A 113,390-nucleotide genomic window follows, 5' to 3' on the forward strand; every position below is an offset into this window, starting at 1 on the left:
ACCGCCCGGACATCGTCCTGCTCCACTCCCAAGCCGTGCTGGACGAGGTAGCCGAGGCTGCGCTGGGCGATCGGATCGCCTTCCTGTGCCGGGACGGTCAGCAGCTCCGCACCACCCGCCGGATCATCGAGCTGGAAGGCGCGGATCACGCCGAGCATCGTGCGCGCCCGGCTGTCAACCCGGACCAGTTCCTGCAGCTTCGGCGCGAGCAGCTGTAGCTCCTGCTCGGCCACCTCGACGCCCGCCTTGGCGGCCAGCAGATACCAGGACGCCGCCTCCGGTAGGTCCCCCTTGTGATACCCGAACAGCGTCCCCAAGTCATGCAGCGCCCGTACCTCGCCATCCGCCGCTGCCGACCGCCACTGCCGCTCCGCCTCGTCCTCGTCGACCGCCACGCCCTGCCCAGTCGCGTACATCAGTCCGACCATCCGGCGAGCAGACACGTCACCCAGCTCAGCCGAACGCCGATACCACCGGAGCGCCACCGTGAGATCCTGGGCGACACCTCGTCCAGTGGCATACAGGACGCCCAGATTGTGGGCCGCTTCAGCGTTGCCCAACTCGGCCGCCCGCTCGTACAACTGGCCGGCCTTCACCGGGTCCGTCGGCTCGCCCTGACCGGTACTGGCCAACTGGCCCAACAGCAGCAACGCCCTGTCGTCCGGGCCAGCCAACGCCAGCTGCTCACGAGCTTCATCGAACGCCCGCCGCTGCACAGCGAGCACCCCGCGGTCGTACGCCGGCAGTCTCACGCCAAGCAGTGTAGGGAGACCGGAGGGGGCTCTCGTTCGGGGCAGCGAACGGGCCGGCACCTGTCGGGGTGTAGGCAGGCGGGATGCCGGGTACCTCGCGCCCAACCCCCACCCCTGCCCTGGAGGACCCCATGACCGTCGTACTCGCCGTTGTCTGCAGCGACGGGGTGGTGATCGGCGCGGACTCCCAGATCACCGAAAGCGACCGCGGTCTGAGCTTCCCCGCCCGGAAGCTGCACCCACTGGGCTCCTGCGCCGCCTGGGGTGGCAGCGGCGCGCGGGGAGTTCTCAACGACCTGCGTCCCCTCCTTGAGGATTCGGCCACCGCCATCCTCGAAGCACCCGACATCGGCGACGAGTTGCAGGAGCGCGTCCTGCCCGTCTTCAAGAAGCACTACGAGAACTACATCCCGGACGTGCCCGGAGAGGACGGCGGGGGTGGGGTGTCTGCGTACCTGCTCGCGGCCGGCTACAGCCAGGGCGGGCCGTGGATCGTGGAGATCAACCCCAACGGGCTCATCGGCCGTTACGAGGACGTGGGCTTCCACGCCATCGGCTCCGGCGCACCCATGGCCCAGCAGGCCGGCGCGCTGCTGTCTCACTTCCGGATGACCACGCGCACCGTCGAGTACGGCGTGGTGGGCGTGCTACGGGTGCTGGAGGCGCTGGATCGGACCTCGCCGTCGGTCGGCGGGCCGTTCAACGTCGCGTGCATCCGCGAGGAGGGCGCCGACCACCTCGACGAGAAGGAGATAGCCAAGGCCCTGAAGGACGTCCAGCGCTGGTGCGACCTGGAACAGGAAGCGCTCGACCGGCTGTTCGACTGACGGCGACGACCGGCATGGCGACGGCCCGTCGGGTCTCCACCATGACATGGGAGGCGAGTTTCCGGCTCGGGCGGATTGCTGGCGCACCGCGCACGTTCGGGGTGCCGTGTCAGGCGGCGATCGTGACGCGGTCGCCGATCCGTAGTAGGCCCTCGCGTTGGACAGCGCCGTAGGCGCCGACGCAGGTCAGTTTGCCCAGGTCGAAGACCGGAACCCGGTTGAGCCGTGCCGCTGTGCGTAGCACGGCTGGATCATCGGGCAGGTCGGTGCCTTGAGCGAGGGTGGGCACCGCGCAGCGCGGGGTGGGTGCGACGATGCGGATCGCGGTCTGGGCGGCGACGGTCATGGTCTGGCCTTGCCAGGTGTTCTCCGCGAAGGGTGCGGGGTCGTCCAAGCGCACCACGATGTTCGGGCGGAACCGTCGCGGGTCCATTCGACCATCGGGGTGCCGCCGGGCCAGGGCGTCCAGGGTGGCGGTGGTGATCACGTGTACGGCGGCGAAGTCGACGAAGGTGTTGCCGGGGGTGCCGGCCGCGAGGCTGCTGTGGGTCACCGTTCCGGCGCCAGGCTCGGTCGGCGGGGTCAGCCGTTCCATGCTCGCGTCTTGCGGGAGGCTGTCGGTCAGCCGTACGGGTCGTCCCAGGGCTCGCGACAGCGCGGAGTTGGCGGTGGGTGCGCCGGTGTGGATCTGCTCGCCGTCCGGGCCGGTGACGACCACCCGGCCGTCCGGCTCGTGACGGGCGGTCATCGAGAGCAGGCCGCGCCACCTGCGAGGGTTCTTCGCGCTGGCGACCAGGCCGGTCTCCTCGTCGATCAGGGCACAGCGGCGGTCGCCCACGACGCCCGAAGCGTCCAGGCGCGCCTCGATGAGGCGCTCGCCGCACATTGACTTGACCGGGTACCGACCCAGCCACACCACTTCCCCCATGACCACCCCCAAGTCCGCGCTGCCCAAGATATCCGCGACCGCTCCCGTAGCGAGGTGGGCGAGGAGGAGTTGGTCGCGGTCGCGCACCGCAAGAGCGCCTTTCCCCGGCCCCACCGCACATCTGGCCGAGGTGGTTCGCGCACCGCCAACCACGGGCTCACACTTCCCCAGTTCAGGGAGCGATCGTTACGGTCCCAGCGGGACGTAGACGCACGGCCTGACGCGGCCAGTCATCGTGACCGTGGGCAGCGACCTCGATCCAACATCATCCGGTGGCTGTCCTGCAGACGAGATCGCAGTGCGCGCAGGTACCCAGCCCTCGGGAAGAACACAAAGCCGCGCGCTCATGCCGAGTTGAGGACGTTCATCCTTTCGAGCCGACGGCGTGATGAAGTGGCCTCCCCTGCTCAGCGAACTGTCGCCCGCAGCGCTTCTTCGTACTGGAGGCGATCGAAGGTGACGGGAAGCAGCTCGTGGTAGCCCCAATCACGATGCCCGGTGCGATAGCCAGACCAGTTGACCGTGTCCTCAGCCACCGTGACCATCGCGGTAAACGGCCAGCAGCCCCAGTCACCGCAGGTACACCCCAGTAACACGGTGTCGCCGTCACCGAACCAGCTCAGCACCGGATCACCGAGATAGTGCCGACTCGGCCAGCGCACGCTGTCGCCCAGCAGCCCCGCATAGCTGCCCGCGAGGTTGGGTTTCCCTTCCCGCCGCGCAAAGGGCAGCTCAGCCGTGCGAACCATGTCAGGCAGGGATATGTCGTTAAGGTACGGAACGAGTGTCGGGAACATCCCGACGCCGAGCTCCTGCTCGATGGTACGGAATTCGATACGTTCCACGAGCCCAAGGCTAGAATCCTGCGCCCTGACGTGGTCGGGCGCCCCCGTGTCATTGCTGCCCCGGGTCGTCGCTAGCACGGCGGGCAGGGCACGGTTCCGCAGCGGATCGCACGCACATGCCGTCTCCCGAGCGCGCCGCCTGCCAGGGTTTCATCGCTGCCTGCACTGGCCGGTGGACCGGATGACGCCAGCTACCGCCTTCCCGTCAAGTAGCCGATGTGCGTGGGTGAGCCGCAGGTTTCAGGTTGCGGTAGACGCTGGCTTGAGACGCTTTCGCTCGACAACGCTTGTTGCCGTCACCACACTCAGCGGCGGCACGTCCTTCGCGACAACGGCGCCCGCGCCGACGACCGAGCCCCGACCGATTGTCACTCCAGGGGTGACCGTGACCGCGGCACCGATCCACACATCATCCTCGATGACGATGGGCGCGTGCGTGATGAAGTCGTACCGCTCGTGGAGCTCGACGGGATGTCCGGCCGTGCTCAGAGTCACTCGGGGACCAATCAGGACGCGGTCACCGATGGTGATGCCCCCGTAGTCGAGGAAAAAGCATCCCTGGTTGATGAACACACGCTCTCCAAACGATGCGCCAAGCCCGTAGTCGCAGTAGAACGGAGGCAGGACGGACAGCGAGTCAGGGATCGGTTTACCGAAGATCTCGGTCAGCACCGTCCTGCGCGCATCGAGGTCGTCAAACGGCAGCACGTTGAGGCGCGAGGTCAGGTTCATGACGAGCTGTACGCGCTGTCCGAAGGCTCGGGACTCGGGCGTCCGTGTTCGTAGCCGTTCCTCGTTGCGCACGAGACGATCCTGGCACGGCGAGTCAGAGACTGCGTGACGACCCAGGCAGGGAATACATCACTCCATGATCGTTGGCTCCTCATCAAACGTCCGGATCTAGCCGCAGACCGGGCGTCACGGAGCGCAGCCGCTGCCCATGGGCAGGCGCGAGGACACGCCCGAGAAGGGTGCGACAATCGTTCAGTGTTGGTGCGGTCAGTGCGTTCGTTGCGCCACGAACACGTACTCCCGCCCAGGACGGTCTGGGGCCTCGCGGACGTCGATCGTGGTAAAACCACTGGTCACCAGGGTCTCCTCAACCTCTGCTTGACTGCGGAACCTGAGGGTGGAGTCCGACTCCACCGAGAAGCCGTCAGAGGCGAAGGTGTACGTGTACCGGAAGGAGACATATGGCAGCGTCACCCTGGTGACTTCCATACGCCGTTCGACCTCACCGATGCCAGGAAGATTTCGGGTGGCCGGGTCAGTGTCGACGACCCATTCCTCCCAGGCACGGCGCTGCGGGCGTCTCGTCTCGAACACGAGGTGGCCGCCGTCGCGTAGCGCGCCATGAATGCCCTGGAGTGTCGCGCTCCAGTCATCGTCGTCAAGGAAGACTTGAGCCACGTTGCCGGTCATCAGCGCGATGTCTGCTGACAGCGCGGGGAGCGTCGTGGCATCCCCGTGGAGCCAGGTGACCGATGCGGCGCCGGGTTTGGATACCGCCGCGTCCAGGGAGGCAGCGGCGGGATCAACGCCGGTTACATGTCGTCCACTTCTCGCCAGCAGGATGGCCAGGGATCCCGTACCGCATCCGATGTCGAGCACGTGCCGGGCGTCGAACTCGTCGACGATGCGAAGATATGCGTCGAGGTCTGCGCGGTCGCCATCGAACGCATCATAGACAGGCGCGAGGCGCGGGTGGCTGAAGATCGCGTCGGGCATGGCACAGAACCGTAGCGATAAGGAGCGTCCGCGACCAGCAATAATCGACGCGGTTGCGATACCGCTCATGCCGCACCAAACGCGGCGGCCTGATGTACTGCGTTACCGCTTCTGTGCTCGGTACTTCCGGAGCAGCGCGGTAATCTTGGCGTAGTTGCGGGTGCCGTTCAGCTCATTGAGCAACTCGTCTGGGCAGAGCTCATAGAGTTCGCCCCACCACCGGCGAGCCCGGTTTTCCCAGATCCGGTAGCCGCCATCAACGCCCCTCGCCACGTACCTTCGCCTCGCCACCGGTGGCAAGGTATCAATGTCGTTACCCGACTGCATGCGGATTGCGGCTATCCAGTTCGGCACGCTCATCTGGCCGCTGAGAACGCGCGCTCGGCCTTGTCTCTACCCACAACGGGCTCTCCCTCCGACACCCGCTGTAGTCACCCTCGGGGACGTAGCGGGCCTTGGCCGCAGCGACACCGGATTTCCCGGGAGATAAGCAGCAAGCTCAGAGTTCAATCATCAACCCGGCGAAGACCCCTGGCGCGACAGTTTGTCCAGGTCACGCTTGCAGAACCGGTGGTGTTCCCATTCCTCGTTGAGCACAGTGCCGAGGCATTGCCGCACTGTCCGCCCCTTGGCGTACGGGGGCCATCTGTCGTCGTCCGGGACCGGCGCGGTCTTCGCGAGCTGATCAGGCGTGACCTCGGCCAGCCATGTCTCGATCTCTGAAGCCTGCCGGACTCGTACCGCGAGCACCTCGTCGAGGCTCGGTTGGGCTGACGGATCGAGCCCATCCTCCTGGCCCGAGACCAACGGTGGCCCCAGTCCCAAGGCCGTGAACGGCTCGGTAAGCCCGAGCACGCAGCGTCGGAACCAAGAGTCGTGCACGAAGACAAGGTGGCGCAGGGTGTCGACCATCGACCACTCGCCGTCGACGCCGCGATGTTCGCTGTCCTCGGGCATGGACCGAACCCGCTCGGTAGTCCTCGCCCAATCGTCGCGCAGCTGCTGCCAGGCATCTCGCAGGTCGTCCGGCTGATCGGAGCGGATCAGCAGCCGTACCGGGTGACGACGGTCGAGTTCCGCCTCGACGTACGACATCACTTCGACCCCGTTGACCACAAGATTGGTGACCAGGCCGTCGATCTCAGCGTCCTGCATGACCACGCCGACCATCCGCGCTCTACTCAGATCGCACTCGCGGAACTCAGCTCCGGTCAGGTCCTCATCCTGGAAGCGTCGCATACAAACAGGCTAGTACGGCAGCCGCCGTTCGGGATCATGGCTGTAGTTCGAGGTTGAGGCGGCGTGTGTAGTGGGATCGCCGGGCTTGGGCTTGATGCCGGCGTCGCCATTGTGACCAGCGCAGACGGTGGGCGAGGTCGTGGAGCGGGCGGATGATGTAGGCGTTGATCAGGCGGCGGATCTCGTTGACGGTGAGCTTGATCTGTCCGGTGTCGGTCGGGTCGTTGCGGGCGGCGTCGGCGGCGCAGATCGCCAGGACGGCGAGGGCGGCCAATGTGAGGGTGGTGAACCGGTGCCAGGAGTCCCAGCGGCGGACCTGGTGCTGGTCCAGACCGACCTGGCCCTTGGCGGCCTGGAAGCTTTCCTCGACCGTCCATCGGATGCCCGCGACCCGAACAAGTTGGGCGAGGCTGGTCGGTCGTGGGGTCCAGCAGCGGTAGAAGGCCAGCTCGCCGGTGGTGGTGTTACGGCGGATGAGGAGGCTGTGCCGGCCGTCGTCGTCGGGGGCGGCGTCGGTGCACACGTCGTCGAGCCACGCCCAGTCGTAGAAGCGTGGACCCTTGGATCCGGCGCCAGCTGAGCGGCGTTGCCACGCCGTGGCGGGTAGGTCGGCGGCGATCCGGTCGGCCCGGACGCGGGTCTTGCCGCCGTCGAGCGGGATCAGGTGACTGCGGGAGACCGCGAGGACGTAGCCGAGCCCGTGTCCGCGCAGGTGGGCGCGGAAGGCAGTGCTGTTGCCGTAGGCCTCGTCCGCAGCGGCCCACCCTGCTGGAACACCGGCGTCGAGGGCGGCGGTGATCATGTCAGCGGCCAGTTCCGACCGGGTCGCGAAGCCGATCTCGTCAGGCACACCGGCGGCCCGGCACCTATCGCGGTCATCGGTCCATGACACCGGCAGGTACACGCGTCGGTCGATCAGGGTGTGCCCGTGCGCACTGGCATAGGCGAGGAAGACCCCTACCTGGCTGTTCTCGATCCGGCCGGCCGTGCCCGTGTACTGCCGCTGCACCCCGACCGTGTGAGTGCCCTTCTTCAGGTCCCCCGTCTCGTCCGGGATCAGGACCGCATCCGGGTCACCGAACCGGCCGGCGACCAGATCGCGCAGGTCGTCGCGGACGGCGTCGGCGTCCCACACCGCCCGGTACAACAGGCGCTGCATGGCGTCCGGCCGGGCGTGTCCGGCCTGCTCCGCCAACTGCCAACACGTCTTGACCTCACAATCGGACAGCAGCCCGGTCACGAACTGTCCCGCCGCACGTCGCGGCTCGACCCGCCCGAACCGGCCCGCGAAACACCCGAGCACCCCGGCCAGCACACGTTCCCATCCGACAACGGCTACGCTGTGGCACGCGGCCACCGCCCGATCTGATGTTGTGTCCACAACGCACAGACGATCACGCGGTGGCCGTCTCGCGTCCACCCCACCTGACCAGCAAGATCTCAAACGGCGGCTGCCGTACTAGAGCCTGTGTCGAAGTCGGTGCCAGGGCTTGAGTTGTTGGTTGAGGATCTTCGCGTGTCGGTGTTCGAGATGTAGCGAGGTCTCCGGTATCTGGTTCAGCGACCAAGCAGAACCCGAACACCGGAGACCTCGTGGACACCCTAGCGGTGGCGAGGCGGCATGACCTGACCGACGCAGAGTGGGTGGCGCTGGAGCCGCTGCTGCCTGCGGGGCGTAGGCCAGGTCGGCCGTCGACGTGGACGAAACGGCAGCTCATTGATGGGATCAGGTGGCGGATAAGGGTCGGTGCGCCGTGGCGGGATGTTCCGGAGTGCTACGGATCCTGGGCCGCGGCGTATGGGCTGTTCCGGCGTTGGCAGCGTGATGGAACCTGGGTGAAGATCCTGACCGTGTTGCAGGCTGTGGCTGATGCGGCCGGGCGCGTGGTCTGGGACGTGTCGGTGGACTCGACGGTCGCCCGGGCTCATCAGCACGCCGCTGGGGCGCGTAAAAGGGGGATCTGCAGGCCGAGCCGCCGGGCGGGGTCACGGTCGAGCCGACCGATCACGCGCTCGGCCGGTCGCGCGGTGGGCTGACCACAAAGCTGCATCTGGCCTGCGAGCAGGGGCAGAAGCCGTTGTCGATCGTGTTGACCGCTGGGCAGCGCGGGGACAGCCCGCAGTTCAGGGCGGTGCTCGACGGGATCCGAGTGCCCCGTCTCGGCGCCGGCCGGCCCAGGACCCGCCCGGACCGGGTCCTGGCCGACAAGGCGTACACGTCGAAGGCCAACCGCCGCTACCTGCGCCGTCGCGGCATCGCCGCGACGATCCCCTCGAAGGCCGACCAGGACACCAACCGGCGCAAGCTGGGGTCCAAGGGCGGCCGTCCACCGGCCTTCGATCCCGAGCGGTACAAGCAGCGTCACGCCGTGGAATGCGGCATCAACCGGCTCAAGCGCAACCGCGCCGTGGCCACCCGATTCGACAAGCTCGCCGTGCGTTACGAAGCCACCGTGCACGTCGCCGCGATCAGCGAGTGGCTGTGACCGACTTCGACACAGGCTCTAGGTCGCACCGCACACGCAACGCCCGGATCTGGCCGCCGATCGTGCGTGCTCTCCCCTGTGGTGGGCTTCGCCGTCAGTAGCAGCCGCAGCTTCCGGCGAGGTGCGGACCTTACGATTGCTCTGGCGGCCGCACGTGCGGAGCCAGGCGGTTGTCGCGCCAGTAGCGGAAGACCAGTCCGGGTACCACCTCAACCGACGGCCATCACCGCGGGCATCGAGCAACGGCTCGCCATGCCAGCGGACGTACGAGCGCGGGCAGCGGCGAGCCCGGGGCTGAATGTCCGCCGCCGGCCAGGCTTGCCCGTGCCGCCGTCCGGGCGTCACGGTACGTGCCGGCGTGCAGTTCCAGTCCGGCCGATCTGAGGGCGACGGTTGACCGCTTGGGCCGAAGGGCGCCGCCGTAGCAATTGCGCAACCGGTGTGGCAGGACGCCTCAGCGCAGCGTCGACTGCCGCTGGATCAGTTCGAAGTCGACGACCAGCCTCCGGGGCGCCGGCTGCTCCTCTCGCGGCACACCGTCGAACTGGAGTTGGATCCGCTCTTCCAACAGGGCGACTGCCTGGTGTGCGATCACGTCGCGTCCGGGGTCGATGGTGCTCAGCGGAGGTCGGGAGTAGTTCGCTTCGTCGATGTTGTCGAAGCCGATCAGCAGGACATCCTCGGGAACCCGTAGGCCGCGGTCCTGAAAGGCGGCGAGCGCACCCAGCGCGAGTGTGTCGGCGAACGCCACAACCGCGTCGGGTTTGACACCGCTGTCAAGGATGCGAGCGATCGTCGTGGCGCCGGTGGAGTGGAAGTAGTCGGGTACCCCGATGATCGCGCGTGGGTCGACGGTGAACCCTCGTGACTGGAGGGCGTCCCGGAAGCCCTGGAACCGCAGGGTTCCGCTGCTCGGCGACGGGTCGTCCTTGACTCCGAGGGGAACTACCGTGGTCGCACCCCGGCCCAGGACGTGCTCGGTCGCCGCACGTGCTCCCTCGACGTTGCTCATCGTGACGTGGTCGAGGCCGCCATCGAACACCCGCTCGCCCAGGAGCACGAGGGGGAAGTCGACGTCGAACAGCGGGAGGTCTTTCTCGCCCAGCGCGAGCGGGGAGTACAGCACGCCGTCGAAGCGTGACCGGTAGCTGCCGTCCAGCACCCGCAGCTCGCGGTCGCGCTCGGCGTTGGTCTGCTCGATGAAGACGGTCAGGCCCCGCCTGGATGCCTCTCGCATGACGGCATCCGCAAGTTCGGCGAAGTACACAACACGCAACGACGGCAGCACCAGAGCGATCGCCCCGGTCCGGCCTCGGCTCAGGTTCCGCGCCGACACATTCACGTGGTAGCCCAGCTCACGGATCGCGTCGTCCACCCGCTCGCGGGTTTCCGGACGCACGTACTGATAGCCGTTGAGGATGTTGGACACCGTCTTGATCGACACCCCGGCGAGTCGGGCGACGTCGCGCATCGTCGCCGACCTGTTGGTCTTGCGTGCCACAGCCCCTCCCGCCGCCCGTCGATCCGTCGGCCAGGGTATAAGACTGCACCATTCACAACCCCAGACGCAGCGGCCGGCCCGCCCGATCCGGGGCGCGCCGGCCGCGTGACGCGAGGTCAGTTGATGGTCAGGGCGATGGCGTGAACGGGGCCGCGGACCGGGTCGATCTGCAACTCGTAGGCACCCGGGGAGAGCCCGCTGGTGTCCCAGTGGAAGACGTACTGGTTTCTTGCGGCGCTGTAGCGTGCGGTGTTGTCCGCCCTCTTCTGGACAGGTGTGGCCGGAACGCGGTTGCCGGCCACGCCGTCGGTCTTCTTCATGAGGTAGAGGCGCGGCCGCGCGTCGGTGACCGTCTCGCCGTCTGCGCCGGTCAGGGTGAACTTGACCGGCACGGCGCGTCCGGCTTTGACGATGTCGGAGCCGTCGCCGGCCAGCGGAGGCCGCACCCCGCCGAACCGGTGCTCCGGCGCGAAGATCCGCGGCACGAAGTCGATCAGATTCGCCATCCAGATGTCGAAGCCATGCGGACCGACCCAGGTGCCGGCGTACTCGTACTCGATGCCCTGGGAGGTCAGCCACTGCATCGTGTTCTGGGTGAACGTGTACGTGAAGTCGACGTCACCGGAGTACAGCCTTGCCAGCTTGGTGCTTTCGTTGACCGCCTCGACGTCGACTGTGGGGTAGGAGAGCAGGCCCCCCGAGAAGGCACCGATGTAGGCGAACTCGCCCGGGTGGCTGATCCAGGTGCCGAGGGTGTTCATGGCTCCCCACGACAGACCGGCGAGCGCCTGCTCATCCGGATCAGTCGAGATGTTGTACTTTTCCGCAGCGGTTGGCATCACGTGCTGGCTGAGGTCGGTCCAGAAGTCGACGCCGTTCTGGTCGGGCATGACCACAACCATCGGCACCATTGTCCCGTTGAGGTAGCTGTTGTCGAGAATCTGCTTGGCACGCCCGGTTTCGAGCCAACTGCCGTAGTTCTGGCCCCCGCCGTGGTACAGGTACAGCACCGGGTAGGCAGCTTCGCGGCCAGCATCGTAGCCAGGCGGCGTCCAGACGTACGCGTAGCGCTCTGCGCCCTGGCCTCCGTCGTAGGTCATCAGCGAGACCGTGCCGCCCCGGCCTTCGGGGACATCGGCCAGCATCGCGTCGGACTTACCCGGCACGAAAAGCTGCGACTCCATCACGTGGGTGTTGACGGTGTCGGCCGGGTCCTTCATGTCGACGCCGTCGACCACGTACCGGTAGTAGTAGTAGCCGTCGAGCGGTCCAACCGTGATTCGCCAGCGGCCGTCGGGCTGCTTCTCCATCGGGATCCGGAACCATTGGCCATTCGGAGCCCAGTTGCCCCAGATCGTGACGTCCTTGGCGCCAGCCCACTGGGTGCCGGTCTCGAACGTGACGATGCCGTGCCGGTCGATGTGCGGGGTCGTGATCGACCCGGCCGCAGGGGGCTCGTACGGCCTGGTCAGCGCGCGGTGTCCCTTGCTGGCGCCGTGGCGGACGCCCTTCTGTCCGAAGAGCCGAGCGGCGAAGTCTCGCAGGTTCTCCCGCCACGCGTCCCAGGTGGCGCCGTCGTCGGGGTTGACGCCGTCGAACTCGAACCTCACTCGGGACTTCTTCAGGTCCACCAGCAGGTCGTAGTTGTCGTTGTAGGACGGATCGAGCGTGTTGCCGACGTACACCCGGAGCAGTTTGGTGCCCTTGTTGATCGCCTTGGCCTCCGCCTTGGTGATCGGGCCGTCGACGGAGCCGGAGAAGGAGCCGACGTAGGCGAACGCGCCGGGATCGCTGCGGAGGATGCTGATCGCCTGCTCGGCACCCGTGTCGACACCGGCCAGCGCCTGACTCCTGGGCCGGGACGAGATGTTGTAGCCGGCCCGTGCTGCGGGGACGATGGCGTCGAGCAGCTCGGCGCGGGGGTCGACGGAATTGGCGTCAGCCATCACGACCACCATCGGCTTGGCGTCCCTGCCTGCGACCAGGTTGTCGAGGATCTGCTTCGCCCGGCCAAGTTCCAGCCACTCACGAGCTGTCTGACCCTCGCTGCTCAGCAGGTACAGGACCGGGTACGCCTCGGCCCGGGCCGAGTCGTAGCCGGGCGGCGTCCACACCAAGGCGGTACGGTCCTCCGCCGCTGTCGCGCTCGGGTAGGGCAGTTCCTCCACCGTCCCGCCCGCGGCGATGTCGTCCATCCACGCGACCGACTCACCGGGCACGAAGAAGGTGTTCCAGTTTGGCTTCGACGTCACCGCCACCGGGCTGCCGGGCTGGCGGAAGGACACCTTCGACCTGTCCTGCATCGTCGCGGTGTACTGGTAGTAGTACAGCCCGGGATCGAGCGGACCGACGTTCGCGGCGTAGTCCGAGCCGCTCGGGTCGAGCGCGAGCGCCGACCAGGTGCCGCTCGGGCCGATGTTCGCCTCCAGTTCGAGCGTTGCCGGCGTTCCGCCGACAATGCTGCTGGCCTGCGACTGCGGCACCTTGAAGTAGTGATAGACGTCGTCGTTCGAATGCCACGTGTCGGTCGCGGCAGCCGCCGGGGCGGCCGCGATGACTGACACCGCCAAAGCCGCGGCTGCGACAAGGCTCGTCATTCGGGGGCCACTGCTGTGTGACATCGCGTTGCTGCTCCTCTCAGAGCGTCAAGGCCTCCCGCATCGAAGGCATGCGCCTCACCATCGAGATCGGCCACCGAAACCTTCCCGACAGCCGCGACAGTCCACATTCACACCAGCGCACTACTTTTCCTACACCGGTGTAGAGCGGATAGCAAGAGACACCTGTCGATGGTCGGCGATACTGGGATCGAACCGGTGGCATCTTCGGTGTGAACTCTCGGCAGGCCGGTCTGATCGGGTGTCGTACGAGGTCATCCGGCCTGGTGACGCCCGTTCCGGTCGGGTCCGGTCGGCACGGTTGCTGTACTTCGCTGCTGTGCTTCCGCCGGCTGCCTGGTCCAGCCGATGAAGCGGCGGTGCAGCGCACCAGCCGGTGCCCACGGCATGTCCTCGGCCGCCTGGACGAGGTAGCCGCCGAGGTAGAGTGCCAGCGACACCGGCGCGTCGGCGTACTCCGCGCGCAACTCCCGCCGCCGCGTCGGGCACGGCCACGGCAGGTCGCAACCGCCGCAGCTCCAGATCGGCAGCACCGGGCCGTGGGTGCTCACCGCACACCCGCCAGGAACCGGGCCACGCTCGCGCGGGCCTGCCGGCTGGTCGCCCAATCCACCTGCCAGCACGGGTACGGCGACAGCCGCGCCCACCACGCCCGACAGCCAGCGCACATGCCGTCCAACCCTCGGACGTGCACCGCGAGGATCACCTGCTCCGGCCCGCCGGTCACTGCTCACCCTCCTGCGGCCAGTGACCCCGATTGATCGGGATACGGTGCCGAGCACGACACGGCAGATCAGCTCCGCACCGGCAGACCCGCCGCCACAGTTGCCACGACCACACGGGCCGATGCCGTCGGGCGAACGTCAACGCGGTGGCCGACAGGTACTCGTCGTACGAGACGCGTCGCACGCGCCCTCCCTCGTCGCTCACGAGGGCAGCCTCTTCGCCCTCTGATTGAGAGGGACGCGGCGACCGGGCGTGACTCGCACCGCCCGCCGCATCCCGTGAGCGAGAAGCTACGTTCGGTGGCGCGGCGAAACGGGTAAGGTTCCTACCTCTGGATCACGAGACGAGTCCGACTCGGACGGCGAGGTCACGGGCGTCATCCCGGGTGGCTCGCGGGCCGTCGAGCAGGTCCAAGGTGATCTGGCGGGCGTACCCGTTGAAGCGGATCGTCTCCGGGGCCGACTCGTACGCCTGCCGCAGCGTCGCCACTGTCGCTTCCGTGTCGTCCCTGCCGTAGTGCGCCCGCGCGACCTCGATCAGATGGCGTGCCCGACGCGGCCTCGACGGGATCGCCGCCGCATCGTGGCGGCGGGCCTGCCGCACCGCCTCGCCGGACTTCTGCAACTCCACCGCCACGGTCACCGCGTGAGCGCCCATGATGACCCGGGAAAACGATGTCTGCGGTTGGTAGAAGCTCTGGGGCAGACGCTGCGCCACCCGATCCGCGCGGTCCCAGTACCGCCAGGCCCGCCCTTCCTCACCGGCACGAGCGGCCGTGTACGCGGCCTCGAAGTTCAGCGCACCCCACAGCGCCAGCAGATTCGTGCTCCCGGTGGCCGCCTGCGACTCCAGCGCCGACAGCACGTCCAGCGTGACCGCCATCGCGGTGTCCCAGTCCCCGGCGTCCCGATGCACCTGACACAGGAACCACCCCGCACCGGCCAGCGCCTCCGGATCACCGGACTCCTGCGCCGCCACCATCGCCCGATCCGCCACCCGCCACAACAACTCGGCCGCCGGCTGGTACGCGATGAACATCTGCGCCAACCCGAGCGTCTCCGCCAACAGCGCCTGCGCCTGCCGCCGCTCGTCGCCCTCATACACCAACGCGGCACGCTGCGCATCCCGCAGCAGCCCCGGCAACAACCCGCCCAGCACCGTCCGGTGGTCCGACGCCTGATGACGCGCCCGCCACGCCACCGCAAGCCGCTCCCGCAGACCGGACAACGACTCCGCCGGGGCGTCACCGGCGAACGCGACACGGTTCACCGCATCCCGCACCGACGCCAACGCCGGATGCTCCGGCCCATTGACCACCGCAGACCGGTCACCCAGCTCCACAGCCAAGGCAGCCACGTCGACCTTCAGAGCACGCGCGATCCGATCCAGCATGGGAAGGCGCGGCGGCAAAATCCGGTCGGTTTCGACCGCCTTTACCCACTCGGCGCTACGGCCCACCAACCCACCAAGCACCGCCCGAGTCTTCCCCGACCGCTCCCGGTAGACCTTCAAACGCTGCCCGAACGTCAACTCCGGCAAGGAATCCACCCGGAACCTCCTCGCGTAGCGCCGGAAGCACCATCGGCCCATCGGGCCGCATTCACGCCCAACGCTACCGATCCGCAGGCTGCCTCATAACCCTCACACGCCGGCCACCTCCGCATCCCGGCAGGCACCCCGACCTCTCGCTTGTAAGGCGAGCTGCTCTCTACGGCATGCTACCGGGCAAATGAGCAGGGCAAATGGAGATCGCCACCTATCGGCTTGCGGCTAGGCGATGCCTGGCTAGGCGATCATGAGCCGCTGACGTCCTATCTGGTCGGTGCCCGGTCGTCGCAAGGCCGCCTGCTGGGGTGTGCACATGGTGAAAATCCGTGTACATCTCGCTTCCTTGTCGATTCCGGACACGCGCAAGCTCGGGTCGCACCGCAGGACCAGCTAGCGACCAGGAGTGATCACGATGGCTACTACGACCCGCACCCGCCGCACCCGCACCGCCGCCGACACTGCCCCGAAGGTCGCGCCCCGCGACCTCGACGAGTCCGATGTGATCGCTGACGGGCAGCGGATGGCCGAGCAGGCGGCTGTCGCCGCCTACGCCCACGAGCGGATGTACGACGCCCCGCCGGCCGCGAAGTCGACGCGCCGCACCCGCAAGGCCGCTGCCCCGGCGCAGGCCGAGACCGCCCCCGAGGCTGCGCCTGCCGCCCCGGCACCCCGCAGCCGCAAGGGCAGGGCCAAGGCCGCCCCGGCGCAGCCCGAGACGCCCGCTCAGCCGGTCGAGGCCGAGGCCGCCGCGCCCGCCGACACCGAGGGCGCGAAGCCGGCGACGCCGCGCCTGGACCAGAAGGCGCTCGTGCTGGCCTTCCTGACCGCGCACCCGGGCGACGAGTTCAGCCCGCAGGCGGTGTCGAAGGCGATCACCCCGGAGGGACGGAAGCCGCTGGGGGTGCGGGACTGCCTGGCGCGGCTGGCGAAGCAGGGCACGGTCGAGGTCACGTCGGAGAAGCCGCTGCGGTACCGGCTGGTTGCCGCAGCCTGACCCAATTGGACGGCCCGGGTAGGCGATTGGAGCGCCGACCCGGGCCTTGATCGCCTGCGAAGGAGGCGACTATGGAACACCGTACGTCTGTGCCTATCGGGCCGGTAGCCCGCGTCTATCCGCTGCTGCCGCCGCGCCCCGCCGATGAGGGGCCGACGCTGTCGTTTGGTCTGCTGGTCGATGTTGTCGGGGTTCTGATGGCCCACGGCTTCCCGCGCCCGCAGGGCCGCGACTTTGTCGCGCTGCGGGAGTGTGTCGCCTGGTTCGTGTACGCCTCGGATGAGCCCGGCGACCTGCGGGACATCGAGGTGCCGGAGGGGCCGCCGCCGCCCCTGCCGGTAGGCGTCGATGGGCGCGCTGTCGGTGAGCCGGGGCGGGGGGTGCGCCATGTTCAGCCGTGATGGCGCGGACCTGCCGCGCCGGGCGCGGGTAGCGGTCCTGTCGCCCGCCGATCTGGCGATCATCACCGACGCCCTAGCCGATCACCTAGAGGAAGCTGTCGCCGCAGCCGATCACCTCGCGGGCGCAGATGATCCCGCCGGGCGGGCGGAGGGGCGGATCGCAGACGGCAGGGCGGCGGCGGTGCGTGCCCTGATGATCCGCCTCGGTGCCCCCGACGACAGGTGGTCGTGGTTCCCGCTGGCACCTGACAGGCTGCCTGAGGGCATGGGGTAGCCCTACCCCTGCGGCCCGGTGTGTTCGTGCCCCTGTGGCGCGACCGCCGGGCCGCTGCGTGCGCGCAGCCAGCCGAGGAACTGTGCGTGTGCCCCGGAGGTGTCGACGCCGAGGCGGTACAGGTCCTCTAGGGCGTCGGCGAGGGCGCAGGCGAGGTAGACGGCCAGCGCGGGCCGCGCTCCCCGGTACTCGACGGCCAGCGCTGCGCGGGCGTCCCCGCAGGGCCATGGCTGCCCGCAGCGGCGGCACCGCCAGGTCGGCCGCGCCGGTAGGTGGGCGCGGGGTGCCCCGATCATCGGATGCCCGCGCGGTGCGCCTGCGCGGGTGTCAGCGCACCCGCCCGCCCGATCACGGGGTGGAGGGCTGTCAGCTCCCGTGCCAGCGTTGGCGCTGGCACGCGGGCGGTTCCCCGGGCCGTCGCTGCCTCGGCGGGCGGTGGTATCAGGCTCCGATCGGGGCAGGGCCAGCGGAGGCCGCAGGTGCAGTGCCGCCAGCGTGTCGGCCAGTTCCGGCGGTGTCGTGGGCCGGCAGGGATAGGGCGCGGCTTCGTCCAGGGCAGCGGCATGCGGCCATCGTTGGTCGATGCCCTACCCCCTGTCAAGGTGCAGGTTGCACCTCGACAGGGATGCGGTTTGACAGGCTGCGGCGTGGCTACCCTGCGCGAATGCCAGCCAGGCCGAAGCACCTGTACGGGCGCGGGGAGATCGCCCGTCGCCTACAGGTGTCCCGGCAGCGGGCCGGAGACATCATTGCCCGCCCAGACTTCCCGGCCCCGTACGACGTACTCGGGATGGGCGCGGTGTGGCGGATCGCCGACGTAGAGCGCTGGATCGCGGAGCACCGCCCGCACCTCAACGCACCGGACAGCGAGTAGCCGGAGGGGCGTCTAGTGAAATGGTCGGACGCCATCGGTCCTCTTGTCGGTGCGATTGGCGCGCTGTTAGCTGTCGCGCTGGGCGCGTGGTGGCAAGGTCGTAGTTCGGTCAGGCTAGTGCGGGTACAGGCGGCAGAGGCCGAACGGGTATGGCAACACCAATCCCGGCATGAGCAGCTCATGCGGCTGTTCGACGACAAGCGGGCGAGCTACGTCCGCCTACTGACCGTCGCTACGAACCTGGCCCAGGCGCGATCAGAATTGTTGAACGACAATGCGATTCCGTTCGGACCCGAGGAGCTGCTTTCGGAGCTGGAACGTGGCCCTGCGCAGCAGGAGGCGAAGGCTTCCGACGAAGTGGATGAGACGCTGACCATGATCGAAATTTTGGCCCCGCACCAGGTCTACGAAGCAGCCGTCCACCTGTCCACTACTGCGATTGAGGGGGGAGGGCTCGGGCATGTCGAGCGGGCTGAATTCATCGGCCAGGTGCGTCGAGACCTCGGCATAGAACGAACGGCGATGTAGCCGGGCGGCGGCAGCGCCGCACAGCGAGCAGGGTGGCGGCCCGCCCCCGAGGAGGATGGGGGCGGGCCGCCTGCTGCGCGGACGGGTCAGAAGCCGGCAGGCGCAGCGAGGCCCGTGCCGGTGATCTTCGACGGGTTGTTGGTGTACCGGCCGAACGTGTACGCGAAGTATCCGTAGCAGACCAGCAGCACCCCGAGCGTCGACGCCGCAGCCTGCTCCGCGCGGATGAACACCGGGGCGTTCGGGTCCTCCCACAGGTGCATCTCCCGAGAGGCGACGACGTAGATCTCATCCTGCGTGCCGCCGGTAGTCGTCGGCACGTTCGCGTCGACGATCACCCGCAGGCCATTCGACAGGATGCCCCGTACCCCCGGTCCCTGGTCGGTGACGAGCTGGATGCCGCCGGACTGCGCGGGTACCTGCGCCGTGCCGATGAAGGGCCAGGAGGTGCCGACCTGCGCGCACAGCCAGTTCCAGCGGCGCGGGTGCATGACCACGTAGTCGGGCATGACCATGCCGCCGAGGGCCTGCTCCAGCTTCGACTGCGCCTGGAAGATGATCGGCCACAGCTCGGGGGCGGTCGGGTCGGCGTCGGTGTACGCGGTGTTCTGCGCTACCGCGCTCAGCCCGGTTGTCGCCTGCGTGATCATCGTTGCGTCGACCTGGGAGGCGTAGCGGCGCAGCAGGTCGTCCATGACGACGTCCTCGACCCCGGTGCCGCGTTCGACGGCCTGCCGGGAGATGGTCTGCTGACCGGCGGCGGTCTGCACGTTGATCGTCAGCAGGGTGTCGTCCATGTTCGTTTCCTGGACGGCGGTGTTCTCCGACGCCTGGAGGGCGACCCCGGAGGCGGTCGTGACCCGGGAGATGTTGACCTGCATACCGTCGGCGGGCAGCGGGTGCGTGTTCGCCACGTTGGCGAGGGGCCGCATGTTCGCGGTCGCCGGGGCGTACAGGTCGGTGAGGTATTGCGGGACGACGAGGCCGCCGAACGCGCCGGTACCGACCGCGCGCTGCTCCAGGAAGGCACCGCGCTCGACGCGCTCCTCCTGGATGTGGCGGGCGAGGCGCTGCTGCGCGCCGGGGTCGTTGAAGAGGAACTGGCGGGCGACATCGCGGACGAACTGCGATCCGGTGCGGTCGCTGCCTGGGTTGTAGGTGCGCTCCTCCGCGCCGATGCGGGCTACCCCGTCGTAGGCGGTGCGGCGTGCCGGCTGCGCGGCGGTGCGGTGCGTCGTCCGCTGGTCGGCCTCAATCTGCTGCTCGTCCTTGCGGGCTTCGTAGACGAGGACCAGATGCGCGTCGATGTCCTTGATGTCGGCGTCGGCCTTCGCGCGGGCAGCCGCCCGCGCCTCGATCTTGGCGTCCTCCTCCGCCGTCAGGAGGGTGCGGCCTTCCCGCTCTGCGCGGGCGAGGATCAGCTTCGCGTCGGTCGTCGCGCGGGCGCGCCGTTCGACGGCCTCGGCGCGCTTGGCCTCCGCTTCGCGGATGAGTTGGTCCAGTGTTGGCATGTTTCACACCTCGTTGAATGCGTAGTGATCGAGGTGTGCCGCGAGCTATCCCGGAGCGCCTGCCGCCTACCGTGCCCCGCATCCGTGGGCCGATCGGGTGCCAGCGCTCAACGGGAGCCCGCCTGCCGGTCATCTGCCGCCAGCGGTGCTCCGTGCACAGTGCCCAACTAGCCGGGGTGGGCGGGTCCGTACATCCGCGTTAGCGGCCCGCCCCGGGCAGTCAGGAAAGGGGTGGACTCGGCTCGACTCCGAGATCGACGTCGAAGTTACGCCGAGTGATCACCGAACCGCGAGGTCAGGCAGCACCCCCCGCCCTGCGGGCCGCCGCATCGGTGAGGAACGCCGCCAGGCGGGCCTCCCAACCATCCGTCCCGTACTCGGTGATCCCGACCCCGTTCCACCAGGCCATCGCGCAGGCGATCAACAGGTGAGGGTCGGTGTTCGCCAAGATGACGGCCGCGCCCTCCTGGTCGCCGCGCAGAAAGCACAGCGCCAGCGACGCGACCGTCGCCTCATCCGGCTCGTCGCTCATGCGTCGGCCTCCCATCCGCAGTCCGGGCACTCCAACAGCCGCCGCTCAACGACGTAGGGGCGGCCCACACCGCCGCCGGGCGCAGGGTCTAGGGCTTCGCCTAGAAGGGCGGCTGCCGTTGCCGCTGTGGTGCGCCCGCCGGCCTGCGCTGCGGCGTCTAGGCGGGCCGCTACCTCGTCGGGTAGCGGAACTTCGACGTTGACCATGATCAAACCTCCTGATTGTGGATCAACTGCATGGACTTACGGCCGGTAGAAAAAAATTGCTCAGGCAATGCGCGGCCTGTTTCGGCGGGCGTCCTAAAAAACGTGGGCTGGTTGGTCTGGTGGGCTGATGTCGTGTGCGGTGATGGTGGCGTCGTAGCGGTCGCCTCGGTGTTCGGTGATGGTGAGGCCGTAGTAGATGGCGGTGATGAGTAGTCCTCGGTCGTTGCGGATTTGGACGGCCTGCCCGGTCCAGGTGGTGAGGGTGTCGAGGTCTGCGGTGGTGATGTGGCGCAGGGTGAATGTGTAGGTGTGGTCGCGGTAGGCGGGTGCGGCTGCGGGGCGGCGGGTGCCGCCGCTGTAGGTGCGTACTTGGCCGGGGGTGGTGGTGTGGCGGTCGCGTTGGGGGGCGGTGTGTGCGGCGATGGCTGCGCCGTCGGGTAGGCGGTTGATCCAGAGTTTGGTGAGGGCGACGGCGACCATGATCGTTTCTCCCTGCCTGCGGTGTGCGGGGTCGGGTGTCGGCCACCGCGCGACTGCGCGGGGGTTATAAAGCCCCCCGCGCGGTCGCGCACTGGCCGCCTCATGCCCGACCTGCTAGTGCGCGACCGCGCGGTCGCGCACTGCCGCGCACTCCGCGCACTGATCTTGGACGTAGTGGTTTTCCCTGCTCCGGGCGGCTTTGTGGCTGCAAAGGATCTTGTCGCGCACTGCCACCTTCCGGGCGGTTCGGCATAGATCGCGGCTGATTCCGAGTGCGCGGCTGGCGTCCTCGATCTCGCTAGCTGACGAGCCGGGGTTTCGGCGCACCCAGGCGACCAGCGCGGGGATGTGTTCGGCTGCCTGTTCCTCGCCCCGCGCGGCCCGCACCTGCGCCCGGTTCCCGCCGATCAGCGACAGCCGACGCCCGTTGTGGTCGTAGGCGAGCGCGCCCTCTGGTTCGGCTACGTCCCGCCCGGCGGCGGTGATGAAGCGGGGCGCGGTTGGGTCGTCCTCGTCGCCGTCGCGGGCCTTCATCAGCCGCCACTCGGCGTCGGGCCAGCCGCGCAGGCGGGACGCCCCCCGCGACCGTTCGCCGCTGTGCCCCATGTGGTGGATCAGGACCGCCTCGGGGATACCCGCGTCGTACAGCAGGGTGTCGAGAGCGGATAGCCAGCGGCCTACCTCGGGGTTGCTGTTCTCGTCGAGCCCTGCGGCCTCCAGAAGCGGACCGATGCAATCGACGATCAGGACGCGGGTGTCCAGCGCCCGGAACTGCTGCGCCCATTCGGCCCGCCGCTCGGCGTCCAGGAGGTCGAAGGCGGCGAGGCCGCCGCCCCGTTTCGGATCTTTCAGCCACACCGCGTTGATGCGCTGCTGGTCCCTGATCCGCTGCTCACGCAGCCAACGCCGCCCGGTGTCGTAGTCCAGCTCGGCGTCGATGACGGCGATGGTGCCGTCAGTGATCGGGGTGACGGCATAGCGGCCGAGGAACAGATCACCGTCGACCAGGGAACGCAGGGTGTTGTCCCGCAGCGTCGTCTTCCCGGTCTTGGCCTGCGCGGACAGGATGATGCGCCCTCCGCGCGGCCACAGCCGGTCGATCCGGTAGACCGCTGGGTCGTCAGGCTCCGCTAGTGCCTCGTTCAGGCTGATAAGGCGGGGCATGGGAGGGCGGCCCTCAGCGCGCAGTAGCGCCTCGGCGTCTCGCCGCACCCGTAGCCGCTCGGCCTGGTATCGCACCCGCTCGGCGTGCTCGTCCAGGGGTGGCGGCTGATCCTGCTGCGGGCGGGTGCCGTTGATCCTGGCTGGCGGTGCCGCCTGCCGCCAGGTGGCCTCCTCACCCTGCCACAGCGGCATATCCGGCAGGGTGGCGTACGTCAGCAGCTCGCCGTCGTGCGTGTCCAACGGGGGTTGTCCTCTCGCATCCGGAGCCCCCCTGGTCTTGGGCTGTTGTGTGCCGCCCCGGGTACGATTCGACCCGGGGGTAGCTAGTAGTAGTGGTGATGGCCTGTATGGGCTGTTGCGCCCCTAGATGACCGCGTTGGTAGTGCCTTCGTCCGTGCTGCTGCTGGGTCTGCTGCTGATCCGCCCGCCCTCCCGGCCTGGTCCCCGGGAGGGCGGCGGTGTCTCACCCGCCGTCGTCAGACTCGGGCGCGGGTGCGTGCGCGGCGATCAGCGCCACCAGCCGGTCAGCGGCCTCACGGAGATCAGCCCACGCCGCCCTGTCGGAGTCGTAGGCCAGCCCGGGGCGGCGGGCCGCGATCAGGGCCTCACAGGAACGGGCACCTGCGGCTACCTGGTAGGCGCAGCCCCGGAACTCCCGGGAGTCGGTGCTGCCGGTGGGGCGCTTCCCGCTCACGCTGCTGCCTGCCGTCCCGGCCGATCCCCGCGCAGGGTGTGCACCAGGGCGCACACGCGGACAACCTGGCGGTCCAGGCTGTCGCGTCCGTGGCGATCATCAACACGGAAGATCAGCCATCCCTGGTCGCGGAGCCAGGCATCCCGCTCGGCGTCCTTCGCTGCCCGCTCGGGGGCGAGGTGGTGCCAGCCGTCGACCTCCAACGCGATCATGAGGTCGGGCCATGCGAAGTCGAGGCGGTACCGGCCGACGCAGTGCTGCTGCGCTACCTCGTCGGGCAGGAAGGAGCGCGACAGCCGCCGGGCAACGGCGTCCTCCAGGTCGCTGCCAGGCTGCCAGCCGCGTTCGGTGATCAGGGCGCGGTCGAGCTTGCGGATCATGCCGGTCATGCGGCTGCCTGACGTGCGGCCTTCGACCGGTAGGCGAGGCGCGCCATGTGCTCGCGGCGGCGGGTGAGGGCGCGTCGCTCCAACTCCGGCCCGGACACCCGCTCGCCGCGCGCTGCGGCCTCGGCCGCGACCTGATCACGAAACTTGTTGAGGAGCCCTTCCTGTCCGCGCTGCGCGCCCACCTTCGGGTCCTCGCGGGACCATCGGGCGAGGGCGGCGAGGCGGGCGCGGTAGCTACGTTCCTCGGGAGAGAGCGGCATGGAGCCTCCAACGTTCAGCGGGGTGCGCTGGATCGCGGCAGGATCACCCGCCGCGTTCTAGTTGGTCAGCTCCGGCCTGGTCAGGAGGTCGCGGTGACCTACTCCGGAGGTGGTGCAGGAGCGCAAAGCTAGCATGCCGTCATGCGGTCACAAACGGTCGCCGGGTGCCAGCCTGCGCCCGCTATCCCGTGCCCGCTCCGAGGCCGTAGACGCCGCGTAGCGGGTCAACATCTGCGGGGAACGCCAGCCGGCGAGGCGCATGATCTCCTCCTCCGGCATGTGCGCCGTCTTCATCATGTGCGCCCACGAGTGCCGGAGGACGTGCGGATGCAGGCCGTCGATACCGACGGCGTTGCCCCGCCGCTCGACGACCTGGTAGATGCCGGACGGCGTCAGCGGCGGCTTCCCCTTCTCGCCGAGCCACAGCTCGTCGCGCCATGCCTCCTTGTGGCGCTGCCGCTCGGCTGTGTACCTGTCCAGCGCCCACGCCGCCTTGCGGCCGAAGGTGACGACGCGGTCCCGCCGCCCCTTTCCGCGCACCCGCATCTCCCGGTGGTCTAGGTCGACATCCTCGACGCGGAGCCCGGCCAGCTCGGACCGCCGCACCCCGGAGTCCATGAACAGGTACAGGATTGCCAGGTCGCGTCGCTGCGTGAACTCCTTGCCCTCGCACGACTTGAGCAGGGCTTTCAACTGATCGGGGCGCAGCACCGGGACCGGCTGTTCGGGCACGATCGGCGGTGCCATCCCGAGCATCGGGTTGGGCGAATCCTCCTCGTTGCTCCACCACTTCCAGAACTGCTGGAGGGCGCGGAAGAGGTTGTTGGCGTAGCCGGCTGATCGGGTGTCCAGGATGCCGATGATGAAGTCCCGGATGTGTTCCGGGCGCACGTCGGCCCAGTCGGTGACGCCCTGCCCTGCTGCCCAGTCGGCAAACTTTCGGGCCGCCCCGGTGTAGATCGTGATGGTGTTGTCCGACTTGTTTTCGTATCGGAGCCATCGTCCGAAGCTGGCGATTGGCCTGTCCAGTGAGGGTATGACCGATTTTGGCATGGCGGCACTTTACATCTGGCTCAGCGGCATGCACGAGGGCGAGATTGATGCACGAAAGATCAAAGAGATGCGTTTCCGCAGGTGAAGGGCTTGGTGGTGGGCGCGGCAGGTTTCGAACCTGCGACCCCTCGCTTGTAAGTTCTAGGCGCTTCGTCCGGGGGAGTTGGTCGGCAATCCGCAGCCTCGGGCAACTGTCGACGCTCAGCCGTCGACCAACGTCCTTGTCGCTGCTCGTTGCTGTCAGCTACCCGCGCCTCGGAGTGCACGTCAGCCAGGGAGCGCCGCCGATCGTGACAGCCACTCCCGGGCCAACATCGCGAACACGAACCGGTCGGCCCACTGACCGCGAAACAAGTAGCTCTCGACATGCCGCGCCTCGCACCGCATACCCAGCCTGGTCATCAACCGGGCCGACGCCTCGTTGCCGGCGTGGCACCGACCGTAGACGCGGTGCAGGCCGAACTCCTCAAAACCCCATCCCAGCAGCGTCCCCACCGCCTCGGTGGCCAGCCCTCGACCTGAAAACTCCGGATTGAAGACGTACCCAATCTCAGCGGTCCGGTCGGCCCGGCTCCGCCAGACCAGCTCAACAGTGCCAGTCACTCGTCCGTTCGCCTCGGCAGCCAAGGTCAGGACGTCACCCTCGACACGCAGCCCGTCCTCACCGGTCATCGCCGCCACCGACTTCTGCGACTGCTCACGGCTGCGCGGCTCGCTGCCGAGCATCCAGCGGCACACGTCGGGCCGGCGCTGGTACGCATACACGTCCTCCAAGTCAGCCATCGTGACCGGCCGGAGGGTAAGCCGGCGGGCGCGAATTGGGGTGAACACGGCCGCAGCGTACGGGATCCGGCCCGCGGCAACTGAATAGCTGGTCAGACGTTGAAGCGGACTCAAGAGCCCCGGCGCACCCTGTTCGTGACCGCCGCGGTGGTGCAGCCTACTGGTACGTCAGCGGCAGATACCGCTCCCGGCCGCTCTGCTCAGTCGTCTGCGTGAACCCGGCCGCCTCCAAGATCGCAGCGAACTTAGCCCGTCTGCGTCGACGAATGGAGACCAAAAATAGGGTGACAGACATCAGCGCCGCCCAGGTGACGGCAGCGACGCCCGCAGCGGTGGTGGGGGACGTCCCTCCTAGCCCGAGCCACACACCGAGGATCGCGCACAGCACGGTGAGGACGACATAGAGGAACCACGTTCGCTGCTTGTCGTCGTTCCAGCCCTCGAGGTCGTAGCTGATACGAGCCTTGAACAGATCCAGCACGTCGGCAGGCACGGGGGGCAGCGCGCCCCCGGTGGAAGCATCCGGGTACTGCACTCGGTTCCGCGCGGCCCTTTCGCGGGCCTGCGGACGGGGATCGGGTACGAAGAACAGCTGCGGTCCGTTGCGGTGTCGCTGCCGTGTGTCCGTGTACGCGTAACCAAATTGCTCGGCAATAGCGGCCATATGGGCGAGTGAGCGCAACGTGGCCACCCGCTCCACCTCCACCGGCTGCCCGCCGGCCATCTTCCGCAACATTTTCCGCACGTGCCGCTGTCCCACCAGCGATCCCCCATCACATCGTTGATCAGACTTGCACAGCCTCTCGCCCGGGAAAGGCCGGAGGTCCATCCACCAGTGCCACGGTCCCGGTTGGGCTAGGCCACCGTAGCGGGTTCGAGAGGTGCGGAAGTTCCTGGAGTCCGCACGTGCCGACGAGGATCCCCTCTAGGCCGCGTACGCCCTGGTCCTCGTCACCGGCCTGCGTAAAGGTGAAGCGCTCGGCCTCACCTGGGCCGACATCGACCTCGACGCCGGGGAGCTGACCATCGGCCGGCAACTGCAACGCGTACGCGGGCAGCGCCTGCACCGCGACACCAAGACCCAGGCGTCCGACGCCACCCTGCCCCTGCCCGACATCTGCCTGGCCGCACTGCGACTGCGCAAACACCAGCGCGACGAAGCACGAGCAGTCGCCGGCAAGGCATGGCACGAGACCGGACTCGTCTTCACCACCCGCTACGGCACGCCCATCGAGCCGCGCAACTTCCAACGCTCCTGGCAGACCCGCTGCTACAAGGCGGAAGTCACACCGATCACCGTCCACGACGCCCGCCGGACCTGCGCCACCCTCCTGGCCGACCTCGACGTCCACCCGCGAGTCGCCATGCAGATCCTCCGGCACGCCCGCTTCGCCGTGACGATGGAGATCTACACGCAGGTGCTGTCGCAGGCGATGAGAGACGCGCTCAAGCGCCTCGGCGAATCGCTCGGCCAATGAGCGGGCTGCTGTACTTCGCTGCTGTACGGGCAGCAGAAAGGCCACCTCCCGAACCCCGGGAAGTGGCCTGAGCTGCGTGGGCGATACTGGGATCGAACCAGTGACCTCTTCGGTGTGAAGCGGGACGCTGCACCCACTCTGACCTGCAGAAAAAGAAGCCGCAGGTCGTGGTGGGTGCAGTTGAGTGCCATTCGACGCCGCTGGGCGCGGTTCAGAGCCGTTCAGCGCGCCCGACTGCTCCCACGTTGCTCCCCGATCCCCGGTGGTCGACCGCGTCGTCGGCCGGTCCGTCTTTACGCGTCGCTTCGGCGCGTCTCCCAAGGAACAACGCCGAGACTGACGGGTACTCAACGTGACCGGCGCGCTGGGGCGGTCGTTCGGTCACGGTTCTCGGGCGGGTAGTGCTTGCGGAGGTCGGAGGTCGTCATCCGGTCGAGCATCCGGTCGGGAAGGATGCGGGAGGCCCGGATGAGGAAGGCAGCCGTCGCGCCGATGGTGTAACGGGTGCGGGGCCTGGCGTCGGTCACCGCTTTGGCGATCCTCTTCGCGGCGACGTTGGAGGTCACGCCGGCCTTGGTGAACGCCGCCACGTGGGAGGGTATTGCCTGCATCAGAGTGCCGTAGCGCGCGTTCTGCTCGGGCGTCATCCCGTCGTCGAGGCGGCTGAGGGCGGCCAGGCCGACGCGGGACATCTCGGTTTTGACGCCGCCCGGTTCGACCACCACCACCTGCACACCGTGGGGGGCCAGTTCGTTGCGCAGCGCGTCGCTCATCGCCTCCATCGCGAACTTGCTGGCGGCGTACGGCCCGTAGCCGGCCATCGAGATCTTGCCGTTGAGGGAACTGATGTTGACGACGCGTCCCTTGCCAAGTAGGAGCGCGGGAAGCAGGGCCTGGGTGACGGCGACGTGGCCGAAGAGGTTCACCTCGAAGATGCGCCGCCATTGGCTGAGCGGCATCACTTCGACCGGGCCGGCGCCAGGGACGCCGGCGTTGTTGACCAGCGCCCGCAGCGGCTGCGGACCCCGCTCGACACGTGCGGCGAGCGCGGCGACGTGGTCGGGGTCGGTGATGTCGAGGGTCACCGGCTCGATGCGGTCGGCCCGCAGGGGTGTCCGGTCGCTGTCGCGCCGTACGCCGGCGAGGACATGGAAGCCGTGCCGAGCCAGTTCCTGCGCGGTGGCCGCGCCAATGCCGGTCGACGCCCCGGTCACGACCACGAGTTCCCGAGTTTCAGTTGACGATGTCATCTCTTGAGTGTGCAGTAATGAGATGACAGTGTCAACTGGTTCAAGTGACTTAGTCATCACAGGTGGGCTAGAATCCTCCACGTGATCAGCCGGGCCGAATCAGCTGCCGCCACCCGCCGCGCCCTCCTCGACGCGGCCGCTGAGCTGCTCGATTCCGGTGGCCTCGACGCCGTGACGTTGCGCGCGGTGGGGGCGCGCGCCGGAGTGACCCGCGGAGCGCCCTACCGGCACTTCCTCGACAAGGAGAGCCTGCTGATCGCCGTCGGGACGCGGGCATGGGACACGCTCGGAGACCGCATGCAAGCCCTTCGCGCGGAACCGGGCCTGTCGGCCGCCGAAAAGATCCGCGGCGGCCTCCTTGTGCTCATCGACGTCGGCCGCTTTCAGCCGCACCTCTACAAGCTCATGTTCAGCAACCCGCCCGGCGATCCCACCGCACTCGCCCGGGCCGCCCAGCGAAGCCAGACCGAGTTCCTGGCCGTCGTCGCCGACCTGGTGGGCGAGCAGGACGCCCGACGGTACGCGGCCCTGCTCATCAGCAGCGCGAACGGGATCGCCGGCCTGCAGGCCAGCGGCCAGCTCGCCGACCCGAAGTGGGGAGGCGTCTCCGCCGAAGACCTAACCGACACCCTCGTCGACATGATCGCCGGCAAGGGCCGGCACGCATGACCGGCGACCAGCGGACTCATGACCATTGCCAGAAAGTGGTAGAAACCGCCCGGACGTCATCGGCTCGCCATCGCCGAGTTCATCCCTCAACCGAACTTAACGACCCGCCGCACGGCATGCGCTGATCCGCCAGCGGCATCCACACGCCACGGCCTCCTGCAAGCCGAGTGCAGCAAGTGATTACACCTGCTCATCGGAACGATCCAGGGCACTGACATCGGGCTACTTGTTTATTGACCTGCGACCGTTGCCCGGCGTGAGGGGCGAACCACTGCCCCAACCAGGCGATGAATTCAGCGGAGGCCCGCAGCCACGTCCGTGATCGGGCACCGTTGCAGGACCTGACGCCGTCGCGACAGCCGGCACGGACTGCCGCCAACGTCACTTCCCTGCGCAAGGCGGCGGGCCTGGGCAAGTCTCCACTAGATCCAGGCAGGTGACGGGGTCGGAATCGTGGTACAGCCGCCGTGGGTGACCGCCTCACCGTCGAGGAATCGCGATGCCGGCAGCGCGCAGCCGCGCTTCGATGAGTGCGGTCAACCGAGCTGTGGTCGGCGCCTCGTCAGCCCGGTGTTCGTTGACCACGTCGTAGCGGGTGGCGGCGTCGGGGCTGGAGAAGAAACCGTCCATGTGTGTCTGCATCACCGCCCGTTCAGTCAGCAGGTTGTCGGCCATCTCAGCTGCGAGCTCGTCGAGGCGCGGGTCGTCGGGCTCCCAGGACAACGCGTCCCAGGTTCGCTTCCACAGCCTCACATACTCGGGATCGTCGAGCCGGCGCTCGAGCTGGGTCACGAAACCGTCGAAGAACGCTGGGGCCAGCGCGCGAGCCAGGACCAGGGCCTCCCGTTGCGAGGCCACGACGTCGGGACCGAAACCCAGCGCGGTCAACCGGTCCAAAAGGGTGCAGGCGCGGTCGGGAAGCAGCGCCCGGTCGCTGTCAGCGAGTCGACGCAGTGTGTCGCGGCGGGCGATAAGCTCCGAGATCCGGTCGGTGAGCCGTCGCTCGACGTCAACCACGGCGGCGGCGAAGCGCTTCGGATCAGCGTCGAGCAGTTCACCGATCTCGGCGAGCGGCACGCCCGCCTCGGCCAAAGTACGGACCTGGACCAACCGGAGCAGGTCGGTGGAGGTGTAGCGGCGGTAACCTGAGGAGTCGCGGCGGGGCTCGTCGAGCAGGCCGAGACGGTGGTAATGCCGCACCGTCTTGACCGTGACACCGGCGAACGCGGCCGCCTTCCCGATCGTGAGCCCTCCGCCCATGGGCTCAGTCCGTCGTGCGGGTGCCGGTAGGCGCGAGTTCACGCACCGCCCTGGCGACGGCAGGAAAGTCCTTGCGCAGGATCGTGCTGTGGTTGCTCGCGACCTTCGCGCTGATCGCGAGATTCGGGTTGCGGGCGAGAATCGGATCGAGTGCGGCACGTCCCTGTTCCATCTCGTCGCCCTCGTTGCCAAGGCTGGCTCCGGTCGCCAGGACGAACCGCAGCGGGCAGGCGATGCGTTCCAGGACCGGCACGCTGGCGGCGGCGATCTCGTTGAGTTCGATGTTGACCTCGGCGTGCTGGTCCGCGCTCATCCGAGCGCCCATGCCGAACCGACTGGTGATCGGCAACAGCAACCGCACCCGGCGAAACTCCTTGCGGATGCGTTCCCGGCCGGCGACGCCGGTGAGGCCAACCGGGAAGGCGTCCACGGTAACGACGCCGAGAACACGATCCGGGTTCCGGTCGGCCCAGTGCCACGACAGGATTCCGCCGTAGGACCAACCCACCAGCAGCGGCCGGTCGACTCCCCGGGATGCAAGGACGGCGTCCAGATCTCGCAGGCAAGCCTCGAAGGAATAGTCGGCGGAACGCTTCGACCGGCCGCGGGCGCGCTCGTCGTAGGTGATGTGGCGGTATTCACCACCGAGCTCGGCGATGACCCGCCGCCAATGCGACTGGTCGGCATAGGCGCCGTTCAGGTACACGATGGGCGTGCCCGAGCCGCCGGTGTCGGTGACCGCGAGGGCTGTGTCGTCAACGGGAAGCATGCCCGTCCAGGGCGAACTGGCCATGCGTTGAGCCTATGGATTGACCTTAGGTCAAGGTCAACCGTTGTACGAGGGAGCCGATGCCACATCGACTCTGGCCGCTGGAACGTCGATGAACGTGAGGTGCCGCGACTCACCTCGGTAGTTGCGTCGACGGTTCCCAAGCCTGCGTCGTCGACTGATAGCGGTCGGAAGGACCCCCCTCCTCCTGGTCGCCGCAGCCGAACAGCCGAACCCCCATGATCAACGGTGTTCGTAGACGTCCCCGGCGGAGACGTCTACCACCGTGCAGGGCTGCGGGGCGCCACCAGTGCAGAGCTGAATCAGCCGCTCCACGAGCGGCACCTACATCTTCTGACCGAGAAGAACGCCGGGATGTCGCCTACCACCTGCCAAGCCGACTCGGAGACCTGCTGTTCAACCAATTCGACTGAGCTGCCCTCCGCGCTCACCGTGCGGCAGAAAAGGGCGGCGAAATCCGGTAGCCACGGCGCGGGAAGGCTGTCGGCGGCCAGTGAATACTCCCCGTAGGCGGCCAAATGTCGCCCCGCTGGTGGCCAGGGATCTCCCGTGGATGGCCAGATACCTCCCCGCTGACCAGGTCAGAGTGCCGGTCGGCGAGGGTCGACGGCGTGAAGAGCGGCAGGGAGATCGTGGAAATCTTGGAGGCATACGACCTCACGGGTAGTTACCGTGCGGCGGCTGAGTTGGCTGGGTGTGACCATCACACGGTTGCCCGGTATGTGAAGTTGCGGGAGTCCGGGCAAAGTCCCGAGGCGCGGGCGCACCGGGCCCGGCCGATCGATGAGTACGTGGCGAAGATCGAGGAGTTGGTGGCCCGTTCGGGTGGCCGGGTCCGCGCGGATGTGGTGCACCGGCGGATCACCGCGATGGGCTTCGGCGGAGGTGAGCGCACCACCCGGCGGGCGGTCGCGGAGGTCAAGGCCCGCTTCGCCGCCGGGCAGCGGCGGGTGTTCCGGCCGTGGATCCCGGAGCCGGGCCTGTGGTTGCAGTTCGACTGGGGCGAGGGCCCGCGCATCGGTGGGCGGCGTACCTCGTTGTGGTGCGCGTGGCTGGCCTGGTCGAGGTTCCGGTTGGTGATCCCGACCTTCGACAAGACCCTGCCGACGATCGTGTCCTGCCTGGACACGACGCTGCGAGCACTCGGCGGTGCGTCCCGACCTCCAATGTGGGACAAGGGCGACAGTGCCTGCAGGTCAGTGGCGGGCAGAAGAATCTCCGCGACGCCCACCGGCCCAAGAACCAACCCGTCCGGGCTTCGGGATTCCCGATCCTGCTCTGACGATCTCGACAGCGATCGCGCGGTCGTCGGCCGCCGGAACCGCGGGCGGGGTGGCCCGCTGGTGCCATCGCCAGCCTGCTCCCAAACTGCTCCCAATTCAAAGGGCCACAGCGGAGAAGCTCGTTACCGACCGTTCCGGCAACGAGCTTCTGACCTGCACATATTAATGGTGGGCGATACTGGGATCGAACCAGTGACCTCTTCGGTGTGAACGAAGCGCTCTCCCGCTGAGCTAATCGCCCTCAGCGCGGATGACTCTACCCGATCCGGCGCGCGGACCGCGAACCCGGGGTCAGTGGGTCGCGAGGTAGTGCAGCACCTGGGCGATCACGTCGATGCCGAGGCTGTACTTGATCGACAGCAGGGCGACGGCGCCGACGAAGACGAGGCCGACCGAGCCGATCACCAGGCGTACGGGCAGTGATTGTCTCTTCACCCAGGCGGTCCAGCCGTGGACGTGGCGGCGGGTGAAGGCGAGCAGGCGCTTGGCCCAGTGGAACTCCACGGCCCAGATGCCGAGGCCGGCGATCACCAGCAGCCAGCCGGGGCCGGGTAGCGGGATGAGTGCGATGCCGATGGTGACCACGAGGGCGCCGAGCACGCCGAAGATGATCTTCAGTGCGATTCGGCCGGTGGGGTTGGCTCGGATCAGGGCGAGGGTGGTGGTTATCCGTTGCCGCCACGCTGGCGGGTCGCGCCGCTCGGACACGGCGACACCACCCCCCTTGCGCTGCGCACCGCCGGCCATCTCCCCACGATGCCCCTTCCCGGTCGATCTATCCCGACTTCCCCCCGGGTAGCCACGTCCGTTGCGCACTCGGACGGCCGCCGGGCCGCGTTCACCTAACCGACCGCGGTCGATCACTGACCGACCGTGCCGGCTTCTCCGCTTCTTCGGCACCCCGTACCCCCGCTGTTCGGCTCTGCGGACCGCGACTTTCGACGGGTCTCGCCGGGTCGGCGCATCCACTGAGGATGGCGTCCGCGACCATTTCACGCCCCAGTGTGGCGCGGGCCCGTCACTGCAACCGCCGACTGGACGTTACCGGAGTAAGTCGACGACTCAACAAACCCGATGCCGGGCAGGATGAACCCACTGGGCAGAATCGGAAATCCTACATGAATTTTCACATTCACGAGGCCCTTCCGACCCCCTTCCCACCACTGGGTGAAGTCAGCGCATGGCGGAGCGTAGCCAGGAGTAGCGGCTGAGTATGGGAAAAGCGGGACACGCGCGTTCCGCAGCGGTGCCGGGGGGAGAACGTTCATGAGTGTCATCCGACCGACGACCGTAGAGGTCGAGACGTCGCTAAGGCTCGTCGCACCTGACGCCACCGCCTTGCCGGTGCGCGCCAGTCTGCGCTACGACCCTGCGGACCCGTATGCGGTCCATGTCCTGTTCCATGCCGAATCGGCTGGCGGCGAGGCGGTGAGTTGGTCCTTCGCCCGCGAACTGCTGGTCACCGGCCTGGACGAGCCGGCGGGCATCGGGGACGTACGGGTCTGGCCCTGGGCCACCCCGCGCGGCGACTTCGTCGCGCTGGCGCTGTCGTCGCCGGACGGCAACGCCCTGTTCGAGGTACCCCGCAGCGTGCTGGTGCGATTCCTGCGGCGGACCTACGTCGTCGTTCCGCGTGGCCGGGAGGCCGAGCACCTGGACGTCGACACCGCGGTGAACCGGCTGCTCGCCGGTCGCTGACAGACCGACAACCGGGGCCGCGCGAATCTGCCGAGTTCGCGCGGCCCCCGCCTATCCCCGGTCCGAGCGGTGGGTCAGCCGTGGGTGGTCAGGCCGCCGTCTACCGGGATCACCGCGCCGGTGAGGTAGGCACCGGCTCGGGAGGCGAGGTAGATCGCCGTGCCGGCCATGTCCTCGGGGCGGCCGATGCGACCGAGCGGGACCTGGGCCTCAATGGCGGACCGGGAGCCGGGGTCGTCGAGCGCGAACGCCATCATCTTGCTCTCGAACGGTCCGGGGGCGATCGCGTTGACGGTGATCTGTTCGCCGGCCAGCTGGTGGGCCAGGCTGCGGGTCAGCATGTGCACCGCCGCCTTGGTCGCCGAGTACGCGTACACCTCCATGAGCGGCACCCGGATGCCGTCGATGGAGCCGATGTTGATCACCCGTGCCGGGTCTTCGGGGCCCGCCGCCACGCGCAGGGCCGGCAGCAGCGCGGTGGTCAGCCGGAAGACGGACTTGACGTTCACCGCCCACAGCTTGTCGAACGCGCTCTCCGGGTAGTTCTCCAGCGGCGCGCCCCAGGTGGCGCCGGCATTGTTGACAAGCACGTCCAGCTTGTCGAACCGGTCCTGGACGGCGGCGGCAAGATGCTGCACGCCCTCGTCGCGGCCCAGGTCGGCGGGGATCGCCTCGCAGCGACCGTGCGTGGACAGCTCCGTGGCCACCGCCTCGCAGACATCGGCCTTGCGGGAGGAGATGATGACGTGCGCCCCCGCGGCGACAAAGCCCCGGGCGATCATCAGGCCGATGCCGCGGGAGCCGCCGGTGACCAGGACGGTCTTGCCCTCGACGGAGAACAGATCCTTCATGCCATCCCCTTGCGTTTCCGGCCTGGGACAGCCGGTGTCGGGGCCGCCGTCACGAACCGCGGGCGCCACGACGACCAGGTCACTACCGATCAGTAACCTAACCGTCCCGCCTTGTCGGGACAACCCTGTGCGCCCGGCGGCACCGCGACCCGCGATACCGGGGTGGCGAGGGATGCGTACGAGCCGGGCTCGGGCTAACGTCGCAGGTGATGGTCCCTTCCGGTCACCCAGTCACGGCGCTGTCCGATGCTGCCGCCAGCCCGGCCGAGATCGACACGATCACCCTCGGTGATCTCGCCCCCGACTCCGGGTGGCGACGGCCGGTGCTGCTGGACCGCGAGCTGATCGTGCTGACCACCAGTGGTCACGGGCTCGCCGAGGTGGATTTCCGTGCCCTGCCGTGCCGGCCCGGCACGTTGCTGCGGATCCGTCCCGGCCAGGTACTGCGCTGCGCCCTGCCCCGGCTGGACGCCACGGTGGTCCGCTGGCATCCGGAGGCGCTGCACGGGCTCGACGTCGATGCCGACGAGGTGCCGATCTGGTTTCAGCTCGCCGGTGAGGACGAGGACGCGATCATCAACGAGGTCAGCCAGTTGACCGTGGACGCCAGCCGGCACCGGGACACCCGGTCCGCCCGCAGCCTGTTGCGTCATCAACTGAGCGTGCTGTTGCTGCGGTTGAGCATGTTGCCCTCCGGAGCGGGGCGGACGGCGCGCCCGGAGGAGGAGACCTTCCGGCGGCTGTGCCGCGAGGTGGAGCGGGGTTACCAGGCCAGTCGCCGGGTCGAGGACTACGCCGACCGGCTGGGCTGCTCGGTGCGTACCCTCACCCGGGCCTGCCTGGCGATTACCGGGCGCAGCGCGAAACAGGTGGTGGACGAGCGGGTCGCGCTCCAGGCCAGCCGGCTGCTGGCGGCCACCGACGAGCCGATCGCCCGGATCGGTCGGCAGCTCGGCTTCACCGAGCCGACTAACTTCGGCCGGTTCTTCACCCGCGAGGTCGGCATGAGCCCGGGCGCGTTCCGGGCCGCCCGGGAACGGCCCGCGCCGGCACCGATGGTGCGTCCCCGCCCGCCCGTCGACGGCCGAATCGACGTCCACGGGGCAGGACAGCGCACCTGACGCGCCATTGGGCGATCCGGCCCGCTAGGCGCGGCACCGGCCGCCGCGCATTCGGCATGATGGCGGAGTGCAGATCTCCGCGCGTGGCGACTACGCGGTACGGGCGACACTGAGCCTCGCCGCCACGTACCCGGCGTTGCTGTCCACCCAGGTCATCGCCGCGGAGCAGGACATGCCCCGCAAGTTCCTGGAGGCGGTCCTGGCCGACCTGCGCCGGGCCGGCATCGTCCGGGCCCAGCGCGGCGCGGAAGGCGGCTACACCCTGGCCCGGCCGCCCGGCGAGGTCACCGTCGGCGCGGTGTTGCGCGCCGCGGAGGGCCCGTTGGCCGGCGTACGCGGCCGGCGTCCAGAGGAGACACGGTACGAAGGGGTGGCAGCGCACCTGCCCGAGTTCTGGGTCGCGGTCCGGGCGGCACTGCGCCGCGTCGTCGACGAGGTGAGCCTGGCCGACCTGCTCGACGGTCGGCTACCGCCCCACGTCCGCCGCCTGACCACGCAGCCGGACGCCTGGGAACCCCGCTGATGCTCCCCCACCCGGGTTGTTCGTCAATCAGCCGAGCGACTGAACTCCACTGCGGATTCGGCTTGGTTTGGCGAATCGACGCAATGGGCATCTTCGAGCCCGTACGGGAAGTCTCGAAGGGAGCCCCACAATGGGTGTGATGTTGCGTAAGCGCAAGAAGTTCGGGCCGCTCATCCTGCACTTCACGCAGAACGGCTTCTCGTCCTGGAGCATCAAGCTCGGTCGCTGGTCCTGGAACTCGCGGGCCAAGGCGCACCGCGTCGACCTGCCGGGGCCGCTGCACTGGAAGCAGGACAAGTCCTGAAGCGCCGACGTTCAGCGGGGCGCCGGCACCCCCGGCGCCCCGACATTGTTTCTGGCCGCACCAACCGTTTCCGCTGACCCGGGCGGGTCGCACCGATGATGCACCGCCGGGCCGGACAATTTCGACATGAAACAGAAAGCGGACCACCGGTTGACGCGTCGGCGAACCTCGCTGGCCTGCGGGCTGCTCTTCGTGACCTACTTCGTCGTGCCGGTGGAGTCCGATCCCGACCCCACCCGGCTCGGCCTGCGTATCGGTCTCACCGTGCTGATTCTCGGCGTGGTGGCCCGGCTGGTCACCGGCCAGGTACGCCGTCAGATCGTCGCCGCCACGCACGAACGCGCGGCACCACCGGTGACGCACCTGGTCCTCGCACTGATTGCCGGTCTGCTCGCCTTCGCCCTCGCCGACTACGTCATCGCCAGGCTCGCGCCGGCCCAGTTCGTCAATCTGGAGACCCGCGTCGACGCGTTGTACTTCGCGCTGGCCACCCTGACCACCATCGGCTACGGCGACGTGCACGCCAACGGGCAGTTCGCCCGGGTGCTGGTCTGCGCGCAGATGGTGTTCAGCATCGGGGTGATCGCCACCGGCTTCTCACTTGTGGTCAGGCGCCTGACCGCACGGGTGTGACAAGCACGTCGCCGCCGAGCCGGCCGTCCGGCGGGGTCCGGGCCACCTGGCCGGTGTCGAGCAGGTCGTCCAGGGCCCGGACCGCGTCCACCGCCCGGTAGGCGGTCTCCGTCACCGCGTACCGGCGCAGCTCGGTGACCGTGCGCGGGCCGTGGCGGGTCAGCTCGGCCAGCAGGGCACGGCCCAGTGGTGCCGGGTCCACCGGAAGTGCCGGCGACAGCGGCTCGCCGTCCGGGTCACGGAACCGCAACCCGCCCGCCCACAGGGCTTCCTTCAGCTCCTCCAGGCTGCGATCCGAGCCGGTGCCGAAGCCGAGCCGCCGGTCGGCGTCGACCAACTCGACCTCAGTGGCCAGCGCGAATCCGGCGTCGATCAGCCCCGCCCGCAGGGCGGCCGTCGCCGCCGCGACCACGAACGCCTCGGCGCCCCGCCCGGTCGCGGCGGCGGTGAGCGTCACCGGATCATCCGCCTCCAGGTAGGACAGCACCGGCGCGCCCGCCGCGCCGGCCGCCCGCAGGGCCACCGGCAGCCGGGCCGGCGGGCCGGGCATCAGGTGTACGGCGACCTCGGCCGGCAGTCCGGCCTCGGCGGCACCGAGTCGGGCCGGTAGTTCCTCGGTGCCCTCGGCGAGCACGAGGACGGTCAGCCGGCAGCCGCGCAGCCGCGCGGCGTGCTCGCCGGTCAGGCGTACGGTCTGCTCGGCCAGGTTCGGGTCGCTGCCGTCGTACCCGAGGGCGACGGTGGCCCGCCGGGCGCGGCGCAGCGCGGCCGGCAGCCACCTGTCGAGGTGTCGCAGGAACGGCGCGTGCCCTACGGCTTTGGTCGGCATCCTGCCGTTCTACCGCAACCCGTCACGCCGGCCCGCCTGGACGGCGTGTCACACGGGGACCGAGATGCCGACGCCGCCCCGGGTGTCTCCGCCGTAACGCTGGATCTCGGCGGTCAGGTTGAGGCGACCGATCCTGGTCCGGGCGGCGAGGGCGGCCTCGTCGAGCTGGTCGGCGGGGACCAGCCAGACCACCTCGAACTCCAGCCCGTCCGGGTCCTGACCGTAGAGGCTCTTGGTGGTGCCGTGGTCGGAGGTGCCGACCAGCGCGCCCGCCTCGGTCAGCCGCCGAGCGGTGGTGGCCAGCTCGTCGAGGGTGTCCACCTCCCAGGCCAGGTGGTAGAGGCCGACGGTGGCCCGGCCGGCGGTCGACCGACCGGCACCCGCGCCGATCTCGAACAGGCCGAGGTCGTGGTCGTTGGTGGAGCCCGGCGCCTGGAGGAAGGCGGCGCCCCGGAAACCCTCGGGGGTCATCGGTACCCGGCGGAAGCCCAGCACGTCGCGGTAGAAGGCGACGCTGCGGTCGAGGTCGCTGACGTAGAGGACGGCGTGGTTGAGGCGATGGATTCCCATGCGCCAAGGCTAGCCCGCTTTAGTTGAGTGTTCAACTATCACGCTATGATGCTGGTCATGACCCGCTGGCTGGACCCGGACGAACAGCGCACCTGGCGGGCGTTCCTGACCGCCTCCCGGGCGCTCATGGACACGCTCGACCGCGAGTTGCAACGCGACGCCGGGATGCCGCACGCCTACTACGAGATCCTGGTACGGCTCTCCGAGGCGCCCGACCGTCGGCTGCGGATGAGCGAGTTGGCCGAGTCCAGCGGCTCCTCGCGCAGTCGTCTGTCGCATGCGGTGGCTCGCCTGGAGGCGGCCGGCTGGGTGCGTCGCGAGGACTGCCCCACCGACCGGCGCGGCCAGATCGCCCACCTCACCGACGAGGGTTTCGCGAAGCTGGCCGCCGCCGCGCCCGGCCACGTCGAGGGGGTACGCCGGCACCTGTTCGACCCCCTCAGCCCGACCCAGGTGGAGCAGTTGCGCCGGATCAGCGAGGTGCTGGCCGAACGTCTGAGGTGAGCGTGACCGGATCCTGACCGAACCACTCCGGCGCGGGTCTTGTACTAAACGTCGCTGAATGAGCACGATGGGGCGTGCCCTCCGGCTTCGGTGAACTGACTGATCAGGCGCACGACCTGGTCTCCGCCGGCGATCTCGCCGGCGCCCAACGGCTGCTCGCCGACGCGCTGACCGGCGCCGACCCGCGCCCGGCCAACGCCACGTCCGAGTTGGCCGAGGCGGCCAGCCTGCACGCGCGGGTGCTGATCGCGCTCGGCGAGCCGCACTCGGCACGGGGTTGGGCCGCCTACGCGTACGCCGCCAGCACCCGGCTCTACGGCCGCTCCGACCCGCGTACGGTGGCCGCCGCGGCCACCCTGGCGGCGGTGCTGCACCGGGTGGGCAGCTGGTCGCGGGCGGCGCGGCTGTACCAGGAAGTGATCATCGAGCTGACCGCGTCGGACGGACCGGAGTCGCTGCGGGTGCTCGCCGCCCACGCCGATCTGGCCACCGTGGAGTACGCCCGGGGTCAGTGCCAGGTCGCCCGCGACCGGCTCCAGGACGCGTGGGAGCTGCACCGGGAGGTCTACGGCGACGGGCACCCGAGCGGGATCAAGATGCTGGCCCGGCTCGGCTCGATGCAGCGCGACTGTGGTCAGTTCGCCGAGGCGCAGGACAATCTGGCCCTGGCCCGGGAACTGGCCCGCCAGCATCTCCCCGCCGACGATCCGCTGGCTGCCCAGGTGGCCACGCTGGCCCGAGCGGCGGCCAATCCGGACCACGTCTGCGCCGACAACCCACCGGTAAGCGTGGAGGAACCGGTCGTGCCGTCCGCCCGTACCCCGGCGGCCGACGACCTCCCACCCACGCCGACCGACACCTGGCCGCCGACGTGGGCGGCGGCCCCGGAGGAACCGCCGTCGGGCCAGCCGGCCGGGACAGCTGCCGCGACGTCCTGGGCGACGGAGGAGGACGAGCAGCCGTGGCCGGCGGCCCACCACACCGCCCGGGAGGAGCACCCGGCGGAGGGTTACCACCCGAGCCACGGGTACCCGTCGACTGATCCTTCGGCGAGCGGCGCCGCCTCCGCCGTACCCACGCCCCGGCAGCCGGTCGACGGCCCGGCCGGGCCGCCCGAGGACTGGTGGGTCGGGCCGGCGGTCGAGCAGCCCGGTCCGAACCCGTATCCCGAACCGCCGCCACCCCCGGCGGGCGGTGCGGTACCGCCGAACGTGGTCGGGCTGACCGGTACGCCGCAGGCGCCCGGGGTGTACCGGCTGCGCCGGGTCGAGCCGGAACGCCCCGGGCCTCCGTCGCGCCTGCTGCCGGTGCCGGTACGCCGTACCGCCGTACCGGCGTCGGACGCCCGGCCGAACCGGCTGGTGCTGATCGTCGCGGCCGGGGTCGTGGTGGTGCTGCTCGGTGCCGCGGCGGTCATCGCCGGGGTGTCCCGGGTCGGCGGCGGCGATCCGACGCCACCGGCGGCCAGCGGCGACCCGAGCGGCGCGGCGAGCCCGGCGGCCACCGCCACGGCCGGCGATGCTCCCCCCGCCTCCCCCGGTGCCCCGCCGACCGGGCTGTCGCTGCGTGACAACCGGGACAGTGTGACGTTGCGGTGGACCTACCCGGCCGGAGCGGAGGGGCCGGTGATCGTTTCGGGCGGCCGGAACGGCCAGCCGCAGAACCCCTTCGCGGATCTGCCCGCCGGCAGCGACAGCTTCGTGGTCTACGGACTCAACCGCAGTCTCGACTACTGCTTCACGGTCGCGGTCGCCTGGTCCACCGACACCGTGGCCCGCTCCGACGAGGTCTGCACCGAGCGCCGCTGACCGTCGACAGCGCGCTATCTTTGGCAGTTCAGGCATAAAAAATGAACGGCCGCGAAAGCCGTTCTGAATGCGAATTCTAGCTAATCGGGAGACGGATTGTCAAGGCACTCCGGCGGTTCGCCGTCCGACGACGAGATCGGCCGCGAGCAGGAGTACGTCTCGATGCTCTACCAGCGCCTCGACGACCTACGTGACCAGGCGGCGACGCGGTTGACCGAGCAACTGCGCTCCACCGGCGGCACGTTGCAGGCCCGCTCACAGCGCGACAGCTCGGTACGCATGTACGCCGACCAGGTCGAGCAGTTCTCGGCGGTGGAGAATGGCCTCTGTTTCGGCCGGCTGGACACCGACAGCGACCAGCGCCACTACATCGGCCGAATCGGCATCTTCGACACCGAAGGTGACTACGAGCCGCTGCTGATGGACTGGCGTGCCCCGGCCGCCCGCGCGTTCTACCTCGCCACCGCCGCCAACCCGCAGGGCATCCGGCGACGTCGGCAACTGCGTACCCGGCAACGGAAGGTGGTCGGCCTCAACGACGAGGTGCTCGACCTGGCCACCGCCTCTCCCACCGCTCACGAGGAGGTGACCGGTGAGGCGTCGCTGCTGGCGGCGCTGAACGCCGGCCGGACCGGCCGGATGCGGGACATCGTGCAGACCATCCAGGCCGAGCAGGACCGGATCATCCGGGCCGACCTGCCGGGCGTGCTGGTGGTGCAGGGCGGGCCGGGCACCGGCAAGACCGCGGTGGCGCTGCACCGGGCCGCGTACCTGCTCTACACCCACCGGCGGGAACTGTCGACCAGGGGCGTGCTGCTGGTCGGCCCGAACGTGACGTTCCTGCGGTACATCTCGCAGGTGCTGCCGGCGCTGGCCGAGACGGGCGTGCTGCTGCGTACCCAGGGCGATCTTTTTCCGGGCGTGAGCGCCCACCGGGCCGAGCCGGCCACCACCGCCGCCCTGAAGGGCCACCTGACGATGGTCGAGGTGCTGGCCAACGCCGTACGCGATCGGCAGCGGGTGCCCGACGAGCCGGTGGAGATCGAACTGCCGCAGCGGGAGGTCCTGGTCCTGGACCCGGCCACCGTGCACGCGGCGCGTGACCGGGCCCGGCGCAGCGGCCGACCGCACAACCTGGCCCGCGCGGTCTTCGACATCGAGGTCTTCCACGCGCTCGCCGACCAGGTGGCCGAACGCATCGGCGCCGACCCGTTGGGCGGGGAGAACCTGCTCGAAGAGGCCGACCGCGCCGAGATCCGCCGGGAGCTGCGCGAGGAGCCGGAGGTCCGGGCGACCCTGGACGAGCTGTGGCCGGTGCTCACGCCGCAACGCCTGCTCGCCGACCTGTACGCCGCACCCGAGCGCATCGACACCGCCGCGCCCATGCTCACCGCTGCGGAGCGGGCCGCGTTGCACCGCGAGCCGGGCGGCTGGACACCGGCGGACGTACCCCTGCTGGACGAGGCAGCGGAGCTGCTCGGCGAGGACGACCGGGCCGCCGCCGCCCGCCGGGACCGGATCCGGGCCCTGCAACGCGAGTACGCCGAGGGTGTGCTGGAGATCGCCCGAGGTTCCCGCTCGATCGACGTGGAGGACGAGGCCGAGGGCGGCGAGATCCTCGGCGTGACCGACCTGCTGGACGCCGACCGGCTGCTGGAACGGCAGGAGGAGGCGGACCGGCTCACCACCGCCCAGCGGGCGGCGGCCGACCGGGGCTGGGCGTTCGGCCACGTCATCGTCGACGAGGCACAGGAATTGTCCCCGATGGCGTGGCGGCTGCTGATGCGCCGCTGCCCGAGCCGTTCGATGACCATCGTGGGTGACGTGGCGCAGACCGGTGCGCTGGCCGGCACACCGTCGTGGGCGGAGGCGCTGGCCCCGTACGTGGCGGACCGGTGGCGGCTGACCGAGCTGACCATTAGCTACCGCACCCCGGCCGAGATCATGGAGGTGGCGGCGGGGGTACTGCACGAGATCGATCCGACGCTGCGCCCGCCCCGCGCCGTACGCTCCAGCGGCTTCGCGCCGCAGCAGCGGGCGGTGCCGGCGGAGTCGCTCGGCGCGGAGCTGGTGGCGGTCGCCACCGCCGAGGCAGCCGGGCTGACCGACGGGCGGCTCGGGGTGATCGTCCCGGCCGGCCGGCTCGACGACCTCGGTACCGCCCTGACGGCGGCCCTGCCCGAGGCGGCCGTCGGTGAGCAACCGGAGCTGGAGAGCCGGGTGGTGGTGCTGACCGTCGCCGAGGCCAAGGGCCTGGAATTCGACTCGGTCATCGTGGCCGACCCCGACCGCATCATCGCCGAGTCCCCCCGAGGCCCCAGCGACCTCTACGTAGCCCTAACCCGAGCCACCCAACGCCTAACCACCCTCACCCCCACCCACCCCTAACCCCAATGCCGCTCAGTTAGGGAGACGGGGCGTCTGTCAAGGAGCGTGTCGATAGACGAGGGCGGCGGGGTCTCGGTATAGAGGTTTGTCACTCCAAGACAGCCTCTGGACCGGGAGCCCCGCCGTTGGAACAGTGTGCCATTGCTCGGACCGTCACGGTGGCAGCCGGCCGGTTCGCGCCAGGTCATCTGGGTGAGTTGACGCAGCAGGTGCCCTTCGAGATGGTCGATGCCGTCCTGGCGCAGACGCGGGCGGTGCAGGCTCGGGTGCGGGATCTGCCGTCGCGGGTGGTGGTGTATCTGCTGCTCGCGGCGGGGTTGTTCACCGAGTTGGGTTATCGGCAAGTGTGGGCTCGGCTGGTTGCTGGTCTGGACGGGTTGCCGGTGGCGATGCCGACTTCCTCAGCCCTGTCTCAGGCTCGCCGTCGGGTTGGGGACAAACCTTTGGCAGCGTTGTTCCGGCTGGTGGCAGGTCCGCCTGCCGGGGCTGGGCGATGGCGAGGTCTGCTGGTGTGTGCAATCGACGGCACCAGCATGTTCGTGCCCGACAGCACGGCGAACCTCGCGGTCTATCCTCGTCAGGCCGGAACTCACGGCGGCTCGGGCTATCCGATGCTGCGGCTGGTCGCGGTCGTCGTGTGCGGCACGCGGACCCTCATCGATGCGGTGTTCACTTCCATCAGCACCGGCGAGTTGAGCTGCGCCGCTCGTCTGCTGGGCTGTCTGCACCCGGGCATGCTGCTGCTGGCCGATCGGGGCTTCGCTGCCCGCACGATGATCGAGCAGTTCGCCGGCACCGGCGCTGACCTACTCATCCGTGACAAGGACGACCGGCGGCTACCCGTCATCCGCCGCCATCACGACGGTTCCTGGCTGTCGGTCATCGGCACGATGAGCGTCCGGGTCGTCGACGCCGAGATCGTCGTGAGCATGAACGGCAAACGCCACATCGGCCGGTACCGGCTGATCACCACCCTCACCGACCAGCGCCGTTTCCCGGCCATGGACCTGGTCACCCTCTACCACCACCGCTGGGAGATCGAAACGGCATACCTGGAGTTGAAGTCCACCCTGCTGGGCGGACGGGTCCTGCGAGCCCGAACCCCGAACGGGATCAGTCAAGAGGTCCACGCCCTGCTCACCACCTACCAAGCGGTCCGGCTGGCGATGGCTGACGCCACCGCCAGCCGGCCCACGACCAACCCCGACCGGGCCAGCTTCACCATCGCCGTCCACGCCGCCCGAGACCAAATCACCCACGCCGCCGGTGTCATCGCCGACACCGTCATCGACCTCGTCGGAGCCATCGGCCGCGCCGTCCTGGCCGACCTGCTCCCCCCACGCCGCACCCGAATCAGCCCCCGCGTGGTCAAACGCGCGATCTCCAAACACCGCGCCAAAGGCACCATCGACCGCACCACCTACCACGCCACATTCAAGATCAACATCCTCGACGCGGCAGCATTGACAACCAACCCACCGCCCTAACTGAGCGGCGTTGCCCCTAACCCCCACCCCACCCCCACCCGCCCTCCCGCCCTCCCGTGCCCACCCGCCCTCCCGTGCCCACCCGCGTTGATCAAGAAGTTCTGGTCGATGTTGATCTCAAGAGCCGACCAAAACTTCTTGATCAACCGGGGCTGGGGTGGGTGGGGCTGGGGTGGGTGGGTGGGTGGTTATTCGAAGTTGCCCTGGTGGGTGGTGGGGGTGGAGTTGTCGCTTGTTGGGCCGGCGGGTGGGGTGGTCATGCCGCCGGTGGTGGCGTCGCCGGTGGTGGTCGGGGCGACCTTGCCGCGATGGCGCTCCGGTTGGCGGGCCACCCGACGGGCGCTGGCCGGGCCGGCGGTGCCGCCGGTCGTGGTGATCGCGCCCTGGCCGCGTGTCGGGCCGCCGTCGCGCAGCACGTTCGGGTCGATCGGCACGTCCGCCGGGTCGTCCGGGTCGTCGCGCTGCAACTGGCTCTCCACATCGGTCGGCGGCACGGTCACCTCGTCCAGGGCACCTTCGCCGTACACGCCGCCGGCGATCCGCTCCTCGGCCCGGCGGGCGGCGTCCTGTCGCATCTCGTCCTCACGCACGATCCATCACCTCGCAGAAGGGTCGGTCTCGGTGCGTGCCCGGTGACCGGCGCGGCAAACCCGCACCGCCGGTTCACCGGGTCGTCGCACGGCGCTTGCCTGCCCGCCGCGCCGGCTGCCGATGCTGTGCATCGGATTCGGCGGGAGATCCCCGCAGGAGGGAGAGGACAGCGTGCGCATCGTACGCCGTACCGCCGTCGTGGCCCTGGCCGCGACGATCGTGACGACCATGCTGGCGGTGCCTGCCGCGGCACATCCGCGACCAGACCGGGACTTCGACCTACAGGCCCACCGGGGCGGACTCGGGCTGCGGGTGGAGAGCAGCATCGCGTCGTTCGGCAACGCCCTTCAGCTCGGGGTGAGCACCCTCGAACTGGACGTGCAGATCACCGAGGACGGACGGGCCGTGGTCACCCACGACCGGCGGGTCAGCGCCGCGAAGTGCACCGACACCGCCCCGGTCGTACCCGGTGACCCCGAGTTCCCGTACGTCGGGAAGTACGTCAACACGTTGACCCTGGCACAGGTGCGCACCCTCGACTGCGGCTCACGTACGCTGCCCGACCGACCCGGTCAACTCGCCGTGCCGGGCGCTCGGATGCCGCTGCTGAGCGAGGTCTTCGACCTGGTCAAGCGGTACCGGGCGGACGACGTGACGCTCAACATCGAGACCAAGGTGGAGGCGGGAGCGCCGAGCGAGACCGCGCCACGGGAACAGTTCGTCCAGGTCACCGCGAAGGAGATCCGGGCCGCGGGGCTGCTACGGCAGGTGACCATCCAGAGTTTCGACTGGGGCGCGCTCAAGCGGATGCGTCAGGTCGAGCCGCGACTGCCGTTGGTGGCGCTGACCAACTACGACTTCCTCCAGGTCGGGCAGCCGGGCGCCTCGCCGTGGCTGGGTGGGCTGGACATCGACGACTTCGGCGGCGACCCGATCCGGGCGATCCGCAGTCTGGGCGTCACCGCGTTCTCACCGGTGCACGGCTTCCCGCAGAACGGCACCGTCACCGACCCCGGCTACCGGCCGTACGTGACCCGGGAACTGGTGACCCACGCGCACCGTAACGGCATCACGGTGATCCCGTGGACGGTGAACGACGTGCCGACCATGGCCAAGCTGATCGACGACGGGGTGGACGGCATCATCACCGACTACCCGGACCGGCTGCGTACGCTGCTCGCCCAGCGCGGCTACCGGCTGCCCCGGGCGTACGCGTCGCCGTTCGACATCCAGGCGCACCGCGGCGGTCGGGCGACCCGGCCCGAGAACACCCTGCCCGCCTTCGCCAACGCGCTGGCCAACCCGGCGATCTCCACCCTGGAACTGGACACCGGCGTGACCTCCGACGGCCGGCTGGTCGTGCTGCACGACCGCACCGTCAACGGCTCGCACTGTCTCGACACCGCACCGGTAAGGCCGCGCGACCCGCAGTTCCCGTACGTGGGCAAGCTGGTGCACTCGCTCAGTCTCGCGCAGCTCAAGACCCTCGACTGTGGTACGAAGACCGCTGCCGAACTGCCCGACCAGGTACCCGTCCCGGGTGCCCGGATCCCCACCCTGGAGGAGGTCTTCGCGCTGGTGAAGGCCAGCGGCCGGACGGACATCCGGTTCAACATCGAGACGAAGATCAGCCCGTTGGTGGACGACACCGAGCCGTACCGTAGCTTCACCCGCAAGCTGGTCACCGCCGTGCAGCGCGCCGGCCTCACCAGCCGGGTCACCGTCCAGTCCTTCGACTGGCGCACCATCACCTACGCCCGGCGCCTGGACCGGCGGATCGAGACGGTCGCCCTGGTCTGGCAGTACGGGCCGGCGGAGTGTGCCGGGCTGGCGGATGAGTGCTCGCTGCGGGCGGTGTACGGCGACCCGTCGGTCAAGAGCCCGTGGACCGCCGGGCTGGACTGGTGGAAGTACCGGGACCTGGGCAAGCTCACCCGGGCTGCCGGCGCTGCCACGGTGTCGGCGAACTGGCAGGTGCACGACCCGGCACAGGGTTCCGTCAGCCACCCGGACTGGTACCTGCGGCAGGACCCGACGTACTTCCACGGACCGGACGTACGCACCCTCCAGGCCCGGTACGGCCTCAAGGTGATCCCGTACACCGTGAACGACGCCGCGGTGATGCAGCGGGTGATCGACCTCGGAGTCGACGGCATCATCACCGACGACCCGGACCTGCTGGTCGGCGTGGCCATTCGCAACGGCCTGCGGTGAGCCTGAGCGCGGGCGACGCGGCAGCCCGGCGTCGCCCGCGCGAACGGCGGGAATCGCGGAACGGGCGGGCGTTACTGCCCCCGTCGGCGGGGGTAGACGCGGGGTGCCCCCGCCAAGTGCGCGAACCGTGCCGTGGCCGACACGCGGTAGCGGGGCGAGGGTCGCAGGTTACGACTCATCAATCCTGAGGAGGACAGATGAGCACGCAGGCTGCATCTACCAGGCCGATGAACCGCCCGGCGCAGGACGTGCAGAACCGCGCGGCCATGCAGGAGGCACCGACCCGTCAGATGCCGATGATGCACGACGGGCACCGGGAGCCGATGCCGGCACCGGGTACGGAGACGAAGCAGGCGTTCCTGACCACCGAGTTCTGGATCTACGCCGCTGCCGTAACCACCGTGGTCATCGCCGCCTTCTGGCGTGGCACCAGCGCGTACGGGCTGAACCTGAACAACCCCGGCCAGGCGTGGTTCTTCATCACCCTGCTGACCCTCGGCTACCTGGGCAGCCGTGGTCTGGCCAAGGCCGGTAGCGCGAAGCGTTCCGGTGAGGAGCGCAAGCGGGGGCGGTGACCCCCGCACCGGCGAGGCCGCGACCGGCCCGCGTACGCACGGTGGCCCTTCGGGAGAGATCCCGAAGGGCCACCGTCTCGTCGTGCCTAGAACTCCTCGAAGCCGCCGAAGTCACCGCCACCGAAGTCGCCGCCGAAGTCCCCGGCGGCTTCGGACACCTCGTCCTCGGCGCCCTCGAACGCGTTACCGATCATGTGGCCGGCGAGCATGCCACCGGCGGCACCCAGCGCAGCGCCGGCCACCACCCCGCCCATGCCGACGCCGCCCCGCTGATGCGGGTGGCCGAACTTCTGCGCGCCGCCATAGCCCTGTGGGCCGAACGCCTGGGCGCGCATGGCACCGAAGCGGCCGATGGTCTCCTGCAACCAGCCGTCGACCACCTGCGCCCAGTCGGAGCGCTCCGCATCGGTGTGGGCCACCTGGTAGCGGCCGAAGACGTCGTGGCCGGGTGCCAGGAAGCCGCCGCGCTTGTCGCACTCCAGCACCACGTCGACGCCGTGCGGGTTGGTCACGAAGGTCAGTTCGAGTTCGTTGATGGTCTGCGCGTACTGCGGCCCGGCGAAGAACTCGATCTCCTGGTAGAACGGCAGGGTCTGCTGCACCCCGTGGATCAGGCCGCGCTCCAGGTCGGCCTTCTTGAACCGGAAGCCGAGCTGGAGGAACGCCTCCAGGATGCGCTCCTGCACCGGCAGCGGGTGCACGTTGATCTCGTCCAGGTCGCCCTTGTCGACCGCGCGGGCGATCGCCAGTTCGGTACGCAGCCCCAGCGACATGCCGTGCAGCCGCTGACCGTAGACCGCGGTGATCGGCGTCTCCCAGGGCAGCGGAAGCTGGAACGGGATGGACAGCGTCTGCTTCGGCGCGAGTTGCAGCGGCCCACTGACCACCTGGCGGTGGAACTCCATCACGCCGGCCTGCTCACCGATCTCGACCCGGGTGACCAGACCGATGGCGATGTGTTCGATGTCCGCCGCGGCGTCCCCACCGAGCAGGTTGACCTGACCGTCGAGTGCCAGTCCGGGCCGGGTGTTCGGGTTGGCCAGGACGGTGTCCACACTGGGACCGCCCACGCCCAACGCGCTCAGCATCTTCTTGAAGACCATCGGTACTCCTGCGGGGTCTGGTGCCCGAACTCCCATGCGGGACCGGACGCGGACCAGCGCACCCTATCGAGCGGGCCTGTGAGGTCGCTGAAAACAAGCCGATGCGGTACGGATTCGTGCCGTCTCGCCGGGTCGTACGACGCCGGAACCCTGGGGCACCGGCGCACCGTTGACGAGACGGCCCGACAAGCAGAGATGGCCGGGCCCGTGCGGGCCCGGCCATCGACGGCGCGATGTCAGCTTGCGGTGCAGGCCACCGCAGGGGCCGAGTTGGTGCCGTTCCAGCTGCCGAGGAAGCCGAAGGTGGTGCTGGCCCCGGCGCCGAGGCGGCCGTTGTAGGAGACGTTGCGGGCGGTCACGGTGGAACCGCTGCTGGAGACCGTGGCGTTCCAGGACTGGGTCACCGTCTGGCCGTTGGCGTATGTCCAGCGCACCGTCCAGCCGTTGATGGCGCTGGCGCCGGCGCTTACCCGCACCTCACCCTGGAAGCCGCCCTGCCACTGTCCGCTGATCGAGTAGGTCGCCGTACAACCGGCGCTCGGCGGCGGAGTCGACGGGGGCGGCGTCGAGGGCGGCGGAGTCGACGGCGGCGGAGTCGACGGCGGCGGCGTGGTCGGCGGGGTCGAGTCGTAGACGCTGGCCTGCCGCGCGGTCTGCCGGATGCCGTTGGTGCCGTTGAACAACCGCTCACCCCAGCTGGTCAGCTGGTTCGGGTTGAAGTTGGTGGCCATGTCGAGGTACTCGACGCCACCGCTGTTGCCGCTCCAGGACCAGCCCAGCCAGCCGATGCCGTTGGCCTGGGTGTAGGAGAGGATGGCGTCCTCGTCGGGGTTGCCGTCGGAGTGGTTGTGCCCGAACTCGCCCACCACGATGGGCAGGCCACGGCTGCGGAACCGACCCAGGTAGTCGCTGATCTCCGCGGCGGTGTCGAAGACGCCGTACATGTGGACCGAGAAGACCGTGTTGCCGGCCGGGTCGGCGCTGAAGACCGTGGGGGCGCTGTCGCGCATGGTGAAGGACCAGTCCTGCCCCCAGTTCGGGGCGTCCACCATGATGGTGTGCGTGAGGCCGCCGTCGCGCAGCCGACGGATCGCGTTGGCGGTGTCGGTGGCGTACGACGAGTAGTTCTGGTTGCCGTACGGCTCGTTGCCGATGTTGACGATCACGTACGCTTCCTGGCCGTTCAGCGCGCTGGCGATGCTGAGCCAGTAGTCGACCGCACGGTCCAGGGTGATCGCGCCGCTCTGCTCGCCGTACCCGGTGGTGTCGTGCACCTCCAGTACGCAGATCAGCCGGTTGGCCTTGCAGAGCTGGATCACGTTGGACACGTCGCTGGCGCTGTTCCGGGTCCACCGGTCGCCGCTGGAGAGCACGACCCGAACCGAGTTGGCGCCGAGAGCCTTGACGTCGGCGAAGGAGCTGGTCTGGTTCGGGTACCAGGTGTGCGCGTGGTTGACCCCACGCATGATGAACTCGTTGCCGTTGGCGTCGTAGAGCCGCCCGTTGCTGACCGTGAAGCCGGCGGCGGCGTGCGCCGAAGGTCCGAAGGCGAAGACTGCGGCGACGGTCGCCAGCAGGACGGCGCCGACGGCCGCGAACAGTTTTCTCATGCATTCCTCGCAGGAGGTGTCTCCCCCGTGCCCAGGGGGTGCGGTGAGTGACAGGTGAGCGGCTGCAGCCCGACAGCCGCGTTCAGACCCGGCGAGGCATCAGCGTATGCCGATGGGTTAGCGAAAGCAACCGGTTCAGTACGCCGGCTGCCCGTGACGACCCAGGAGACACCGAGTCGTCACGGGGGCGGACATCCCCACCACAGGATGCACACCACGCCGGCATCTGAACCGGTTCAGACAACGGTATGCACGGGCCGGTGCACCGTCAAGCGTCGAGCAGGGTTGACCGATCCGGCCCGGGGTATCCGGAATGACCCGCCCCCGGCTCGAAGGAGACGTCAATGGTCAGCATCGGCTACACCCTGATGTGCGAGCAGGCAGGTCCGAAGGAACTCGTCGACCACGCCGTGCGGGCCGAGGCGGTCGGCTTCGACCACCTCGTCATATCCGACCACTACTACCCCTGGCTGGAGTCGCAGGGTCACTCGCCGTACGCCTGGTCCGTGCTGGGCGCTGTCGCGCACGCCACCTCCCGGGCGGCGCTGATGTCCTTCGTGACCTGCCCGATCCGCCGTTACCACCCGGCCGTGGTGGCACAGAAGGCCTCGACGCTGGGCGTGCTCTCCGACGGCCGGTTCACCCTCGGCCTTGGTGCCGGGGAGAACCTCAACGAGCACGTGGTGGGCGGTTGGCCGCACGTACAGCAGCGGCACGAGATGTTCGAGGAGGCGTTGCAGATCATCCGCCCGCTGCTCAACGGGGAGACGTTGACCTTCTCCGGTAACCACTTCGACGTGCCGGACGCCTACCTCTGGGACCGACCCGACACCCCCGTGCCGATGGCGGTGGCCGCCTCCGGCCGGCAGTCGGCGACCCTGGCCGCCGAGTACGCCGACGGCATGATCGCCACCGATCCGGAGCCACGCCTGGTCGAGATGTACGAGCAGGCCGGCGGGGCCGGACGTCCGCGGTACGGGCAGGTGGCCATCTGCTACGGCCCCGACGAGGCCGAGTGCCGCAAGATCGCCCACGACCAGTTCCGCTGGTTCGGCCTGGGCTGGAAGGTCAACAGCGACCTGCCCGACACCGACTCCTTCGAGGCGGCCACCCGCAGCGTGCGTGAGGAGGACGTGGCGGCCGGGCTCTCCTGCGGCCCCGACGTGGACAAGCACGTGGCGGCGTTCAAGAAGTTCGTCGACGCCGGCTTCACCCACGTGGCACTGGTTCAGGTCGGCGGCGACAGCCAGCCGATGTTCCTGGACTGGGCGCAGGAACAACTGCTGCCCCGACTGCGCGACCTGTGAACGGTGAGGAGCCCTTTCGGTGTTGACCAAGAGGTTTTGGTCCCGACACGCCGACGTCGGAGACCAGAACCTCTTGATCAACCCGGCAGAGGCGGGGTGAGGGCGAAGTCGGCTAGTAGGGGGTAGTGGTCGGAGGCGTGGTCGGTGTGGGGGGTGCGGAGCACTCCTACGTGGGTGAGGTGGGTGGCCAGGGTGGGAGTCGCGAGCAGGTAGTCCAGGCGCATGTCGGCGAACTCGGCACCACCGTGGGCGGTCGGCACAGTCGGTCCAGCGTCCGCTCCGAGATCCACCAGCCCGGCGGCGAGCAGCCGGGCCACCGCTCGGGTCTCCACCGTCCGCCCGTCCCGACGCAGATGCCGGCGACGGTACGCGGGCGGTAGCCGACCAACCTGGTCGGCGTGCCCGGCGTACGGATCGAGGGTGTTCAGATCACCGGCGAGCAGCGCCAGGCCGTCGTGGCGGGGGCGCAGCGCGGCGACCGCCCACCCCGCCTCGACCAGCCGGCGCGTGCCGGAATACGGGTCGAGGTGGGTGCCGAGCACCGTCAACGGACCGGCGTCGGTGCTCACCACCACGCGTTGGGCCGCGTGGTGGAACGGCCGGCGTACCGGCGCGGCGGCCAGCACCGGCCACCGCGGGGCCACCAGCAGTGCGACCGGCTGCCCCAGCCAGGAACGGGCCACGAACGGGCGGAGCCCGACGCCGCTGGCCAGGCCCGCGACGTCGAGACCACCCAGCTCCTGCAACGCGAGGACGTCCGGCCGCTGCTGGGTGATGACCCGGGCCACCAGCTCGCGCCGGTCCGGACCGTCACGGTCCCGACCGCCGGTACGGATGTTCCAGGTCATCACCCTCAGCACGGCCGGTTCAGCCCGGCTGGCCGGCCCGAGCCAGCTCGTCATCGAGAGTGTCCACGTCCTCCGACTCGATGGCCGGCTGGTTGCCCTGCCGGACGTCCTCGTTGGGGCGCACCACCCAGTACAACAGTCCGATCCAGAGCGAGGTGAGCAGGATCGCGCCCATGAAGTCCGTCGGGTGGTGCATGCCCCGGTACATCCGGGAGATCGCCACCCCGACCGGCATCACCACGGCGAGCGCCACGAAGACCCACCGCCACCACCTGTCGGTCCGGGGGAAGACGATCACGGCGATCGCGACCCAGATGCAGAGGCTCGCCGCGATGTGCCCGGACGGGAACGACGAGGTCGGCATCGGTCCGTCCAGGTTCTCCACCGGCGGGCGCGGCCGGTCCACCGCCGCCGCGCTGGCCAGGAAGAGGGTCAACTCGCCGAACATGGTCAACGCCACGAACAGCACCGGCCGCCAACGCCGCCAGATCGCCAGCACCAGCGGGCAGAACACCAGCGAGATCGCCAGGATGGCGTGAGTGTCGCCGACCTTGCTCCACCACCAACTGAAATCGTCGAGCGAGGCGGTTCGTTGCTCGGCGAACCAGTTGGGCACCGTCTCGTCGAGGCTGGCCAGGAAGGTGTTGTCGGCGTGGTAGCTGACGAACATGCCGAAGCCGTAGAGGGCGCCGAACACCAGCACCCAGCCGACGATGATCTCGGCGATGCCGGCCCGAGCGTGCGGCAGCAGCTTCTCCTCGTCCGGCGCCGGCGCCACCTCATGCCCGGCCTCCGGCTCCAACCCCTCGGTCAGCGGCGCCGCGGGCCGTCCCCGCTCCAACCGCCACAACCGGAAGGCGTACGCGGTGACGCCCAGCCAGGCCGCGCCGAGCAGCCAGGCACCGATCACGTCGGAGAGGAAGTGCACGCCGAGCGCGACCCTGGTGAACCCGATCAGGAAGACGACGGTGGCGACCAGGGCCATCGCCGGCCGACGCCAGCGGGGCGCCATCGCCGGCAGGAACACCAGCAGCAGCGCGCCATAGGCCACCATCGACCCGAGCGCGTGACCGCTGGGGAAGCTCTGCCCCGCGTACGCGCCGATCGGCACGTCCACCTCGGGGCGCAACCGGTCGACGAGTGTCTTGAGCGAGGGGTCGAGGACCAGCGCGCCCACTCCCGTGGCGATCAGGAACACCGCGAGGCGGCCCTGCCGGCGGATCAGCAACCCGACCACGGCCACGGTCACCAACCAGATGATGACCGTCCGCCCACCGAGGTCGGTGATGGCGTTGAGCACCGTCACCAGCGGCCCGATCGGCGCCACCTGGTCGTTGAGCCACTCGGCGACACCGTGGTCCACGTCGTACAGCGGCGACCACCGCACCCGGACCAGCACCAGCAGCAACCCGAAGCCCACCCCGGCACCGAGCACGAGCGCCAAGCCGGCGAGCGTACGTTCGGTGAAGTGTCCGAGGGGTCGTCGCAGTACGTCCCTGACCGCGCCCACGGCAGCCTCCTTCGCCTCTGGCGTGCCGCAGTACCCGGTACGCCGTCGCGGTACACCCGGCGACACCGTGGGTCAGAGCGCGGTCATCTCACCGGTGTCGTGCACGGGAACCCGCTGCGCCTTCGGCTCCCACAGGTCCGGCCTTGCCGGCTCCTGCACGCCGATGCGTACCGCCTCGAGTTGCGCCGCGAACGAGAGCCCCCCGAACAGCGCCATGCCGGTGAGGTTCGCCCAGAGCAGCAACGCCATGATGCCGGCCAGCGCGCCGTAGGTCTGTCCGAAGTCCTCGCTGAACCGCACGTAGCCGGCGAGCCCCAGGCTGGCCAGCCACCACAGCGCGGTGGCGATGCCGGCACCGAACAGCAACCAGGACAGGCCGGGCTGGTGGCGTCGGGGCGCGTGGCGGAACAGCACCGCGACGGCGAGCACCGTCAGGCCGAGGCTGAGCGGCCAACGCACCAGATCCCACCCGGTGCTGGCGACGTCACCCCAGGCATAGTGGCGTTCCACCGAGTCGCCCATCGGGCCACCGCCGACCAGAATGAGGAACCCGGCGAGGGCCGGGAGGCCGGCGCTCACGGCGAGCACGGCCGCCCGCAGGTACTTCCACAGCGCGGGCCGGTCCCGTTCGACGCCGTAGATCCGGTTGGCGCCCCGCTCGATCTGGGCCATCGTGCTTGTCAACGCGACCAGACCGGTGATCAGACCGAGAGCGAGCGCCACCTCACCGGTCTCCTCGGCCCGCTCGGCGCCCGCGTCGTCGCCCCCGCCGAGCAGCTCGGCGACCATCTGATCACTGGTGCCGGGGGTCAACGCCAGCACCGTGTCGGCGACCACCTCACCCCCCTCGGCCACACCCAGCTCGGAGATCAGCCCGGTGAGGGCGATCAGGAACGGCACCACCGCGAGACAGAGCTGGAACGCGAAGGCTCGGGAGTGACTGAACCCGTCTCCGTAGCGGAACCGGGTGAAGGCGTCACGCAGCAGGTGCCAGCCGCCCTCCCGGCGCAGCGTCTGCCAGGCATGATCGGCGCAGAGCTGCTCGTCGGACATCAGCCGGGTCTCCGGCACGATCTTGGTGCTGCTCACCGTGCGGCCCCTTCGTTCGCGACTGCGGGGCTCGCAAGCTCACTCCTCGCGCTCACCGAGCCCACCCTTCGATCGCGACTGCGGGGCTCGCAAGCTCACTCCTCGCGCTCACCGCGGCCCTCCTCGACGAGGCGTTCGCCCCGCTCGGCGGCGGCCGACGCGTCCTCGGCCAGGTCCGGATCCTGCTCCGGTCGCGGTACGCACAGCCACAACGCCCGCCGCCGAATCTGCACCCGCAGCTCGCGGCCCGGTTCGATGAGGTCGCCGTCCAGCTCCCGGGGCTGGATCCGGTTGCTGGTTATCTCCACTCGACGGGCGCGGTACACCTCCATCCGCGGCACCCGGTCGCGGCGGCGCAGCACCGCCCAGCCGAGGGAGAGCCATTGCCGCAGCGTGCGCGGAGTCAGCACGGCGACGTCGAGGTACCCGTCGTCGGGCTCCGCCTCGGTGAGCAGGGTGACCCCGCCCTGGAGCCGGCCGACGTTGGCGACCAGCACCGAACGGGCGCGACGGCGCAGCGGCGCCTGGTCGTCCAACCGGATCCAAACCCGCATCGGCCGGTCCCGCAGGTGTCGCGCGGCTCCCACCACGTACGCGGGCCAGCCGATCCGGCGCTTGGTCGTCTCGCTTGTGGCATCGAGCATCTGGGCGTCGAAGCCCATGCCGGCCATCACCGCGAAGTGGTGCCCGTCCACCTCGCCGACGTCGAGCAGGCGCCGACCACGCTCGATGGCCACCGCCAGCCCGGCGGGCAGTTCGTCGGAGAGCCCCAGGTTGGCCGCAAGCAGGTTGCCGGTGCCCTGTGGCAGCACGGCGAGCGCCACCTCGGTGCCGACCAGGGCGTCGACGCAGGCCATCACCGTACCGTCGCCGCCGCAGGCGAAGACCACGTCGACCCCGGCGGCGAGGGCCTTCTCGGTCTGGCCGCGACCGGGATCGTCGGGGGTGGTCTCGAACCACAGCGGTTCCGGCCAGCCGGCCGCCTCGAGCGTGTCGCCGACGGTACGGCGCAACGCCTCGAGATCGGTCACCTTTACCGGATTGACCACCACCGCGCTGCGCAGCGGCCCTTCGTCCCGTCCAGCTTCCACGGCGTCAGTGTGCAGCACCGTGCCGCGTTCAGCGACCCGACACCGATGTGCCTCGCCCCACCCACCCCCACCACCACCTCCCACCGGCGATCTTGCAGTTTTCGTCGGCGCATATGCTGACAAAAACCTCACAACGGCGACCGAAAGTGCAAGATCGCGGAGGTGGGCGCGGGAGGGGGTGGCGACGGTTATGCGCTGGCGCGCAGGGCGAGCTCGACGCGGTGGCGGACGTCGGCCAGGTCGACGCCGGCCTCGGTGAGCGCCAGCGCGGCAAGCCCGTTGCCCTCCCGCAGCAGGCCGAGCAGGAGGTGCTCGGTGCCGATGTGGCGGTGCCGCAGCCGGATCGCCTCGCGCAGCGACAGCTCCAGCACCTTCTTGGCGCGGGCAGAGAACGGACCACCGCTCGGCCGACGTCGGCCCCATCGGCGGCGTGGTGCCGGGACCGCCTCGCGCAGGGCGTCCGGGCCGAACGACTCCTCGATCCGGGCGACGATGGCCGACAGGTCGATGCCGATCTCACGCAGCGCCGCCGCGTCGGCCTCACCCAGGCCACTGCCCCCGGTCTCGGTGTGGCGACGGATCCGCTCGCGCAGGTCGTCGGCGGTGACCCCCGCGTCCCGGAGCACCCGCACGGCCAGGCCGTCACCGTCGGCGAGGATGGCGAGCAGGAGGTGCTCGGTGCCGACGGGCCGCTGCCCCTCGGCGCGGGCCTCCTCGCGCGCCCGCCGCACGGCCGCGCGGGAACGGTCGGTGAATCGTTCGAACATCACGCCTCCCAGGAGGAATCGACCGCCGGTCGCCCGGCGTGCTTCTTGTGCACCGCCTGCCGGCTGACCTCGAGCGCGTCGGCGATCTCCTGCCACGACCAGCCCTGCCGTCGGGCGTTGTCGACCTGGACCACCTCAAGCCGTTCGAGCAGCCGGCGCAGGGCGCGGACGGCACGCAGACCGACCCGGGGGTCGGTGCTGCCGGCCGCCGCCGCGAGTTCCGTCGCCTGACTCATGCTGTCAACCTACATTGACACCGCCCGGGCGTCAACCCCAGTTGACACCCGCCTGGTGCCGCTAGGGTCGTGCCGCGTGGGGTGCCGCGCCAGCCGTCGGTCGGGGGTCCAGTGAACCGAAACGAGAGTCACGAGTCACGCCGCTTCACGCTCACCGACCTGACACTTGAGGTGGCCGGCGGCAGCGTGGTCGGCAACCGGTACCGCGACAACTACGACGTACTTCACGTCGATGCCACGCTTCCCTTCGCCGTGGTGGCCGACGGAATGGGCGATGGTGAGGGCAGCCGTCGCGCCGGTGCCGCCGCCGTACCGACGTTCGCCGCGCTGGTCCGCGAGGCGTGGCCCGAGATCGGGGCAGACCGGCTACGCACCGTTGTCGACGCGGTCCGGACTCTGCTGCGCGCCTCACTGGACGCCGGTGGGATCGACAATGCCAGCGCGATCGTGCTCCGGGCCTCGCCGGCACGGTGACCACCCACCGGGTCGGGCTGCCGTCCGGCGATCACGCCCCGGGACGGCACCGGCGCGACTAGCCTCAGACGCAGGCCGGGTGCCACAGCTGCGGGGGTGATGCGGATGGCCGCCGCCAGCGACGCACCGGTGCTCGTCGGCGTCGGCCCGGAGGATGCCCTGCCGGTGGCCCGCCTCGCCGCCCGGGTAGCCGCCGCCCACGGACGCGGACTGCACCTGCTGCACGCCTTCAACTGGGCCGCCTTCGACGCGCCGGCGGTTTCCAGCTCCCGGGCAACCGCAGATCAGTTGATCGCCGAGGCGACCGCGGCGGCCAACGAGAACGAGCCGGGCGTACCGGTCACCGCCGAGATCGCCGAGGGCTCGGCGGTGGCGAACCTCGTCCGCAGGTCGGAGACCGCCTTCCTGGTGGTGGTCGGCGACGGCGGGATGGCCCACTGCGACCGTTGCATCCCGGCTGACAGCCCCGCCGTGCAGGTGGCCGCCCGCGCCGAGTGCCCGGTGCTGGTCGCCCGGCGGGAACCGCCACCCTCCGGCCCGGTACTGGTCGGCATCGACGGCTCGGCCTCCGGCGAGATCGCCCTGGACTGGGCGCTCACCTGCGCCACCCGGCACGAGGCACGGCTGCTGGCGGTCTGGGTGGTGGACTCCGACGGCATCGTCGAAGAGGCCGCCGAACGGCTCAGCGAGACGGTGGCCCGCCACCGGGTCGACCATCCCGACGCCGCGGTCGAGTGCCACGTCATCCAGGGCGAGCCCGGTGACGTGCTTGTCGACCAGTCCCGCTCGGCACAACTGGTGGTGGTCGCCGCCCGGGGCGAGGAACCGGCGCGCGGGATGCTCGGCGCGGTCAGCCAGTCGCTGCTCTACCACGCCCCGTCCCCGGTGCTGGTGATCCGTGGGGTGACCGGCACACCCGACCCGGACGGGTCGTGAAACCCGGACCGGCGGGACCAACGGCCCTGATCCAGGATCGCCGATTCGGCCAAGCTGACAGAGGAAACCGCGTTGCGGATGCAGGATTCACCGACCCGCGAGAGGCTCAAGCAGTATGGACACCGCCGTAGACCTGCGAAGCCCCCTGACCGATGACGAACTGCGCCGGCTGGACGCCTACTGGCGAGCGGCGAACTACCTCACCGTCGGGCAGATCTACCTGCTGGACAATCCCCTGTTGCGCGAACCGCTGACCCCCGAGCACGTCAAGCCCCGCCTGCTCGGGCACTGGGGCACCTCCCCCGGGCTGAACCTGATCTACGCCCACCTGAACCGGGCCATCGTGGCGCGCGACCTCAGCGCCATCTACATCACCGGGCCCGGGCACGGCGGACCGGCGCTGGTGGCCAACACCTGGCTCGAAGGCACCTACAGCGAGCTGTACCACGACATCGGCCGCGACGAGGCCGGCATGGCCCGACTGTTCCGGCAGTTCTCCTTCCCCGGCGGCATTCCGAGCCACGTCGCGGCGGAGGTGCCGGGTTCGATCCACGAGGGCGGCGAGCTGGGGTACGCGCTCAGTCACGCCTACGGCGCCGCCTTCGACAACCCCGACCTGCTGGTCGCCTGCGTGGTCGGAGACGGCGAGGCGGAGACCGGTCCGCTGGCCGGTAGTTGGCTGTCCAACGTGTTCCTCAACCCTGCCCGCGACGGGGCGGTGCTGCCCATCCTGCACCTCAACGGGTACAAGATCGCCAACCCGACGGTGCTGGACCGCATCCCCGAGTCCGACCTGCTCGACCTGATGCGCGGCCAGGGTTACCAGCCGTACGTGGTGGCCGGCGACGATCCGGCCAAGGTGCACCAGAGCCTGGCCGCCACCCTGGACCGGGCGCTTGACGAGATCGCGGAGATCCAGCGCCGTGCCCGTTCCGGCGCAACCGTCGAACGTCCGCGCTGGCCGATGATCGTCCTGCGTACCCCGAAGGGCTGGACCGGGCCACGCGACGTCGACGGCAAGCAGGTGGAGGGCACCTATCGCGCCCACCAGGTGCCGCTCTCCGCGGTCCGTTCCAACCCGGAGCACCTGGCCGAACTGGAGCGGTGGCTGCGCAGCTACCGACCGCAGGAGCTGTTCGACGCGACCGGCGCGCCGGTGGCCGAGGTGGCCGATCTGCCGCCCCGGGGGCCACGGCGGATGAGCGCCAATCCGGTCGCCAACGGCGGCTCCCTGCTGCGCGATCTGGTCCTGCCCGACTTCCGCGACTACGCCGTCGAGGTGCCCCGCCCCGGTGCGACGATCACCAGCGCCACCGGTGAACTCGGCAAGTGGGTCCGCGACGTGATCAGCGCCAACCCGCAGACGTTCCGCCTGTTCGGCCCGGACGAGGTCGCCTCCAACCGGCTACAGGCGGCCTTCGAGGTCACCGGCCGGGCCTGGATGGCTGGCACGGTCGACGGCGACGATCACCTCTCCCCCGACGGGCGGGTGATGGAGGTCCTCTCCGAGCACCTGTGCCAGGGTTGGCTGGAGGGCTACCTGCTCACCGGCCGGCACGGCATCTTCACCAGCTACGAGGCGTTCATCCACATCGTCGACTCGATGGTCAACCAGCACGCCAAGTGGCTCAAGGTCACCCGTGGCATTCCGTGGCGGCAGCCGGTGGCGTCGCTGAACTACCTGCTCTCCAGCCATGTCTGGCGGCAGGACCACAACGGATTCTCCCACCAGGACCCGGGCTTCATCGACCATGTGATGAACAAGAAGGCCGAGGTGGTGCGGGTCTACCTGCCGCCGGACGCCAACACGCTGCTCTCCACCATGGATCACTGCCTGCGCAGCCGTCATTACATAAACGTGGTGGTGGCCGGCAAGCAGCCCGCGCCCAGCTGGCTCACCATGGACGAGGCCATCGCGCACTGCCGGCGCGGCGTGGGCATCTGGGACTGGGCCAGCACCGACGACGGCAGCGAGCCGGACGTCGTGCTCGCCTGCGCCGGTGACGTGCCGACGCTGGAGACCCTGGCCGCAGCCGATCTGCTGCGCCAGCACCTACCCGAACTCAAGGTCCGGGTGATCAACGTCGTCGACCTGATGCGGCTCCAGCCGGCCGCCGAGCACCCGCACGGCCTGCCGGATTCCGAGTTCGACACGTTGTTCACCCTCGACAAGCCGATCATCTTCGCGTACCACGGCTACCCGTGGCTGATCCACCGGCTCACCTACCGCCGGGCCAACCACGACAACCTCCACGTACGCGGGTACAAGGAGGAGGGCACCACCACCACGCCGTTCGACATGGTGATGCTCAACGACCTGGACCGCTTCCACCTCGTGATCGACGTTATCGACCGGGTACCGGGGCTGGCCGCCCGCGCCGCGCATCTGCGGCAGGAGATGACCGACGCCCGCCAGTCCGCCCGCGACTACACCCGCCGGTTCGGCGAGGACGACCCGAAGGTGGCCGAGTGGCGCTGGGTCCGCGAGACCGACCCGACCAACCCGTGAGGAGATGCCCATCATGAGCGAGCACGGCGCAGGCGCGGAGATCCTGGTGGGCTACGACGGCTCGCCGGACGCCGCGGCGGCCCTGGAGTGGGCGCTGGATCAGGCCCGCCGCGACGGCCGGCCGGTCCGGTTGGCGTACGTCTTCGAATGGCTGACCGTGGCCGGCTGGGTGGGTCCGGGCGTGACGCCGGGAATGTGGCCCGACGAGCAGGCCCGCCGGCAGGTCGAGGAGCTGGTCGGCAAGGCCGCAGCGGACGCCGCCGCCACCCATCCGGGCCTGGACGTACGCGGCGAGGTGCTGGACGGTCCGCCCGCCCTGATCCTGGAGGAGGCTTCGACGCAGGCCGGCCTGTTGGTGCTGGGCAGCCGTGGGCACGGCGGTTTCGCCGGTCTGCTCGCCGGCTCGACCGCGGTCAACGTCACCGCGCACGCGCACTGCCCGGTGGTGGTGGTCCGTCGCCGGCCGGCCGAGAGTGACCGGGCCGGGCACGTCGCCGTCGGGGTGGACGGCTCGGAGCATTCGCTGCTGGCCCTCGGCTTCGCCTTCGAACAGGCGGCCCTGCGTCGGGTGCCGCTGCACGTGGTGCGAGCCTGGCAGCCGCGACGCGAACAGTGGAGCCTGCGCGGCGAGCAGGTCCGCGACGCGGCGCTGGCCGACCAACGGGCCGAGGTGGACGAGGCGTTGCGTCGCGGGCAGGAGAGTTTCCCCGACGTCGAGGTGACCGTCGAGACGGCCGCCGCCGCGCCGGCCGGTCTGCTGATCGACGCCAGCCGCAACGCGCAACTGGTCGTCGTCGGCAGCCGGGGACGCGGTGGGCTGCGGGGGATGCTGCTCGGCTCGGTCAGCCAGCAACTCCTCCAGCACGCCCACTGTCCGGTCGCGGTGGTCCGGGAACGGTAAGGCGCGCCGTGGGCCGGGAACGCTGAGGCACGCCGGGGGCCGGCCGCTGTCAGGCCGGCCCACGGCGCCCACCTCGGAGCGCGCGCAGCGCGTTGAGGATCACCAGCACGTCGATGCCCTCCTGAAGGAACGCGCCCGCCACCGGTAGCAGCCGACCGGCCGCCGCGAATCCCATCGCGAGCAGCGCCAGCCCCATCCCGACCGTGGCGCTCTGCACCGCGATCCGGCGGGCGTACCGGGCCACCTCGACCGCGTCGGCCAGCGGATCAAGGCGGTCGAGACTCAGCACGGCGTCGGCGACATCGGCCGAGGCGGTCGCCCCGGTGGCCCCCATTGCCACGCCGACATGCGCCTCCGCCAGCGCCGGAGCGTCGTTCACCCCGTCACCGACCATCACGGTCACCGCCCGGTCGGCCTCGGCTCGAACCCGGCTCACCTTCTCCTGCGGGGTACACCGGGCCAGCACGGCGTCGACACCCACCACGTCGGCGACCCGGCGGGCATCCTCCGGCCGGTCCCCGGTGACCATCACGATCCGGGTGAGCCCGGCGGCACGCAGCCGAGCCACGGTCCGGCGGGCGTCGGGGCGTACCGGATCCTCCAGCAGGACCGCGCCGAGCGGCCCGGCCTCGTCGGCCACCCAGACCAGCGAGTGTCCCGTCCCGCCGGCCCGCCGGCTGGCCAGCTCGGCCCACTGCGGCAACGTCCCGGGGAACTGGCCGACCCGGATCCGCCGCCCGTCGACCCACCCGCTCACCCCCCGGCCCGGCTCCTCGGTCACCTCAGCCGGGGTGACCAGCCGTAGGCCGCGCTCACCGGCGGCGCGCACCAGTGCCGCCGCCAGCACGTGCGAGGACAACTGCTCCACCGAGGCGGCCACCCGCAGCACCTCGTCGGGGTCACCGCCGGGAGCCACGACGGTATCGGCGACCCGGGGACGGCCGGCGGTGAGCGTTCCGGTCTTGTCGACCAGCAGGGTGCGCGCCCGACCAAGGACCTCCAGCGAGCCGCCGTCGCGAACCAGCACCCCGTGCCGGGCCACCCGGGACAGTCCCGAGACGATGGCGATCGGGGTGGCCAGCAGCAACGGACACGGTGTCGCCACCACCAGCACCGCCACCGCCCGGAGGAACTCGCCGGAAAGCACCCAGCCCAGCCCGGCCAGCACCAGTGTGAACGGCACGAAGGCGGCGGCGTACCGGTCGGCGAGCCGCACCGTCGGTGCCTTGCGAGCGGTCGCCTCCTCGGCCAGCCGGACGATCCCGGCGTATGTGCTGCGCTCGGCGCTCTCCGTGGCCCGCAGGCCGAACGCGGCCCCGGCGTTGACCACACCGCTGGACACCCGGGCCCCGGCCGCCCGCTCGACGAGCCGGGACTCCCCGGTCACCACCGACTCGTCCAACGTCGCAGCGGTCTCGGCGACACCGTCGACGGCGACCACGTCACCCGGGCCGACAAGTAACCGGTCACCGACCGCCACCCGGTCCGCCGGCACCACCTCGACGCCGCCTTCGGCGGTACGACGGCGCGCGGTACGCGGTGCCCGCTCCAGCAGCGCCCGCAGGTCCCGGGTCGCCCGGCGCTGCGCGTACGCCTCCAGGGTCCGCCCGGTGGCCAGCATCACCGCGACCACCGCACCGGCCAGGTACTCGCCGACGACAAGTGCTCCGCCCAGCGCCAGCACGGCGATCACGTCCACACCGAACCGCCGCCGCAGCAGTTCCCGCAGCACCGACGCGGCAGCCGGCAGCAGCGCGACCAGGGTGGCCGCCGCCCACCACACGTCGGCGGCACCCGGCTGCCCGGCCAGCCGCACCGCCGCACCTGCCAACACCAGCAGCGTGAGCCCGGCCAGCGGGACCCACAGCCACCAGTTCCGGCGACCCGAGCCGGAACGCTCCGGTCCGGGTCGCGCCGGCCGGTCCGGCAGGCACTCGCCCGCGCCCCGGTCACCCGCCGACCGTCGCTTCCCCACCTGCGGATCGTCTCAACCGGGTCGGGCTGAGCGGAGCGGAACACGGGTCACAGGTCCCGCCCGGTCGGGCCGTGCGGATCCTGCGCGCCGCCGACCGATGTCGCACGATGAACCGGACCGCACCCACAGCCGTACGGAGGTGCGGCACGATGGGCAGAGACGGAAAGGTCGTGAGGATGAGCCACCAGACGCCGGCTACCCACCGCCCGCTGACCACCGCCCTCGCGGAGGCCGCCGCGATGGCCGGTCACGCGCCGTCGGTGCACAACAGCCAGCCGTGGCGCTGGCGGGTGCTACCCGACGCGTTGGAGCTGCGGATGGTGCGCGACAGCAGGTTGGCCGCCACCGATCCGCAGGGCGAGCTGGTCACCCTCAGCTGCGGTGCGGCGCTGCACCATGCCCGGCTGGCCCTGGCCGCCGAGGGGTGGGCGACAAGCGTGCAGCGGATGCCCGAGCCGGGCGACCCCGACCTGCTCGCCCGCCTCACCGAGCCCCGGGCCACCGGCGCCGACCCGGACGCGATGCGGTCGGTGCAGTGCATGCAGGTGCGGCACACCGACCGGCGTCCGGTCAGCGACGAGCCGGTCTCCGACGACTCGTTGAGCGCCATCGCGTCGGCCGCCGGCCGGGAGGGTGCCCGGTTGGAGATCCTCGATCGCGACCAGGTGCTGCAACTGGCCGCGTCCGCCTCACACGCTGCCACGGTCGAGGCGGAGGATTCCCGGCTGCGGGAGGAACTGGAGTACTGGACCAGCCGCGCGGGCGGCACCGGGCTCACCCCGGAGGTGCTGCCGGAGCAGCCCGCGCAGACCACCGTGCCGGGCCGGGACTTCGGTCGCCCGGGCACCCTGCCGGTCGGGCCGGGGCACGATCGGGCAGCGTCCTACGCGGTGCTCTACGGCGACCAGGACGAGCCGGTCGACTGGCTCCGTGCGGGCGAGGCGCTGTCGGCCGCCTGGCTGGCCGCCACCCGACTGGGTGTCTCGATGGTGCCGCTCAGCGGCGTGGTCGAGGTGCCGGCCACCCGGCAGACCCTGCGCCAGCTGCTCTCCGGGCTCGGCCACCCGTACCTCGGCCTGCGCCTGGGGGTGGCCGACCCGGCCCACGCCGGCCCACCGCACACCCCGCGACTGCCCCGCGAGCAGGTGGTGGACACCTCGGCGGTGTCCGGCGACGCCGCCTAGCGCGGCATCCGGGCACCACGCCCGGCCGGCCGCGGGCGTTTCCGCGCCGCCGGTCGCCGGATAGCATCGCCGGGTGACTGTCGGCGCACCCAATCCCCGTCACGAGCCACCGTCGCTCGGCCTGAGCCCGCTCTCCCGGGTCCGCCTGGACGAGCTGCTCCAGGAGATGCTCGATCGTGTCGGCGAGGTGGTGACCAGCCGGGAACGCCTACGGGCGCTGCTCGACGCGGTCGTCGGCATCGGCACCGACCTGGATCTGCGCAGCACCCTGCGGCGCATCGTGCAGGCGGCCTGTGACCTGGCCGGGGCCCGCTACGGCGCGCTCGGGGTGATCGGCCCCGACCGGATGCTGCACGACTTCATCACCCACGGCATCTCCCCCGAGCTGCACGCGAAGATCGGTGACCTGCCGCACGGCCGGGGGGTGCTCGGCCTGCTCATCGACGAACCGAAACCGGTGCGGATGCCGGACATCACCCAGCATCCGAACTCGTACGGCTTTCCGCCGCACCATCCGCCGATGCACACCTTCCTCGGCGTGCCGGTCCGCATCCGCGATCAGGTGTTCGGCAACCTCTACCTCGCCGAGAAGCAGGGCGGCGCCGAGTTCACCGAGGACGACGAGGAGATCGTCGTCGCGCTCGCCGGAGCGGCCGGCGTGGCGATCGAGAACGCCCGGCTGTACGCGCTGGCCAACCGCCGGGAACGCTGGCTCGCCGCCACCGCCGAGATCACCTCGCTGCTGCTCGGCGAGGTGCGCCGCACCGACGCACTGACCCTGGTGGCGCGGCGCGCCCGCGAGGTCGCCGAGGCCGAGCTGGCCCTGGTGCTGCTCTACGACGAGGAGGCGGACCACTTCACCGTCGAGGTCGTCGACGGCGTCGGCGCCCAGGCCCGCGCGCTTGTCGGCACGGTGCTGCCGGCCGCCGACACCAGCTTCGCCGGTCCGGTGACCCAGGGTCGGCACGACTCGGTGGAGGATCTGGCCCACGCCGCGCCGTGGCCGGCGGTGCTGCACACCGGGCCGGCGGTGATCTCTCCGCTGGCCACCGCCGACACCCTGCACGGTGTGCTGGTGATCGCGCACAGCGCCGACCACGGCGGTGCCACCGACGACGACGTGGCCCTGCTGGGCAGCTTCGCCGGTCAGGCGGCGCTGGCCATGGAGCGCGCCCGTGGCCAGGAGGAACGCGAGCAGCTGGTGGTACTGGAGGACCGCGAGCGGATCGCCCGGGACCTGCACGACGTGGTGATCCAGCGGTTGTTCGCCACCGGCCTGCAACTACAGAGCGCGGTGCCGTTGACCGCGCGGCCGGAGGTCGCCAGGCGGATCAACGCCGCGGTCGACGACCTGGACACCACCATCAAGGACATCCGCCGCACCATCTTCGAGCTGCGTACCCCGATGAGCGCGGCGCTGCGCACCGAGATCCGCGAGGCGGTGGAAGCCGCCGCCGAGTCGCTCGGTTTCCGGCCGAGGCTGGAGCTGACCGGGCCGATCGACAGCGCCGTGCCGGACGAGGTCCGCCCCGAGCTCGCCGCCGTGCTCCGCGAGGCGCTGTCCAACGCCGTACGCCACGCCGAGGCCACGGCGGTGTCGGTTGCGGTACGCGTCGACGCCGCCCAGGTGGCCGTCACCGTGACCGACAACGGGGTAGGTTGCGACCCGGCCGCCGCCCGGGGCGGGCTGGTGAACCTGCGCGAACGCGCCGAACGGCACGGCGGCACCTTCGAGGTACGCGGCGCCCAACCGCGCGGCACCGAGCTGCACTGGTCGGTGCCGCTGGTGGCCTGAGCCGCTGCGACCCGCCCGTGACGGGACTGCGCGGGGGGCCGGGCCCGGCGGGTGCGGTCAGTGGGTCTTGCCGAGCAGGCGGGTGGCCAGCACCGCGGCCTGGGTACGGCGTTCCAGGCCGAGCTTGGCCAGCACGCTGGAGACGTAGTTCTTCACCGTCTTCTCGGCCAGGAACATCTTGCTGGCGATCTCCCGGTTGGTCAGCCCCTCGGCGACGTACTCCAGGATGCGCCGCTCCTGCTCGGTGAGGGACTGCAACTCGCGGGGCTGCTCCACGCCGCTGCGGATGCGATCCAGCACCCGGGTGGTGATCGCCGGGTCGAGCAGCGACTGGCCGGCCGCCACCCGGCGTACCGCGTCGACGAGGTCGGTGCCCCGGATCTGCTTGAGCACGTACCCGGAGGCACCAGCCATGATCGCCGCGAAGAGTGCCTCGTCGTCCTCGTACGAGGTGAGGATCAGGCCCTTGATCGAGGAGTCCACGGCCCGGATGTCCCGGCACACGTCGATGCCGTTGCCGTCGGGTAGCCGGGCGTCGAGGATCGCCACGTCGGGCCGCAGCGCCGGAATCCGGCGGGCCGCCTCCTGGGCGGAGCCGGACTCACCGACCACCTCTATGTCGCCACTCGCGTGCAGCAGGTCGGCCAGACCACGACGGACCACCTCGTGGTCGTCAAGCAGAAACACCCGGATCATCCCCCCTTTCTACCCCCTCCCGCCCACCCCCACCCGGGCCAAAAGTCCCAACCTCCCACCCGACCTCCCCACCCACCCCCACCCCCGCTCGGTTGATCAAGAAGTTTGCGTCTCCCTCGGGCCGGATCCCGACCAGAACCTCTTGATCAACCGGACGAGGTCGGGCGGGGGGTCCTGGGGGTTCGGGACGTGTGGCCCTGCTGGGTGAGGGTGTGCGGGGCGCACCGTGGGGAGGTACCAGGCGAATGTGAGGGAGCCCGACCATGGAAACCGGCTACACCGTCGAACAATTGCGGGCCGCCGCGACCGACGCGGTCCGGGCACCGTCCCTGCACAACGTCCAGCCGTGGCGGTTCCGGCTGCGCGACGGCGGGATCGAGGTGCTCCTCGACCCGACCCGGCGGCTGCCCGCCACCGACCCGAGCGGCTGGGGCGCCCGCGTCGCCGGCGGAGCGGCGCTGTTCAACCTGCGCCTCGCCCTGGCGATGGCCGGCGCCCCGGCGACGGTACGACTGCGTCCGTACCCGTCGGAACCGGACGTGCTGGCCCGGCTGGTGCCGGACCTGCCGCGCCGACCCAGCCCCACCGAGCAGAGCCTCTACGCGGCCATTCCACGCCGGTTCAGCAACCGTGCCCCGTTCTGGCCCGACCCGGTCCCGGCCGACTCTCGCTGGCGGCTGGGTGAGGCGGCTCGGACCGAGCACTGCTGGCTGGAGCTGCTCATCGGGGTGAGCGCCGTCAACGCCTTCGCCGAGATCGCTCGCGGCGCACACCGGGTGCTCGAACGCGACCCCGCCTACCGGGCGGAGCGCGAGGCGTGGGTACGCGCCGGAGACGAGCCGGACGGCGTCCCGGTCACCGCCAGCGGTCCCCGGGCCGAGCCGCAGGACCTGCTTCCCTCGCGTGGCTTCGGCGGCACCCAGCGGGCGCCCGGACGGGACTTCGAGCCGGAGCCCCTCGTGGCGGTGCTCGGCTCCGCCGGCAACACCGCCGTCGATCAGGTGGTCGCGGGCCAGGCGTTGCAACGGGTCCTGCTGACCGCCACCGACGCCGGGCTGTCCGTGTCGATGCTGTCGCAACCGATCGAGGTGCCGTCGGCCCGGGAGCAGCTCCGGCTGTCGCTGGGGCGGTTCGGTACGCCGCAGATGGTGATGCGGATCGGGTACGGCCAGCCGGGCTGGCCCACCCCCCGCCGCTCGGTGGACGAGGTGCTGGACCTGCCGGTGCACCTCGCCTGAGGCGACCGGACGTCAGCGAGACGGCACCGGCGGCGGACGGTCGGTGGTCAGGGCGGCGAGCAGGGCGGCCTCCCGGTCCGGGTCCAGGCCGACCGGCTGCCGGGCCGGTCGGCCGGCGCGGGCCGGCACCGAACCCACCCGGCGCAGCCAGGCCCAGGTGTCGACGACGGTCTCGGTCACCGGCCGGCAGCTGAGCCCGTCAGCGTACGCACGGGTGACGTCGATCTGCTGCATCCACCGGTACTCGTGCCCCGGTGGGATCCAGATCGGCAGATCGTTCCACGCTTCCACACCGGCGGCGAGCAGTTGCGCCGGCTCGGCCCAGCGCAGTCGGGCGTCAGCGCCGGTGGCCGTCACGCCGACGGTGAGCAGTTCGCCCATGGTGGTGTGCCCGGGTCGGCTCACCACGTTCACCGCTCCAGCCCGACCGGCGGCCCCGGCGTCCAGCAGGAAGGCCGCCAGGTCGCGGACGTCGACGTACTGCACGGGCAGGTCGGCAGGGCCGGGTGCGAGCACGTCACCGCCCCGGGCGAGACGGTTGAGCCACCACGGCAGCCGGCCGATGTCCTCACCGGGACCGAGGATCAGCCCGGCGCGGGCGAGCAGCACCCGGTCGCCGAGCACCGCGCGGAGGGCCCGCTCGGCACCGGCCTTGAGCGTCGGGTAGTCATCGTCGATGTCGTCCGGGCCGGCGGTCACCAGGGGCGCCTGTTCCGTCACGCCGGCCGGCACCGGTCGGGCGTACACCGAGCCGCTGGAGACGTAGACGTAGTGCCCGGCCCGTTCGGCCAGCGTCCGCGCCGTCGCCTCGGCGGCGCGGGGTGCGCCGTCCCAGGTGTCGACGACGAGATCCCACTCCCCCTCGGCCAGCGCGGCCAACCCGTCGGCGGCGGTGCGGTCACCCAACAGGTGCCGTACGCCAGCCGGGGGCGCCCCGTGCCGCCCCCGGTTGAACGCCGTCACCGCCCAGCCCCGGTGGATCGCCTCGGCGACCACCGCCCCGCCCACGAATCCCGAGCCGCCCAGTACGAGGAGTTTCATGTGAGCCACCCTGCCCGTTGTCGGCGGCGTCGGGGTGGCTCGTTCACCGTCAGCGGATCTGCCAACGGCAGAAACCGGCGACGACCTGTGCAGGGCCGGGTGGAAGGTGGGTGCCGTGTCCGGCGGGCGGCGTGGGCGTCCGCCGGACACGGCCGGGCGGTGCCGCGGGCACGGCGGGCACCACCAGCCAGTTCCTTGGTGAAAAGGACGGCGAGTCCCATCGTCGGCCCCACCGGATGCGGCGTCAACAACTTCCGGAAAAATATCGATAGCTAGTGCGGTGCCGCGCTGTCCCGGATGACGAGTTCGGTGGCGAGTTCCACCCGGGGGCTCTCCACCTGCTCGCCTCGGGCCAGCCGCAACACCGTCCGCGCCGCCAGCATGCCCATCTCGGCCAGCGGCTGACGCACCGTGGTCAACGGCGGCGAGCACCACCGCACCTCCGGCAGGTCGTCGAAACCCACCACGCTGACGTCGTCCGGTACACGCAGCCCGCGCTGCCGGACCGCCTCGTACACGCCCAGCGCCATCTGGTCGCTCGACGCGAAGATCGCCGTCGGCGGCTCGGTCAGCCCCAGCAACCGCACCCCGCCGTTGAAACCGGCCTCGTGGTAGAAGTCGCCCGGGCAGACCAGGTCCTCGTCGAAGGACAGCCCGGCGGCTTCCAGGGCCGCCCGGTAGCCGTCCATCCGGGCCCGGCTGCACATCAACTGCGGCGGCCCGGCGATGAACCCGATCCGCCGATGCCCCAACCCGATCAGATACTCGGTCGCCCGCAGGCCCCCAGCCCAGTTGGTGGCACCGATCGTCGTCGCTTCCCGGGCCGGCAGGCCGTCCGCGTCGACGATCACCACCGGGATGCTCAGCCGGCGCAGCTCGGCCTGCAAGGGTGGCTCGACCATCGAGGTCACGAAGATCACGCCCTCGGTGCCCCGGCGGCGCATGCCGTCGAGCCACTGCTCCGCGGAGGAGGTCTGCCGGTGGATGGCCGACACGACGGTGCCCACCCCGGCGGCGTGCGCCACATCCTCCACACCCCGGATGATCTCCACCGCCCACGGACTGTCCAGGTCGTTGAAAACCAGATCCACCAACCCCGAACTCGCCCGCATACTCGGCGGCCGACGCCGGTAACCATGCCGCGTCAGCAACTCCTCCACCCGCTCACGGGTCTGCGGAGCCACATCCGAACGACCATTGATCACCCGGGACACCGTCGGCACCGACACCCCCGCCAGGTCCGCTATCGCGGAAATTGTGATCTTCCGGGTGTCTCTGGCAACCACGGCACTCCCCACCCAACCGGTACGGCGACAGCCCGCACCATCGCCCCGGGGCGGCCAGGACGGGCAACCGGCCGCCCGCCCACACCCTAGTGCCGGAAATTTCACTCGACTATCGGTAGTTGGCGCAGTTCACTCCGAGGACCCCCGATCGGCACGCGGCGCGGCCGCGCTGTCCCGGATGACGAGCTCGGTGGCGAGTTCCACCCGAGGGCTCTCCACCTTCTCACCACGGGCCAGCCGCAACACCGTCCGCGCCGCCAGCATGCCCATCTCGGCCAGCGGCTGACGCACCGTGGTCAACGGCGGCGAGCACCACCGCACCTCCGGCAGGTCGTCGAAACCCACCACGCTGACGTCATCCGGCATCCGCAGCCCGCGCTGCCGGACCGCCTCGTACACGCCCAGCGCCATCTGGTCGCTCGACGCGAAGATCGCCGTCGGCGGCTCGGTCAGCCCCAGCAACCGCACCCCGCCGGAGAAACCGGCCTCGTGGTAGAAGTTGCCGGCCTGGATCAACCGGTCGTCTATCGGGATCCCGGCGGTTTCCAGGGCGGCCCGGTAGCCGTCCATCCGGGCCCGGCTGCACATCAACTGCGGCGGCCCGGCGATGAACCCGATCCGCCGATGCCCCAACCCGATCAGATACTCGGTCGCCCGCAGGCTTCCCGCCCAGTTGGTGGCACCGATGGTCGGCGCGTCCTGGGCGGGGACACCCGCCGGGTCGACGATCACGGCCGGGATGTTCAGCCGGCGCAACTCGGCCTGCTGCGGCGGTTCGAGGGTGGAGGTCACGAAGATGACCCCCTCGGTGGACCGGGTCCGGATGTTGTCCAACCACTGCTTCGCCGAGGACGAGCGTCGGTGGATGGCCGACACGACGGTGCCCACCCCGGCGGCGTGCGCCACATCCTCCACACCCCGGATGATCTCCACCGCCCACGGACTGTCCAGGTCGTTGAAAACCAGATCCACCAACCCCGAACTCGCCCGCATACTCGGCGGCCGACGCCGGTAACCATGCCGCGTCAGCAACTCCTCCACCCGCTCACGGGTCTGCGGAGCCACATCCGAACGACCATTGATCACCCGGGACACCGTCGGCACCGACACCCCCGCCAGGCGGGCGATGGCCGCGATGGTCACTGTCCGGTTGTCGTTGGCAGCCATGCGCCCTCCCTACTTCGCTCAACCCTCACCGCCGCCGGCAGGAGCGCCGACAGGCTGACGTACGGCGACGGCGCGGTGCCCGAGCGCCGGCGACGCCCGCTACTGCTTCTTCGCGACCCTGGTGATGTCCTTGACGATCTGGTCCGGCCGCTTCGTGCCGGCGATCAGCTGTGCCACACTCTCGTTCACCTGCTGACCCACCGCTGGCGGGTACGCCTGGTCGAGGTAGAGCTGGAAGCCGGTCGCGATGCCCAGGTTCGCCGCCACGACCTGGTTGTTCAGGTCCTTGATCCCGCCGACCGCGGCCTGGTTGGTGGGCAGCACCGCGCCGGTCTGTGCGGCCCGGCGCTGGTTCCTCGCCTGCAGCAGCGTCCGCAGGAACTCCACGGTTGCGGGCGGTGCGTCGCGGCCGACCACGAAGCCGTTGCCGCCACCGAACGCGTCGGTGGCCGAGCCCTTGCCGTCCTCGACGGCCGGGAAGGGGAAGAAGGCGAGGCGGTCACCGAGGCCGCGCTTGCTGGTCGAGGAGGACGCCTGCACCGACGGTGCCCACTGGCCCATCAGCTCCATGGCGGCCTCCTCGTTGCCCATCGTCGCGGCCTGTCCGGTCTCGGACCCGTACTCCGCGCGCAGGTAGCCCTTCTGGAACGGCTGCATGTCGACAAGTTCCCGGAGGCGTTCGCCAGCGGCGATGAAGACCGGCGTGTCGAAGTTGCGGTCCTCGGCCGCGCGCTGCAGCGCCTCGAGACCGCCGATCCGCATCGCCAGGTACGCCCAGTAGTAGTGCCCGGGCCACTTGTCCTTGCCGCCGAGCGCGATCGGAGCGATGTTGACGGCCTTGAGCTTGTTGACCACTTCCAGCAACTCGCCCCAGGTCTTCGGCGGCGTCTCGATGTTGGCCTTGGCGAAGTGGTCCCGGTTGTACCAGAAGCCGACCATGCCGATGTCGAACGGAATTCCGTAGATCTTGTCGTTCACCGTGTACGGCTGCAACGAGGCGGGCAGCAGCTGACCGATCCAACCCTGGACCTCGCTGGTGATGTCCTTGACCAGGCCGGCCTCGACCTGCTGTTGCAGTGCTCCGCCGCCCCACGACTGGAACAGGTCCGGTGGCATCGCCGCCTCGACCGCCCCGTTCAGCTTGGTCTTGAACGCCTCGACCTCCAACGGCTGTACCTCGACGGTGACGTGGGTGTGCTCGTTCTCGTACTGCCGAGCCAGGTCTGCCCAGACGCTGAGCATCGGCTCGGCGTCCTGGACGTGCCACCATCTGATCTTCTGCGGGTTCGCGGAAGCGCCGCTGTCCCCATCCCCGCAGGCGCCGAGCAGGAGTGCGCCGGCGCCCGCGCCGGCCAACCCCAGCAGCGACCGGCGGGAGAGGTGCGATGTCATGGTTCATCCCTTCGGGGAGGCGTAGTTACGCGGAGGGAACACCACCGCACTCAGCGGCGGCCATGAAAACGGGATCGCAAGTTTCGCTTCGATACCGGTATTTTCGACGTGATGGCCGGCACGTTACGACGGGCTTGCGTCGCCGGTCAAGGGGGTGTCGCGAGGGGACGCCAGCCGATACCGTGAGCGCAATCTTGGCACTTCCGGAGTATTTCCGGGAATTAACCGGGATCGTGACCTGAAGGAGTCGAACATGTCGACCGAGATCGCAGACGTGGCTATCGCCCGGTCGATCCGCAACCCCGTCCTCACCGGCTTCCATCCGGATCCGTCCATCCTGCGGGTCGATGACGACTACTATCTGGCGACCTCGACGTTCGAGTGGTACCCCGGCGTACGGGTGCACCACTCGAAGGATCTCGTCCACTGGCGGGAGCTCGGCGGGATCATCACCGAACGACGCCTGCTCGACCTGCGCGGGTGCGGCGACTCCAACGGGATCTGGGCACCCGACCTCACATACCACGACGGACTGTTCTACCTGGTCTACAGCGACGTCGCCAGCTTCGCCAGCGGTTACTGGGACGCACAGAACTTCCTCACCACCGCGCCGACCATCACGGGACCATGGTCGGACCCGGTACGGCTGCACTCGCACGGCTTCGACGCCGCGCTGTTCCACGACGACGACGGCACCTCCTGGCTGCTGGCGATGAGTGCTGACTGGCGGCCGGGGCGTGACCGCTTCGGTGGCATCGAGATTCAGCAGTATGACCCGGCCCGACGGCAACTGGTCGGCCGACCCCGGATCATCTTCACCGGCACCGAGGTGGGGCTGACCGAGGGACCGCACCTCTACCGGCACGACGGCTGGTACTGGCTGGTCACCGCCGAGGGCGGCACCAGCTGGGAGCACCAGGTCACCGTGGCCCGGTCGCGAGAGCTGTTCGGGCCGTACGAGGTGGACCCGGCCGGGCCCCTGCTCACCTCTGTCGGCCGGCCGGAGCTGACGCTGCAGAAGGCCGGCCACGGCAGTCTGGTCCGCACCCAGCGTGGTGAGTGGTATTTGGCCCACCTGGTGGCCCGTCCCTACACGCCCCTCGGCAACTGCGTGCTCGGGCGGGAAACCGCGCTCCAGAAGGTCGACTGGTCACCGGGGGGCTGGCCGTGCGTGTCCGGCCGGGTGCCGGCCGACGAGATCCCCGCCCCGGACCTGCCGGCCCATCCGTGGCCCGACGAGCCGGCCACCGACCACTTCGACGCTCCGCAGCTGGGCGCCGGCTGGTCGACCCTGCGCCGACCGGCGACGGACGACTGGATCGACCTGCGCTCCCGCCCGTCGCACCTGCGGGTGCACGGTGGCCAGTCCCCCGTCGGTAAGCAGACGCCTAGCCTGGTGGCACGACCGGTGGGTGCGGTCCATTGCTCGCTGGAGACCGTCGTCGAGTTCGACCCGGGCGACCATCGGCACCTGGCGGGCATCACCGGCTACTACAACACTGAGAACTGGCACCACCTCTACCTGACCCGGGCCGACGACGGACGGTCGGTGCTGGAGCTGCTCAGCTGCGACGGTGGCCACCGCACCGCGTACCCGCACCTGACCGTCGACACCGGCGGCCGGCTGCGGGTGGGCCTGCGGGTCACCTTCGACGGCCCGGTACTGCACTTCGCGTACGACCTCGGTGACGGTTGGCGGCGACTGCCGGTGGAACTGGACGCCACCATCCTGTCGGACGAACACGCGGCCCGGATCGTCGACGGCGAACCGGCGGCCTGGGGCTTCACCGGTGCCCTGCTCGGCCTCTGGGTGCAGGACATCGGCGGCGACGGGCGCTACGCCGACTTCGATCACGCCACCTATCTCGAACACTGATCCTCATCGACCGGCGACGTACGCCGTCCGACCGACCTGCCCCCGGCGGGCCCTAGCCCCGGGCCGGCTCGACCCCGTCCACGGAACCCGCGGGAGCGAGCCGGCCCGGCCACTTCGTACGGGGCAGGGCGCCGATCCGAGGGCACGGAGCCGAGGTTGGATCCGGAAGTTTCCGGTTGTAAACCGGACGTTCCAGCAGTGCACACGGGCTGCTTCCGGAAGTTTTCGTGGTTGACTGCGGCCATCGATGGCCCTAACGTTTCGACCAAGTTACCGATCGACATCCGGAAAAATATCGGCGCCCTCCGCGACCACGTGACACCTCCGGCCATGGCGCCGCGCACCGCTGCCAACCTGCTCAGCACCGGCCCGAACCGGCGCTTCATGATCGACCTATGTCGATTGAGGATCGAGAGGAATGCAGATGAAGTTGAGACGGTGGATGGCCGTCGGAGCGGTCGCCGTCGCGACCGCTGCGACTTTGAACATGGTGCCGGCCACGGCCGGCCGGCCGTACGACCCGACCGCGAAGACCCTGGGCGCCCTCGGCCTGCGTCACGGCCTACAGATCGGCACCGCGGTCAGCGCGGACGCCCTCAATGACAGCGCTGACCCGGAGTACCGCAAGATCGCCGGATCCGAGTTCGTCTCGGTCACCGCCGAGAACGCCATGAAGTGGGAGAGCCTCGAACCCACCCGCGGCACCTACAACTGGGAGCCGGCCGACCAGCTCATCAACTTCGCCAAGCGCAACCGCCAGAGCGTACGAGGTCACGTGCTCGTCTGGCACAACCAGCTGCCGCAGTGGCTGACCGAAGGGGTCGCCGACGGCTCCATCAGCAAGCAGGAGCTGCGCGAGCTGCTGCGCAAGCACATCACCACGGTGGTCAAGCGCTACAAGGGCAAGATCTGGCAGTGGGACGTCGTCAACGAGGCGGTCAGCGACCCCTGGGACACTCCGCCCACCCTGCACTACAAGGGTTTCTGGGCCGAGAACCTCGGGCCCGACTACATCGCTGACGCGTTCCGGTGGGCCCGCGCCGCCGATCCCAAGGCGCTGCTGTTCTACAACGACTACAACATCGAGGCGTTCGGCTCCGGCAACCCGGCCGACGACAAGACCCAGTTCGTCTACGACATGGTCAAGCGGCTGCGTTCCCAGGGCGTACCGATCGACGGTGTCGGCGCGCAGGGCCACCTCGGCACCCAGTACGGCAACTTCAACACCTTCCAGGTGACCGAGGCGCTGAAGAAGTTCACCTCGCTCGGGGTGGCGACCGCGTTCACCGAGGTGGACGTCCGCAGCCAGATGACCGAGGCGGTCCAGGCCGGCAACTCCGAGGAGATCAACCCCCGGTTGCAGGCGTCGGCCGCCAACCACAGCGTGCTGATGAAGGCCTGCCTGGCCGTGCGCAGCTGCCTCTCGTACACCGTCTGGGGCTTCAGCGACAAGCACTCCTGGGTGCCGGGCTGGTTCGACGACCCGCCGGAGGGCCTGGCCACCATCATGGACGAGAACTACCAGCCAAAGCTGGCCTACCACGAGATCAAGTCCGACCTGATCCTCGCCGGCCCGCCGTACGTCCTGCCCCGCATCGCACCCAAGCCCCGCCGCTGACCCTCGTCCCGGCGGGCGGACCAGCCATCCACCACCAGCGGGCCGTGTGGGGCGCCAAGCGCCCCACACGGCCCACCAGCGGAAGGTCCGATCGATGTCGTCCACCACGCAGCCCCTGCGTCCCCCGCCTGCCGCGTCCAGGCTGGGCGTCGGACCGCCACCGGTACGGCCCACCGAGGTGATCGGCACCGAACGGGTCGTCTGCCTCACCTTCGATGACGGACCGCACCCGGAGCACACCCCGCACCTGCTCGACATCTTGGCCGCCCACGACGTCCGGGCGGTCTTCTTCCTTCAGGGCGACCGGGTCATCGAGCACCCCGGGCTGGTGCGCCGGATCGTCGCGGCCGGGCATGCGCTGGGCAACCACAGCATGCACCACGACGACATGGGCGCCTGGGCCGCCGGGCGGATCGCCTCGGACCTGCTGGAGACCAACGCCGTCATCCGGCACGCCGTCCCGCACGTCCGGGTCCCCTACTTCCGGGCACCGTACGGGGCCTGGGGCCAGACGCCCGGCGTGGCCACGGCGCTGGGGATGCGACCGATGGGCTGGCGGCTCGCCGTGACCGACTGGGAACCGCCCGGCACCGACGAGTTGCTGCGACGCCTCATTGAGGGCGTCGCCCCGGGCGCGGTGGTGCTGCTGCATGACGGCGGCGGCGACCGCAGCCAGACCGTCGACGCCGTCGACCGGGCCATCCCCGCCCTGCACGCGGACGGCTGGCGCTTCGCCCTGCCCACCAGCGCCGACGGCCGCTGAGGCCGCCGACCGGTAATCGGCCCGTCGGGACCGCTGCGGTGGCTCCGTCCGGAGCAGGTCCACGCTCGACGGTGACCGACCATTTGGCCGCCGATCATCGCGGGCGGGACGACCCCGGACCGAGGCCCACCGGCGCGGGTTCGGACGGAACATGCAGCGACAGGCACGGGGACAGGGCGGCGAGGAAATCTGGCGCGTCGAACATCGCGCCCGCCGAGGCGACGCCGACGGCCCTGGTCCGGCCGGTGAGGATGCGGTCGACGGCCTCCACCGCGAGGGGCGCGCTGATCGCGTAGATGTCCTGACCCGTCGCCGCCAGGCGCCGGTGCGTACCGCCGGCTCGGACGAGAACGTCGACGACGAAGGTCTGCGCGGATCGGCCGCGCTCATCGACCGGGGTAGGCCTCGACGCGTCCGCAGCGGACAGGTCCGCCGCCGCAGTGGCCGCCATGTAGGTGCGCACCCTGGGGACGGTCAGGTGGCTGGGCACGGTGACGACGTCGGCCATCGTGAAGTCCCCGATGACCCGTTGCCGGCCCAGCGGAGCCGGGAAGGGCCACTCCAGGCTCGGCAGCGCGTCGTCGTGGTACTCCAGTTGCCCGCCCGTGTAGCGGACCCGGCGGTCACCTCGCCGCCGTGCCGACACCGCGCCCGACGCGCGAGTTCCGGGGGTGGGTCGCCAACTGCTCAGGCCGTAGGCGATGTGCACCTCGTCCGCCGCCGCCGCGTCGTCCAGAACGGTGGTGACCAACAGGTCGCCGAGACCGCCGAAGAAGGCCATCGCCGGGACCACCGCGATGCCCGCGGCGCGGGCCGGTGCCGCGAAGCGCCGGAACGTGTCCAGGTTCGCCTCGATCTCCGCAGCCACGTCGACGTACGGGATGCCGGCGCGCAGCGCCGCCGCCACCAGCGCGGCGGCGGTGGAGGCGAACGGCCCGGCACAGTTGATCACAGCGGTCGCGCCGTGCAGCGCGCGCTCGAGGGAGGCCGGATCGTCGACCGCCGCCTGTCGCGTTTCCAGCCCCGGTCGGGTCCGCGCCAACGCCAGCAGCTTGTCCTGGTCGCGGCCGAGCAGCAGCGGCACGTACCCACGCTCGCACAACTCCGCCACCACGAACCGGCCGGTGTGCCCGTACGCGCCGAACACCGCCACCTCTCGCCCCGCTCCCATGCCTGCCCCCTGCTCGCCGTTCCACGTGATCTTCTGGGCATGACTCTGCCGGGGCCGACGAGGCGGGACGAGAGTCCGGAACGACACGGCCCGTACAATTTCCGACATGAGCGTCGCCCCGCACTCCGTCGCGATCGCCGCCACCGACGGGATGCTGCACTTCGAACTGGCGCTGGCCTGCGAAGTCTTCGGCTCCGCGCCGGACGCCGTGCCCGGCCCCTGGTACAACGCCCAGGTGTGTGGCACGCGCCCCGTCCACGTCGGCCGGTTCCTGCTGAAGCCGGACCATGGGCTCGACCGGTTGGCAGCCGCCGACACCATGATCGTTCCCGCCCTGGTGGACGTCGAAAAGGAGCCTCCCGGCGAGCTGGTCGAGGCGGTGCGTACGGCGTACGAATCGGGTGCGCGGGTGGTCTCCCTCTGCACGGGCGTGTTCGTGCTGGCCGCCGCCGGCCTGCTGGACGGGCGGCGGGCGACGACGCACTGGGCCCACACCCGGGAGCTGGCCGCGCGCTATCCGAGGGTGACTGTCGACCCGGACGTGCTCTACGTCGACAACGGCCGCGTGCTCACCTCCGCCGGCAAGGCCGCGGCCATGGACCTGTGCCTGCACCTGGTCCGCCGCGATCACGGCCCGGCGATCGCCAACGTGGTCGCCCGCCGCCTGGTCGTGCCACCGCACCGGGCCGGTGGTCAGGCCCAGTTCGTCAGCACACCGGTACCCGCCCGGGACGGCCGTCCCCTGACCGAGCTGCTTCCCTGGGTGATGCGCCGCCTGGACCAGCCGCTCACCGTCGAGGATCTGGCCCGCCAGGCGAGTCTCAGCTCCCGCCAGCTGACCCGCCAGTTCCGCTCGGTGACCGGCACGACCCCGCTCCAGTGGCTGCTGACGCAGCGGATCCGTCGCGCACAGGAGCTGCTGGAGAGCACCGACGACAGCATCGACACCATCGCCTCGGCCGCCGGCATGGGGACGGCGACCACGTTGCGCCGGCACTTCCACCGCGTGATCGGCGTACCACCGGACACCTATCGGCGGACCTTCCGAGCCTGAGCGCCAGCGCGGCTGTGCGCTGCCGGCGATATACAACACTGCTGGTGGACGGCCCGGATCGAAGATCCAGGGCGCGACTCGAATCGGCTGGACCGAATGCGGCACAACCCGAAACCGCATTCCCGTACCAGCCGGCATTCGGTTTGTCGATCCTGCTGAAGCGAGTTCGTCCGGGTAGCTGGCGGGATCGACCCCCATGGACCCGACGGCAAGACTCAGTGCATCCATTCGCGACTGAGGGAGTTCCTCGTGCGTAGACCATCGTTGTTACGGCGCGCTGCCATCGCGGCCGCGCTGTCCCTGGCTGTGTCCGGCGGAGTCGTCGCCACGGCGGCCGCACCCGCACAAGCGGTGAGCATGACCAGCTGCAAGCAGGCAGCGAAGAAGATTCTCAAGTGGCTGCGTCTCGTGGACACGGCCGCGCACAGCAACAACCCCGACGACCGGGTGTCGCGCAACGACCTGTCGGCCGTCGGCTACTGGTATCCCCACGTTGTCATGCCCAGCGATCCGGTCGAGCGGCAGGAGTTGCAGGATTCCTCGATGGCGATGCTCACCAGAGGTTGGTTTGAGGTAGTTGACGGGATCCGCGCCAACGGCAGGCTCGACGGCATAGCGAACAGGCAGGACTGGCAGTCGGCCGCCAACGATGACACATATGCCTGCGCAGCTTGAGGTGCTGGCGGGTGGTGCGCTCGGAGGCCAGCGAGTGCTGGTGGGCGATACTGGGTTTGAACCAGTGACCTCTTCCGTGTCAAGGAAGCGCGCTCCCACTGCGCCAATCGCCCGTGGAGACCGGCGGCACCCCAGGGTGCGGCCGGACCGCGAGCGGACGACGGGATTCGAACCCGCGACCCTCACCTTGGCAAGGTGATGCGCTACCAGCTGCGCTACGTCCGCACTGCCTCCGGCTGTGCCGGCGACGGGGCAACTCTACCCGATGACAAGATCGCCGGAGGCGCCGCCCCCGACCGCCGGTGATTGCGCCGCTCCCGACCCGGGTACAGAGCCCTCCCGACAGCACACCGCACCCCCCGGACAAAGGAGGCTGTCATGGGTATCGGCACCAGCATTTTCCTGTTGGCGCTCGGCGCCATCCTCACCTTCGCGGTCAACGCCAGCATCGGCGGGCTCGATTTGGACGTGGTCGGCTGGATCCTGATGGCCGCCGGCGTGCTCGGCCTGATCCTGACCACGCTCGTCTGGGGCCGCCGTCGCCAGACGGTCGCCACCACCACGGAGGAGCCGGTGGAGTACCGCCGGGTCGAGGAGCGGCGGGACGTCGCGCCGCCGATGTGACCGGCTGCGGGCGGTGGCGGTCACCGGACGGTGCCGCCACCGCCACGCGTCGGCGACCCGGCGCGGCGCGCGGCTCATCGACTCAGGAGCGGCCGGCGGCGAGTTCCGTGGCGACCGGCGCGTCCCAGTCGATCCGGTAGCGCTGCTCCGGGCCGAGCATCCGCTCCGGGTCGAGGAAGGTACGCAACGCCAACGGCATCATGAGCCGCATCATCCGCTTCGCGACCGGGCCGACCGTCTTGGTGGACGTCGTCTGCCGTCCCCGCCGGAGCACCTTCTCGACCCGCCCACGGCGCAGCCGCTCGTACGCGTCGAACGCGGCCGGCACGTCGGGGTGGTCCCGCAGGCAGCGGGCCAACTGCACGGCGCTCTCCACGGCCAGTGACGCGCCCTGGCCGGAACTCGGTGACGGCGCGTGCACCGCGTCGCCCACAAGCGCCATCCGACCGTCGTGCCAACGCGGCACCGACGGCATGCTCTCGATCGATCCGATGGCCACCAGGTCGTCCGGCTCGGTGTGGGCGAGCACCTGCCGGGCCGGCACGTCGTCGGCAAACACCTCGCGGAGCCGGTGCAACCACTGCGATCGCGGAATCTGGCTCGCCTCGGCGTAGCTGGTCGGTCGGTGATCCGGCACGTTGGCGAACCAGGCCGTGCGACCGTCGGGCTGCACCCAGTAGCCGAAGAAGGCACGGGAACCGAAGACGAAGTACATCGCCTCCGGATCGGCGTCGGGCACCGCGTACCGGGCCGCGCCACCGAGGTTCAGCAGGGGCAGCACCTGCGGCCCGGGTGCCTGCGGGTCGATGAGCGTACGCACCCGGGAGCGGATGCCGTCCGCGCCGATCAGCACGTCGGCGCTGGCCGTGGAGCCGTCCGCGAACCGGGCGAACACGCCGTCGGCGCGCTGTTCGGCGTCGACCAGTCGCTTGTCGTACACGATGCGCACGCCCTGCGCCTCGGCCCGTTCGCGCAGCACCCGGGCCAGGTCGTCACGCCACAGCCCCAGCGTGACCGGTTCCACCGCCACGTGCGGGAAGGCGCCGATGCGGCCTCCGCGACCGTCGGTGACCACGGTCCGTCGCATGGGCAGCCCCACTTCCTCGACGGCCCGCTCGGCATCGACCCAGCGCAACGCGGCCAGGCCGTTGGGTGCCATGGTCAGGGTGACTCCGCTCCCCTCGGCCGCCGACGGGTACGCCTCGTGGACCGTGGCCTCGATCCCGGCCCGGCCCAGCGCCATCGCGGTAACCGGCCCGGCAATCCCGCCACCGATCACCAGCGCGGTTCGGACGGATGTCATGCGCGACCCCCCATGGTCTCCTGCCAGGACTTCGCATAGTCCGGCTGCTTGAGTGACTCGATCAGCTCGGTGACGAACCGGCGCTCGGCCTCCAGCAACGCGAGCGCGTACTGCTCCTCGACCAGGAAGATCCAGGCGACGCCGTCGGCGCGGGCCTCCTCCATGGTCGTGCGGGTCTCCTCGATCCGGCCGGCCAGCGCCGCCGACCGGCGGCGCAGCACCTCGACCGCCTCGTCGGGCGGGAGCAGGCTGAGCAGCGACAGGGCGACGGCGAAGTGCGGATATTCGTCGCGGGGCTGGGCGAGCAGGGAGCGCAGCCAGTCGTGCACCTCGTGCCGGCCCTCTTCGGTGATCGCGTACACCGTGCGCTCGGGGCGGGCGCTGTCCCGGACCGTCTCCTGCGCGGTGACGAACCCGGCCCGGGCGAGCTGTTCGATGACCATGTAAAGGGAGCTGCGGGTGTACCGGATGAGCTTGTCCTGACCGGTCTGCTTGAGCCGTCGACCCAGCTCGTAGGGGTGCATCGGCTCCCACATCAGCCAGGCCAGCACGGCCAGGGCCAGCGGGTTGGGCACTCTCCGACGTCGGTCCACCACCACTCCCTTAGTCAATGCTGACTATGCAGGACTGACCAATGGAGCGTCAACCCGCTCACGCGGGGGTACGACTGAGACATGGGAAAGGCCCGCTACCGGATCTCCGGTAACGGGCCTTCATTTACTGGTGGGCGATACTGGGTTTGAACCAGTGACCTCTTCCGTGTCAAGGAAGCGCGCTCCCACTGCGCCAATCGCCCTTGCTGTTCTTACCGAGGTGGGGACGGGATTTGAACCCGCGTACACGGCTTTGCAGGCCGTTGCCTCGCCTCTCGGCCACCCCACCGAGGTTGCCCCCGTCACGCGTGGCGGCAGCTCCGAGCGGACGACGGGACTCGAACCCGCGACCCTCACCTTGGCAAGGTGATGCGCTACCAACTGCGCTACGTCCGCACGCCCCGGGAATACCCGGTGACGGATGAGAACTCTAGCCGAGCGGTGGAACGGATGCCAAATCGGGCTCCCGTCCCGGCGAGTCCGGAACTGTCCGGCTTCCGACTGTCGTAAGCAGGATCAACGGGGGTTTGGTGACCGGCCGTATCCGTTTCGATCGGATACGGTGACGGGCGTGACGAGACGTGCGGCGGAAATCCGCCTGGATGCCCTGCTGCGCACCGCATGTGACGTGATCGGGCAGCGCGGGCTGGCGAACACCCGCACGGCCGATGTGGCGCAGGCCGCCGGGGTGAGCCAGGCACTTGTCTTCTACCACTTTGCCACGAAGGAACGACTGCTCGCCCAGGCCTTCGCGTACGCCGTCGAGCAGGATCTGGCCCGACTCGACGCGGTCACCCGCTCCAGCGCCCCGCCGCTGAGCAAGCTCCGCCGCATCCTGCGCCTCTACACCCCGGCCGGGCGCGCCACCTCCTGGTCCATGTGGATCGACGGCTGGGCGGAGTCCCTGCGTACCCCCGAGTTGGAGAAGGTCTCCCGCAAGCTTGACCTGCGGTGGCGGCAGGACCTCGCCACGGTGATCGCCGACGGGGTCCGGGAGGGCAGCTTCGTCTGCACCGACCCGGCCGGCGCGGCCTGGCGGATCAGCGCCGTGATGGACGGCCTGGCGGTGCAGCTCGCCGTGCACGACCGGGTGATTTCCCGCCGGCAGTTCGCCGAGTGGGTGCGCCTGGTGACCGCCCGGGAACTGGGACTGGATCCCGAGCAGCTGGAATAGGCAGACGCGGTCGGCGGCCGGGGCAGCCGACGGTTACCCGCGCCACCGAATCCGGCGGGTTACCCGCGCCGCCGACGGGAACAAAGGCGGCATGGAGCTGCTGAAGACGTACCGGCGCAGCCTGGCCGAGTTCACCGACCGGGTGGAACAGGTGCACCCCGGCCAATGGTCGGCCACCACCCCCTGCCCCGGCTGGGACGTCCGCACACTTGTCAATCACGTGGTCAACGAGGAACGCTGGAGCGTGCCGCTGCTCGCCGGACGCACCATCGACGAGGTCGGTGACCGCTACGACGGCGACCAGCTGGGTGCCGACCCGATCCAGACCGCCCGCGAGGCCGCGGCGCAGGCCGAGGTCGCCGCGACCAGCCCGGGCACCCTGGACCGGACGGTGCACCTGTCGGCCGGCGCCACCTCCGCCGAGGAGTACCTGCACCAACTGCTGGCCGAACACCTCGTACACGGCTGGGACCTGGCGGTGGCGATCGGCGCGGATCCGACGATGGACGCCGACGCGGTCGCCGAGGCGGCCCGCTGGTACTCCCGCCACGTCGAGGACTACCGGAGCAACGGGCTCGTCCAGCCCGAGGTCGAACTGCCCGCCGGCGCCGGCGAACAGGACCGGCTACTGGCCGCCTTCGGTCGCGACCCCGACTGGGCCCCGTGACGTGACCGGACGCCACGGTGGGACGGACGGCAGCCCGCCCGCCCCACCGTGGCTTGAATCAGCTCAGGTAACCGCCGTCACGGGGTACCGTCCGCCACCGGCTCCGCGGGTCCGACCGCCGTTCCCAACGGTCGGGCATCGGACCGCCGGCGTCGACCGCGGCCTCGGGCTCACGAGTCAGCTGCCGCAACCGCAGCAGCAGGCCCACCCCCAGGAAGAGCAGCAGACCGCCGAGGAGGAAGGCCACCTCGGTCAGACCCAGCCCGCTGCCGGTCTGGTTACCGGCCGCGTCGGCGTCCGGCGGTTCGGCCGCCCCACCCGCGTACCCCGCGTCGTCGGCGGGTTCGCTCTCCTCCTCGGTCGGATCCACCGTCGGCACCTCGACCGGCTCCTCCGTCGGATCCACAGTCGGCGCCTCGGACGGGGTGGGTGACGCGGTCGTCGGGCGGGCTTCCACGCCCCGACCCACCACCTCGCGGGTCGCCGTCTGACGGGACAGCAACCGCAGGTTCCGGTCGTACGCCTCAGCGGCCAGGCTCACCCGTCCCCCGGCGGCGTCCCGGTCGAACGCGATCCGGTACTGCGCGGTGACTGTACGCCCCGGGCAGAGCGTGCCCGGGTCGAGCTGACGGTCGGTCAGCCGTGCCGCGTCACCCTCGGCTCGCACCTCCACCGGGAACGAGCCGGTCTCCTCGATCCGATCCACCCGCACCTGGTCCAGTCGCAGCCCCTGCACACCCAGCACCAGGGACCAGCGCACCTTGATGCAGTCGCCCTGGTCGTCGCGGGACACCACAGCGGAGATCGTCGCCACCCGCCCACCGGCGGTGAACTGGTCCGGCAGGCCGCCGAGTTCGGTGGCGAACGCCGCGTGCGCCGGCGCGGCCATGGCGAAGTCCACTCCGGTGAGACATGCCAGCGCCACCCCGATCCGTAGCGTGTAACGCCACAGCCTCTTCACGATCCGTCCTCCCGTTGGTCGCCTCCATTGGCAACGCTAGGAGCGCGGGAGGCCAGCCGGTAGACGGGCGTGTTCGCACGTACCGTGAAGCAAGATGCCCGATTTCACGTACGGTATTGAACCGCTTACGGATCACCCGCGACACGCCGGGCACGGTGACGGTGGACAATCACCGGATGTCCGCGCTCTCCGCCGCCTTCGTCCGGCTGCACGCCCGGCTCGCCCCCGTCGCCTTCGTACCCGAGGTGCGGCTGCACCAGGCGGACGAGCCGATCGGGTTGTGGGAGCTGACCGAGGGCGAGTTCCGCAGCGACCGGCCGCCACCGTTCTGGGCCTTTGCCTGGGCCGGCGGCCAGGGCCTGGCACGCTACGTCACCGACCACCCGGAGGCCGTCGCCGGCCGCCGGGTACTCGACCTGGCCTCCGGCTCCGGCCTGGTGGCCATCGCCGCCGCCCGGGCCGGCGCGACCGCCGTCCGCGCCGTGGAGGTCGACGAACTTGCCGTCGCGGCCGTCGCGCTCAACGCCGAGGCCAACGAGGTACGCGTGGACGCCGAACTCGGCGACATCCTCGACGGCGACGCGGGCGACGCCGAGGTGATCCTGGCCGGCGACGTCTTCTACAGCGAGGCGATGGCCAACCGGGTGCTGCGGTTCCTGCTGCGCGCCACCCGGGCCGGGGCGTCGGTGCTGGTCGGCGACCCGGGACGGGCCTTCCTGCCCCGGGAACGCTTCGACGAACTCGCCGCCTACGACGTGCCGGTCAGCGAGGCGCTGGAGAGCGTACGGGTGAAGCGCACCACGGTGTGGCGGCTGCGCGCCGGGCGGCCGGAGGCGGCCGACTAGCGTGACGCCGTGCTGTTCCGCAGCTGGGAGCAGGTCCCGGCAGACTCCGGGGCCGGCGTCGCCCACTGGCCCGACGTGGCCCGGGTCGCCGATCACGTGGGCGTCGAGCACCTGCTGGTGACCCGGCACGCCCTGGTCCGCCAAGTGCTCACCGACCCCACGACGTTCCGACCCGACAACGCGCTGGACGCGGTCACCCCGATGCCGGTGGCGGCGCTGCGGGTGCTCGCCGCCCACCGGTTCCGGCTACCGCCGACGCTGGCCAACAACGCTGGCGCCAGCCACCCGGAGATCCGTGCCCTGGTCGCCGACGCCCTGCACCCGACCCGGGTGGCCGCCCAACGGGAGTGGCTGTCCGCGCTGGTCCGGCAACGGGTCGCCGAACTGACCGCCACCCTGGACACCGGCGCACCTGTCGACCTGCACGCGAGCCTCGCCGCCGACCTACCGCTGCTGGTCCTGGCCCGGCTGGTCGACCTGCCCGACGCACCCGTCGCGGCGGTGAAGGAGTTCGCCCGCGCAGCGCTGGAACTCTTCTGGGCGCCGCTGGACGCCGACCGGCAACACCTGCTCGCCGTCGAGGTGGGTCGTTTCCACCGGTTGCTGCGGGAGTTCGCGGCCACCGGCGACGGCCTGGCCGCGTCCCTGCGCGCCGCCGGGCACCCGCCCGAGGTGGTCGTCGGCGCACTGTTCTTCCTGCTGGTCGCCGGCCAGGAGACCACCTCGCAGTTCCTCACCCTGCTGCTGCACCGGCTCACCGCCGAGCCGGCGGTGCTCGCCGGGCTACGCGACGGCTCGGTGCCGGTCGCCGACGTGGTCGAGGAGGGGCTGCGGCTGGAACCACCGATCGTCACCTGGCGACGGGTCGCCGCCGTGGACACCACGCTGGGCGGGACGGGGGTGCGGGCGGGTACCAGCGTGGTGCTGTGGCTGGCCCGCGCCGGACGGGACCCGGAGGTCGTGCAGTCGCCGGACGAGTTCCGCCCGGGGCAGCGCGGGTCACGCCGGCATCTGGCTTTCGGGGCGGGCGTGCACCGCTGCGTCGGCGACCAACTCGCCCGGATGGAAGCCACCACGCTGGTGCGCGAGGCCGCACCGCTGCTGACCGGGGTACGCGTGCTGCGCCCGCCCCACTATCCCGACAATCTCACCTTCCGGATGCCCGACACCTTCGTCGTCCGCCGCTGAACCGGGCGGGAGTTGACGAAAGTCAGGGCCGGGTGCTGCCTTTCGGGCACGGCGGGCCCCATCGTCACCGACCTACCGTCCCGGCATGATTACGTTACGTGCGTTGACCAAGCGGTTCGGGGATACCACGGCTGTCGACGAGTTGACCGTCGACATCGGTCCCGGCCGGGTCACCGGCTTCCTCGGGCCGAACGGCGCCGGCAAGTCGACCACCATGCGGCTGATCCTGGGACTGGACCGCCCCACCGCCGGCCAGGCGCTGATCGGCGGGCGGCCGTACCGCGAGCTGCGCCGGCCACTGCACGAGATCGGTGCGCTGCTTGACGCGCGGGCCCTGCATCCCGCCCGCTCCGGGCGGGCCCACCTGTCCGCGATGGCCGCCAGCAACGGCATACCCGAACGCCGGGTGGACGAGGTGCTCGCCACCGTCGGGCTTGACGACCGGGCGGCGGCGAAGCCGGCTCGCGCGCTCTCCCTCGGGATGGGTCAGCGGCTCGGCATCGCCGGTGCCCTGCTCGGAGACCCGCCGGTGCTGATGTTCGACGAACCGGTGAACGGCCTCGACCCGGACGGGGTGCGCTGGATCCGGCAGCTCAGCCGGTCCCTGGCCGCCGAGGGCCGCACCGTGCTGATCTCCAGCCACCTGATGAGCGAGATGCAGCAGACCGCTGACTGGTTGGTGGTGCTCGGTCAGGGCCGGCTGATCGCCGACGCGCCCACTGCCGAGGTGATCACCGGCAGCGGACTGGCCGTACGGGTCCGCAGCCCGCGACCGGCCGGGCTGGCGGCCCTCGCCGATCGGCTGACCGCCGCCGGTGCGGTGGTCGAGTCCGGCGGAACGGACGAGCTGACCGTCACCGGCGCCACCGTCGAGCGCGTCGGCGAGCTGGCGTACAAACTCGGGGTGCCGCTGCACGAGCTGGCCGCGGAGGAGGCCTCCCTGGAGCGGGCCTTCATGGCCCTGACCGCCGACCACGTCGAGTACGCGGCCGGCGCGGGAGGTGCGGCATGACGACGATCCGCGCAGAGTGGACCAAACTCCGGACGGTACGCAGCACCTGGTGGACGGTGCTCGCCTCGGTGGTGCTGATGACCGCCACCGCCGGGCAGCTGGCGATCTACGTCGCCAACGGCAACACCAACGATGATCCGAGCGACGACGCCGGGGTGGTCCCGGTGGGGACCGTACTCGTCGACTCGCTGGAGCTGGTCCAGTACGCCGTGCTGGCCCTCGGCCTGCTCATGATCACCAGCGAGTTCACCACCGGAACGATCCGGACCACCTTGCAGTGCACACCGTCGCGGGGTCGCGTACTGCTGGCCAAGGCGGCCGTGACGGCGGCCGTGACCTTCGGGCTCGGGTTGCTGCTCGGCGGGGTCGGCGCACTCGTCGCTTCGCCGGTGCTCGGTGAATGGGGAGCCGCCCCGGCGGCCGGCACCCTCCGCGACGTCGTCGCCCTGGCCGCCTACCTGGCGTTGATCGGTGTCCTCGCGCTCGGCCTCGGCGCCGTGCTGCGCAGCGCGGTGCTGACGTTGACGGTGCTGCTCGCGGTACTGATGATCGTGCCGTTGTCGTTGCGCGAGCCGGACATCACCGCGCTGCACCGGATCGCCGACGCCCTTCCGGGCGAGGCCGGGAGACACCTCCTGGCCGGCGACGGGCAACCGTACCCACCGGTGGTCGGACTGTTGCTGCTCGCCGGCTGGGCCGCCGTGGCACTGCTGGCCGGCCGAGCGGCGCTGCGCAGACGCGACGCGTGAAAGGTCGGACGGGGCTGGTCCTATTCGACCGATTCGACCAGCCCCGCCTCGTACGCGAGGATCGCCGCCTGCACCCGGTTACGCACCTCAAGCCGGGTGAAGATGCTCGTCAGGTAGGTCTTCACGGTGCCCTCGACCAGATACAAGCGGCTGGCGATCTCGGCGTTGGAAAGTCCCGCCCCGACCAGCGCCAGCACCTCCCGTTCCCGGGTGGTCAGCCCGGCCAGCCGGTCCTGGGCCAACGGTCGGCGGGCGACCCGGTCGCCGCCCAACTCGATCACCCGGCGAGCCACGGTCGGGGACAGGTACGCGCCGCCACCGGCTACCGCGTGCACCCCGGCGATGAGTTCCCGCGGGTCGCCGGACTTGAGCAGGAAGCCGCTCGCCCCGTGCCCCAGCGCCCGCGCCACATGGTCGTCCTCGCCGAACGTGGTCAGCATGATGGTGGCCGTCTGCGGCACCGACCGACGGATCTCGGCGGCGGCGGCAAGCCCGTCCAGCTTCGGCATCCGGATGTCCAGCAGGGCCAGCCGAGGTCGGTGGGCCCGGACCAGTTCCACAGCGGTCCGGCCGTCGCCAGCCTCGGCGACGAGCTCGATGCCGGGGTCGGTGGCCAGGATCGCCCGGACACCGGCCCGGATCATCGCCTCGTCGTCGGCCAACAGCACCCGTACCGGCTCCACCGGAACACTTGTCATTCGTTCACCCGCTCCTTGCTGACCAGCCGACCGTTGAGGAAGCACAACCGCCACGTCGGCTGGGCGAATGGGAAGTTGCCGTCGGTGTAGTACTCGCAGTCCGGCCGGGCGTCGGCGGGCCGGTCCACCTGCCGGGGCGGCAGGCCGACCAGGTCGTCCCGGGCCACACCCACAGGCAACTCCTCGAAGGTGCTCCGGTCCAGCACCGCGCCGACGGTGGCGACCGGGTAGTAGATCAGCGACAGTGCCATCGCGATACCGACGGGTGCGCCGAGCGCCACCAGCAGGCTGCGCCGAACCTGCCGGCGGGCTGCCGCGCCATCCGGGTTGCCGCCGGCAGCAGCCGAGCCGCCCGGAGCCGCGTCGGGCATGCCGATCACGTCGGGCCGGGCCGCGAAGGCGACGTCAGCGTTGGTGGCGGGGGTAGGCACAGGTAGCCGGGCTCGGACGGCGAAGCCGCCCTGCGGGCATGCCCCGGCGCTGAGCGAGCCACCGGCGAGCCGGACCCGTTCGGCCAGGGCGAGCAGGCCGGAACCGGTGGCCGGCGGCCCGGGCAGCGGACCGGCCGGCGGCGACTCGTTCACCACCTCCACCACCACACCGTCCCCCCGCCGGACCAGACTGACCGTCACCTCGGCTCCGGGCGCGTACCGGGCGGCGTTCGTCAGCGCCTCGCGAACCAACCCGTACGCGGCGTGCGACGTCAACTCGGGCAGGGCCGGCGGCACGTCCAGCAGACCCGACGGCACCTCATGCGGATCCGGCGACATGCTCCGTAGGTCCAGCCGCACCGCCATGCCGGCCTCCCGCGCGCCGTCGACCAGGTCGGCGATGTCCTCCCCGGCGGGACGGGTGGTGACCGGCGCGGTCTCCTCACGAAGCACCCCGATTATTCCGTGCAGCCGCTCGGTCGCCTCGGCCACACTGGCCCGCAGCTCACCGGCGGCGGCGCGATGCCGGGAGTTGAGGTCGTCGGCGAGTTCCAATGCGGCGGCACGCAGCGCGATCAGGCTCAGCGCGTGCCCGAGCGAGTCGTGCATCTCCCGCGCGATGCGGGCCCGCTCACGCAACCGGATCCGTTCCGCCTCTCCCTGTCGCTCTTGTGCGCGAGCCTGGTCGTAGCGGCGACCGGCGTCGAGAAGCGCTGCCTGTTGCCGCCGGTACCTGCCGATCAGCCAGGGAAAGACGCCCGCGAAGAGCAGCACCGTGGCCAGCAGAAACCAGGTGGCCATGCCGGTGCCGAGGAGCCCGAGATTGAGCACCGTGCCACCGGCCGCGATCACCGCGAACACCACGGCCACCGGCATCGTACGCGGACTGCGTCGTCCGGCCAGGTAGCTGAACACCGGGATGGCGAAGACGAAGTTTCCGTCGAGCAGCGTGCCGAGCACCACCACGAGCAGGGCGACAAGCGGCAGCCGCCGGCTGACCGCGACCGCGACACTGGCCCCGCCCAGGCCGATGAGCAGCGACACCACGGCGTCGCGGGAGTGCGGCGGGGTGGCACCGACGTACCCGAACGGCGCGGCCAGCACCGCCCAGAGCAGCAGGTCACGCCACCTCTTGTACACGACGGTCACGCTACCCACGCCCGGCCGGTGTCGGCACTGACGAAAGTCAGCAGGTCGACGGGTTCGGCTCAGGTGGTCTCGTCGGCCCAGGCGCGCCAGTCGTCGAGCACGCCGTACAGGGCAGGGGTGAGCCAGCCCGGCGCGGAACGCCGGAACACTCCCGGGTCCATCGCCCCGGCCCCGGCCGGCAACGCGCCGAGCAGATTCGGCAGCAGGTCACTGAGGTTCGCCCAGTGCACCAGCTCAGGCTCAGCCGGCCAGGCGCCGATGATCACGCCCGCCGGCACGGCCCGCCGGTCCAGGGCCTCCAGGGTGAGCGCGGTGTGGTTGAGGGTGCCCAGGCCGGCCCGAGCCACCACCACCGCCGGAGCGCCCAGTGACACGGCCAGGTCGGCGACGGTCCACGGCTCCCCAGACGGCCGCAGGCCCATCGGTACGAGCAGTCCGCCGGCCCCCTCGACCAACACCAGATCGTGCTTGTCGGCCTCCTCCCGCACCGCGTCGACCGCGTTGTACAGCTCCAGCGGCGGCAGTTCGGCCACCCGGGCAGCGGCCAACGGCGCGAGCGGGTCCGGAAAGCTGGCCAGCGTACGACAGGTCATCGGGGCAGCCAGCCGGGCGACCGTCTCGACATCACCGGGATCGCCGGTGGCCGTACCGGTCTGACCGGGTTTGACCACCGCCACCCGCAGCCCGGCCGCCTGCGCCGCGGCCGTGATCGCCGCGGTCACCACCGTCTTGCCGACCTCGGTGTCGGTGCCGGTGACAAGCACCGGTCCACGCCACTGATCCGTCATGGCGCACATTCCACGATGACCTCCAGGGCGTGTTCGAAGTCCGCGCGCGGCACCCCGGCGCTGACGGTCAGGCGCAGCCTCGACCGGCTGTCGGGGGTGGAGGGCGGGCGGAAACAGCCGACCGCCACCCCCCGGTCCCGGCAGGCGGTGGCCCACGCCGTCGCCGCCTCCGGGCTGGGCGCGGTGATCGAGACGACGGCGGCGTCGGCAGCGGAGACGTCCAGGCCGGCGGCGCGCAGCCGGCCGACCGCGTGGGCGGCCCGCTCGGCCAGCTCGGCGCGCAGGCCGGCGCCGGAGCGCGCCAGCCCGACGGCGGCCTGCACCCCGGCCGCCACCACGGGCGGCAGGGCGGTGTCGTAGATGAAGGTCCGCGCGGTCTCCACCAGGTGCCGGACGAACTCGGCCGGACCGGCCACCACGCCACCGGCCCCACCGAGCGCCTTGGACAGGGTCGCGGTGACCACCACGTCGGGTTCGCCGGTCAGTCCGGCCTCGGCCACCGCGCCGGCGCCGTCCGGGCCGACCACGCCCAGCGCGTGCGCGTCGTCGACCAGCAGCAACGCGCCATGTTCGCGGGCGGTGGCGTGCAGCCGCGCCAACGGGGCGAGATCACCGTCGACGGAGAAGACCGACTCGGTGACCACCACGGCCGGTCGGCCCGGGGCGGCGGCAAGGGCGGCGGCGACCGCCGCCACGTCGGCGTGCGGGGTCACCACCGTCTCCGCGCCGGAGATCCGGCAGCCATCGATGAGTGAGGCGTGGTTGTGCGCGTCGGAGATCAGCAGCGTACGGGGACGCACCAGCGCGCGGACCGCACCGAGGTTGGCCAGGTACCCGGAGGAGAAGACCAGCGACCGGTCGGTGCCGAGCCATTCGGCGAGCGTTTCCTCAAGCGTGTGGTGGGCTTCGGTGGAGCCGCGGATCAGCCGTGAACCGGTCGCTCCCAGCCCGTACGCGGCAAGGGCCTGCGCGGCGGCGGCAACCACCTCAGGGTGCGCGGCCAGGCCCAGGTAGTCGTTGCCGGCCAGGTCGACCACACCGTCGGCGGCGGCGCGCGGATGCAGCCGGCGGGTCAGTCCCGCCTTGGCCCGCAGCTCGGCGCGGCGGTCCAGCGCCGCCAGCCAGTCCGCCACCGCCACGTCCCTTCCCCGCCGGTTCCGCCCGTCAGGCGCTTCCGCCGGGCGAAGTTACCACCCGGGATGCCCGCACCGGCGTGGCGCCGTACGGCTCGCCGCGCTGAGCCACCGGGCGGCCGGGTCGGACCGGGCGGCGCGGCGGCCTTGTAGGGTACGTGCCATGCCAGAGATCCTCGACCAGGCCCGGGACCAGGTGCTGCACAACGGCGTCGGTCTCGACGAGGCCGGTGTCCTCGCCGTGCTGAACCTGCCCGACGAGCACCTGTCCGCCACCCTTCAGCTCGCCCACGAGGTGCGGATGCGCTGGTGCGGCCCGGAGGTCGAGGTCGAGGGCATCGTGTCGCTGAAGACCGGCGGCTGCCCGGAGGACTGCCACTTCTGTTCCCAGTCCGGCCTGTTCACCTCGCCGGTGCGGTCGGTGTGGTTGGACATTCCCTCGCTGGTGCAGGCGGCGAAGCAGACCGCCGCGACCGGGGCGACCGAGTTCTGCATCGTGGCCGCCGTCCGGGGCCCGGACGACCGGCTGATGAAGCAGATGCGTGAAGGGGTCGCCGCGATCAAGGCGGAGGTCGACATCCAGGTCGCCGCCTCGCTCGGCATGCTCACTCAGGAGCAGGTCGACGAGCTGGTCGACATGGGTGTGCACCGCTACAACCACAACCTGGAAACCTGCCGGTCGTACTTTCCGGACGTGGTCACCACGCACTCGTGGGAGGAGCGGTGGGAGACCCTGCGGATGGTCCGCGAATCCGGCATGGAGGTCTGCTGCGGCGGCATCCTCGGCCTCGGTGAGACCGTCGAGCAGCGGGCCGAGTTCGCCGCGCAGCTCGCCGAGCTCGATCCGCACGAGGTGCCACTGAACTTCCTCAACCCTCGGCCCGGCACCCCGCTGGGTGACCGCCCGGTGGTGGAGGGCAGGGACGCGCTGCGGGCCATCGCCGCGTTCCGGCTAGCCATGCCGCGCACCATCCTGCGGTACGCGGGCGGCCGCGAGATAACCCTGGGTGATCTCGGTACCCGCGACGGGCTGCTCGGCGGCATCAACGCCGTGATCGTCGGCAACTACCTGACCACCCTCGGCCGACCGGCCACCGACGACCTCAAGCTGCTCGACGAGCTGAAGATGCCGGTCAAGGCGCTGTCGGCGACCCTGTGATGCCAGCCGTGGCAGCTCAGACCTGGTGCGACAGGTGCGGGGAGGCGGCAGCGTCCGGCGCCCACGAACAGTGTGCGGCGGCCCGCGTCCTGGAGCCGCCCCGGTACTGCGCGCGGTGCCGACGCCGGATGAAGGTGCAGGTGCTGCCGGTCGGCTGGTCAGCGATCTGCGTGGAACACGGCGAGATTCGGAGCTGAGCGGATGCTGCGCGGCAAGGCGGTGACCCTACGACCGGCGACGGCCGCCGACGTGCCCGCGCTGGCGAGGATCCGCGCCGAGCCCGAGGTACGCCGCTGGTGGCGCGGTGGCGACGACCTGGTCGCCGCCGTCGAGGCGGATCTCGCCGAGGAGGGCACCTCGGTGTACGCCATCGAGCACGGCGACCGGGTGGTCGGCGCGATTCAGTGGCACGCCGAAAATGACCCGGATTACCGCCACGCCGGGCTCGACATCTTCCTCGACCCCTCGGTACGCGGCGCCGGTCTGGCCGGGGACGCCATCCGCGTGCTGATCCGCCACCTGATCGACGTGCACGGCCACCACCGCTTCACCATCGACCCGGCGGCGGCGAACACCGCCGCCATCCGGGCGTACGCGAAGGTGGGTTTCCGGACCGTCGGGGTGATGCGCCGCTACGAGCGTGGCGAGGACGGCCGCTGGCACGACGGCCTGCTGATGGACCTCCTCGCCGACGACCTGCGCTGACGCCACGCCCCGGCCGGACTCGTCCGGGCGGAGCCTGCCCTCCTCCCCGACGCACTGCTCCTGACAGACCGTGACGTCTGCCCCCTCCAGCCACTCCACTCCGCTCCCTTTGCTCTGCTTCAACCAACGCAACGCTTACCGAAAGTGACGGCGATCGTCGCCTGCTTGGCCACCGGCCAATGCGGAACCCCTGCTCAGGCGCTATTGCGTGGGTTGAAGCAGAGCAAAGGGAGCGAGGTGGGGCAACGGTCTGACGCCGCCTATGCCACGCAGAGCGAGCATTGCTCGCTGTGTTCGGCCGGTCGGGAAGCGCCGCCAGCCACAGGTCGCCGACCAGCACAGGTCGGCCTCCGCCGCGCAGCACGCCCGGCCACAGCAGCGGTCCCGAGCGGACGCCGCTGTGCTGGCATGTCACACAGGCGTGATCGTTCCTGTGTGACATGCCAGCAGCGGAGCGTTGCACCGGCCGGCCCGGCTGCGACCCGGGGAACCGGTATTCGCGTCAGCCGATGGTGCAGGTGGCGCCGTTGAGCGTGAACGTGGTGGGCTTCGGGTTGCTGCCGGTGTGGGTGCCGTTGAAGCCGATGCCTACCGACGCGCCCGGTGCCAGGTTGCCGTTGTACGACATGTTCGTGGCGGTCACCGCCGCACCGGTCTGGGCGTACGTGGCCGACCAGCCCTGGCCGACCCGCTGTCCGGCGTTCGGGAAGCTGAACGCCAGCGTCCAGCCGTTGATCGCGGTCGTACCGGTGTTGGTGATGGTGATGTTCGCGGTGAAACCGCTGCTCCAGTCGTTGCTGCCGTAGGTGACCCGGCAGGGCGACGTGGGCAGTGGCGCCGAGGTGGTCACCATCACCGTCTGCGAGGGCGGCGAGGCGTTGCCGGCGGCGTCGATCGCGACCACGTAGAACGGGGTCGCGCTGTCAGGAGTCAAGCCGGTCAGCCGATAGGTCGGCTCGGTGACCGTGTCGATCAGGGTGTCGACCAGGTACGAACGGTAGATCCGGTACCCGACGACGCCCACGTTGTCGGTCGACGGAGCCCAGGTCAGCGTCGCACCGGTCGAGGTGACGGCGGAGACCGTGGGCGTGCCGGGCGTGGTCGGTGGGACGGTGTCCCCCGTGTCCACGGCGGGAGTCGTCACGCTCAGCGACGGTGACGAGAAGGACGTGTTGCCGGCCCTGTCCCGGGCCACCACGCTGAACTCGTACGTCCGGGCCGGCAGTACGTCGATCGTCAGCGAGTTGGTGCTGGCGTTGCTCAACGTGATCGCGTCGCTGCCGATCTGGCGGGTGCTGACAAGGTAGACGTCGACCCCGCTGCCGGAGTCGGTGGACGGCTCCCAGGTAAGACTCACCGCTCGGGAGCTGACCGAGGTGGCCACCGGGGTGCCGGGGGTGGTCGGCCGGGTGGTGTCGGGGGCGTCCGGCGCGGGCTCCGAGCCCCACACCACCTCGCCTCCGGAATAGAGCGGCACGTTGCGGTTCGGCCCGGCGGTGGCCTGGTACGACGGATCGTTCGCCGGGTCCCAGGTGCCGCCCTCGGGCACACCGACCTTGAACTGCACCTCCATCCGGTGCTGCGACTGGCCGGCCGGCGCGATGGTGTGCCCGGTGCAGTCGACCTCGACGTACCAGAGGTCGCCGCTGGCCTGGCGGGCGGTGGTCGGTGCCGGGCAGCCCTGGGTGTAGCTGGAGGTCACCTGCACCGGGCCGGTGCCGTCGGGCCGGAAGTAGTAGCGGAACTTCGCGTCGGTCAGTGCCCGGGCCGGGAAGGCCGACTTGTTGTAGATGATCGCCTTGATGCCGGTGGCTCGTGTCTCGTTCTGCATGACCGTGGTCTCCACGGTCAGTTCGTCGATGTCGGGCTGCTCGGGGACCGGGAAGTTGGCCAGCGGGGTGCCGCCGTACTCCTGGGAGAGCCGGGCCAGCGCGGAGGTGAAGCCGGCGTTGTAGTCGGTGGCGACCTCGTTCATCACGTAGTCGGACCGGTTGTCGGTGTACGCGTCGTTCGGCGAGGACGGCCCGCCGACAAGCGCGCCGTAGAGGGTGTGCCGGGTCTCGGTGGGCACCGTCTGGCTGTCCCACCAGGAGCCGTGCGCGGTGCGGTGGTGGGGGTTCTTCGGCGGGTTGGCGCCGAAGCCGATCACGTAGCTGGAGTTGCGCGGGTTGTCGCCGAGCGCGTAGTTGATCTGCCGGACGGCGAAGTCGTGGTAGCGCGCCTTGCGGGTCGCATCGGTGGTCTTGTCGCTGTAGACCAGCGCGGCGAACGCGGTGTTGGCGGCGTAGCGCAGCGCGCCCCACGAGTCGAGCACCGCCATCCCGCCGGGCGAGTACCGGACCCGCTCGCCGTTGACGCCGACGGTCCAGAAGTCCAGCCACCGGTTGGCGTCGTCGATGTACTTCTGCTTGCCGGTCAGGTTGGCCAGCAGCACGTACGCCCCGAACTGCTTGTTGTCCCAGGCCACGGTCCATTTGTACGAGCGGGTGGTGGTCTGCGGCTCGGTGCCGAGCTTGTCGTACTCGCTCTCGGCCTTGGCCAGGTACGCGGCGTCGCCGGTGGCCCGGTACAGCCAGATCGCACCCCAGACGAGTTCGTCCTGGTAGCCGCTCCAGGACCGGTAGAAGCTTGTCGCGTCGGTGATGCACTCGTGGTAGTTCTTCCGCACCGTGTCGGCGAAGGTGTAGAGCTGCCGGGCGTGGGTCAGCAGCTTGTCGGCGTACGCGGCGTCGGTGGGTCGGAACACCATGGACGAGGCGGCCATCGCGGCGGCGGTCTCCCCCGCCAGGTCCGCGCCGCCACAGCTCGCGTCGATCTTGTACGCGGGCCGCGCCATCGGCATCACCTCGGCCGGCCCCCACCACTTGTGGTCGTCGTCGCCGTTGCCCACCTGTCCGTACAGCACGTTCGGCGACGGGTGCGCCTTGACGAAGTAGTCGTTGACGTAGCGCAGGTTGTTCAGCAGGTGGGTGAGCTGGCCGGACGCCGCGTACCCGGCCCGGTACTCAACCGCGCCCCAGGCCAGCATGGTGGTGCTGAATGCCATCGGAAAGCCGAACTTCACATGGTCACCGGCGTCGTACCAGCCGCCGGTGAGGTCAAGTCCGACGTCCGAGCCGTCGCGGAGCGCCGAGTCGCCGCGCCACGAGACGCGGTTCCAGTCGGGCAGTTCCCCGGACTGCTGCGCCTCGTAGAACAGCAGGGACTTCTGTAGCGCCTCGGCGTAGTTGAAGGCCGGGGCTGCGGCGGCGGCACCGGCACCGTCGGTCGGCGCGGCGGCGGCACCGGTCGCGGGTACGCCGAGCGCGAGCGCGAGGCCGGCGGCGAGTGCGGTGACGGCGGCCAGCATCCGGCGGGGCCAGGGCTGGTCGGTGCGGTGACGCGGCCAGGGCTGGTTCGGCAGAGGTCGGTCGGCGTGGACGTGGCCCGACCGTGGGGGTAGATGCATGCGACTACTCCTGTCGATGCGTGCCCGACGGCATCGACCGGACGCGTGCCCGCGTCGGGGTGGACGGCTGCCGGCGGTGGTGGTGGCGGCGAGGTGGCTCCAACAGGACCGGGAGCGCTCCCATGGATAGTTGACAATGTAATCCGGGCACCGTCGGTTGGGAAGCCCGCCCGGCGATGCCGCTGGGCGTCGGAGGGCCGTCTGGCGTTACACCGACACGCGCGCCGACAGCCCCGGAGACACCCTCGCGGGCACATCGCGACTTCAGGTCTGCCCAGGTCAGACCGTTCGCCCGAGATCAGAACCGGCCATCCGGATGCGAGCATGTGCCGTCATCCCGCTGAGATCCGGAGGAATTCTCATGCCACAGCGTCGGCACGTGGCGCGTGCGGCCGTTTCCGGCGTCGCCGCCACGGCCCTCCTCGCCCTCGCCGCCCCGGCCTGGGCGAGCAGCACAGTTCCGCTTCACTCGGCCCACCAGGGTTCCACTGCGGCCGACTTCCAGCAGCAGTGCGCGGACACCAGGTTCGCCGATCGCCCCGCCGACCACGACGGCTGGCACTTCGTCCTGCCCGGCGGTCCGTCCGCAGGCGGTTTCGAGAGCCTGACACTCACCTTCGACAACGGCTCCGGCACGGTCGACGTCACCGTGCCCGACGCCGCCGACGCCTACCCGGACGCGCTCTACCCCGCTGGGCAGAACGAGTCCCGACTTATCCACGCCTATCTGTTCACCCCGGCCGGGTGGACGCTGGTGGACGGTAGCGCCACGATCAGCGGCCAGGGTGACCGCTTCAACCTCAGCCACACCTGCGCCGGCCAGCCGACCCCGGAGTCACCGACGCCCACGCCCACCACTTCGGAGTCGCCCACCCCGACGCCGACCGTCCCCGAGTCGCCGGTCCCGTCGGACACGCCGTCGGCCAGCCCGTCGAACGGCACCGGCGGTGGCGGCGGTGACGACGACGGCAGCCTGCCGGTCACCGGCGCGGCGGCGACGACCATGGCTCTGGTCGGCGTCGGCCTGATCGGTGGCGGTGTCGCCCTGGTCGCGCTGCGACGTCGGCGTGACGGGATCACCTTCACCAGCTGACAGCACCATCCCAGAACGGCCGCCGGCACCCCTCCGGCGGCCGTTCTCGTCGTTGGGTACGAGTGGACGCCTCCCAGGCCGATGCCACCGCCGGGTAGCCGCGATCGTACTCGCCAGTAACAAAGGGGGAATGTTCACATCATCGATGTGCGACGATATGCGTGCGGAAAATCGGCAGGTGAGAGGCGTCGACCACGGGACAGGACGCACCATCCACTCAGGAGCGCCAAGCCTCGGGTGTCCTGCAATACGGACCGTACTGTTGCCGTCGCGCTGGGCGGCACGCGACAGTACGCGGCACCTGGCGGCACCCCTCGACGGCCGCTCCCCGCCCACCTGAGGAGATCGCGATGGCTCTACGACTCGCCGACGGAACCTCCTGGCCAGACACCCTCGCCCAGGCGGTGGCCGCCACCGGTGAGGCGTTCGACCGCCTGGGCGACGGCACCACCACCTTGCGGAACCTGGTCGGCGGCGAGTGGCGCACCGGCGGCACGCCCACGCCGACGCGTACCCCGGTCGACAACAGCGTGCTGGTCAACCTGCCGCGACTGGACGCGGCGACCGCCCACGACGCGGTCGCGCACGCCGCCGCGGCCCACGCCAGCTGGGCGGAGACCCCGCTGGCCGAACGCAGGTCGCGGGTCACCGACGCCCTCAACGCCCTCACCGCCCAGCGCGACCTGCTGGCCCTGCTGCTGGTCTGGGAGATCGGCAAGCCGTGGCGCCTGGCCTGCGCCGACGTGGACCGCGCACTCGACGGGGTGCGCTGGTACGTCGACGAGATCGATCGGATGCTCGCCGGCGGTCGCGCCCCGCTGCCCGGCCCGGTCAGCAACATCGCCTCCTGGAACTACCCGATGAGCGTGCTGGTGCACGCCGAACTGGTGCAGCTGCTCGCCGGCAACGCGGTCATCGCCAAGACACCGTCCCAGGGCGGCGCGGTCTGTCTCACCGTGGCGCACGCGCTGCTGCACCGCGCCGGACTGCCCGCCACCCTGCTCTCCGGCAGCGGCGAGGCGCTGTCCGAGGTGCTGGTACGGGCACCGGAGATCGGCGCGGTGGCGTTCGTGGGTGGCCGCTCCAACGGGGGCAAGGTGGCTGCTGCGCTGCTCGACTCGAACAAACGCCACTTCATCGAGCAGGAGGGCCTCAACGCCTGGGGCATCTGGAACTTCTCCCAGTGGGATCTGCTCGCGGCTCACCTCAAGAAGGGCTTCGAGTACGGCAAACAGCGCTGCACCGCGTACCCCCGGTTCGTGGTCCAGCGGGACCTGGTCGACGAGTTCCTCGACATGTACCTGCCGGTGGTCCGCTCGGTCCGGTTCGGGCACCCGCTCGCGGTCGGCGAGACCTGGCAGGCCGGAGACCCGTTGCCGGAGCTGGACTTCGGCCCGCTGATCAGCGCCGCCAAGGCCGACGAGCTGCACCGCAAGGTCGACGAGGCGGTACGGGGCGGCGCCGTCCCGTTGTACCGGGGCAAACTCGACGGCGCGCCGTTCCTGCCCGGGCAGGACACTTCGGCGTACGTCGCGCCGTCGGTGCTGCTCGCCCCACCCGGCCGGTCCCGGCTCATGCACGCCGAGCCGTTCGGCCCGGTCGACACCATCGTCGTGGTCGACACCACCGACGAGTTGCTGGCCCAGATGAACGCCTCAAACGGCGCGCTGGTGGCCTCCCTCGCCTGCGACGACACCGACGAGGCGGCGAAGCTGGCAGTCGACCTGCAAGCCTTCAAGGTGGGCATCAACCGGCCCCGCTCCCGGGGTGACCGGCAGGAGCCGTTCGGCGGCCGGGGCGCTTCCTGGAAGGGTGCCTTCGTCGGTGGGGATCTGCTGGTCCAGGCCGTGACCGTGGGCGACGACGATCGCCTCTACGGCAACTTCCAGGACCGCACCGCCCTACCTCCGAGCATCTGACCGCATCCGGTCAGGAGGCACGCGGTGGGCAGGACCCCCGCACCGGGAATCCTGCCCACCTCACCGGCCTCCGCACCGGAGGTCGGTCGTCTGGGCCGTCAGCCGGCGCTCTTCGCTGCCGCCGGTACCTCGGCGGCCAACGGCACGGTCATGGTCAGCAGTGCGCCGTCCCGCTGGACGGTGGTCGGCCGGGACAACCGGCGCAGCGTACGCAGCATCGGCGCGTTGTCCGCCTGGACGTGCAGCACCATCGCCGCGTAGCCGGCCGACTCGGCTTGCCGGGTCAACCGACGCAGCAACGTCGAGCCCAGCCCACGGCGCTGCCAGTCGTCGCGTACCAACAGCGCCACCTCGGCCTCATCGCCCTCGGCGAGCAGGTTCGCCATCGCGACGACCGACTCCGCCGCCCCGCCGGAGCCGGTCGTCGCGGCGACCAGGGTCAGCCCACGGGCCGGCTCCAGGAGCCGACGCAGTCGGGCCGGGGAGGGAATTACCGCACCGCCGAGGTAACGGCGCTGCCGGCTGCGCACCGAGCAGGCCTGGTGCAACTCGACCACGGCCGTCAGGTCCTCCGCCACGGCGGGGCGTACGGTCAGCTCGGCACCGTCGGGCAGGACCACGGTGACCTGTTCGGTGCTGCGCCGGGCTGCGGTGGCCCCCAGTTCGAGCAGCGCCTGGGCCCGGGCGTACTCGGCCGGGGTGAAGCTCGGCGCGACCCGGCGCAGGGTGTACGACCCGCCGTTCGGGTCGGCCAGCAGCATCGTCATCCCGTCGATCCCGGGCCGGGCCAGGGCCGGCGCGGCCCGCCAGGTCACCTCGTCGGCGCCGAGCAGGGCCCGTAGCACCTCACCTGTCGCGTCCGGGTCGTGCACCAGCCGGGTCGCCAGCCCGAGCACCCGGGTCGGCTGATCGGCCAGGCCACGCGCCTCGCTGCGCGCCACCCAGCAGTCCCGCCCCCGGCCCCGCTCGACCGCGGCGAGCAGTCCCGCCTCGTCGAGGGTGTCCGGCGCGTCGACGAGGAAATCATCGACGGCACCCTGCTCGGTGGTGTGCACCTGCACGGTGAGGATATTGACTCCACGCAACGCGAGGCTCGCCGTGAGCACCGACAGGTAACCCGGTCGGTCGTCCACGGTGGCTCGGATCCGCCACAGCGTCATCGTTGCCTCCCTTCGCCTGCCACCCTCGTCCGCGGCTGTTGCCGGTCGGTTGCCTCACCGTGTCCAGCCGCGATCGGCCCTGCGGTCTGCGTCACAACGGCTCAGGGTTTGGCGCTGACCGGCGGAGCGCCCACCAGGTCGAGCCGGTCACCGAGGATCACGGCGCAGGCCCGGACCAGCTGGGCCAGTCGGTCCACCTCGGTGGAGTGGAAGGCGGCCGGCGTTAGGGTCTCGCTGTGCTCGCGGGACACCACCAGCACCAGCCCGGCCCGACCGAACGGTGCGACCGCGAAATGGCCGCCGTCGGGCGCGGTCATCGACCGGGCGCGCAGCGGGGTCACCTCCGGCAGCATCGGCGGCACCGGGGTACGCCAACTGGCGTGCCCGACCGTCGCACCGCCCCCTCCGGTACGCGATGCCCAGTCCACCGGCACCATCGCGGCGACGGACCAGTCGGCGGCGAGCAGCCCTGGCACCGCGTCGACAAGGGTCGCCAGCCCGTCGGCCGGGTTGGCGGCGACCTGGGCCAGCAGCTCGGCATCCTGGCCGGTGGTGGTGGGCGCGCCGATCGCCCGCCAGACCCCGTCCACCCGTACGCCGGGGATCGCCGCCAGGCCGGCCAGCAGACGTTCCACCCGCGCGACGCCCGGCCACACCACCGTGAAGTCGTCGACCGCCCGCCCGCCGAGGCGTTCCAGCACGACCACCTGGACGATGTCCGCCCCGGACACGCCGAGGGTGCGCGCGACCTGACCGAGCGTGCCAGGACGGTCCGGCAGGGTGACCCGAACGCGCAGCAACATCTCAAACCCTCCGCTCGGCGGGCCGGCACAGTGGCCGGCAGGCTGGTGTCAGCCTGGCAGTTGACCATTTCGTCCCTGTTGCGGCGGCATGTCCCGAGGGTCAAACCTGACCTTGACAACCCGCCGGAGCTGCCATGGACTGTCCGGATGACCGAACCGACCGCCGGCTCGCCCGCCGGTCTGGATCTGGACCGGCTCGGCGACCACCTGGCGGCGCACCGCCCCGATCTGGCCGCCGGCCCGTTACGGGCCGAGCTGATCGCCGGTGGCCGGTCGAACCTGACCTACCTGGTGCACGCCGGCGAGCGGGAGATGGTGCTGCGTCGACCCCCGCTCGGGCACGTGCTGGCCACCGCGCACGACATGACCCGGGAGTTCCGGGTCATCTCGGCGCTCGCCCCGACCGACGTCCCGGTGCCCGGCGCCCTGCTGCTCTGTCCCGAGCCGGAGGTGCTGGGGGCGCCGTTCTACCTGATGGAGCGGGTGCCGGGCGAGGTGTTCCGGAGCCGTTCCCGCACCGACCGGCTCACCGACGAGCAGCGACACGGGCTGGCCATGACGATGATGGACACCCTGGCAACGCTGCACACGGTGGAGCCGGCGGCGGTCGGGCTGGCTGACTTCGGCCGCCCGGAAGGGTTCCTGGCCCGGCAGGTCCGCCGCTGGTCGGGGCAGCTCGACCGCTCCCGCAGCCGGCCGGTGCCCGGCATCGACGAGCTACGCGACCGGCTCGCCGCCACCGCGCCGGACGGGGCCAACGCCGGCCGGATCGTGCACGGGGACTTCCGGCTGGACAACCTGCTCGCCACCGTCGACCCGGTGACGGTGACGGCGGTGCTGGACTGGGAGATGGCCACCCTGGGCGACCCGCTGACCGACCTGGGGCTGTTGCTGACGTACTGGGAGGTGCTCGGCGGCAGTGCGGCCTCCGACGGAAACCCCGTCGCCGACGGTCTGGGCCCGCGTGCCGGCTTCCCCGGCGGCGCCGAGCTGATCGACCGGTACGCCGGCCGCAGCGACGTCGACGTCGGCCCGCTGCACTGGCACATCGCGCTGGGCTGCTTCAAACTCGCCGTCATCTGCGAGGGCATCCACTACCGGCACACCCTCGGCCAGACCCTCGGTGAGGGCTTCGACACCATCGGGGGCCTCGTTGCCCCGCTGGTCGCACACGGACTGACCGCGGTGAGGGAGACCTGATGGACTTCGCGTACGACGCCCGGACCGAGCAGCTGCGCACGGAGCTGACCGATTTCCTGGAGCGGCACGTGTACCCGGCCGAGCCGGTGCACGCCGCCCAGGTGGCCGCCGCCGGTGACCCGTGGGCCCGCCCGCCGGTGCTGGCCGAGCTGAAGGCCGAGGCGCGCCGACGCGGCCTGTGGAACCTCTTCCTGCCCGATCCGCGCCACGGTGCCGGGCTGACCAACCTCCAGTACGCCCCGCTGGCCGAACTGACCGGCCGCAGCCCGCACCTCGCTGCAGAGGCGCTCAACTGCGCCGCACCGGACACCGGCAACATGGAACTGCTCGCCGAGTTCGGCTCCCCCGCCCAGCAGGAACGCTGGCTCACGCCGCTGCTGGCGGGCGAGATCCGCTCCGCGTTCTGCATGACCGAGCCCGACGTGGCCTCCTCCGACGCGACGAACATCGCCACGTCGATCCGCCGCGACGGTGACCACTACGTGGTCGACGGCCGCAAGTGGTGGTCCTCCGGCGCGATGGACCCGGCCTGCGAGATCCTCATCGTGATGGGCAAGACCGACCCGGCCGCCGACCGGCACCGCCAGCAGAGCATGATCCTGGTCCCGCGCGACACTCCCGGGGTCACCGTCCGTCGGGGGATGCGGGTCTTCGGCTACAGCGACGCCTCACACGGCGGGCACGCCGAGATCGACTTCGACAGCGTACGGGTGCCAGCGGAGAACCTGGTCGGTGCCGAGGGCACCGGCTTCGCCATCGCCCAGGCCCGGCTCGGCCCCGGCCGGATCCACCACTGCATGCGCCTGATCGGGATGGCCGAGCGGGCGTTGGAACTGCTCTGCCGTCGGGCCGTCGAGCGGGTCGCCTTCGGCCGCCCGCTCGCCGAGCAGGGCGTGGTACGCGAGTGGATCGCCGAGGCCCGGGTCCGCATCGAACAGGCCCGGCTGCTGGTGCTCAAGACGGCCTGGCTGATGGACACCGTCGGCAACAAGGGCGCACACACCGAGATCCAGGCCATCAAGATCGCCACACCGGCGATGGCCGAGTGGGTCATCGACAAGGCCATCCAGGCGTACGGCGCGGCCGGGGTCAGCCAGGACACTCCCCTCGCCGCGCTCTGGGCCCAGGCCCGCACCCTGCGCCTCGCCGACGGTCCCGACGAGGTGCACCGCAACAGCCTCGCCAAACGCGAGCTTCGCCGCTGGACCGCCCCGGCCTGAACACCACCGCCCACCCGGCTGATCAGATCCGCATCCGACAAGCCCTCCGGCGTGACTTTCCGTGGTCTTCGCCGCTCCCCCAGACCCGGTGTGCCCCACCTTTGCTCTGCTTCAACCGACGCAACAGTTACTTTCAGCAACCGCGCCGAGCCGGTGACTCGATCCCGCCTTCGCATTACCGCAGTTCAGGCGCTAGTGCGTGGGTTGAAGCAGAGCAAAGCGTGCGAGGTGGCACTGAGTGCCGACGGGGAGAAGTGACACAGCGTCAGAACTGCGGAGAGTTATCGCGGGGCGGGTAAGCACCGGCCCGCGTACGACCCGCCGCCAGCACCCGCCCGGGGTGGCGCGTGGTTCAGGCGGAGGCGCGCTCGACGAACTGGGTGTCCAGGACGACGTGTGGAGTGGCAAGCTCGTCGCCGCGGATCCGGTCGACCAGCAGCCGCGCCATCTGCCGGCCCATCTCCTCCACCGGCTGGAACACCGACGTCAGTGGCGGGTTGGCCTGCCGGGCGATCGGTTCGTCGCCGAAACCGACCACGGCCACGTCCTGCGGCACCCGACGGCCGGCCTCCCGCAGCGTCCGCATGGCACCGAAGGCCATCAGGTCGGCGGCCACGAAGACGGCGTCCAGGTCGGGGCAGCGCTCCAGCAACCCCCGCATGGCCGTCGCGCCGCTCTCCTCGCTGAAGTCGCCGTACGCGATCAGGTCGGGGTTGACGCCGAACCCGGCGGTGCGGACCGCATCCCGATAGCCGGACAACCGGGCCAGGCCGGCGCCCATGTCCTGCGGGCCGGCGATGGTGGCGATGCGCCGCCGTCCCCGACCGGCGAGGTACTCGACCGCCTGGCGTGCCCCACCGGCGTTGTTGACGTCGACGAACGAGGCGGGCTGCGCCTCGGGGTGCAGCATCCGCGCGGGCCGTCCGCCGAGCACGGTGGGCAGGCCACGCTCCTCCAGCAGGGTGGGCAGCGGATCGTCGTCGTGCAGCGACAGCAGCAGTACGCCGTCGATGTGCTGGTTGGTCAGGTGGTGCTCGACCCGCTCCCGCTCCAGCGGCGACTGGGCCATGGCCAGCCAGAGCTGCAACGGCGTCTCCAGCAGGGCGGAGCTGATCCCCCGGACGATGCCGGCGAAGAACGGCTCGGCGAAGATTCGCTCACCGGACTCGCTGACCACCAGGGCCACCGAGTCGGTCCGCTGGGTGACCAGCGCCCGAGCCGCGCGGTTGGGTACGTACCCCAGTTCGGCAATGGCCTGTTGCACGGCGGCCCGGGCCTCCGGACTCACCTGCGGGGAGCCGTTGACCACCCGGGAGACCGTGCCGCGGCCCACCCCGGCGCGGGCGGCAACCGCGTCGAGCGTCGGCCGCCCGAGCGACCGGGTGCGCTGCGTTGTCATCGTCTGCTCCTCCGACGTCAGGCGGCCCCGGCACCTTCACCAGCGCTGGTGCCGGGCCGCCCGTTACTGGCTGGCCATCGCCCTATTGTGCGGCCAGACCGTTGCGTCGGATCACCTCCGCGTACCACCTGGCACTGGACTTGGGGATGCGGGTCTGCTTGTCGTAGTCGACGTAGATCATGCCGAACCGCTTCGTGTAGCCCCAGGCCCACTCGAAATTATCCATCAGCGACCAGGCGAAGTATCCCCGCAGGGGGACGCCCGCGCTGATCGCCTCGTGGGAGGCGCGCAGGTGGGCGTCGAAATAGGCCAGCCGGTCGACGTCGTCGACCTGACCCTCGACAACCTCGTCGACGAAGGCCGAGCCGTTCTCGGTCACGTAGAGCGGAAGGTCCGTGTACTCTTCGTGAACCCGACGCAGCGTCTCCACCAGCCCGGGAGCGTCGATCTCCCAGTTCATGTCGGTCACCGGGACCCCCCGGGTGACGAACCGGACGTCCTCGCTGCCCGGCCAGCAGGCCTGGTCCCGCCAGTAGGCCTCCGGCTGCTCGCCGGGGATCGGCGCGGCCACCACGTGCCGGCTGTAGTAGTTGACGCCCACCACGTCCAACGGAGTGGAGATGGTAGCCAGGTCACCGTCGTGAACGTGGCCGAAGTCGGTCACCTTCGCCAGGTCGGCCACCAGGTCGTCCGGGTAGGCGCCGCGCAGGATCGGGTCGAGGAAGAACCGGTTGGCCAGCGCGTCGATCCGCCGGGCCGCGTCGACGTCGCCCGGCGAGTCGCTGGCCGGGGTGACCGGGTACAGGTTGACGGTCACCCCGAGCTGCGCCTGTGGCACCGCCGTACGCAGCGCCTGCACGGCGAGCCCGTGGCCGAGCATCAGGTGATGTCCGGCACGGACCGCGTCGGCCCCGTCGGAGCGGCCCGGGGCGTGCACCCCGGAGCCGTACCCGAGGAAGGCCGAGCACCAGGGCTCGTTGAGCGTGGTCCAGTACTTCACCCGGTCGCCCAACGCGTCCGCCACCAACAGCGAGTAGTCGGCGAACCGGGCGGCGGTGTCCCGGGCCGGCCAGCCACCGGCGTCCTCCAACTCCTGCGGCAGATCCCAGTGGTAGAGGGTGAGCCAGGGCTCGATTCCGTTGGCCAGCAGCTCGTCGACCAGCCGCTGGTAGAAGTCGAGCCCTTCGGCGTTCGCCGGACCCGATCCGCCCGGCTGCACCCGGGGCCAGGACACCGAGAACCGGTACGACTTCAGCCCGAGCTCGGCCATCAGCCGGACGTCGTCGCTGAGCCGGTGGTAGTGGTCGCAGGCGACGTCGCCGGTGTGCCCGGCGACCGTCCGACCCTCGGTGTGGCTGAAGGTGTCCCAGATCGACGCGGTCCGACCGCCTTCGTTCGCCGCGCCCTCGATCTGGTACGCGGCGGTCGCCGCGCCCCAGAGGAAGCCGGGCGGGAAGGTAAGTGGCGGACGCTCGTCGAGGACGCCGACGGCGGGCGGGGTGGCGGGGTTGCTCACGACTTGACTGCACCTTCCATGATCCCGCCGATGATCTGGCGGCCGAAGAGAAGAAAGACGAGCACCAGCGGGATGGTGCCGACCGCCGTGGCGGCGAAGACCTGGGAATAGTCCGTGTAGTAGGCGTACGAGAGGAAGGAGAGCGAGACCTGCAGGGTCGGGTTCTCCGGGGTGAGGATCGCGTACGGCCAGAGGAAGGAGTTCCAGGTCTCCATGAAGGTGAGCAGACCGAGCACGCCGGCCGCTGGGCGCAGCGCGGGCAGCACGATGTTCCAGTAGATCCGGAAGGTGCTGGCACCGTCGACGCGGCCGGCCTCGATCAGCTCGTCGGAGATCGCCTGGCTGGCGTACTGCCGCATCATGAAGACGCCGAAGGCGCTGACCAGGAACGGCACGGTCACCGCGTAGAGGGTGTCGTACCACCCCAGCGACTGCATCATGCTCCAGAGCGGGATGAGACCCATCTGGGTCGGGATCATCATGGTGACGATGATCGCCAGCAGCAGCACGTTGCGACCGCGGAAGCGCAGCTTCGCGAAGGCGAAGCCGGCCAGGGAGCCGGTGAGCACCACCGACACGGTGACCACCGACGAGACGATGATCGAGTTCATCAGGCCCTTGAGGAAGTTGGCCGCGTCGTTGTCGAGCACCCGCCCGAAGTTGTCACCGAACGCGCCGGCCGGGGTCATCGGCGGCGGCACGTCGTTGATGGACTCCAGGCTCCGGGTGCCGATCACGATCATGTAGTAGAAGGGGTAGATCGACAGCAACGCCGCCAGGACGAGCGCCATGTAGGTCAGTGGACTGGTGCGCCACAGGCGCTTTGAAGCCGAGATCATCGATCTCTCCTCACTTGGCCGCGCGGCGGACGAGTATGAAGTTGATCAGCGACACGAGGACGATGATCATGAAGATCGCCCAGGCGACCGCGGCTCCGTAACCTGCGGTACTCAGGTTGTAGATGCCCTTCTCGTACATGTACATCGCCAGCGTCTGGAACTCCCGCTGGTTGCCGCCGATGATGCTGCCGTTGGCGAAGAGCAGCGGCTCGGTGAACAGCTGCATGCCGCCGATCGTGGAGAGGATGACCACGAAGATGAAGGTGGGCTTGAGCATCGGCAGGGTGATCTGCCAGAACTGCCGCCACGGGCTGGCCCCGTCGATCGCAGCCGCCTCGTACAGATCCTTCGGGATGGCCTGCATGCCGGCGAGCAGGATCAGGGTGTTGTAGCCGGTCCACCGCCAGTTGACCATCGTGGCGATCGCGGTCCAGGAACTCCACTCCTGCGCACGCCAGTCGATCTGGTCCACCCCGACGAGACCGAGCAGCCAGTTGAACAGGCCGAAGTCTCGCTGGAACAGCATGCCGAAGACGATCGCGACGGCGGCCACCGAAACCACGTTCGGCACGAAGATGGCCATCCGGAAGAAGGTCTTGGCGCGCAGCAGGGTCTGGTTGAGCAGGTTCGCCAGGAACAGCGCCATCAGCAGCTGCGGGATGGTCGACAGGGCGAAGATGCCGAACGTGTTGACCAGCGCGTTCCAGAAGTATTCGTCGGAGAACAACTCGGTGTAGTTGTCGAGCCCGATGAACGTGTGCTCGCCGACCATGTCCCAGTCGTGCAGCGACATCCACGCGGTGCGCAGCATCGGGTACAGCCCGAAGGCTCCGAAGATCAGGAAGAACGGCGCGATGTAGAGGTACGGGGAGTACTTGAGATCCAGGCGGTTGAAGAGATAGCCCCGGCGGCGCCGGGCGGGGACATCGGGGGGTGGTGCTGCTGGCGACGGCGGTGCCGTCGTGGCCGACAGGCTCATGACGACACTCCGCTGCGCTCCGTGCCGCCACGAGGCACCACGGCACTGAGGTGATGATTCGCTCGCTTACGCTCGCTCATTCGAGTTTCCTTTTCCAGCGAGGCCCGGGGGCCCTCACGCAGGATGCTGCGCGGTGGGGACCGACCGGTGGCGTCCGGGTAGTCCCGAACGCCACCGGAAGGGAATCACTCAGAAGACGCCCTGGGTCTGCGCGTCCTTAGTGAACTGCTCCCAGGCCGCATCCTTGCTGGCCTGCCCGTTCTCGAACGCCCGCATCGCCGGCTCGAACGCGTTCTCCTTGACCGCCTGGTGCTTCGGGCCCAGGTGGATCGGCTGGATCTGGGCGACGCTCTCGCCGAAGATCTTGCCGGTCGGCGCGTTGCTGAAGTACTCGTTGGTGTAGCTGAGGAAGGCCTCGTTCTTCAGCGCCTCCAGGTTGGTGGGCAGCGGGCCCTTGGCCTTGAAGGCCTCCACCTGGCTGGTGGCGTTGGTCAGGAACTCGGCGAGCTTCGCCGCCTCCTCCGGGTACTTGCTCTGCTCCGGCACAGCCAGCCACGAGCCGCCCCAGTTACCGCCGCCGCCCGGCACGGCCGCCACGTCCCACTTGCCCTTGTTCTCCTCACCGGAGTTGTCCGCGACGATGCCGAGCATCCAGGACGGGCAGAAGGTGGCCGCGAAGGTGCCCTGCTTGAAGCCGCCGGACCACTCGGGCGACCAGGTGGACGCCTTGGCGGAGATGTCCACCATCGAGGTGGCGGTGTCCCAGGCAGCCTTCACCGCGGGGCTGGAGTCCGCGATGATGTTGTTCTCCTTGTCGTAGAACAGGTCGCTGCCCTGCTGGAACAGCACGCCGTTCGAGACCGCCGTGATCGAGTCGATGAACGCCTTGCCGGTGGCCTGCTTGTACTTCTGGCCAGCCTGGTGGAAGCCGTTCCAGTCCGGCCAGAGCGCCGAGACCGCGTCCCGCTCGGTGGGCAGGCCGGCCGCCTCGAAGAGGTCCTTGCGGTAGCAGACCGCGAGGCTGCCGACGTCGGTCGGCAGGCCGATCAGCCGACCGTCCGGCGCCTTGCCCAGCTCCCACTTCCAGGGCAGGTAGTCGTCGGCGATCTCGGACGACACCAGCGGAGTCAGGTCAGCCCAGTTGCGCGGGTTGGCC

General features: G+C 70.4%; 107 protein-coding genes, 6 tRNA genes and 3 pseudogenes (2 of these 116 only partly in view). 48 read left to right on the top strand and 68 right to left on the bottom strand.

What is annotated here, in order from left to right; translation table 11 throughout:
* Positions 1-752 carry the 5' portion of a hypothetical protein gene (locus tag O7624_RS07170; RefSeq protein ID WP_282239419.1) on the bottom strand. It extends 469 nt beyond the left edge of the window, so only the first 752 of its 1,221 coding nucleotides appear in the window; it begins with the start codon at positions 750-752; its stop codon lies off the left edge, out of view.
* 131 nt (positions 753-883) lie between these two features.
* On the opposite strand from O7624_RS07170, the gene O7624_RS07175 reads away from it, so the two are divergent.
* Complete coding sequence (locus O7624_RS07175; RefSeq protein WP_282239420.1) at positions 884-1,579, top strand: proteasome protein; 696 nt, start codon at positions 884-886, stop codon at positions 1,577-1,579.
* A 109-nt stretch (positions 1,580-1,688) separates the two neighbouring features.
* Here O7624_RS07175 and O7624_RS07180 read toward each other — a convergent pair whose 3' ends face one another.
* From O7624_RS07180 to O7624_RS07210, 7 genes are all read right to left on the bottom strand, one after another.
* Positions 1,689-2,507, bottom strand: coding sequence for an MOSC domain-containing protein (locus O7624_RS07180; protein ID WP_282239421.1), 819 nt, complete (start codon positions 2,505-2,507; stop codon positions 1,689-1,691).
* A gap of 407 nt (positions 2,508-2,914) precedes the next feature.
* Positions 2,915-3,352: a hypothetical protein gene (locus O7624_RS07185; protein WP_282239422.1), complete on the bottom strand. Its 438-nt coding sequence runs from the start codon at positions 3,350-3,352 to the stop codon at positions 2,915-2,917.
* Positions 3,353-3,592: 240 nt separating this feature from the next.
* Entirely contained in the window at positions 3,593-4,156 is a 564-nt protein-coding gene (locus O7624_RS07190; protein ID WP_282239423.1) for a sugar O-acetyltransferase, read from the bottom strand.
* A 195-nt stretch (positions 4,157-4,351) separates the two neighbouring features.
* Positions 4,352-5,080 (bottom strand): class I SAM-dependent methyltransferase, encoded by a 729-nt coding sequence (locus O7624_RS07195; protein ID WP_282239424.1) that lies wholly within the window; start codon positions 5,078-5,080, stop codon positions 4,352-4,354.
* A gap of 102 nt (positions 5,081-5,182) precedes the next feature.
* Positions 5,183-5,371, bottom strand: a complete 189-nt coding sequence (locus tag O7624_RS07200; RefSeq protein WP_282239425.1) for a hypothetical protein — start codon at positions 5,369-5,371, stop codon at positions 5,183-5,185.
* A gap of 222 nt (positions 5,372-5,593) precedes the next feature.
* The gene (locus O7624_RS07205; RefSeq protein ID WP_282239426.1) at positions 5,594-6,319 is read right to left on the bottom strand and encodes a DinB family protein; all 726 of its coding nucleotides are present in this window, start codon (positions 6,317-6,319) and stop codon (positions 5,594-5,596) included.
* Between the two features lie 34 nt (positions 6,320-6,353).
* A complete protein-coding gene (locus O7624_RS07210) occupies positions 6,354-7,634 on the bottom strand; it encodes an IS701 family transposase (protein ID WP_282239427.1) in 1,281 nt (426 codons plus the stop codon).
* Between the two features lie 278 nt (positions 7,635-7,912).
* Here O7624_RS07210 and O7624_RS07215 point away from each other — a divergent pair.
* Positions 7,913-8,805 (top strand): annotated as a pseudogene (locus O7624_RS07215) (IS5 family transposase).
* A 454-nt stretch (positions 8,806-9,259) separates the two neighbouring features.
* Here O7624_RS07215 and O7624_RS07220 read toward each other — a convergent pair.
* The 5 genes from O7624_RS07220 to O7624_RS07240 form a co-directional block, all read right to left on the bottom strand.
* Positions 9,260-10,306 (bottom strand): LacI family DNA-binding transcriptional regulator, encoded by a 1,047-nt coding sequence (locus O7624_RS07220; protein WP_282239428.1) that lies wholly within the window; start codon positions 10,304-10,306, stop codon positions 9,260-9,262.
* 116 nt (positions 10,307-10,422) lie between these two features.
* Positions 10,423-12,870 (bottom strand): alpha/beta hydrolase-fold protein, encoded by a 2,448-nt coding sequence (locus O7624_RS07225; protein ID WP_282239429.1) that lies wholly within the window; start codon positions 12,868-12,870, stop codon positions 10,423-10,425.
* Positions 12,871-13,178: 308 nt separating this feature from the next.
* Positions 13,179-13,475, bottom strand: coding sequence for a hypothetical protein (locus O7624_RS07230; RefSeq protein WP_282239430.1), 297 nt, complete (start codon positions 13,473-13,475; stop codon positions 13,179-13,181).
* Positions 13,472-13,651 (bottom strand): hypothetical protein, encoded by a 180-nt coding sequence (locus tag O7624_RS07235; RefSeq protein WP_282239431.1) that lies wholly within the window; start codon positions 13,649-13,651, stop codon positions 13,472-13,474. Before O7624_RS07235 ends, O7624_RS07230 begins: the two co-directional genes overlap by 4 nt.
* Before the next feature lie 335 nt (positions 13,652-13,986).
* On the bottom strand, positions 13,987-15,198 hold the full coding sequence (locus O7624_RS07240) for a helix-turn-helix transcriptional regulator (protein ID WP_282239432.1): 1,212 nt from the start codon (positions 15,196-15,198) through the stop codon (positions 13,987-13,989).
* Positions 15,199-15,610: 412 nt separating this feature from the next.
* On the opposite strand from O7624_RS07240, the gene O7624_RS07245 reads away from it, so the two are divergent.
* The 3 genes from O7624_RS07245 to O7624_RS07255 all read left to right on the top strand — a co-directional run bounded on the left by O7624_RS07245 (position 15,611) and on the right by O7624_RS07255 (position 16,867).
* On the top strand, positions 15,611-16,192 hold the full coding sequence (locus tag O7624_RS07245) for a hypothetical protein (RefSeq protein ID WP_282239433.1): 582 nt from the start codon (positions 15,611-15,613) through the stop codon (positions 16,190-16,192).
* An 89-nt stretch (positions 16,193-16,281) separates the two neighbouring features.
* Positions 16,282-16,593, top strand: coding sequence for a hypothetical protein (locus tag O7624_RS07250; protein ID WP_282239434.1), 312 nt, complete (start codon positions 16,282-16,284; stop codon positions 16,591-16,593).
* Entirely contained in the window at positions 16,580-16,867 is a 288-nt protein-coding gene (locus O7624_RS07255) for a hypothetical protein (protein WP_282239435.1), read from the top strand. Before O7624_RS07250 ends, O7624_RS07255 begins: the two co-directional genes overlap by 14 nt.
* A gap of 2 nt (positions 16,868-16,869) precedes the next feature.
* Here O7624_RS07255 and O7624_RS07260 read toward each other — a convergent pair whose 3' ends face one another.
* Entirely contained in the window at positions 16,870-17,163 is a 294-nt protein-coding gene (locus O7624_RS07260) for a hypothetical protein (protein WP_282239436.1), read from the bottom strand.
* Positions 17,164-17,531: 368 nt separating this feature from the next.
* Between O7624_RS07260 and O7624_RS07265 the strand changes: the two genes are divergently transcribed.
* Positions 17,532-17,741 (top strand): DNA-binding protein, encoded by a 210-nt coding sequence (locus tag O7624_RS07265; protein ID WP_282239437.1) that lies wholly within the window; start codon positions 17,532-17,534, stop codon positions 17,739-17,741.
* Between the two features lie 15 nt (positions 17,742-17,756).
* Complete coding sequence (locus O7624_RS07270; protein WP_282239438.1) at positions 17,757-18,269, top strand: hypothetical protein; 513 nt, start codon at positions 17,757-17,759, stop codon at positions 18,267-18,269.
* 86 nt (positions 18,270-18,355) lie between these two features.
* Here the strand turns inward: O7624_RS07270 and O7624_RS07275 are convergent, their stop codons facing one another.
* From O7624_RS07275 to O7624_RS07320, 10 genes are all read right to left on the bottom strand, one after another.
* Positions 18,356-19,780, bottom strand: a complete 1,425-nt coding sequence (locus O7624_RS07275; protein ID WP_282239439.1) for a hypothetical protein — start codon at positions 19,778-19,780, stop codon at positions 18,356-18,358.
* 295 nt (positions 19,781-20,075) lie between these two features.
* On the bottom strand, positions 20,076-20,312 hold the full coding sequence (locus O7624_RS07280; protein ID WP_282239440.1) for a hypothetical protein: 237 nt from the start codon (positions 20,310-20,312) through the stop codon (positions 20,076-20,078).
* Positions 20,313-20,611: 299 nt separating this feature from the next.
* Positions 20,612-20,998, bottom strand: coding sequence for a hypothetical protein (locus O7624_RS07285; RefSeq protein WP_282239441.1), 387 nt, complete (start codon positions 20,996-20,998; stop codon positions 20,612-20,614).
* 114 nt (positions 20,999-21,112) lie between these two features.
* Positions 21,113-22,402, bottom strand: a complete 1,290-nt coding sequence (locus tag O7624_RS07290; RefSeq protein ID WP_282239442.1) for an AAA family ATPase — start codon at positions 22,400-22,402, stop codon at positions 21,113-21,115.
* 223 nt (positions 22,403-22,625) lie between these two features.
* A complete protein-coding gene (locus tag O7624_RS07295) occupies positions 22,626-22,856 on the bottom strand; it encodes a hypothetical protein (RefSeq protein ID WP_282239443.1) in 231 nt (76 codons plus the stop codon).
* Positions 22,853-23,245, bottom strand: coding sequence for a DUF559 domain-containing protein (locus tag O7624_RS07300; RefSeq protein WP_282239444.1), 393 nt, complete (start codon positions 23,243-23,245; stop codon positions 22,853-22,855). Before O7624_RS07300 ends, O7624_RS07295 begins: the two co-directional genes overlap by 4 nt.
* Entirely contained in the window at positions 23,242-23,505 is a 264-nt protein-coding gene (locus O7624_RS07305; protein ID WP_282239445.1) for a hypothetical protein, read from the bottom strand. The genes O7624_RS07300 and O7624_RS07305 overlap by 4 nt, the downstream gene beginning before the upstream one ends.
* Before the next feature lie 147 nt (positions 23,506-23,652).
* The gene (locus O7624_RS07310) at positions 23,653-24,558 is read right to left on the bottom strand and encodes a tyrosine-type recombinase/integrase (protein ID WP_282239446.1); all 906 of its coding nucleotides are present in this window, start codon (positions 24,556-24,558) and stop codon (positions 23,653-23,655) included.
* A gap of 267 nt (positions 24,559-24,825) precedes the next feature.
* Positions 24,826-25,389 (bottom strand): GNAT family N-acetyltransferase, encoded by a 564-nt coding sequence (locus O7624_RS07315; protein WP_282239447.1) that lies wholly within the window; start codon positions 25,387-25,389, stop codon positions 24,826-24,828.
* 109 nt (positions 25,390-25,498) lie between these two features.
* Complete coding sequence (locus O7624_RS07320) at positions 25,499-26,101, bottom strand: hypothetical protein (protein ID WP_282239448.1); 603 nt, start codon at positions 26,099-26,101, stop codon at positions 25,499-25,501.
* A gap of 124 nt (positions 26,102-26,225) precedes the next feature.
* On the opposite strand from O7624_RS07320, the pseudogene O7624_RS07325 reads away from it, so the two are divergent.
* Positions 26,226-26,819 (top strand): annotated as a pseudogene (locus O7624_RS07325) (site-specific integrase); the annotation flags it as partial.
* A 347-nt stretch (positions 26,820-27,166) separates the two neighbouring features.
* Here O7624_RS07325 and O7624_RS07330 read toward each other — a convergent pair.
* Entirely contained in the window at positions 27,167-28,069 is a 903-nt protein-coding gene (locus O7624_RS07330; RefSeq protein WP_282239449.1) for an SDR family oxidoreductase, read from the bottom strand.
* Between the two features lie 81 nt (positions 28,070-28,150).
* On the opposite strand from O7624_RS07330, the gene O7624_RS07335 reads away from it, so the two are divergent.
* Complete coding sequence (locus O7624_RS07335) at positions 28,151-28,738, top strand: TetR/AcrR family transcriptional regulator (RefSeq protein WP_282239450.1); 588 nt, start codon at positions 28,151-28,153, stop codon at positions 28,736-28,738.
* A gap of 480 nt (positions 28,739-29,218) precedes the next feature.
* Here O7624_RS07335 and O7624_RS07340 read toward each other — a convergent pair whose 3' ends face one another.
* Positions 29,219-29,998 (bottom strand): MerR family transcriptional regulator, encoded by a 780-nt coding sequence (locus O7624_RS07340; RefSeq protein WP_282239451.1) that lies wholly within the window; start codon positions 29,996-29,998, stop codon positions 29,219-29,221.
* 4 nt (positions 29,999-30,002) lie between these two features.
* A complete protein-coding gene (locus tag O7624_RS07345) occupies positions 30,003-30,791 on the bottom strand; it encodes an alpha/beta hydrolase (RefSeq protein ID WP_198413151.1) in 789 nt (262 codons plus the stop codon).
* A 608-nt stretch (positions 30,792-31,399) separates the two neighbouring features.
* Here O7624_RS07345 and O7624_RS07350 point away from each other — a divergent pair.
* Positions 31,400-31,939 (top strand): annotated as a pseudogene (locus tag O7624_RS07350) (IS21 family transposase); the annotation flags it as partial.
* Between the two features lie 298 nt (positions 31,940-32,237).
* Here O7624_RS07350 and O7624_RS07355 read toward each other — a convergent pair.
* Together O7624_RS07355 and O7624_RS07360 are read right to left on the bottom strand one after the other, a co-directional pair.
* A tRNA-Val gene (locus O7624_RS07355) sits at positions 32,238-32,312 on the bottom strand.
* Between the two features lie 50 nt (positions 32,313-32,362).
* Positions 32,363-33,040: a TIGR02611 family protein gene (locus tag O7624_RS07360; RefSeq protein ID WP_282239452.1), complete on the bottom strand. Its 678-nt coding sequence runs from the start codon at positions 33,038-33,040 to the stop codon at positions 32,363-32,365.
* A gap of 297 nt (positions 33,041-33,337) precedes the next feature.
* Here O7624_RS07360 and O7624_RS07365 point away from each other — a divergent pair, with 297 nt between their 5' ends.
* A complete protein-coding gene (locus O7624_RS07365; protein ID WP_007457244.1) occupies positions 33,338-33,769 on the top strand; it encodes an SsgA family sporulation/cell division regulator in 432 nt (143 codons plus the stop codon).
* A 74-nt stretch (positions 33,770-33,843) separates the two neighbouring features.
* On the opposite strand, the gene O7624_RS07370 is transcribed toward O7624_RS07365, so the two are convergent.
* Positions 33,844-34,620, bottom strand: a complete 777-nt coding sequence (locus tag O7624_RS07370) for a glucose 1-dehydrogenase (RefSeq protein WP_282239453.1) — start codon at positions 34,618-34,620, stop codon at positions 33,844-33,846.
* A 209-nt stretch (positions 34,621-34,829) separates the two neighbouring features.
* Between O7624_RS07370 and O7624_RS07375 the strand changes: the two genes are divergently transcribed.
* The 4 genes from O7624_RS07375 to O7624_RS07390 all read left to right on the top strand — a co-directional run bounded on the left by O7624_RS07375 (position 34,830) and on the right by O7624_RS07390 (position 37,201).
* Positions 34,830-35,741: an AraC family transcriptional regulator gene (locus O7624_RS07375; protein WP_282239454.1), complete on the top strand. Its 912-nt coding sequence runs from the start codon at positions 34,830-34,832 to the stop codon at positions 35,739-35,741.
* A 67-nt stretch (positions 35,742-35,808) separates the two neighbouring features.
* Positions 35,809-36,264, top strand: coding sequence for an Rrf2 family transcriptional regulator (locus tag O7624_RS07380; protein ID WP_210938844.1), 456 nt, complete (start codon positions 35,809-35,811; stop codon positions 36,262-36,264).
* A 130-nt stretch (positions 36,265-36,394) separates the two neighbouring features.
* Entirely contained in the window at positions 36,395-36,568 is a 174-nt protein-coding gene (locus O7624_RS07385) for a DUF4236 domain-containing protein (RefSeq protein WP_093402924.1), read from the top strand.
* A gap of 126 nt (positions 36,569-36,694) precedes the next feature.
* Positions 36,695-37,201 carry a potassium channel family protein gene (locus O7624_RS07390; RefSeq protein WP_282239455.1) on the top strand — a complete coding sequence of 169 codons (507 nt, stop codon included), beginning with the start codon at positions 36,695-36,697 and terminating at the stop codon, positions 37,199-37,201.
* Here O7624_RS07390 and O7624_RS07395 read toward each other — a convergent pair.
* Both O7624_RS07395 and O7624_RS07400 read right to left on the bottom strand, forming a co-directional pair.
* Positions 37,176-38,030 (bottom strand): hypothetical protein, encoded by an 855-nt coding sequence (locus O7624_RS07395; protein WP_282239456.1) that lies wholly within the window; start codon positions 38,028-38,030, stop codon positions 37,176-37,178. The two genes, O7624_RS07390 and O7624_RS07395, sit on opposite strands and share 26 nt — an antisense overlap.
* Before the next feature lie 48 nt (positions 38,031-38,078).
* Positions 38,079-38,600, bottom strand: coding sequence for a VOC family protein (locus O7624_RS07400; RefSeq protein WP_282239457.1), 522 nt, complete (start codon positions 38,598-38,600; stop codon positions 38,079-38,081).
* Positions 38,601-38,648: 48 nt separating this feature from the next.
* On the opposite strand from O7624_RS07400, the gene O7624_RS07405 reads away from it, so the two are divergent.
* From O7624_RS07405 to O7624_RS07420, 4 genes are all read left to right on the top strand, one after another.
* Complete coding sequence (locus O7624_RS07405) at positions 38,649-39,104, top strand: MarR family transcriptional regulator (RefSeq protein WP_282240568.1); 456 nt, start codon at positions 38,649-38,651, stop codon at positions 39,102-39,104.
* A 74-nt stretch (positions 39,105-39,178) separates the two neighbouring features.
* A complete protein-coding gene (locus tag O7624_RS07410) occupies positions 39,179-40,912 on the top strand; it encodes a tetratricopeptide repeat protein (RefSeq protein ID WP_282239458.1) in 1,734 nt (577 codons plus the stop codon).
* A 162-nt stretch (positions 40,913-41,074) separates the two neighbouring features.
* Positions 41,075-43,300 (top strand): AAA family ATPase, encoded by a 2,226-nt coding sequence (locus O7624_RS07415; protein ID WP_282240569.1) that lies wholly within the window; start codon positions 41,075-41,077, stop codon positions 43,298-43,300.
* Between the two features lie 197 nt (positions 43,301-43,497).
* Positions 43,498-44,787, top strand: a complete 1,290-nt coding sequence (locus O7624_RS07420) for an IS4 family transposase (protein ID WP_282236290.1) — start codon at positions 43,498-43,500, stop codon at positions 44,785-44,787.
* A gap of 188 nt (positions 44,788-44,975) precedes the next feature.
* Here the strand turns inward: O7624_RS07420 and O7624_RS07425 are convergent, their stop codons facing one another.
* Positions 44,976-45,377 (bottom strand): hypothetical protein, encoded by a 402-nt coding sequence (locus O7624_RS07425; protein ID WP_282239459.1) that lies wholly within the window; start codon positions 45,375-45,377, stop codon positions 44,976-44,978.
* 172 nt (positions 45,378-45,549) lie between these two features.
* Here O7624_RS07425 and O7624_RS07430 point away from each other — a divergent pair, with 172 nt between their 5' ends.
* Together O7624_RS07430 and O7624_RS07435 are read left to right on the top strand one after the other, a co-directional pair.
* Entirely contained in the window at positions 45,550-47,592 is a 2,043-nt protein-coding gene (locus O7624_RS07430) for a glycerophosphodiester phosphodiesterase family protein (protein WP_282239460.1), read from the top strand.
* Between the two features lie 197 nt (positions 47,593-47,789).
* Positions 47,790-48,167, top strand: coding sequence for a hypothetical protein (locus O7624_RS07435; RefSeq protein WP_093402914.1), 378 nt, complete (start codon positions 47,790-47,792; stop codon positions 48,165-48,167).
* An 86-nt stretch (positions 48,168-48,253) separates the two neighbouring features.
* Here O7624_RS07435 and O7624_RS07440 read toward each other — a convergent pair whose 3' ends face one another.
* The gene (locus O7624_RS07440; RefSeq protein WP_282239461.1) at positions 48,254-49,270 is read right to left on the bottom strand and encodes a sporulation protein; all 1,017 of its coding nucleotides are present in this window, start codon (positions 49,268-49,270) and stop codon (positions 48,254-48,256) included.
* Between the two features lie 236 nt (positions 49,271-49,506).
* Positions 49,507-50,880, bottom strand: coding sequence for a cellulase family glycosylhydrolase (locus tag O7624_RS07445; protein WP_282239462.1), 1,374 nt, complete (start codon positions 50,878-50,880; stop codon positions 49,507-49,509).
* A gap of 344 nt (positions 50,881-51,224) precedes the next feature.
* On the opposite strand from O7624_RS07445, the gene O7624_RS07450 reads away from it, so the two are divergent.
* Positions 51,225-52,187, top strand: coding sequence for a TIGR03557 family F420-dependent LLM class oxidoreductase (locus O7624_RS07450; RefSeq protein ID WP_282239463.1), 963 nt, complete (start codon positions 51,225-51,227; stop codon positions 52,185-52,187).
* Between the two features lie 77 nt (positions 52,188-52,264).
* Here the strand turns inward: O7624_RS07450 and O7624_RS07455 are convergent, their stop codons facing one another.
* The 6 genes from O7624_RS07455 to O7624_RS07480 all read right to left on the bottom strand — a co-directional run bounded on the left by O7624_RS07455 (position 52,265) and on the right by O7624_RS07480 (position 57,728).
* Entirely contained in the window at positions 52,265-53,089 is an 825-nt protein-coding gene (locus O7624_RS07455) for an endonuclease/exonuclease/phosphatase family protein (protein ID WP_282239464.1), read from the bottom strand.
* Entirely contained in the window at positions 53,055-54,545 is a 1,491-nt protein-coding gene (locus tag O7624_RS07460; RefSeq protein WP_093402910.1) for a phosphatase PAP2 family protein, read from the bottom strand. Before O7624_RS07460 ends, O7624_RS07455 begins: the two co-directional genes overlap by 35 nt.
* Positions 54,546-54,617: 72 nt before the next feature.
* Positions 54,618-55,634 carry a YihY/virulence factor BrkB family protein gene (locus tag O7624_RS07465; RefSeq protein ID WP_282239465.1) on the bottom strand — a complete coding sequence of 339 codons (1,017 nt, stop codon included), beginning with the start codon at positions 55,632-55,634 and terminating at the stop codon, positions 54,618-54,620.
* Between the two features lie 95 nt (positions 55,635-55,729).
* The gene (locus tag O7624_RS07470) at positions 55,730-56,725 is read right to left on the bottom strand and encodes a diacylglycerol kinase family protein (protein WP_282239466.1); all 996 of its coding nucleotides are present in this window, start codon (positions 56,723-56,725) and stop codon (positions 55,730-55,732) included.
* Between the two features lie 188 nt (positions 56,726-56,913).
* Complete coding sequence (locus tag O7624_RS07475) at positions 56,914-57,492, bottom strand: Clp protease N-terminal domain-containing protein (RefSeq protein ID WP_093402907.1); 579 nt, start codon at positions 57,490-57,492, stop codon at positions 56,914-56,916.
* Positions 57,492-57,728: an HTH domain-containing protein gene (locus O7624_RS07480; protein ID WP_093402906.1), complete on the bottom strand. Its 237-nt coding sequence runs from the start codon at positions 57,726-57,728 to the stop codon at positions 57,492-57,494. Before O7624_RS07480 ends, O7624_RS07475 begins: the two co-directional genes overlap by 1 nt.
* Before the next feature lie 111 nt (positions 57,729-57,839).
* Here O7624_RS07480 and O7624_RS07485 point away from each other — a divergent pair, with 111 nt between their 5' ends.
* The 4 genes from O7624_RS07485 to O7624_RS07500 all read left to right on the top strand — a co-directional run bounded on the left by O7624_RS07485 (position 57,840) and on the right by O7624_RS07500 (position 62,548).
* Positions 57,840-58,202, top strand: coding sequence for a hypothetical protein (locus O7624_RS07485; RefSeq protein ID WP_282239467.1), 363 nt, complete (start codon positions 57,840-57,842; stop codon positions 58,200-58,202).
* A 105-nt stretch (positions 58,203-58,307) separates the two neighbouring features.
* Entirely contained in the window at positions 58,308-59,138 is an 831-nt protein-coding gene (locus tag O7624_RS07490) for a universal stress protein (protein ID WP_282239468.1), read from the top strand.
* 115 nt (positions 59,139-59,253) lie between these two features.
* A complete protein-coding gene (locus O7624_RS07495) occupies positions 59,254-61,647 on the top strand; it encodes a phosphoketolase family protein (RefSeq protein WP_282239469.1) in 2,394 nt (797 codons plus the stop codon).
* Between the two features lie 13 nt (positions 61,648-61,660).
* Positions 61,661-62,548: a universal stress protein gene (locus O7624_RS07500; RefSeq protein ID WP_282239470.1), complete on the top strand. Its 888-nt coding sequence runs from the start codon at positions 61,661-61,663 to the stop codon at positions 62,546-62,548.
* A gap of 49 nt (positions 62,549-62,597) precedes the next feature.
* On the opposite strand, the gene O7624_RS07505 is transcribed toward O7624_RS07500, so the two are convergent.
* Positions 62,598-64,523, bottom strand: coding sequence for a heavy metal translocating P-type ATPase (locus O7624_RS07505; RefSeq protein ID WP_282239471.1), 1,926 nt, complete (start codon positions 64,521-64,523; stop codon positions 62,598-62,600).
* Between the two features lie 149 nt (positions 64,524-64,672).
* On the opposite strand from O7624_RS07505, the gene O7624_RS07510 reads away from it, so the two are divergent.
* Together O7624_RS07510 and O7624_RS07515 are read left to right on the top strand one after the other, a co-directional pair.
* A complete protein-coding gene (locus O7624_RS07510) occupies positions 64,673-65,707 on the top strand; it encodes a nitroreductase family protein (protein WP_282239472.1) in 1,035 nt (344 codons plus the stop codon).
* A gap of 121 nt (positions 65,708-65,828) precedes the next feature.
* Positions 65,829-67,502: a GAF domain-containing sensor histidine kinase gene (locus O7624_RS07515; RefSeq protein WP_093403195.1), complete on the top strand. Its 1,674-nt coding sequence runs from the start codon at positions 65,829-65,831 to the stop codon at positions 67,500-67,502.
* 57 nt (positions 67,503-67,559) lie between these two features.
* Here O7624_RS07515 and O7624_RS07520 read toward each other — a convergent pair whose 3' ends face one another.
* Positions 67,560-68,198, bottom strand: a complete 639-nt coding sequence (locus O7624_RS07520; RefSeq protein ID WP_093402900.1) for a response regulator transcription factor — start codon at positions 68,196-68,198, stop codon at positions 67,560-67,562.
* Positions 68,199-68,461: 263 nt separating this feature from the next.
* Here O7624_RS07520 and O7624_RS07525 point away from each other — a divergent pair, with 263 nt between their 5' ends.
* On the top strand, positions 68,462-69,436 hold the full coding sequence (locus tag O7624_RS07525; RefSeq protein ID WP_282239473.1) for a nitroreductase: 975 nt from the start codon (positions 68,462-68,464) through the stop codon (positions 69,434-69,436).
* 12 nt (positions 69,437-69,448) lie between these two features.
* Here the strand turns inward: O7624_RS07525 and O7624_RS07530 are convergent, their stop codons facing one another.
* From O7624_RS07530 to O7624_RS07545, 4 genes are all read right to left on the bottom strand, one after another.
* A complete protein-coding gene (locus tag O7624_RS07530; protein ID WP_282239474.1) occupies positions 69,449-70,477 on the bottom strand; it encodes an NAD-dependent epimerase/dehydratase family protein in 1,029 nt (342 codons plus the stop codon).
* Positions 70,478-70,749: 272 nt separating this feature from the next.
* On the bottom strand, positions 70,750-71,763 hold the full coding sequence (locus tag O7624_RS07535; RefSeq protein ID WP_282239475.1) for a LacI family DNA-binding transcriptional regulator: 1,014 nt from the start codon (positions 71,761-71,763) through the stop codon (positions 70,750-70,752).
* Positions 71,764-71,892: 129 nt separating this feature from the next.
* Positions 71,893-72,930: a LacI family DNA-binding transcriptional regulator gene (locus O7624_RS07540; protein ID WP_282239476.1), complete on the bottom strand. Its 1,038-nt coding sequence runs from the start codon at positions 72,928-72,930 to the stop codon at positions 71,893-71,895.
* 99 nt (positions 72,931-73,029) lie between these two features.
* Entirely contained in the window at positions 73,030-74,322 is a 1,293-nt protein-coding gene (locus O7624_RS07545; protein WP_093402897.1) for an extracellular solute-binding protein, read from the bottom strand.
* Positions 74,323-74,575: 253 nt separating this feature from the next.
* On the opposite strand from O7624_RS07545, the gene O7624_RS07550 reads away from it, so the two are divergent.
* The 3 genes from O7624_RS07550 (at position 74,576) to O7624_RS07560 (ending at position 78,579) form a co-directional block, all read left to right on the top strand.
* Positions 74,576-76,198, top strand: a complete 1,623-nt coding sequence (locus O7624_RS07550) for a glycoside hydrolase family 43 protein (protein ID WP_093402896.1) — start codon at positions 74,576-74,578, stop codon at positions 76,196-76,198.
* A 424-nt stretch (positions 76,199-76,622) separates the two neighbouring features.
* Positions 76,623-77,816: an endo-1,4-beta-xylanase gene (locus O7624_RS07555; protein WP_093403193.1), complete on the top strand. Its 1,194-nt coding sequence runs from the start codon at positions 76,623-76,625 to the stop codon at positions 77,814-77,816.
* A 94-nt stretch (positions 77,817-77,910) separates the two neighbouring features.
* Positions 77,911-78,579, top strand: a complete 669-nt coding sequence (locus tag O7624_RS07560; RefSeq protein ID WP_282239477.1) for a polysaccharide deacetylase family protein — start codon at positions 77,911-77,913, stop codon at positions 78,577-78,579.
* A gap of 94 nt (positions 78,580-78,673) precedes the next feature.
* On the opposite strand, the gene O7624_RS07565 is transcribed toward O7624_RS07560, so the two are convergent.
* Positions 78,674-79,750, bottom strand: coding sequence for a saccharopine dehydrogenase NADP-binding domain-containing protein (locus tag O7624_RS07565; protein WP_282239478.1), 1,077 nt, complete (start codon positions 79,748-79,750; stop codon positions 78,674-78,676).
* A gap of 106 nt (positions 79,751-79,856) precedes the next feature.
* On the opposite strand from O7624_RS07565, the gene O7624_RS07570 reads away from it, so the two are divergent.
* Entirely contained in the window at positions 79,857-80,804 is a 948-nt protein-coding gene (locus O7624_RS07570) for a helix-turn-helix domain-containing protein (protein WP_282239479.1), read from the top strand.
* 249 nt (positions 80,805-81,053) lie between these two features.
* Entirely contained in the window at positions 81,054-81,479 is a 426-nt protein-coding gene (locus tag O7624_RS07575; protein ID WP_282239480.1) for a hypothetical protein, read from the top strand.
* 38 nt (positions 81,480-81,517) lie between these two features.
* On the opposite strand, the gene O7624_RS07580 is transcribed toward O7624_RS07575, so the two are convergent.
* Positions 81,518-81,592 (bottom strand) — tRNA-Val (locus O7624_RS07580).
* Positions 81,593-81,631: 39 nt separating this feature from the next.
* Positions 81,632-81,704: transfer RNA gene (locus O7624_RS07585), tRNA-Gly, on the bottom strand.
* 153 nt (positions 81,705-81,857) lie between these two features.
* Between O7624_RS07585 and O7624_RS07590 the strand changes: the two genes are divergently transcribed.
* Positions 81,858-82,103, top strand: a complete 246-nt coding sequence (locus O7624_RS07590) for a DUF6458 family protein (RefSeq protein WP_093402891.1) — start codon at positions 81,858-81,860, stop codon at positions 82,101-82,103.
* A gap of 82 nt (positions 82,104-82,185) precedes the next feature.
* Here the strand turns inward: O7624_RS07590 and O7624_RS07595 are convergent, their stop codons facing one another.
* The 5 genes from O7624_RS07595 to O7624_RS07615 all read right to left on the bottom strand — a co-directional run bounded on the left by O7624_RS07595 (position 82,186) and on the right by O7624_RS07615 (position 84,395).
* On the bottom strand, positions 82,186-83,406 hold the full coding sequence (locus tag O7624_RS07595) for an FAD-dependent monooxygenase (RefSeq protein ID WP_282239481.1): 1,221 nt from the start codon (positions 83,404-83,406) through the stop codon (positions 82,186-82,188).
* Positions 83,403-83,999, bottom strand: a complete 597-nt coding sequence (locus O7624_RS07600) for a PadR family transcriptional regulator (RefSeq protein ID WP_093403192.1) — start codon at positions 83,997-83,999, stop codon at positions 83,403-83,405. The genes O7624_RS07595 and O7624_RS07600 overlap by 4 nt, the downstream gene beginning before the upstream one ends.
* 128 nt (positions 84,000-84,127) lie before the next feature.
* A tRNA-Val gene (locus tag O7624_RS07605) sits at positions 84,128-84,202 on the bottom strand.
* Between the two features lie 15 nt (positions 84,203-84,217).
* A tRNA-Cys gene (locus tag O7624_RS07610) sits at positions 84,218-84,288 on the bottom strand.
* 34 nt (positions 84,289-84,322) lie between these two features.
* A tRNA-Gly gene (locus O7624_RS07615) sits at positions 84,323-84,395 on the bottom strand.
* A gap of 175 nt (positions 84,396-84,570) precedes the next feature.
* On the opposite strand from O7624_RS07615, the gene O7624_RS07620 reads away from it, so the two are divergent.
* Both O7624_RS07620 and O7624_RS07625 read left to right on the top strand, forming a co-directional pair.
* Entirely contained in the window at positions 84,571-85,173 is a 603-nt protein-coding gene (locus O7624_RS07620; protein ID WP_093402889.1) for a TetR/AcrR family transcriptional regulator, read from the top strand.
* 91 nt (positions 85,174-85,264) lie between these two features.
* Positions 85,265-85,840 carry a TIGR03086 family metal-binding protein gene (locus O7624_RS07625; RefSeq protein ID WP_093402888.1) on the top strand — a complete coding sequence of 192 codons (576 nt, stop codon included), beginning with the start codon at positions 85,265-85,267 and terminating at the stop codon, positions 85,838-85,840.
* Positions 85,841-85,898: 58 nt separating this feature from the next.
* Here O7624_RS07625 and O7624_RS07630 read toward each other — a convergent pair whose 3' ends face one another.
* Positions 85,899-86,801 (bottom strand): hypothetical protein, encoded by a 903-nt coding sequence (locus O7624_RS07630; RefSeq protein WP_282239482.1) that lies wholly within the window; start codon positions 86,799-86,801, stop codon positions 85,899-85,901.
* A 176-nt stretch (positions 86,802-86,977) separates the two neighbouring features.
* Between O7624_RS07630 and O7624_RS07635 the strand changes: the two genes are divergently transcribed.
* The 4 genes from O7624_RS07635 (at position 86,978) to O7624_RS07650 (ending at position 90,595) form a co-directional block, all read left to right on the top strand.
* Positions 86,978-87,646 (top strand): 50S ribosomal protein L11 methyltransferase, encoded by a 669-nt coding sequence (locus O7624_RS07635; RefSeq protein ID WP_093403190.1) that lies wholly within the window; start codon positions 86,978-86,980, stop codon positions 87,644-87,646.
* Positions 87,647-87,655: 9 nt separating this feature from the next.
* Complete coding sequence (locus tag O7624_RS07640; protein ID WP_282239483.1) at positions 87,656-88,834, top strand: cytochrome P450; 1,179 nt, start codon at positions 87,656-87,658, stop codon at positions 88,832-88,834.
* An 85-nt stretch (positions 88,835-88,919) separates the two neighbouring features.
* Positions 88,920-89,846: an ATP-binding cassette domain-containing protein gene (locus tag O7624_RS07645; protein ID WP_282239484.1), complete on the top strand. Its 927-nt coding sequence runs from the start codon at positions 88,920-88,922 to the stop codon at positions 89,844-89,846.
* Entirely contained in the window at positions 89,843-90,595 is a 753-nt protein-coding gene (locus tag O7624_RS07650; RefSeq protein WP_282239485.1) for an ABC transporter permease, read from the top strand. The genes O7624_RS07645 and O7624_RS07650 overlap by 4 nt, the downstream gene beginning before the upstream one ends.
* Before the next feature lie 20 nt (positions 90,596-90,615).
* On the opposite strand, the gene O7624_RS07655 is transcribed toward O7624_RS07650, so the two are convergent.
* From O7624_RS07655 to O7624_RS07670, 4 genes are all read right to left on the bottom strand, one after another.
* Positions 90,616-91,293: a response regulator transcription factor gene (locus O7624_RS07655; protein ID WP_282239486.1), complete on the bottom strand. Its 678-nt coding sequence runs from the start codon at positions 91,291-91,293 to the stop codon at positions 90,616-90,618.
* The gene (locus O7624_RS07660) at positions 91,290-92,864 is read right to left on the bottom strand and encodes a histidine kinase (RefSeq protein ID WP_282239487.1); all 1,575 of its coding nucleotides are present in this window, start codon (positions 92,862-92,864) and stop codon (positions 91,290-91,292) included. The genes O7624_RS07655 and O7624_RS07660 overlap by 4 nt, the downstream gene beginning before the upstream one ends.
* A gap of 68 nt (positions 92,865-92,932) precedes the next feature.
* Positions 92,933-93,670 carry a dethiobiotin synthase gene (gene bioD, locus O7624_RS07665; protein ID WP_093402885.1) on the bottom strand — a complete coding sequence of 246 codons (738 nt, stop codon included), beginning with the start codon at positions 93,668-93,670 and terminating at the stop codon, positions 92,933-92,935.
* Positions 93,658-94,794: an 8-amino-7-oxononanoate synthase gene (locus O7624_RS07670; RefSeq protein WP_282239488.1), complete on the bottom strand. Its 1,137-nt coding sequence runs from the start codon at positions 94,792-94,794 to the stop codon at positions 93,658-93,660. Before O7624_RS07670 ends, bioD begins: the two co-directional genes overlap by 13 nt.
* 163 nt (positions 94,795-94,957) lie before the next feature.
* Here O7624_RS07670 and bioB point away from each other — a divergent pair, with 163 nt between their 5' ends.
* From bioB to O7624_RS07685, 3 genes are read left to right on the top strand one after another with little or no spacing between them, the layout of a single operon-like run.
* Positions 94,958-95,953, top strand: a complete 996-nt coding sequence (gene bioB, locus O7624_RS07675) for a biotin synthase BioB (RefSeq protein WP_282239489.1) — start codon at positions 94,958-94,960, stop codon at positions 95,951-95,953.
* Positions 95,953-96,150 carry a hypothetical protein gene (locus O7624_RS07680; RefSeq protein ID WP_282239490.1) on the top strand — a complete coding sequence of 66 codons (198 nt, stop codon included), beginning with the start codon at positions 95,953-95,955 and terminating at the stop codon, positions 96,148-96,150. The genes bioB and O7624_RS07680 overlap by 1 nt, the downstream gene beginning before the upstream one ends.
* Positions 96,151-96,154: 4 nt before the next feature.
* Positions 96,155-96,658 (top strand): GNAT family protein, encoded by a 504-nt coding sequence (locus O7624_RS07685; protein ID WP_282239491.1) that lies wholly within the window; start codon positions 96,155-96,157, stop codon positions 96,656-96,658.
* A gap of 502 nt (positions 96,659-97,160) precedes the next feature.
* On the opposite strand, the gene O7624_RS07690 is transcribed toward O7624_RS07685, so the two are convergent.
* Positions 97,161-100,007, bottom strand: a complete 2,847-nt coding sequence (locus O7624_RS07690; protein WP_282240570.1) for a glycoside hydrolase family 9 protein — start codon at positions 100,005-100,007, stop codon at positions 97,161-97,163.
* A gap of 460 nt (positions 100,008-100,467) precedes the next feature.
* On the opposite strand from O7624_RS07690, the gene O7624_RS07695 reads away from it, so the two are divergent.
* Positions 100,468-101,199 carry an LPXTG cell wall anchor domain-containing protein gene (locus O7624_RS07695; protein ID WP_282239492.1) on the top strand — a complete coding sequence of 244 codons (732 nt, stop codon included), beginning with the start codon at positions 100,468-100,470 and terminating at the stop codon, positions 101,197-101,199.
* A 350-nt stretch (positions 101,200-101,549) separates the two neighbouring features.
* A complete protein-coding gene (locus O7624_RS07700) occupies positions 101,550-103,118 on the top strand; it encodes an aldehyde dehydrogenase family protein (RefSeq protein WP_282239493.1) in 1,569 nt (522 codons plus the stop codon).
* Between the two features lie 98 nt (positions 103,119-103,216).
* Here O7624_RS07700 and O7624_RS07705 read toward each other — a convergent pair whose 3' ends face one another.
* Positions 103,217-104,278, bottom strand: coding sequence for a GNAT family N-acetyltransferase (locus tag O7624_RS07705; protein WP_282239494.1), 1,062 nt, complete (start codon positions 104,276-104,278; stop codon positions 103,217-103,219).
* Positions 104,279-104,379: 101 nt separating this feature from the next.
* Positions 104,380-105,081: an amino acid-binding protein gene (locus O7624_RS07710; protein ID WP_093403185.1), complete on the bottom strand. Its 702-nt coding sequence runs from the start codon at positions 105,079-105,081 to the stop codon at positions 104,380-104,382.
* A gap of 147 nt (positions 105,082-105,228) precedes the next feature.
* Here O7624_RS07710 and O7624_RS07715 point away from each other — a divergent pair, with 147 nt between their 5' ends.
* Together O7624_RS07715 and O7624_RS07720 are read left to right on the top strand one after the other, a co-directional pair.
* Positions 105,229-106,281: a phosphotransferase family protein gene (locus O7624_RS07715; RefSeq protein ID WP_282239495.1), complete on the top strand. Its 1,053-nt coding sequence runs from the start codon at positions 105,229-105,231 to the stop codon at positions 106,279-106,281.
* Positions 106,281-107,501, top strand: a complete 1,221-nt coding sequence (locus tag O7624_RS07720) for an acyl-CoA dehydrogenase family protein (protein ID WP_282239496.1) — start codon at positions 106,281-106,283, stop codon at positions 107,499-107,501. The genes O7624_RS07715 and O7624_RS07720 overlap by 1 nt, the downstream gene beginning before the upstream one ends.
* A 352-nt stretch (positions 107,502-107,853) precedes the next feature.
* Here the strand turns inward: O7624_RS07720 and O7624_RS07725 are convergent, their stop codons facing one another.
* The 5 genes from O7624_RS07725 to O7624_RS07745 all read right to left on the bottom strand — a co-directional run.
* Positions 107,854-108,900 carry a LacI family DNA-binding transcriptional regulator gene (locus O7624_RS07725; protein WP_093402874.1) on the bottom strand — a complete coding sequence of 349 codons (1,047 nt, stop codon included), beginning with the start codon at positions 108,898-108,900 and terminating at the stop codon, positions 107,854-107,856.
* Between the two features lie 82 nt (positions 108,901-108,982).
* Positions 108,983-110,416: a GH1 family beta-glucosidase gene (locus tag O7624_RS07730; protein WP_282239497.1), complete on the bottom strand. Its 1,434-nt coding sequence runs from the start codon at positions 110,414-110,416 to the stop codon at positions 108,983-108,985.
* A complete protein-coding gene (locus O7624_RS07735; protein ID WP_093402872.1) occupies positions 110,413-111,255 on the bottom strand; it encodes a carbohydrate ABC transporter permease in 843 nt (280 codons plus the stop codon). The genes O7624_RS07730 and O7624_RS07735 overlap by 4 nt, the downstream gene beginning before the upstream one ends.
* A gap of 10 nt (positions 111,256-111,265) precedes the next feature.
* Complete coding sequence (locus O7624_RS07740) at positions 111,266-112,234, bottom strand: sugar ABC transporter permease (RefSeq protein WP_282239498.1); 969 nt, start codon at positions 112,232-112,234, stop codon at positions 111,266-111,268.
* Between the two features lie 189 nt (positions 112,235-112,423).
* Positions 112,424-113,390: the 3' portion of an extracellular solute-binding protein gene (locus O7624_RS07745; protein WP_282239499.1), read on the bottom strand. Its footprint extends 323 nt past the window's final position; only the last 967 of its 1,290 coding nucleotides appear in the window; its start codon lies beyond the right edge, outside the window — the gene reads right to left on this strand; its stop codon occupies positions 112,424-112,426.

This window comes from Verrucosispora sp. WMMD1129, from assembly GCF_029581255.1.
Classification (GTDB): domain Bacteria; phylum Actinomycetota; class Actinomycetes; order Mycobacteriales; family Micromonosporaceae; genus Micromonospora; species Micromonospora sediminimaris.

What these genes read in the sequence shown, in the direction of transcription:
- O7624_RS07175 (WP_282239420.1), top strand. Translation starts at nt 884, where the DNA reads ATGACCGTCGTACTCGCCGTTGTCTGCAGCGACGGGGTGGTGATCGGC.
- O7624_RS07180 (WP_282239421.1), bottom strand. Translation starts at nt 2,507, where the DNA reads ATGGGGGAAGTGGTGTGGCTGGGTCGGTACCCGGTCAAGTCAATGTGC.
- O7624_RS07195 (WP_282239424.1), bottom strand. Translation starts at nt 5,080, where the DNA reads ATGCCCGACGCGATCTTCAGCCACCCGCGCCTCGCGCCTGTCTATGAT.
- O7624_RS07205 (WP_282239426.1), bottom strand. Translation starts at nt 6,319, where the DNA reads ATGCGACGCTTCCAGGATGAGGACCTGACCGGAGCTGAGTTCCGCGAG.
- O7624_RS07245 (WP_282239433.1), top strand. Translation starts at nt 15,611, where the DNA reads ATGGCTACTACGACCCGCACCCGCCGCACCCGCACCGCCGCCGACACT.
- O7624_RS07255 (WP_282239435.1), top strand. Translation starts at nt 16,580, where the DNA reads ATGTTCAGCCGTGATGGCGCGGACCTGCCGCGCCGGGCGCGGGTAGCG.
- O7624_RS07260 (WP_282239436.1), bottom strand. Translation starts at nt 17,163, where the DNA reads ATGATCGGGGCACCCCGCGCCCACCTACCGGCGCGGCCGACCTGGCGG.
- O7624_RS07265 (WP_282239437.1), top strand. Translation starts at nt 17,532, where the DNA reads ATGCCAGCCAGGCCGAAGCACCTGTACGGGCGCGGGGAGATCGCCCGT.
- O7624_RS07275 (WP_282239439.1), bottom strand. Translation starts at nt 19,780, where the DNA reads ATGCCAACACTGGACCAACTCATCCGCGAAGCGGAGGCCAAGCGCGCC.
- O7624_RS07280 (WP_282239440.1), bottom strand. Translation starts at nt 20,312, where the DNA reads ATGAGCGACGAGCCGGATGAGGCGACGGTCGCGTCGCTGGCGCTGTGC.
- O7624_RS07285 (WP_282239441.1), bottom strand. Translation starts at nt 20,998, where the DNA reads ATGGTCGCCGTCGCCCTCACCAAACTCTGGATCAACCGCCTACCCGAC.
- O7624_RS07300 (WP_282239444.1), bottom strand. Translation starts at nt 23,245, where the DNA reads ATGACCGGCATGATCCGCAAGCTCGACCGCGCCCTGATCACCGAACGC.
- O7624_RS07305 (WP_282239445.1), bottom strand. Translation starts at nt 23,505, where the DNA reads ATGCCGCTCTCTCCCGAGGAACGTAGCTACCGCGCCCGCCTCGCCGCC.
- O7624_RS07310 (WP_282239446.1), bottom strand. Translation starts at nt 24,558, where the DNA reads ATGCCAAAATCGGTCATACCCTCACTGGACAGGCCAATCGCCAGCTTC.
- O7624_RS07330 (WP_282239449.1), bottom strand. Translation starts at nt 28,069, where the DNA reads ATGACATCGTCAACTGAAACTCGGGAACTCGTGGTCGTGACCGGGGCG.
- O7624_RS07340 (WP_282239451.1), bottom strand. Translation starts at nt 29,998, where the DNA reads ATGGGCGGAGGGCTCACGATCGGGAAGGCGGCCGCGTTCGCCGGTGTC.
- O7624_RS07345 (WP_198413151.1), bottom strand. Translation starts at nt 30,791, where the DNA reads ATGGCCAGTTCGCCCTGGACGGGCATGCTTCCCGTTGACGACACAGCC.
- O7624_RS07365 (WP_007457244.1), top strand. Translation starts at nt 33,338, where the DNA reads ATGAGTGTCATCCGACCGACGACCGTAGAGGTCGAGACGTCGCTAAGG.
- O7624_RS07370 (WP_282239453.1), bottom strand. Translation starts at nt 34,620, where the DNA reads ATGAAGGATCTGTTCTCCGTCGAGGGCAAGACCGTCCTGGTCACCGGC.
- O7624_RS07375 (WP_282239454.1), top strand. Translation starts at nt 34,830, where the DNA reads ATGGTCCCTTCCGGTCACCCAGTCACGGCGCTGTCCGATGCTGCCGCC.
- O7624_RS07385 (WP_093402924.1), top strand. Translation starts at nt 36,395, where the DNA reads ATGGGTGTGATGTTGCGTAAGCGCAAGAAGTTCGGGCCGCTCATCCTG.
- O7624_RS07390 (WP_282239455.1), top strand. Translation starts at nt 36,695, where the DNA reads ATGAAACAGAAAGCGGACCACCGGTTGACGCGTCGGCGAACCTCGCTG.
- O7624_RS07395 (WP_282239456.1), bottom strand. Translation starts at nt 38,030, where the DNA reads ATGCCGACCAAAGCCGTAGGGCACGCGCCGTTCCTGCGACACCTCGAC.
- O7624_RS07400 (WP_282239457.1), bottom strand. Translation starts at nt 38,600, where the DNA reads ATGGGAATCCATCGCCTCAACCACGCCGTCCTCTACGTCAGCGACCTC.
- O7624_RS07405 (WP_282240568.1), top strand. Translation starts at nt 38,649, where the DNA reads ATGCTGGTCATGACCCGCTGGCTGGACCCGGACGAACAGCGCACCTGG.
- O7624_RS07415 (WP_282240569.1), top strand. Translation starts at nt 41,075, where the DNA reads ATGCTCTACCAGCGCCTCGACGACCTACGTGACCAGGCGGCGACGCGG.
- O7624_RS07435 (WP_093402914.1), top strand. Translation starts at nt 47,790, where the DNA reads ATGAGCACGCAGGCTGCATCTACCAGGCCGATGAACCGCCCGGCGCAG.
- O7624_RS07440 (WP_282239461.1), bottom strand. Translation starts at nt 49,270, where the DNA reads ATGGTCTTCAAGAAGATGCTGAGCGCGTTGGGCGTGGGCGGTCCCAGT.
- O7624_RS07445 (WP_282239462.1), bottom strand. Translation starts at nt 50,880, where the DNA reads ATGAGAAAACTGTTCGCGGCCGTCGGCGCCGTCCTGCTGGCGACCGTC.
- O7624_RS07450 (WP_282239463.1), top strand. Translation starts at nt 51,225, where the DNA reads ATGGTCAGCATCGGCTACACCCTGATGTGCGAGCAGGCAGGTCCGAAG.
- O7624_RS07455 (WP_282239464.1), bottom strand. Translation starts at nt 53,089, where the DNA reads ATGACGAGCTGGCTCGGGCCGGCCAGCCGGGCTGAACCGGCCGTGCTG.
- O7624_RS07475 (WP_093402907.1), bottom strand. Translation starts at nt 57,492, where the DNA reads ATGTTCGAACGATTCACCGACCGTTCCCGCGCGGCCGTGCGGCGGGCG.
- O7624_RS07480 (WP_093402906.1), bottom strand. Translation starts at nt 57,728, where the DNA reads ATGAGTCAGGCGACGGAACTCGCGGCGGCGGCCGGCAGCACCGACCCC.
- O7624_RS07490 (WP_282239468.1), top strand. Translation starts at nt 58,308, where the DNA reads ATGGCCGCCGCCAGCGACGCACCGGTGCTCGTCGGCGTCGGCCCGGAG.
- O7624_RS07495 (WP_282239469.1), top strand. Translation starts at nt 59,254, where the DNA reads ATGGACACCGCCGTAGACCTGCGAAGCCCCCTGACCGATGACGAACTG.
- O7624_RS07500 (WP_282239470.1), top strand. Translation starts at nt 61,661, where the DNA reads ATGAGCGAGCACGGCGCAGGCGCGGAGATCCTGGTGGGCTACGACGGC.
- O7624_RS07510 (WP_282239472.1), top strand. Translation starts at nt 64,673, where the DNA reads ATGGGCAGAGACGGAAAGGTCGTGAGGATGAGCCACCAGACGCCGGCT.
- O7624_RS07520 (WP_093402900.1), bottom strand. Translation starts at nt 68,198, where the DNA reads ATGATCCGGGTGTTTCTGCTTGACGACCACGAGGTGGTCCGTCGTGGT.
- O7624_RS07525 (WP_282239473.1), top strand. Translation starts at nt 68,462, where the DNA reads ATGGAAACCGGCTACACCGTCGAACAATTGCGGGCCGCCGCGACCGAC.
- O7624_RS07530 (WP_282239474.1), bottom strand. Translation starts at nt 70,477, where the DNA reads ATGAAACTCCTCGTACTGGGCGGCTCGGGATTCGTGGGCGGGGCGGTG.
- O7624_RS07540 (WP_282239476.1), bottom strand. Translation starts at nt 72,930, where the DNA reads ATGGCTGCCAACGACAACCGGACAGTGACCATCGCGGCCATCGCCCGC.
- O7624_RS07545 (WP_093402897.1), bottom strand. Translation starts at nt 74,322, where the DNA reads ATGACATCGCACCTCTCCCGCCGGTCGCTGCTGGGGTTGGCCGGCGCG.
- O7624_RS07550 (WP_093402896.1), top strand. Translation starts at nt 74,576, where the DNA reads ATGTCGACCGAGATCGCAGACGTGGCTATCGCCCGGTCGATCCGCAAC.
- O7624_RS07555 (WP_093403193.1), top strand. Translation starts at nt 76,623, where the DNA reads ATGAAGTTGAGACGGTGGATGGCCGTCGGAGCGGTCGCCGTCGCGACC.
- O7624_RS07560 (WP_282239477.1), top strand. Translation starts at nt 77,911, where the DNA reads ATGTCGTCCACCACGCAGCCCCTGCGTCCCCCGCCTGCCGCGTCCAGG.
- O7624_RS07565 (WP_282239478.1), bottom strand. Translation starts at nt 79,750, where the DNA reads ATGGGAGCGGGGCGAGAGGTGGCGGTGTTCGGCGCGTACGGGCACACC.
- O7624_RS07570 (WP_282239479.1), top strand. Translation starts at nt 79,857, where the DNA reads ATGAGCGTCGCCCCGCACTCCGTCGCGATCGCCGCCACCGACGGGATG.
- O7624_RS07590 (WP_093402891.1), top strand. Translation starts at nt 81,858, where the DNA reads ATGGGTATCGGCACCAGCATTTTCCTGTTGGCGCTCGGCGCCATCCTC.
- O7624_RS07595 (WP_282239481.1), bottom strand. Translation starts at nt 83,406, where the DNA reads ATGACATCCGTCCGAACCGCGCTGGTGATCGGTGGCGGGATTGCCGGG.
- O7624_RS07625 (WP_093402888.1), top strand. Translation starts at nt 85,265, where the DNA reads ATGGAGCTGCTGAAGACGTACCGGCGCAGCCTGGCCGAGTTCACCGAC.
- O7624_RS07635 (WP_093403190.1), top strand. Translation starts at nt 86,978, where the DNA reads ATGTCCGCGCTCTCCGCCGCCTTCGTCCGGCTGCACGCCCGGCTCGCC.
- O7624_RS07645 (WP_282239484.1), top strand. Translation starts at nt 88,920, where the DNA reads ATGATTACGTTACGTGCGTTGACCAAGCGGTTCGGGGATACCACGGCT.
- O7624_RS07650 (WP_282239485.1), top strand. Translation starts at nt 89,843, where the DNA reads ATGACGACGATCCGCGCAGAGTGGACCAAACTCCGGACGGTACGCAGC.
- O7624_RS07655 (WP_282239486.1), bottom strand. Translation starts at nt 91,293, where the DNA reads ATGACAAGTGTTCCGGTGGAGCCGGTACGGGTGCTGTTGGCCGACGAC.
- bioD (WP_093402885.1), bottom strand. Translation starts at nt 93,670, where the DNA reads ATGTGCGCCATGACGGATCAGTGGCGTGGACCGGTGCTTGTCACCGGC.
- bioB (WP_282239489.1), top strand. Translation starts at nt 94,958, where the DNA reads ATGCCAGAGATCCTCGACCAGGCCCGGGACCAGGTGCTGCACAACGGC.
- O7624_RS07680 (WP_282239490.1), top strand. Translation starts at nt 95,953, where the DNA reads ATGCCAGCCGTGGCAGCTCAGACCTGGTGCGACAGGTGCGGGGAGGCG.
- O7624_RS07685 (WP_282239491.1), top strand. Translation starts at nt 96,155, where the DNA reads ATGCTGCGCGGCAAGGCGGTGACCCTACGACCGGCGACGGCCGCCGAC.
- O7624_RS07690 (WP_282240570.1), bottom strand. Translation starts at nt 100,007, where the DNA reads ATGCTGGCCGCCGTCACCGCACTCGCCGCCGGCCTCGCGCTCGCGCTC.
- O7624_RS07695 (WP_282239492.1), top strand. Translation starts at nt 100,468, where the DNA reads ATGCCACAGCGTCGGCACGTGGCGCGTGCGGCCGTTTCCGGCGTCGCC.
- O7624_RS07700 (WP_282239493.1), top strand. Translation starts at nt 101,550, where the DNA reads ATGGCTCTACGACTCGCCGACGGAACCTCCTGGCCAGACACCCTCGCC.
- O7624_RS07705 (WP_282239494.1), bottom strand. Translation starts at nt 104,278, where the DNA reads ATGACGCTGTGGCGGATCCGAGCCACCGTGGACGACCGACCGGGTTAC.
- O7624_RS07710 (WP_093403185.1), bottom strand. Translation starts at nt 105,081, where the DNA reads ATGTTGCTGCGCGTTCGGGTCACCCTGCCGGACCGTCCTGGCACGCTC.
- O7624_RS07715 (WP_282239495.1), top strand. Translation starts at nt 105,229, where the DNA reads ATGACCGAACCGACCGCCGGCTCGCCCGCCGGTCTGGATCTGGACCGG.
- O7624_RS07720 (WP_282239496.1), top strand. Translation starts at nt 106,281, where the DNA reads ATGGACTTCGCGTACGACGCCCGGACCGAGCAGCTGCGCACGGAGCTG.
- O7624_RS07725 (WP_093402874.1), bottom strand. Translation starts at nt 108,900, where the DNA reads ATGACAACGCAGCGCACCCGGTCGCTCGGGCGGCCGACGCTCGACGCG.
- O7624_RS07735 (WP_093402872.1), bottom strand. Translation starts at nt 111,255, where the DNA reads ATGATCTCGGCTTCAAAGCGCCTGTGGCGCACCAGTCCACTGACCTAC.
- O7624_RS07740 (WP_282239498.1), bottom strand. Translation starts at nt 112,234, where the DNA reads ATGAGCCTGTCGGCCACGACGGCACCGCCGTCGCCAGCAGCACCACCC.